This window comes from Deinococcus malanensis (assembly GCF_014647655.1).
In the GTDB taxonomy this organism is placed as follows: domain Bacteria; phylum Deinococcota; class Deinococci; order Deinococcales; family Deinococcaceae; genus Deinococcus; species Deinococcus malanensis.
In genome coordinates this window covers 1-113,065 of record NZ_BMPP01000002.1, presented here as the reverse complement: position 1 = coordinate 113,065, position 113,065 = coordinate 1, and the positions used below count along the sequence as shown (strand labels likewise).

The window sequence follows — 113,065 nt, the reverse complement described above, 5'->3', positions numbered from 1 at the left end:
GATGATCAGCGGCACGGTCACCACGATGCTGGCGGCCATGATCTGGCCCCACGGCTGGTCATACTGCGACGCGCCGGAATAATTGGCGATCACCACGGGGACCGTGCGGTTACTGCTCGTAAAGGTAAGCGCGAAAAGGTACTCGTTCCAGGCGTTGATAAACGCGAGGAGCCCGGTCGTGACCAGCGCCGGCATCATCACCGGAAACAGCACCTTGAACAGCGTCTGCAGAGGGGAGGCGCCGTCAACCAGCGCCGCTTCTTCCAGTTCGCCCGGGATGTCACGCACGAACGAGGTCAGCACCCAGACGGTGAACGGGATCGTGAAGATCAGGTAACTGAAAATCAGGGCGATCGGATTGTTGTACAGGCCGGATGCCCGGACCAGCGTGAACAGGCCGCCCAGCACCGCGATCTGCGGAAAGACGCTGACTGCCAGAATGATGTACAGCACCATGCTCTTGCCCTTGAACCGGAATCGCCCCAGAGCGTAGGCCGCAAAAGATCCCAGGAGCAGGCTGATCAGCACCGCCACGACGGCCACGATTACGCTGAACAGCAGGCCACGCTGAAAACTGGGGTTGGCGAACACCTGTGTGTAGTTGGTCATGGTGAAGGGCGCCGTGACGAATTGCATGGGCGCCAGGAACAGGTCACCTGAACGGCGGAAGCTGGTCAGCACGGCCCAGCCGAACGGCAACAGCAGATACACGGAGATGGCGATCACCAGCAGGTAGAAAAGGCCGCGCTGGAGGTAATAAAGGCCGGGGTTGGTTTTTTGCAGATTCATGGCGCGGTCCCCCTCAGTCGAATTTCACGCGGAAAGCCGTCACGTACGCGACGACAATCGTCATGATGATCAGAAAAATCGCCACAGCCACAGCGCTGCCCATGCCCAGCAGCGAGTTGTCGATCATGGCCTGCCGGGCGTAGCCAGTCATGCTGGTGGCTGCGGCGTTGTTGGCGCCCAGCATCACATACATGATGTCAAACACGCGCAAAGCGTCCAGGCTGCGGAACACCAGCGCGACCAATAGTGCCGGGCGCAGCAGCGGCAGCGTCAGCCGCCAGAACTGGGTCCATTTGCTCGCTCCGTCCATATCGGCGGCCTCGTACATGTCGCCGGGCAGGCTTTGCAGACCGGCCAGAATCAGCAGCGCCATAAACGAGGTGGTTTTCCAGACGTCCACGGCGATCAGGGCCCAGATGGCCGAGTCGGTGTTGGCAAGCAGCGCCTGTCCGCCCAGCATGCCGCGCCCGATCAACCCGAAGGAATCGTTGTACATGTACGCCCACATCTGGGCACTGACCACCGTCGGAATGGCCCACGGCACCAGCATGGCGGTGCGTAGGAACGCCCGGCCCTTGAAAGCGCTGTTGACCACCAGCGCGATAATCATGCCGAATACCGTTTCCAGAAATACGCTGACCACCGTGAACAGCATTGTGTTTTTGACCGCTCCCCACCACTTGGGATCCTGCAGAAAGCCCAGGGCGATGCCTTCCTCGGTAGTGAACCAGAAATTGCCCAGACCCAGGAAGGTGCGCTGCTCCGGCGAGGTGAGGTTCGCTTCGAACAGCGAAAAGTAGATCGTGCGGTACAGGGGATATCCCGCGACCAGCGCGATGGCGATCAGGGTGGGCAACAGCAGCCAGAACGCCTGCCGGGCGCGGGCCGCCTCTATCCCCCGCCTGCGGGTCGGGGGTACTGCGGTGGGTGTAACCTTGGTCGTCATGAATTTGCCCCCTGTCCTGCCCGGCACCCGGGCAAGGCGAGCCGCAGAGGCGGCGCGGTAGAAACGAGAACGGACAGAATCTGAAGATAAGGCTCTCTCAGCCTGCACCCGGGGGTGTCAGCGCGTGTGAAGGCCGGCTGGAGCGAATCTGAAGAGAATGCCATAAAAAGGGGAGACGCCCAACTCGTGGACGTCCCCCAGGGACCTGCACCCTACAGCGTCCCGGTCAGGCTTACCAGCCGCGGCCCTTGATGCGCGCGAGGTCGGTCGAAAGTTTGGCCACAGCCGCCTGGCCCTTCATGTTGCCGTTGAGCACGCTGCTGACTGTCGTGCTGAAGGCCTGGGAGACCTGGTTGTACTTGCTCTTGGTCGGGCCGGAAGGACGCGCGACCGCGTTGGTGAACACGCCGTACAGGCTGCCGAAGAAGGGGTTCTTCGCCAGGATGGCCTTGTCCTGATACAGGGCAGTGATGGTGGGGTTGTACGCACCTTCGATGGCGCGAATCTTCTGCTCGGCAGGGCCGGTCAGGTAGCGCACGAGGTCAATCGCGGCGGCCTGGTTCTTGGAGTACTGGCTCACACCGAGGTTCCAGCCACCGAGCGTCGCTGCCGGCTTGCCGCCCACACCGGCAGGTAGGGGCGCCACGCCGATCTTGCCCTTGACCTTGCTGTCGGCACTCTGGCCCAGGGCCCAGGCATAGGGCCAGTTGCGCATGAACGCCGCGTTGCCCGACTGGAAGATCCCGCGGGACGGTTCCTCATCGTAGGTCGTGACGCCTTTGGGGCTGATGTCACGGATCCAACCTGCGGCGGTGTCTAGCGCCAGGGCTGCCTTGGGGTTGTTGATGGTGATCTTGCCGCTCTCGTCAACGATGGTGCCGCCGCCGAAGGAGGAGACCCATTCCAGCGCGTCACAGGTCAGGCCCTCATAGTTCTTGCCCTGGAAGACAAAGCCGGCAAAGGCCTTGTTGGTCTTCTGCTCGCCGCTCTGGATCTTGCGGGCCATGGTGGCCAGTTCCGCCCAGGTCTTGGGGGGAGCCTTGTAGCCGTACTTCTTCAGCAGGTCGGTGCGGTAGTACAGCAGCCCGGCGTCGGTGAACCACGGCATGGACACCAGCTTGCCGCCCACGGTGTTCGCCGCCACGATGCCTTTGAAATGCGCGTTGACTTCACTGGCGGGAATCTTGCCCTTGAGGTCGACGAAGTGCTGGGACAGGAGGCCGGGCCAGACCACGTCGAGCTGATACACGTCGATATCGCTGCTCTTGGCGGCCAGCTGCTGCTGGTACAGGCCAAGGCGGTCGTTCGTCAGGTTGGGGCTCTCAAAGATCTTGACGGTATTGCCCGTCTTCTTGGCCCAGCGGGCAGCACCTTCCTTGCACAACTGCAGCTCCTGTCCCACGGTCCCGCAGGCAAGAGTCACTGTGACGGCCCCGGCCTGGCTGGCTGCGGCGAGAGCTGTGGTGAGACCTACGATAGCAATCGCTTTCTTCATGTGCCCTCCTGTGTGAAAGCCCTGCACAGCCCGTTCCAACGGCGGAAGCGGTTCCACACGGTTGTAAATTCTGGTGAATGAAGGCTACACCTGCCTGCAGACGGTGTCAATTCACATGTCTGGCATCTGACCCTCAGGACAGTTCGTACGCAGCGTCGCGGGTGCCGGTGCCCAGCTTGCGCAGCAGCCCGGCCTGGACCAGGGACCGCAGCGCCCGCCACGCCTGCTGGGTATTCAGACCGCAGGTCAGGCGCAGGTCCACGTTGCGCACGCGGCCACGTTCCCGTGCCAGGGCCAGAGCTATTGCGCGTACCTCTGCTCCGGTAGGCCCGGCACTGTCGAGAGACTGACGGCTCGCTTTGGGCCTGGAAGCGGCCGGGGGGCCCGCTGGCACCATGGCCACGGGCGCACCGGCCGAAACAACAGGAACTGCGGCCTCTACAGCAGTCCCCATTCCAATGGGTACCGCGATCTGAATGTCACGGCCCAGCGTGCGGCGCACCTCGCTGCTCAGGGTATAGGCGATGCCACGGCCCACCCCGGACCGGGCGATCAGGCCATGGTCCTCCATGCCCCGCAGCAGGCGGGGGGTCCGGTCCTCGGGCAGTTGCAGGGCGCGGGCCAGAACCGCGCGGGTCGCCTCGCCTTCGCGCATCAGCAGGCTCAGGACTATCAGCATGTCCAGCGATAGGGTCTGCATGTCCTCCTGCTTGCGGGCCACAAAACGGACGAATTCGGCATCGAAGCCGGGGCTGTGCAGGGTCAGCGTGACGGCGTCAGCGTAGGTGGTGTATTCCGGCGGCTCCTTGCCGTGACGCAGCATCAGCCCATACATCTTGTCCACGCCCACCCCGGCGCGCTCGACGAGGCCCAGGCGCGACAGCACTTCGGCCAGCAGCGGATTGCGGCGTTTGGGCTGATGGCGCAGGATGTTGTTTGGCGTGATGCCGCCCGGCAGCCCTCCCGGATTCATGATCTCCAGCCGGTCCGGATAGTGGTGCACGTGCACGGCGTCGCGCAGGGTGTAGTCACGGTGCGTCAGGGCATTGAGCAGGGCTTCTCGGTACACCGCCTCGTCCTGATCCCACACCTCAATGCGGAAAAGGCCCACCTGCACCGGCGTAAACCGGTTGCGGGCCTGGATCAGCTCGGCCAGACGGGTCAGCAGCGCGGGAATCGGACGCAGCAGGTCTTCGCGGAACTGGAACTCCACGTCGCTGGTGGCGTGATGGTAAAAGCACACCTCGGCCTGAGGCACGTGCGCCCGCAGCGCGGCAGGAGTCCCAGCCAGCATGATGGCCGCCAGGGTCGGCCGCAGGGCCCCGGCACTGGGCACAATCAGCCCCAGCTCGCGCAGAAAGTCCAGGTCCGGCAGGCTGGCGGCGCCGCCCTGCCGGCCCAGGCCACGCAGCCGCGCGACCTCGGCCGGGTCCAGATCCGCCAGTGAGGCGTCGGGCGGCACGACCGCCGTGTAGTCCTGATCCGCCACCGGCTCGGCTTCAGCCGGAGTGACCGGGACCAGATGGGCACCGTCCCAGGTGATGACCGCGCCGTCCGGAGCAGCCAGCACATAGGGCGCCTGGGGAACGAAGACGGCCAGAACGCGGGTTCCACCCGGCAGCCGGTGGTGCTGGACATTGACGGTCAGCCGGCCACCAGACAGCTCAAAAATGGCGTGGGTGACCATCAGGGGATGCAGTTCGCCTGCGTCACGCTCGGCCGGAGCGGTTGCGCCCACCAGATCTGCACCGACCAGCACGGTTCCACCCCGGGCATTGGCCAGGCCTACGGCGTGTCGCGCAAGGTCCTGAGGGGTCACATTCAGCGGCAGATGAATGCAGGTCGGGCCGGCGGAAGGCAGGACCCCCAGCGGTGAAATGGCATGTGCGGCGCCCTGCGTCACAAAGTCAGAGTATACAGGGGCTGCTGTGGGCAGCATCCGGGTGAACGACGGCCCAGAACCGTTCCACACGTACCGAACCAGGCCCGCACCACACCAGCGCGGCCCGGCCGCCGGCGCCGAACAGCACGGCGGCCTGACCGAACTCGCGCCCCAGCTGCACGGCCTGGAGGAGCGAAAGCTCCAGCAGCAGCAGAGCCTCTTCCTGCCAGTCGCCTTCTCCATTGATGGCACTCAGACGCTGGAGATGAGCGGTCCGGTCCCCCAGCCTCCGATGGGCCGCCTCGTTGGCTGGCTCCGGCTGTGCCTGAGCGCCCGGATTCCGCGCCGTCACCACCGCCCAGCTGTGGCCGGCTGATCCCCAGGACGGCGCAGGGCCCCGCGTAGGGGAGAGTCGGAACCGTTCCTTGGCAGTGCCGTACCGGGTGTCTAAAAAAGCGTCTCGCAGCGTCACCGTCGGCAGTCTCCGGGGTGGGTGCTCAGCGCACGACCGTGGCACTGACGTTCAGGACCGGTGTCTGGCGCAGGCGCAGCACCAGACTGACCTTCTGCCCGACCTTGAAGTTGCCCCCCAGCACGATCCGGTAGCGGGCGTCCGGACCCAGCTGCAGCGAGCGGTCCAGGGACAGGCTCGGCACCACCACGCAGCGTGGCGCACAGCGCAGCAGCCGGGCGCGTCCCTGTCCGGACCACACGCCGGTGATCTCGTCGGCCCGCGGGACATTGATGCGGCCTGTCAGCAGCGCGCCGCCCTGGGTCAGCTGCAGCTTCAGGGGTGCTGGCGCCGGAGCACCCAGGCCCAGGCCACTGCTCGCCAGCAGGGCCAGCAGCGCCCACCGGGGGGCCGCCCTCATCCCTCGTCCTCGTCGGTACCTTCCGGGTCGTGCAGCGCCGCGCTGTCCACGTCCGTTTTCATGATCTCGCGCAGGACACTGGTGGCAAAGCTGCCCTTGGGCAGGGTGAACGCCACGGTGAAGCCGTCGTCCTCTGGCGTCACCAGCGGGCTCTCTGGAAACACCCGGGTCAGGCGCCGGTCGCCGCGCCTGGAAGAGAACACTTCCGGGCTCAGCCCGAAAGCGCCCAGCGCTTCGGCCTCCAGGGCTCCGGCCTCCAGGGTCAGTGGCCGGGCTTTGCGCCCGAACAGGGTGCCGGTGGCACTGACCTCACCGCGCTCGGCACGTGGCGTTTCTGCTGCGGCGTCCTCGACCAGAAACACCCCGCCCGTGTCATGCTTCTTGGCCATGTCACCGTTCAGGAGCGCGGCAAAAACTCCACGCTCCAGACGCAGGCTGAGAAAAGCATTGAACACCATGCTCTGCACACTTGTTGTCAGAAAGCGCCGGACCCGGGGGTCTTTCAGACGTGATTCGCCGCGCAGGACCCGCAGGCCCTCCTCGGCGTTCAGGCCGCCGAGGCCAAAGCGCTGCGGTCCGAAGTAGTTCGGCACGCCACTTTCAGCCAGTTCCTGCAAGGTGGCCTGGGCCTCGGCGGCTCCACCGGGGGCAGCGCGGACACGGACCACAAAGCGGTTGCCACGCAGGTGGCCGAGCCCCAGCTTGTTGCCGTGGCGCGTGGTCTCCAGCACCCGCACACCGTCCAGGCTGAAGCCTTCAAGCCGGGGCTCGGCTTTGACCGGAACGCTGATCCACTGGGTCGTCACCGCGTGGCGGTCCTTGAGGCCGGCGACCCCGATATCGCGGTCACGCACGCCCAGCTGCGCTGAGAGTTCGCGCAGCACATGCGCGGTGGTATGACCGGTTTTTTCCAGATACAGATACAGGTGCTCACCCTCGCCGGAGGCCGGGTAGGCCGGCACCTCCTCGACCCGGAAGTCCCCTGGGTCGCGGCGCAGTACACCGCCGGTTCCAGGAGACGCCGTCAGGGCCCCCAGGGCCGACCAGTCAAACACCAAACTCACAATGCCGCTCACCATATCCCTGCGGGCAGCCCTGGGCGTGAGAACCGACTGGCCGCGCCGTGGCTCGGGTCAGTTCAGTACGCGCTGCGCGGCACGCGCCGGCGGCGTCCAGTCAGCCCGGAACAGACGGGTGGTTTCGCGGCCACGTTCGGGGGCGTACCAGACCCGCACCCCACGGTCCTGGTCGTCCAGGGGAAGAAAGGCTGTCTGACCCGCCTGCAAAACGTTCATGGCTCGCCCGTCCTCACCTCGCAGCCGGTACCAGGCGTTGACCCCTGCCGGTGACCAGCCGGCCACCCGCAGGGTCCCGCGCGACACGTTTTTCAGATGTGCTCCTGTGGCGGACAGGCTGACACTCAGGTCCGGCCATTCGGGTGTGACCGCGACTTTCCAGCGGGCCTCGAAGCCCAGCACGCGGGCCGGGCGCCGGGGCAGCAGCAACGTCACCAGCAGTCCTGCCGTCCCCGCCAGCAGACAGGCCATGGCCACGAAGGTCGCCACGCTTTGCACCTGCTCCGAGCGAATCACTGCCAGAGCCAGCACACCTCCGGTGATCAACCCCACCAGGGGCCAGGCCCGGCCGGGCCGGCTGCGCAGCGGCACATACGCGCGGGGCCAGAACTCGGCCAGGAGCAGCAGCCCCGCGCCCACCCCGAACAGGGCCGGCACGTCCAGCACCGGCGTGAGCAGCAGCAGCAGGACGCCTGGCACCGCCCACCACGCCACGTGCGGCACAAAACCCCAGCGGGCCTCACGCGCCACCCGCAGCAGCCAATAGGCCGTCAGCAGGCACACCGTCACCCCAAATGGAACCGTGACCTGGGCAATGGGGGAGAGAAGCGAGGCCCAGTGAATGTCTGGTGTCACGCGGTCATCTCCGCCCGCCGCGCTCGTCAGAGTCGTCTCCCTGGGCGTGGCGGCCGAGGGGGGCGGGGGATCTGGAAACGCTGCTGGACGCGCCGGCACCCACCACGCCCGTGCGTGGTGTCACGGGCAGACTGCCCGCCGGCTGCCCGTGACGCTCTACCTCGTGGGCCACATGCCCCAGCTCACTGCGCAGAATGCCGGTCCAGGCGGTCTGCACCGCGTTGAGGCTGCCGGGCATGGCGAACACCGCGGCGCCGCGGATCAGGCCGCCCACGGCCCGCGAGAACATGGCGGCGCCACCCACCTGGGCATAGCTCAGCATCCGGAACAGTTCCCCAAAGCCCGGCATGGACTTGGTCAGCATGGACTCGACGACCGGCACCGTAACGTCCCGTCCACTGAGGCCGGTGCCGCCGGTCAGCAGCACCACCGAGGCCTCGCGCGCCAGGGCGACCAGCGCGGTGCGGATTTCCACAGCGTCGTCGCGGACCACGCGGTACCCGACCAGCTGATGTCCGGCGGCTTCCAGTTCCTGGCGCAGATACTGGCCACTGGTGTCGGTCTCCGGCGTTCTGGTGTCACTGACCGTGATCACCGCCACGCGCACGGAAGCCGGCGCCGCGTCGCGGTGCTCGGCAGTAGAAGTTGAGGAAACCTGTGACTGTGGCAGGCCTGAGGCGTCCGTCATATGCCTACGATACGCCCCGGGCGCCCCGGAGGCCACGCAAGGACCTCCAGGAAGCCCGGTGCTTCCTATTCCCGCCCGGCGCTCAGGACCTGCCGTACCCTTTCCGGCAGTGCGGCGCGGTCGGCGCGGCCCACCGCCAGGCGGGGCTTGCGGAACGTGAGGGCCAGGAATGCCGCAGCCTGCTGCGCCAGGAATTCCCGGTAGCCGGTCTCCTGGCCGCTGCGCACGCATTCTAGGGCCAGCAGGTCCATCTGTTCAGTCAGCAGACCCAGCGCCACATACCGCGCCGCATTGGTGCCGCTGTCTCCCAGTACGGCTGGCAGGTCGGCCAGCTGTTCGGGGTTGCGCAGGAGCGCGCGCGCCGCACGTTTGACATTCGGGTCTTCCAGGGTCAGGGTGCAGGCGCGGCAGGGCTGCTCGCTGCTGGGCTCGGCGCACACCGGGCAGGGCCGCCAGCCCTGCTCCTCGCGCCAGCGGCGGGCCCGGGTCACGGCTTCAGCGGCGCGCAGAGCCACGGATTGCAGCTCCGGGTCAGTAACGGCCCGGGCCATTTCCCGGGCCCGGCGGCGGTCGGGTGCGGGCAAAGGCGCAGCGCGGGGTGCGTCCAGCGGCGTGCGGATGGTCCCTACACTGAAGCGGATTTCCTCGATAGGCGCGTCTGGCAGCAGGGCATTCAGTGCCTTGAGAAAGTGGTGCCGCTGCATGGTCAGGTGGTGGGCGGTGGCACTGTCGCGCACCTCGACGAACAGGACCCGGCCCTGCTGGGTACGCGGGCGCGTGATCCGGGCGACCTGTGGGCCGACGGCCTGCGGCCACGCCAGGATCGCCTGCGCCTTCTGGACACCGCGCGAGAGTTTGGCGCTGCCCAGAGTGGCGCCCATCAGCTCTCCCAGGCCACGGGGTCCCCCCATGCGCCGGCCGCGCGGTTTGTGGCCGCTCATGCACCCACCTCGCCCACGGCAACCTGGGCCGGGACCGGTTCGGGTTCCGGCGTGAACCGTCCGGCATGGGCACGGAGCGTCAGCACGGCGCCGGGCGCCTGCTCCGTACCGGTGACGATTGCCTGCGGCACGCTGGCCGCCAGGTCCAGAAGAAAGGCCCGGCGGGTGGGATCAAGCTCCGCGCTGAAATCGTCGATCAGCAGCACGGGCTTTTCACCGAAGCGCTCGGCCAGCAGCTCCAGTTCGGCGCGGCGCAGGGCCAGAGCGATGGTGCGGCCCTCGCCACGGCTGGCGTATTCGGTGGCCGGGAAATCTCCCAGGGTCAGGGTCAGGTCGTCACGGTGCGGGCCGGTCACGGTGGAGCCGCGGGCCAGTTCCTCTGTACGGCGGCTGCGCAGGTCGTGGGCGTAGGTTTCAGGCGTGGTGGACTCGGACAGGCCCAGCCGCAGCGGCTTGCGGCTGCCCAGCGCCTCGTTGGCCTCGGCCGCCAGTTCCGACAGGCGGGTCAGGGCCCGGCGCCTGAACAGCATGATGTCGCTGCCCAGCTTGACCAGGGCGTCGTCCCAGACGTGCATGGCCCATTCCTCGCCGCTGCGCAGCGCCGCATTGCGCTGCGATACGGTGCGGTCATAGCGGGCCAGCTGCTGCGCGTAACGGGCGCTCAGGCGCGACAGCAGGGCGTCGAGAAAGCTGCGCCGGCCCGACGGCGAACCAAATACCAGTTCGCTGTCCTCGGGGCGGATCCACACCGCGCTGCCTCTGGGCAGGTCCCCGGCACGGACCCGCACGCCGTCTACCTTGAGCTGGCGGCGCCCGCGTCCCAGACCCACCTCCTGAATGCTGAGGCTTCCTCCGGACTCCAGGTCGGCGCGTACGTAAGCCTCGCCCTCGCCGGACTGTACCAGCTGCTCCAGGCGGGTCACGTCGGTCAGGCCGGTCAGGGCCAGATAGGCCGCTTCCAGCAGGTTGGTCTTTCCGGCGCCGTTCTCGCCGAAGACGCCCGTCACACCGGCCGGGAAGCTCAGCGTACAGGGCGCGAGATTCCGGTAGTTCAGGGTGGACAGCGACTCCAGTTGCACGCCCTGCATTCTAGGCGCCGCACCGGCGGATGTTTGTGCCGGCGCTCCAGCCTGTCCCGACCCCGCCTATCCTGAAGCTCATGACCCAGGCCCGTGACGCCCTACTTGTGCTGACCCCACACCCCTCAGGCGCTCTGCCGGCCGACGTGCTGCATGACATGCTGGGCGAGGGCATGTTCGACGCTGCACGGCGCGAGGCGCTACTTCGTGCGGTGTTCCTGGACGGAGACGCGTACACCGAGCTGATCTATCACGTGCCCGGCGCCCGCCACCTGCAGGCCCCCTGGAGCCGGTTCGCGGCCGATCTCAACCGCGACAGGAACGATGAGGGTGACAATGGGGTGTTGAAACGAACCGGATTTGACCGCCAGCCGCTGTATCTAGCCGGATTCGAGTTCGGACCGGTGGCACGCGAGGCCCGGCTGCGGCGGCTGTGGGACCCTTTCGATGCCCAGGTTCGCGCCGAGCTGCCCGGGACCCGGCTGATGATCGTGGGTCACAGCATGGCTCCGTTCGGCCCCGCGCTGGGCCCAGATACCGGCACGCCGCGCCCGGCCCTGTGCCTGATGCCCGGAACGACATCAGAGCCTACATTTCCACCTGCGTTGTGGGAGCCGCTGCGCCAGGCCTGCGAGCAGGCGTTCGCAGAGGTGATACGGGGCAGCCCCGATCCCCGGGTGACCATCGGCGAACCCTGGTCCACCGATACCCTCAGCCAGACCCACCAGCGTCACAGTGGCGTGCCGGCCTTTGGCATCGAGATCAATTCCGGCCTGTTCATACAGGGGGGTCAGCCGCAGGATCAGACGATTCGTGATCTCAACGCCGCCTTTGCCCGGTTTGCGGACGCCGCTCTGGGTCTGCTCTGACTGTCCGGGTAACCTGGTTCCCACCAGGGTTTTCATCTGGTGATTTCAGCTGCTCCAGAGACCTGCGCGGCAGCCATCGACAGGGCCTGACGTGATACGGAGCCACCGTTCAACTGCCGCAGGCTGGCGACCCATTCAGCACGTTTATCAGGCGTCCCGGGTGGCCAGCGCGCGCATGGCGCCCAGGATCTGTTGCACGGCCGCCTGATCCGGGGCCCCTGACAGGGCCGAGCCCAGCAGGGACAGACCGTCCTGGGCCTGGGCCGCCGCATAGTCCTGGGCAGCAGCCACGCAGCCGCTGTCAAGCAGCCACCGATGAATCTGCCTGATCAGGTCCGGGTCCTTGGCGGCGCGGTCCCGGCGCATCTGATCCAGGAAAACCTCGCGCTGCTCCGGTGGGGCCTGGGCCAGCCAGCGCAGCACGATCAGTGTGCGCTTGCCCTCCAGCAGGTCGCCGCCGATCTCCTTGCCGTATTTGAGGGGGTCGCCCAGCAGGTTCAGGACATCGTCGCGGATCTGAAAGGCGCTGCCCAGCGCGAGCCCGGCGTGGGTCAGCGCTTCGGCGGGCTGCATTCCGGCGGCCAGCGCTCCCAGCCGCAGCGGCACGATAACCGTGTAGTGGGCGGTCTTGAGACGCACCATCTCCAGGTAATCGGTTTCCCGCAGGTTCCACTCCCGGTGCTCGACCCAGCTCAGGTCCAGGTGCTGACCCTCGGCGGTGCGGTGGATCATGGCCAGGAATTCTTCCATGGCGCCTGGAACTCCGGCATGGTGGACCGCGGCCCACATGTAGGCGTGCAGCGCGTCCCCGGCATTGATCGCCAGCGGCACCCCGTGAAGACGGTGCAGGGCCGGCTGACCACGGCGTTGCTCACTGTCGTCCTGAATGTCGTCGTGAATCAGAACCCAGTTCTGGAACAGTTCCAGGCCCGCCGCCAGCCACTGCGCCCGGTCCCAGGCGTCTGTCCCCGGCGTTACGCCGTGAGCCCGGGCTGATGCCAGCAGCAGTTCACTGCGAATGCCCTTGCCGCCGCGCTGGGGGTAGTCGCGGAGCATCGCGGAGAACTGGCGCAATTCAGGTCGGGGGCCTCCCTCCGGAAGCAGCGACAGCACACGCGAAAGCAGATCAGGATGCATCAGGAGCCAGTGTACCGGGCCGGCTGAGTGCTGCATGTTTTCTCAAGCCCCGGGCATCCAGGCCTCAAGCTGGTCTGTCACCCTGAGCCCATGCGCATCGACGAACACATGGACCTGAACGAACTCGCCGAGCATATGGGCGAGGCCACCATCGAGCAGGCGCGGCGGATGCGGGAACTGCTGCTGGAAAAGCCCCGCGCTCGCACCGAGGATTTCACCGGGAAGGAGTGGGCCGAACTGGTGATCGAGGCGACCCGCTAGATATGCCCAGCAGCAGCACGGGTGTCAGCCTGGAACGTCTGGCCGTCAGGGTCCTGCTGAGGCTTCAGGCCGAGCCCGCAACCTGGACCGCCCGCAGCCTCGCACGGGAACTGGGAGAGACCGCCAATCGCGTCAACCGCATCGTCCTGGCCATTGAGGCCGAAACAGGCGTCGAGCGCAGCGGTCCTCACGGCTTCCTGACCGTGACGGGCCGCGCCCTCTGAACTCCTCATGCCTTCTCATACGGCTCCTGCCTAGAGTGAGGCATGAACGCCACTCCGCTGCTGGTCCTTGCCCTCGCCCTGACTGCCTGTGCACCGGTCACCATTCTGGGCAAGACTCCTGCTCCTCCCGCTGTTGCGGACGCCAGCGGCACCTGGACTGGGCAGGTCTCGCATCCGATAGCGGGCACGTTCAACGTGAGCGCCAATTTCAATGAACGTAACGATCCGACCCCTGGCCAGCTGGTCGGAGACCTGCGTGTAGAGCGGCTCACCAGCGAATTCCTGAGTGCCAACGGCAACCTCAACACCGGGACCCTGCGCGCTACCGGCGGTACCCTGGACATCGACTGCAAGGGCAAGTTCACCAACCGCACGCTGTTCGAGGGCCGCTGCACCGTTGTGAACGCCACCAGCCTGGGGGTCGAGGCCGACCTCGTGCTGACGCGCTCACGTTCCTGAGCCTGCTGTCCCCGTGACCTCAGCGCTGACTGAAGCGCAGGCGCGTGTGCTGAGCGCGCTGCAGGGCGGAGCGGCGCTGACCATGCACTCCCGCAGCGAGCGTGGTCCTTTCTATATGCTGTCCGGGCGACGGCTCAGCATGACCCTGGTAAAGGATCTGGAACGGCTGCGCTATATCTCCCGCTCAGCCGGTATGGGTCGCAGCGCCGTGGCCTACGAGCTGACGTCGGACGGTCAGGCTGCTCTGATGCGGTGGGAAGCTCAGGGACCCGCTGCAGATCTGTAGATCAAGGGCGAAACGCTGGTCTGACCCCGTCACTCTGACGCCTGTTCCATCCGGCATCCTCAGCAATTCCTGATACGTTGAGCTGTGTTTAAAGATGATATGGCAATACATGCGGGTGTCCCGGAGAAGGTCGTCAAGGCGGCGTTGGGCAAGTTGCGGCTGGAGGAAGACCTTTCGGGCGTGACGTGGGACCTGGCGCGGTCCCGCCCCGGCCGTCCCATCAAGGTGTACTTCGAGGCTTCCACCATGCCCGAAATTCAGGCCGCCAAGAAGCACCTGGAGCGCCTCCTCGATGAAAGCGGGTACGATCTCTATCCCTGAATCACAGATGAAACCCCCCGCCAGAGCGTATGCCGAGGCGGGGGGTTTCTATGCGGAAGCTCCGCTTTCCTTATGACTTGACAACGATATTAATGATCCGGCCAGGGACGTAAATCTCCTTGACGACCTGCTTGCCTTCAATAAAGCGGGCCACGTCGGCGTTTGCCCTGGCGGCTCCCAGCGCCTCTTCCTGAGTGGCTGTCTTGGAGATGCTGACCTCCCCGCGCACCTTGCCGCTGACCTGCACCCCGATCGTGACCGTGTCGCGTACCGCCGCGCTCACGTCTACGGCGGGCCAGCGGTGGGTGTGGATACTCCCTTCCTGACCGCGCCCGAACCAGATTTCCTCGGCAATATGGGGCGCAACGGGCGCCAGCATCAGATTGAAGATATTCAGCGCCTCGTCCCACGCCGGGGTAGAGGCCACCGGGCTGCGCTTGGCCTTGACCAGCGTATTGGTCAGTTCCATCAGCGTGGCGATGATGGTGTTGAAGCTCATGCGCTCAAAGTCGCCGTTGACCTTGGCCAGGGCGCTGTGGACTGCGTGGCGCAGGTCGGCTTCGGTGATGTTCTCCTCAGGACCGCTGGATTTTTCCTCGAAGTACAGGTTCCACACGCGCGACAGCCACTTGGCCGGGCCGTTGATGCCCTGCGAGTCCCACGGGCCGCCCAGTTCCCACGGTGCAATGAACATCAGGAATGTGCGGACTGTATCGGCGCCGTATTCGCGCACCAGATCGTCCGGGTCCACGACGTTGCCGCGGGACTTGCTCATCTTCTCGTTGTCCTCGCCCAGGATCATGCCCTGGTTGCGTAGGCGGGCAAAGGGCTCGCTCTGGGTGGTCAGGCCCATGTCGCGCATTACCTTGGTCCAGAAGCGGCTGTACAGCAGGTGCAGAATGGCGTGCTCAATGCCGCCGGTATACAGGTCCACCGGCAGCAAGTGGGCGTGCGTGGGGTCGAAGGGGCGGTCCCCGGCGTGCGGTGACAGGTAGCGGTACATGTACCAGCTGCTGTCCACGAAGGTGTCCATGGTATCGGTATCTCGCTCGGCTGGTCCGCCGCAGACCGGGCACGTGGTCTGCACCCAGTCGCGGTTCAGCTTCAGCGGGCTCTGTCCGGTGGGCGTGAACTCCACGCTGTCGGGCAGGCGGACCGGCAGCTGATCGGCGGGCACAGGCTGCGCGCCGTGCTCAGCGCAATACACGATAGGAATAGGGGTTCCCCAGTAGCGCTGGCGCGAGACCAGCCAGTCCCGCAGGCGGTAGGTCGTCCTGGCCCTGGCCACGCCGCGGGCTTCCAGCTTCGCCACCACGGTTGCAATGCTGGCCTTGCCGCCGGGCATGCCGTCGAACTCGCCAGAATTGACGATCAGGCCCTCGCCGCTGTAGCTCGTTTCGGCAGTGTGTGGGTCCATCGCTTCGGCGCCCTCGGCACGGATCACCTCACGGATTTCCAGACCGAATTTGCGGGCGAAGGCAAAGTCACGCTCGTCGTGGGCGGGCACGGCCATGATGGACCCGGTGCCATAGGTCACCAGCACGTAATCCGCCACCCAGATCGGCAGCTGATGCCCGGTGATCGGATGCGTGGCGAACGAGCCGGTGAACACACCTGTCTTTTCGCCGCTGTCCTGCTGACGTTCCACGTCGGTCTTGCGCCCGGCGGCCTCCACATAGGCTTCCACCTCGGCGCGCTGCTCGTCGGTGGTCAGCTCGCGCACCTTGGCATGCTCGGGTGCCAGGACCAGGAAGGTCGCGCCCATCAGGGTGTCGGGGCGGGTGGTGAACACCGTCTCGGGACCCACCGGAGTCTCGAAGGTCACCTCCGCCCCCACCGACTTGCCGATCCAGTTGGTCTGCATCAGGCGCACGCGTTCGGGCATGTCCGCGCTGCCGAAGTCCAACAGCTCATCGGCGTAGTCGGTGATCTTCAGGTACCACTGACTCAGGTTGCGCCGCTCCACCGCCGTGCCGCAGCGTTCGCAGTGGCCGTTGACGACCTGTTCGTTGGCCAGCACCGTCTGGTCCTTGGGGCACCAGTTCACCAGGCCGTCTTTCTTGTACGCCAGGCCTCGCTTGAAGAACTCGGTAAAAAACCACTGGTTCCAGCGGTAATACTCCGGGTCACAGGTGGCGAATTTGCGGCTCCAGTCGATCATGGTGCCCATGCGCCGGAACTGTCCGGTCATGTGTTCGATGTTGCTGTAGGTCCACTTGGCCGGGTCCAGGTTGTTTTTGATCGCGGCGTTCTCGGCTGGCAGGCCGAAGGCGTCGAAGCCCATGGGAAACAGCACGTTGTAGCCGCGCATGCGCATCCAGCGGGCGCGGGCGTCGGGCGCCACGTTCGCGTACCAGTGCCCGATGTGCAAATTTCCGCTGGGGTAGGGAAACATGGTCAGGGCGTAGTGCTTCTCGCCGGGGGCGTCCTCACGGAAGGTATAGATCCCGCTCTGGTCCCACTGGTCCTGCCATTTCTGCTCGATGGCGTGAGGGTTGTAGCGCTCGGCCCGGGGCTCCTGAATCTGAATGGGCATGGACTGGTCGTTGGTCTGGGTCATGGTGGTGAACTCCTTGGCAAAAAAAGGCCCCGGCCTACACAGCCGGGGACGGTCGAGCAAGCCGTGAAGCTAGTCGAGTCGTCCCCGGATGGTAAGCGCAGAGCGGATCATGGCTCACAGTGTACCGGATGACGCGCAGCGCTGCATCAGCAAAATGGCCCGGCGTTCCTCAGCGTCCACCGCGCGCCGTGATGCTGACCAGCGTGTCCCTGCCCATGCGGTCGGCCACGTAGGTCAGGCGTTCGTTGCCGCGGGCCAGCACCGCCGCTTCCTGAATGCCGTCGTCCGGGATGCGGCTGACCACCTGGAAACCTCCGGCCACCAGTGCGTCGAGCACCGGCGCAGGGCGCCAGCCGCGCAGTTCGTACTGTTCGATGCGGCTTTCCCCGCGGCGGACTTCGTTCCGGACTGTCTGCGAGGCCGGGCAGACAGGCGTGACACCAACGGGCACCGGCACGGTTCCCCAGACCTGTCCCTGAACCTGCAGGCAGTACAGCGGCTGCTTCCATCTGGCCTCGCGGGCCAGCCAGGAACTCATGCCGGCCGCCAGGAGCCCCAGCGCCAGCACGGCAAACAGTGCGGCACGAGGAAGTTTCACGCTTACTCCTGGCTGGTGATAAACGGCAGGTTGCGGTCGAACTGGGCGCGGTCCAGGCCGTAGCCATACACGAAGGCGTCCGGAATGGTAAAGCCCAGGTACTCCACCGGAATCTCGACCTTGCGGCGGCTGGGCTTGCTGAGCAGCGCCGCGATCTTCAGGCTGGTGGGGCCGCGTCCTTCCAGGTAGTGCAGCAGGTAGTTCATGGTGATGCCGGTATCCACGATGTCCTCGACCAGGATCACGTGCCGGTCACTGATCGGGAACTGCAGGTCCTTGACGATCTTGACCTCGCCGCTGCTCTGCTTGGCGTTGCCGTAGCTGCTGGCCTGCAGGAAGTCGATGGTGCAGGGCATGTTCAGGGCACGCACCAGGTCGGCGTGAAACATGAACGCGCCGTTGAGCACGCAGATCAGGTGAGGTTCACGCCCGGCGTAATCCTGACGGATCCTGGACGCGAGCTCCTGAATGCGGGCCTGAAGCTGCTCCTGCGTGATCTGCACGGGGCCATTACCGGGGGCGAGACTCATAACCTGATCAGGCTAACACGCCGGCCCCGGGGGCCAGATGAACCCGGCAGGGGGCCAAAAGAGGCCCGTATACTCGCCGGCATGACCCGCCCGCCACCCGAGTCCAGCCTGCCTCTCCTGAACTTAAGCGCCGTTCCGGGTGTACTGGGGCGCATCGTGACAGAGCGTGCCGCCGACTATGACGGCGCCGACCCTGCGCTGGGTCCGGCACGTCCGGCGGCGCGGCGATTCGAGGGTGCGCTGAGGGGAGCAGGCCTGAGCCTGATTGCCGAGATCAAACGTGCCAGTCCCAGCCAGGGCGCCATTGCGCCGCTTGACCCGGTGGAGGCTGCCCAGGCCTACCAGCAGGGGGGCGCCGCAGCCCTGAGTGTCCTGACCGAGCCACGGCATTTTGACGGGCATCCTGACTTTCTGCGGGCGGTGGTGGGCGCTGTGAGCCTGCCTGCGCTGCGCAAGGACTTCGTGGTGCATCCGGCGATGCTGCGTGAGGCGGCGGACTGGGGCGCCTCAGCCGCGCTGCTGATGGTCAGTGTGCTGCGTGAGGCGACAGCGGCCTACCTGGAGATGGCCCATCACCTGGGGCTGGACGCGCTGGTTGAGGTGCACAGCGACTCGGAACTGGACGTGGCCCTGCAGGCCGGAGCGCGCATTATTGGCGTGAACAACCGCGACCTGACCACGCTGGACATTGATCTGGAGGTCAGTCCGCGCCTGATTCGCCGCGCCCGTGAGGCCGGCTTTGACGGTGTCCTGGTGGCTGAGAGCGGGTACCGCACACCTGCCGAACTGGCCCAGGTCCGCGGTCTGGCCGACGCGGTGCTGGTCGGCAGCAGTCTGGCCGGCAGTGCGGATCTGGCTCAGGCCACCCGGGACCTGCTGCGCGAGTGAGTTCCCCGCCCACCCTGACCTTTCTGGGCACCGCCGACAGCAAAGGGGTGCCGCGCTTCTGGTGTGAGTGTGCAGTCTGCGCCGATGCCCGTGCCGGTGGCGTCAACCGCCGCACCCGCACCGGTCTGCTGCTGCGCGGTGCGGGGGAGACGCTGCTGCTTGACGCCAGCCCGGACCTTCATGCCCAGCTCGCGGGCCTTCCTGAGGCGGTGGTGCCGGACGCTGTACTGATCAGTCACGCGCACAATGACCACCTGCTGGGGCTGGGTGACCTGCTGGATTACGTGCATTACGCCGGTGGAGCCTTGCCGGTGTACGCGCCGCAGGACGTTTTTGCCGATATCCGTTCCCGCTTTGCCTACGCCTTTCGCAGGTCGGCCCCGGTGCAGGTGCTACCCGAAACCGGGGTCCAGGTGGCCGGTATGAGAGTACGGGCCTTCCAGGTGCCGCACGGAGCCAATGGCCACAGCCACGCTTTTCACCTGCAGCGCCCGGGCTGGGCAGCCGTGATCATGACCGACGCGATTGATGTGTCTCCCGAGATCGCCGCCGGATGGCTGCAGAAGCTGGACCTGCTGGTCCTGGGCACCTCCTTTGCTGACGAGTCGGCTTCACCCCGCAGCGGACGCAGCGTGTACGACATCCGGGAAGCGTTGGAGTTGCCCTGGGCGCGCGCCGCGGGACGGGTAGTGCTGACCCACCTGTCGCATGGGGTAGACGCGCGGGAACTCAGCCTGCCAGACGGCTGGTCCCTGGCGTATGACCATCTGAGGGTCGCGCTGTGGTGAGCGGCGGCCCACGGACGGCTCCTCCCTTGGAGGGACGCTTGTTCTCACCCCCTGTGCCTACACTGCGCAGGTGACCGTCGTCCGTTCTACTCCGCCCCGCTACCTGCGCTGGCTGATCCTGGCTGGTGTTCCAGCTGTGCTGCTGGGCCTGGGCCTGATCCCGGACGTGCGCATCTTCCTGACCCAGGGCTACGCCGCCCTCACTTCCACCGATCCGGCCGTGACCCAGGCGTTTGTAGAGGGGCTGGGCTGGGCCGGCCCGCTGGCCTTGATTGCCGGCTTCGTTCTGCAGGCGGTGCTGCCCGTGTTGCCGGCGCTGATCATGACTGCCGTGACCGCCCGCGCCTATGGCCCTGTCGAAGGGTTTTTTATCGTGTATGTCGGCACGCTGCTGGGAGCCGTGGCCGGTTACTGGCTGGGCCGCTCGGTGGGCAATTCGCTGGTACGGGTGCTGCTGGGGGAGACCACGCGGCGCAAGGCCTACGAGTTTGCCGAGCGCTACGGAGTGCAGGGCGTCCTGATGGTCCGCCTGATGCCAATCCTGAGCGCCGATGCCATGAATCTGGTGGCCGGCGCCGCCCGGATGCCGTTCCGTCCGTTCATGCTGGCCACTGCGGCGGGCACCGTGCCGGTCACGGTGCTGGTCGTGTGGCTCTCGGGTTCGGGGCAGCGGCTGCTGTGGGGGCTGGGAGGGCTTTCGGTGCTGGTGGCGCTGGTGGCCGGAGGGCGCTGGTGGCTGGCACGCCGGGCGGCAGCCCCCTGAAGTGCTCCTGGGCGCCGCGTCGGGTAAACTGAGCCTTACCAAAGCGCCCCGTCTGCGGGCGCTTCTTCCGGGAGGAGCATGAAGGACAGCAACACCGAGGCCGCAGCACCCGAGGGGGCGTCCGCCTACGAACGTGCGGGGGTCAGCATCGACGCCGGACACCGCGCCGTGGAACTTATGAAAGGCGCCGTGGCGCGCACGCACGGCCCTGAGGTGCTGGGGGGCATCGGCGGCTTCGGCGGTCTGTTTCGGGCCGCCTTCGGTAACCTGACTGACCCGGTCCTGGTGGCCAGTACCGACGGCGTGGGAACCAAGACCAAGGTGGCGGTGCGTGTCGGGCGGTACGGCGGCCTGGGCGCCGACATCGTCAACCACTGCGTCAACGACATCCTGGTGCAGGGTGCCCGGCCCCTGTTTTTCCTGGATTACGTGGCCATGGGCCGCCTCAAGCCCGAGGCCGTGGCCGAGGTCGTCACCGGCGCGGCCCAGGCGTGCGAGGCCCTGGGAGTAGCGCTGCTGGGCGGCGAGACCGCCGAGATGCCCGGCGTGTACGTCGAGGGTGAGCTGGATATCGTGGGCACCATCGTCGGCGTGGTGGACCGGCCCCGGCTGGTCGATGGCAGACGAATTGAGGCCGGTGACTGCGTGGTGGCGCTGCCCAGCTCGGGACTGCATACCAATGGGTTTTCGCTGGCACGGATGGCGCTTGACGGCCTGAACTGGGATGAGGGCCGTGACGACCTGGGCGGTCAGTCTCTGGCCGAGGTGCTGCCGGTGCCGCACCGCAGCTATCTTCAGGCTCACGCGGCCCTGGAAGCGGCCGGGGCGGACATCCGTGGGATGGCCCACATCACGGGTGGTGGCCTGGTGGACAACCCGCCGCGCGTGTTTCCTGCCGGCATCGGCATGCGGGTGGACACATCCTCCTGGACGGTGCCGCCCCTGTTTGAACTGATTGTTCGGGAGGCGCAGGTCGAGCGTCTGGAAGCCTTCCGTGCCCTGAACATGGGCGTGGGCTTCCTGATTATCGTGCCGGCGGCGCAGCGGGAGCAGGCTCTGCAGGTGCTGGCTGCGGCCGGAGAGCAGCCCTGGGTGATCGGCGAGATGGTGGCCGGTCAGGGCGTGACGTTCGCAGCCGGCGTGACCGGCGACGGAGTCAACGCTTGACCAGACGTCTTGCCCCCTTTGGCTTCACCGCGCCGGACCGGAGCATTGCCACCGAGTTCTGGGTAGTGCGTCATGGGGAAAGCACCTGGAACATGGACGGACGCTACCAGGGCCAGACCGATGTGCCACTGAGCCACGTGGGGGTGCTGCAGGCGGCCAGCCTCGCCGAGCGCCTGACGGGCCTGCACTTCGACGCGGTGTATACCAGCGACCTGATCCGCGCCTCCCAGACCGCTGACGCGGTGGCTGAGCGGCTGGCCGGGCCGCCGGTGGTACAGGCGGATTACGCGCTGCGTGAAATCAACGTGGGCGAACTGGCCGGACTGGTGATTGCCGACATCCGTGCGCGCTATCCCGACTACCTGCAGGCCCTGGCCCAGGATTCCTGGGGCACCCGCCGCCCCGGCGGGGAGAGCATGGAAGATCTGTTCGAGCGCTGCGGCGCCGCGTTTCACCGCCTACGCGAGCGTCATCCTGGCCAGCGGGTCCTGGTCTTCACCCACGGAGGTGTGGTCCGGGTGGCGGTGGGCCTGGCGCTAGGCGGTGTTCCGGCCCACGCCTGGTCACGCCTGAGCGTCACCAATTCCAGCATCACGCGGGTGCTGCTAGGCCCCGACAGTGGAACCCTGCTGGGGTTCAACGATGACGCTCACCTCGAAAATCTGCTGGAAGCCACCGAGGCCGACGACGTGCTGGGCCAGGCTCCCTGAGGGGCCGGCTGATCAGCCCTGTGCGCCGGGCCGGGCAGGTTGTAGGGTAAACACCGCCATGACCGTTTTTTCTACCTGTTCTGTCCGGGGAACTCAACCGTGAGCCCAACCGACACCCTGCTGGAGCGTTACCGCTCGGGCGACCTGCGTGCCCTGGCACGTGGCATTACCCTGGCCGAAGCGGGTCTGGACGCGGCCCGACCGTTGCTCCGCGCGGCGCGTGAGCGGTCGGGCCGCGCTGGCGCACGCCGTGCGGTCGTGGTCGGCGTAACCGGCAGCCCTGGCAGTGGAAAAAGCACCCTGACCGACGCGCTGATTGCCGCCCTGCGCGCCCGTGGACAGCGGGTCGCCGTGCTGGCCGTGGACCCCAGCAGCCCCTACAGTGGCGGCGCCATTCTGGGTGACCGCATCCGGATGCTGCGCCACCACGCCGACAGCGGCGTATTTGTGCGGTCCCTGGCCAGCCGGGGAGCGCTGGGCGGACTCTCGGCGCGCACCATGCAGGTGCTGGCCCTGATGGACGGCGCTGGCTTCGACTGGGTGATTCTGGAGACCGTGGGGGTCGGCCAGAGCGAGGTCGATGTTGCCGCGGCCTGTGACCATACCCTGCTGGTCCTCACGCCGGCCGGGGGCGACGGGGTGCAGGCGTTCAAGGCCGGCATTATGGAAATTGCCGACGTGATCGCCGTAAACAAGAGCGATTTGCCTGCCTCCGACCGCACCGTCCGTGAATTGATGGCGGCGCAGGGTCTCGGGGCCCACGACGAGCACACCTGGATGGCTCCCATCCGCAAGACCATCGCCTCCAAAGGCGAGGGGGTGGACGGCGTGATTGCGGCTGTGGAAAAGCACCGCGCCTGGCTGGCCGAAGAAGGTCTGCAGACCCGGCGGGAGCGCCGAGCGGAATTTGAGGTGCGGTCACTGGTGCAGGAGCGGCTGTTGCAGCGGGCCCGCAGCGCGGCCCATGACCTGTATGCCCGCGTGGCGCGCGGCGAGCTGGACGCCGACGCGGCGGCCGATAGCCTGCTGACCGGCAAGGTATGAAGGCCCGGACCCTCGCCCCCTGGTTGACTGGGGCTATCGCCGTGCAGCGCCTGCTGGAACTCCGGGTGGCCCGCGCCAACGAGCGCTGGGCGAGAGACCGGGGAGCGCAGGAGTACGGGCAGGGGCATTATCCGTTGTTCTTCGTGCTGCACCCGGCCTGGATGCTGGCCCTGCTGCTTGAGGGCCGCGCCGCGACCGGCCGGGTCAACCTCTGGGCCCTGCTGCTGTTTGTCCTGGCGCAGCCCCTGCGTATGTGGGTAATCCGCAGCCTCGGACGCTACTGGAACACCCGGATTCTTATCATTCCCGGCGGCAAGCGGCTCACGCATGGGCCCTTCCGGTATCTCAAGCATCCCAACTACGCGGTGGTGGCCCTGGAACTGGCCACGGCGCCGCTGGCTGTAGGCGCGGGGCGCACTGCACTGGCCTTCAGTGTGCTGAATGCGGCGCTGCTCATGCTGATCCGCATTCCGGCCGAGGAACGTGCCCTGGCTGCATACCGAAATCAGTCCTGAATTCGGAGGCGTCATGAAAGTGGCCGCCTGGATTTGGTTATCCGGCGGTCACTTTTTGTGTCTGGTTCTGCAGGTCATCCGGCGTAGTCAGTCGGAGGCCCCGCGGCGGTTCTATGGTCCAACTGCCCTGGTCAGGCAACGTGGGGGGTCCGGCGCTCCTCACACAGGCCTCGTGGAGTATCTGCAACGGGTATGGCTGCTCGCACCTTGATGTTCAGCAATTCCAGCCGGGTCCGGCCCAGACCACTCGACCGCTCCACCGCTGCAGCCACCACCGGCACCTCCAGCCCATGATGGGACGCAAACAGCAGGGCCTGCAGTTCTGGAATCGCGCTGTCAAGCAGATGAGTCACGAGGACAGCCACGGCGCCTGGACGCTCTACTGGAAGCGCCACCTGCGCCCCGTGCGCACGCAGTGGTATGACCACGGCTGGTACGCCGCGTAACCTGGCCAGGGCATTCATGAGTGCTTCGGTGCCTGGCAGGCCAAGCAGGATGTCGAATTCTGGCAACGAGGCCGCAAAATCATCCGCAAGGTCCTGCACCGCAGCTGGATCGAGAGAGGCCAGGTGCAGCTGCAGACGCTCTGCACTGGGCAGAGCCTGCAGAACGATGTTGCGAAATACGGCTGACATGTTCCAGTGTACCGTGAAGTTTTTTACTCTGACAGGAGCCGAACCTACATTCATGGTGTGAGGCTGGTATGAACTGACGAAAGGGCGTAGTTTACATGCCTATGCAGGCACGCAGCGCCGTCACCGCTCCGGTCGCCCGGCACGCCACCGCTATTGCCGTCGCGGTGACGGCCGGACACTTTATCAATGATGCTTACAGCGCCATGCTCACCCCACTGACCCCCGCGCTGCAGGCCAAATATGGCGTCAGCATCGCGGCCGTGACCTTGCTGTCCAGCGTGTATTCGCTGACCAGCAGTGTGCTGCAGCCCCTGCTGGGCATCCTGGGCGAGCGCGTTGACCGCCGCTACGCTGCCGCGCTGGGTCCGCTGCTGACGGGCCTGGGCCTGACCATGATGGGCTTCGTTCCCTGGTTCGGGGCCCTGGTGCTGCTGGTGGCGGTGGCCGGGTTCGGCAGCGGATTTTTTCACCCGGCGGGGGCTGCGTACGTCGCGCAGCACAGCCCGCCCGACAAACGGGGACTGTGGGCCAGCCTGTTCAGCGCGGGGGGTACCGGGGGCATGGCCCTGGGCCCGGTGTTCGCGGGGGTGGGGCTGACCCACCTGCCGTGGTTCGCACTGATCGGGATCGTCCTTGCGGCAGTGACCTTCGCCGTGACCCCCAGTGGGCGGCAGCAGTCCAAACGCGTCGGCATGCGGGAGTACGCCGGGATCTTCCGGGGCCCCATCGTGTGGCTGTGGGGCATGGCAGTGCTGCGGTCTCTGGCCAGCATGGGCTACAACGCCATGCTGCCATTCATGCTGCTGGCCAAGGGATTCGGCGCGCGGGAAGTGGGCGTCACCCTGGCCGTGTATTCGGTGGCCAGTGCCCTGGGAGGCATTCTCGGTGGCCGTTACAGCGACCGCTTTGGCCGGACGCCCGTACTGCGGGCCGCTATTCTGACCACCATCCCGTTTTTCGCCGCGCTTATTCTGAGCAGCCCCACAAACTGGTGGTTCTATCCCCTGACCTTTCTGGTGGGTGCGGCGGTCAACGCCAGCATTCCGGTCGGCGTGGTCACGGCGCAGGAGTACGCGCCGGGCCACGTGGCGGTGGCGAGCAGCATCATGATGGGGTTTTCCTGGGGATTCGCCGGCCTGCTGGTGTTTCTGGTGGGCGCGCTGGCCGACGCGACCACCCCACAGGCGGCCGCAATGGCCAGCCTTGCGCTGCTGGTTCCCAGTGCCCTGATTGCCTACCGCCTGCCTGAGCCGGCCAGGGCCGAGTTCAGGTAGTTCAGCGGGTTTGGCCTGCCTCGAGGAAAGGGAAGCGAATTTTCCAGGAAGCGGTGGGCCGTCCTCATTCCAGGCGTTTTTCAGAGGCCTCTGTCTGGGGAATATGCGCGCAGCGTGGGTCAGGACACGCGTAAGCGGGCCTCTGGCAGCGCTGCCTCACCACAGGACACGTGAGCTTTGAAGCGGTGCCCTTCCGCGCGCGGGCGCCTCGTCGGGAGATGCATCCACCAACCTTAGGGAGGCGCTGGCATTTGCATGGCTTCCATCAGCAGGGAATATGAATGCCGGCGGACGTGCGGATCATGGGTCATGGTCGTGATCATCAGTTCGTCGGCTCCGGTCTCGCGAACCAGAGCGTGAAGCCGGGTGGCCACTGTGGCCGGGTCGCCGGCCACCACTCTGGCGCGCGAGGCCTCGACCACGGCGCGTTCCTGTGGGGTATACGGATAAGCCTGTGCTTCTTCCACCGAGGGAAACGGCCCGGTTTCACCCCGGCGCAGGCGCAGAAACATCAAACCGAGCGGGAGGGTCAGTTCGTCGGCTTCCTCCTGGGTCGGCGCGCAGATCACGCTGGCGGCCACGATCACGCGGGGCTGCGCGAAGGACGCCGACGGCCGGAACGCCTCGCGGTAGATGCGTGCGGCCAGTGCGGCGTCCTGGGTGCTTGGATTGATGTGCCACGCAAACGCCAGTCCTGCGCCAATCCCGGCGGCGACCCTGGACCCGTAGCCACTGCTGCTCAGAATCCACAGCGGTGGAAACAGCCCTTCGCCCGCGGGTGCGGCCAGCGTGCCGTCAAACGGGTGGCCGTCCGGAAAGATGCCGTGGCCAAAGGAAATCAGCTCGGCCAGCTGGGCCTCGAACGGCTGCTCCATCAGGCCGGCGGCGCCTCGCAGGGCCCGGGCGGTGCGACCATCGGTTCCTGGCGCGCGGCCCAGCCCCAGATCCACCCGCCCCGGCGCCAGCGCCGAGAGCAGCCGGTATCCTTCGGCGACTGCCAGCGGCGCGTGGTTGGGCAGCATCACTCCACCTGAACCGAGCCGGATGTGGTGCGTGACCTGCGACACGGCCGCCAGCATGGCCAGTGGCACACTGGAGGCCACGGCCGCCATGTTGTGGTGCTCGGCCACCCAGTAACGCTGGTATCCCAGGGTTTCGGCGTGCTGCGCCAGCTGCAGCGAATCGTGCACCGCCCTCGCGGCGTCATGTCCTGAAGGCATCGGAATCAGGTCCAGTACGGACAGGGGCACGGAGACACTCATGTGCCCGAGTCTGCGCCCCTACCCGGCGCCCAGACCCTGGTGCGGCTTACGAAGAGCCCGCCTGTGCACTCTGCTGTCGCCTAGTCCAGTGGAGCCCCGGACACCCTGTGGTCCGGGCGGCGCGGCCTATCCTGGGGCCATGAGGTCCGGCCTTTGAATCACGACATTCCGGTGCTGCAGATCGGACCGCAGGGCGAGGTGATGGCGCATGGCGTCGACGCCTGCGTGCACTGCGGGTTCTGCCTGCCCGCCTGTCCCACCTACACGCTCCTGGGTGACGAGATGGACAGCCCCCGCGGGCGCATCGTCCTGATGAAGGAGGTGCTTGAAGGCGCCCTTCCGCTGGAGGACGCCGCGCCGCACCTGGACCGCTGTCTGGGCTGCCTGGGTTGTGTCAGCGCCTGCCCCAGCGGAGTCCCCTACGGCGAACTGATCACCGCTTTCCGTGGCTGGAGCGAGCCGCAGCGCCAGCGCTCTCCGCTGGACCGGGCCAAACGCTTCGCCATTCTGAAGGCGCTGCCGGCACCAAAACTGTTCAGCGTGGCCGCCCGGGTGGGGCAGTTTGCCAAGCCGCTGGGGCCTGTGCTGCCAGCAGCCCTGCGCGCACCTCTTGATCTGCTGCCCGAATCGGTACCGCCCATGCAGCCCAGTGCGGCCCTGACTCCTGCGCAGGGGCCTCGCCGGGGCCGGGTGGCGTTTCTGGTGGGCTGCGCACAGCAGGCGCTGGCCCCCAACTTCAACTCGGCGACCCTGCGCGTCTTGGCCCGCAACGGCATCGAGGTGGTGATTCCGGAAGGCCAGGGCTGCTGCGGCGCGGCGGCGCTGCACACCGGCGCACGCGACGAGGCCCTCAAACTGGTCCGTGCCAATCTGAAGGCCTTCGATCCTGACCAGTACGATGCCATCCTGTCCAACGCGGCGGGCTGTGGCGCCGGCCTCAAGGAATATCCGGCGGTGCTGCACGGTCTGCCCGACGAGGCGCAGGCCAGCGCCTTTTCGGCCCGGGTTCAGGACATCAGCGAATACCTCTACAGCCTGTTGCGCAGCGGTGACCTGACCCCGCCGCTGCCTGCCTCGCGCCCGCTGAAGGTCGCCTATCACGATGCCTGCCATCTGGCGCATGCGCAGGGGGTCCGCATGGCGCCCCGTCAGCTGCTGCGGGCCATTCCCGGAGTCGAGGTCGTGGAGATCCCGGAAGGCGACCTGTGCTGCGGTTCGGCCGGAACCTACAACCTGGAGCAGCCGGAACTGGCCTCACAGCTCGGAGCCCGCAAGGCCGGCCACATCCTGGGCACGGAGCCGGACCTGATCGTCAGCGGCAACATCGGCTGCCACACCCAGATCCAGAGTCACGTGCGCCGGCAGGGCAGCCGCATACCGGTCATGCACACGGTCGAACTGCTTGATCTGGCCTACCAGGGCGAACTGTGAGCCCGGAAAAGCAGGGCTTACGGCCGGGCCTCAGCCGGTCGCGTCCCCGTTCGGAAGGGAACGAGGCCCACCCGCTGGGGGCCGAACTGACCCGGGTGCTGGGACCACGCAAGGTCCTGTCCAGCCTCTCGGAGCGCCTGAACTACCGCTACGACGCGATCCAGTTCGGGGTCACGCCGGTTTGTGTGGTGCTGCCAGAAAGCACGGCTGATGTGGTGACTGTCGTGAAGGCCGCCCGGCGCGCGGGGCTGCCCATCGTTGGCCGGGGTGCGGCCAGCGGCCTCAGCGGAGGCGCGGCGCCCATGCAGGAGGCGGTGGTGGTGTCGTTTACCCGCATGACTGGCCTGCAGATCTTTCCGGAGCGGCGCGAAGCGGTGGCCCAGCCCGGCGTTATCACCCTCAAGGTCACCGAGGCGGCACGCCCACATGGCCTGATCTATCCGCCTGATCCGGCCAGCTTCCGCACCAGCACCATCGGGGGCAACCTGGGAGAGAACGCGGGCGGCCCGCTCTGCTTCAAGTACGGCGTCACGGGAGACTACGTGCGTGGCCTGGAATTCGTGGATGCCGGGGGCGACGTGTATACCCTGGACCGGGACGCCTATGACCTGCCGGGCCTGCTGATCGGGTCCGAGGGCACCCTGGGACTGATCACCTCCGCGACCTTGCGCCTGATGCCGCCCCCGACCCACACCCGCACGCTGCTGGCCAGTTTCGCGGAGGTCGGCGCGTGTGCCGAGGCCGTCAGCGCGGCCATTGCCGCAGGGGCGGTGCCCAGCAAACTGGAGTTCATGGACCGCGCCTGCACCAACGCTGTCGAGGACTTCCTGCACCTGGACCTCCCCAGGGACGCCGAGGCGGTGCTGCTGGTGGATACCGACGGCGACGACCTGGACACGGTGCAGGAGGAACTCGCGCTGGTGGAGGCCGCCTGCCTGGACGCTGGTGGAAAGGTCCGCCGCGCCGCCACCGACGCCGAAAGCGCCGCCCTCTGGCAGGCCCGGCGCAGCGTGTCGCCGGCGCTGGGCCGCATCCGTCCGCAGCGCATGAACGAGGACATCGTGGTTCCCCGCAGTGTCCTGCCCGAGGTGGTGCGCGAGATCCGCGCGCTGGGAGACGCAAGCGGCTTTCATCTGGTGCAGTTCGGGCACATCGGGGACGGAAACCTGCATCCCAACATCCTGTTTGACCCCAGGCACGAATCCATGGAGGCCGTGCACGACCTGGCCCACCGTATCGCTCTGGTGGCGATCCGCTACGGTGGGGTGCTGAGCGGTGAGCACGGCATCGGCACCATGAAACGTGACTTCATGAACGACGCGGTAGACCCGGTCACCATGGGCGTCCTGCGGGATGTCAAAGCAGCCCTGGACCCGGCGGGCGCCCTGAACCCCGGCAAGCTGCTACCCGAGCCGCTTCCGACTGTTTTTACCCAGGAGCCCGCGCATGCCGATTCTTGAACTGTCTTCGGGGGACCAGACCGTGACGGTCAGCGGTGACACGCCCCTGCTGGAGGTCTATGCGGCACTACCCGCCGGGCTGTATCCGCCCTTCCCGCCGGTGGAACTGCCGGGAGGCGTCGGGGGGCTGGTGGTACGAGGCGGTTTTGCCCAGACCTTTTTCTTTGGAGCAGAGGTCCTGGGTGTGACCTTTCAGTCGCCCAGTGGCCGCAGGGTGCGCGCAGGGGGCCGGACTGTCAAGAACGTTCAGGGGTACGACCTGACCCGGCCCTTTGTTGGCAGCTTTGGCCTGCTGGGGGAAGCGCTGGAAGTCACGCTCCGGTTGCGCCCCGGCCGGCTAGGACGACAGGTGGTGACGTCCGGGACCCTGGAGGCCGGCCTGGAGACGGGGGCCCGCTTCGCCTGGGAACTCGACGGCCAGCTTTACCTGATGCACTTTGGTCACACCCGCGAAGTGGAGCGTGCCCTGGCCTCGGTCCCGGGCGCCCGGGAGGTGACCGCGGCCCTTGACCTGACGTCCCGCTTTCCAGCCGGCATGGGGGTAGGGGAGGGCCCGTTGCGGGACCGCCGCTTCTGCTGGACCGACGGAGTTTCTCGGCCCCCGGTTCCTCCACTGTTCGAGAGGCTGGCTGCCACCCTTTGAGCGGTATGGCGGCTGGCATGGCAGTCTCTGTGGACTCCAGCTTATGCTGAGCCATGACAAAGATCGGGTCTGGGCCGGGCAGGTCCCGGCAGACACAGGTGTACGTGCGAGGCCTGGGCGGAGAGCGCCCCGCCGTTCCTGTCGCTCCGGAACGGTTGCAGGCGGCAGCCCAGGCGCGGCTGAATGCCGCAGACTTTGCCTACATTGCCGGGGGCGCCGGGGCTGAACGCACCATGCGGGCCAACCTCGCCGCCTTTGAGCGGGTCCGGTTGCTGCCTCGCCAGCTGAGCGGCAGCCGGGACCGGGACCTGAGTGTGGAGTTGCTGGGACACACGTTGGTTGCCCCGTTGCTGCTGGCGCCCATCGGCGTGCTGGAGGCAGCGCATCCGGAAGCGGATCTGGCCGTGGCGCGGGCAGCAGCGGCCGAACGGGTTCCATTTGTCTTCAGCTCGCAGGCGTCCGTGCCTATGGAGGACTGCGCGGCGGCGATGGGAGACTCGCCCCGCTGGTTTCAGCTGTACTGGGGCACCGACGACGAGGTCACCCGGTCGTTTGTGCGCCGGGCCGAGACCTGCGGGGCGCAGGCCATCATCCTGACGCTCGACACGACCCTGCTGGGCTGGCGCCCCCGCGATCTGGACCTGGGAAGTCTTCCATTTCTGCGCGGGCGCGGCATCGCGCAGTACCTCAGCGACCCTGTCTTCCGCTCCCGGCTGGATTCACCGTTGCCAGCCCCGGCCTTGCAGCCGGCGCGGACGCCTACACTGTTGCGGGCCGCTGCGGAACTGAGCACCAGAGGCCGCAAATACAGCCTGAATCTGAGCCAGATGCGCGCCGGTGCTGCCCGTTTTACCGGCACCTATACCCGCCCGGACCTGGGCTGGGACGATGTCAGCCACCTGCGCGAGTGGACCGGGCTGCCCATCCTTCTGAAAGGCATCCTCCACCCGGACGACGCCCGCGAGGCCCGGGCCCGTGGAGTCGATGGGCTGATCGTCAGCAATCATGGGGGCCGTCAGATCGACGGCGAGGTGGCCGCCCTGGACATGCTGCCGGCCGTGGTGGCAGCAGCGGGCGACCTGCCGGTGCTGCTCGACAGTGGGGTGCGCACCGGTTCTGATGTGGCCAAGGCCCTGGCACTTGGCGCCCGCGCCGTGCTGATCGGACGCCCCTACGTCTACGGGCTGGCCCTGGCAGGAGAAGCCGGCGTGCGCGAGGTGATTCAGAACGTGATGGCCGAACTTGACCTCACGCTAGGTCTCATGGGGGTGCGCGCGGCCCGGGAACTGACCAGCGAACACGTCCGGCTGTAGACACTGCCATGACATCCCGGCGTATGCTAATGGGCGTGCAAAAATATCTTGCCTTGATGACCGCCCTGCTTGTAGGCGTGGCCGGCGCGCAGACCGTGGAACTGCGTATCCTCGAAACCACCGACCTGCACACCGCTGCGCTTGGGTACGACTACTACCAGGACAAGCCCACTGGTGAATTTGGACTGGAATACACCGCCACCCTGATCAAGCAGGCCCGCGAGCAGAAGCGCAATACCCTGCTGTTCGACAACGGCGACCTGATCCAGGGCAACCCGCTGGGCGACGTGGCGGCCCGCGTGGCCCCGGTCCAGAATGGTCAGCTGCACCCCATGCACCAGGCCATGCGGCCCCTGCGCTTTGATGGCGCGACGCTGGGCAACCACGAGTTCAACTACGGCCTGGACTACCTTGACCGCGTGCTGAAGACCTCGCCGATGCCGTATGTCAACGCCAACGTGCTCAACCCCGACGGCACCAACCGCTACACGCCTTACGTCGTCCAGCGCAAGACCGTGTATGACACCCAGGGCCGCCCGTACATCCTGAACGTCGGTGTGATCGGCTTCACGCCTCCCCAGATCATGAACTGGGACCGTGCCCACCTCGAAGGCAAGGTCAAGGTCATGGACATCATGGAGTCGGCGCGTAAGTTCGTGCCGCAGATGAAGGCACAGGGTGCCGACATCATCGTGGCGCTGGCCCACACCGGTATCAACCGGGGCGACTACGTGGCCGGGCAGGAGCAGGCCGGGGCCGAGCTGACCAAGGTCAACGGCATCGACGTGGTCCTGACCGGCCACAGCCACCTGGAATTCCCCAGCGCCACCTTCAAGGACCTGCCGGGTGTGAACCTCCAGAAGGGCACCATCAACGGCAAGGTCGTGCTGATGCCCGGCTTCTGGGGCAACAATCTGGGTGTGGCCGACCTGAAACTGAACTTCAACCGGGCCACCAGCAAGTGGACCATCGCGGACGCTCAGGGCAGCATCCGTCCCATCTGGGACAAGGCCGCCAAGAAGAACCTGGTTCAGCCTGATCCCCAGGTCGCAGAGGCAGTCAAGCAGGCCCACGAACGGACCCTGACCTATGTGCGCGGCAAGGTGGCCGACCTCACCGCTCCGATCAACTCGTACTGGGCCCTGATGCAGGACGACCCCAGCGTGCAGCTGGTCAGCAACGCCCAGACCGCTTACGTCAAGGCGGCGCTCAGCACCACCCAGTACAAGAACCTGCCGGTGCTGTCTGCCGCGGCGCCATTCAAGGCTGGCGGCCGCGCCGGTGCGAGTTACTACACCGACATCCCCACTGGCACCCTGGCCATCAAGAACGTGGCTGACCTGTATGTGTACCCCAACACGGTTCAGGCCGTGCTGGTTACGGGCGCCCAGATTCAGGAGTGGCTGGAGCGAAGCGCGGGGCAGTTCAAGCAGATCGACCCCAGCAAGAAAGAGCCCCAGGCGCTGGTGGATGAAACCTTCCCCACCTATAACTTCGACGTGATCGATGGTGTGACCTACGAGATCGACGTGACCCAGCCCAACCGCTACAACAGCAAGGGTGAGGTCGCCAACCCCAATGCCCGCCGCATCAAGAACCTGCAGTACCAGGGTAAGCCCATTGACCCGGCTGCACAGTTCGTGATCGCCACCAACAACTACCGGGCCAGCGGCGGCGGCTCCTTCCCCGGACTGAACGGGAAGAATATTGTCCTTCAGGCGCCCGACGAGACCCGCGAGGCGCTGGTCAAGTACTTTACCGAGCAGAAGACCATTAACCCGACGGCCGACAACAACTGGAAGCTCACGCCGATCCCAGGCGCGACGCTCCTCTACGTCAGCAGCCCGAATGCTCAGAAATACCTGCCCACGGGTGCCAGCCTTCTGCGCACGCGTGATGACGGCTTCGCGGAGTACACGATTAAGTACTGAGACTAGAGGGAAGGAGGCCACTACCGTAGTAGTGGCCTCCTTCCTGTTCGAGTCCAAATTATGGTTTCGGAGTCGCAATGATGTTTGCGCCGTCGTAGAACTCTACGACTCCCGTGGTCATGTCCTGGACAACGAACGAAGTTGCATACGTGCCGGCAGCCGGGAAAACTACCCGCCCACTGGTAATGGCCGAACCACCAGCTCTAGAGGTATCAATTCCAATAGCAGAGGGAATTTCACGGGCGATTCCATCTGCATTAGAGTTGTAGAACAGCTCAATAATGCGAGTTTCATTGACAGTCTCACCGTCAATCTGCCATTGAGCACCTGCAGGAGTTAGCTTGCTCGCAGCAAGCTCAAAGGTGGTTGCACGATTGTAGCCCAAACCCGCAATGCCATTCTTCGCGCGATTCACTTCCACCTTCATTTCGCGGAAGCTGCTGAAGTTCGTATCGTCGGTGGCAGTCGCACGCATGGTGTAATAGCCGTCAGGAAGATAAGGTTCACCGTCCATTAACACCCCAGTGTTGAAAAGGCGGTACTGAATGCCTGCCTTGTTCACTGGAATATTGTAGCTATACACGTTGGTATTGCAGTTCTGACCGGGCAGCACTTCAGCCGGATTACAGACAAACCGCAGGTTGATCTGCCGGACATTGTTGCTGTCGCTGGCTTGAACCACGACGGCACTCTTACGAGTGAGGACAGGACGAAGGGTATTGGAGCCCCCGTAATAAGCGGGCATGAGGATGTTCAGTGCCGGTGCTTCGTCAACGCGGGATTTGTTTACAAAGGTGCTGGCAGTCATGACGGTGCTGGCGCTGGTAGCCCCACTCAATTGGACATTCGCTTTGGCGCGCAAAGTGTAGGTGCCATTAATGTACTGGGGAGAATTCAGGTCGATCTGACTGCGGGCTTCCCAAAGGCCATCATTCACCTTAACGATGTCGGCCTGCTGCACGGTGATGATACGGTCACCCGAATCCACAACTTCGATGGTGGTCTTGCCGTCCACGAATGTAAAGGGGGTGTTGTTCTGCTGGAATTGAACCACGATAGGTGTAATCCCTGTCACCTCGCCGCCATTCACAGGATTCGTAAGGCGGATGCTGGGGCTGACCTGGTTTGCGACATTCACCGTGGTGATGTTCGCGGTCTCCCCCCGACGGTCCAGGGCGTCGATTGCGATTGCGCGAAGCTTCAGAGCGCCGTCTGGGTATTTCGTGGTGTCGATGTTGAACGTAACGGTTTCCTGAGTGCTGGAGTATGTGGTCGTGTCTACGATGCCCTTAGCATCCGTCACTTCTAGGATCAGCTGCTTCAGACCTACTCCTGCTGCTGCACCCGCAGACACCGTCACGCTCAGCGTGTTGCTGATAGGAGTACTTGGATTGGTCTGATAGCTCGAGTTGTTCACGATGATGGCCGGCTTGGGCGGTGCCGTTACGACCCCACCACCTTCGGAGGCGGCCACAGATGTGAAGGTGAAAGGCAGCGCATTGGCATTGTTGAACTGCACCGTGACAGGCAGCCCCGTCACGCTGGGGTTGGCCGCCAGCACCTTGCCAAACAACTCGGAGTTGGTGATGGTCCGCGTGAGTGTGCGGTCTCCGTAAGTTGTGCCTGCATCGTTGAAGTTGCAACTGGCGCTGGGGTTGGCTGCCACTGCTGCGCACGTAAGACCAGCCGGCAGAGTAAACGCAGCCACATTCACGGTCTGCGTGGTCGCGGCCTTTGTCGTGGGATCGGTCCACGTCAGGGTAGCGGAGTTGATGGTGGCTTCACGGCTTCCGGCCTTATTGGTAAAAGTAAAGGTGGTCGTACCGCCTGTATCGGTGGGGGTCATGGTCACCGTGGTCTTGTCAGCAGTCACGGTAACGACCGAGGCCCCGGGAGCGCTGCCGCCACCGCAGGCAGCAAGCAAAAGGGGCAGGGAAAGCAGGGCGAGTTTCTTCATTCTTGGTCCTCCGAGTTGGGGGCGTCTTTCAGGTGAGGGTTGAGGATATAGAAGGCCAGACGTTTCATGCCGGCCAGGAAATCGACGTTTTCGACAATTACATTGCGCCATTCCTCGCTGAGTTCGTGTTGTCCTGCCCGCTCCAGGGTCCGGGGCTGAATGACAACGGGGGCAAAGTTGAGGATGCCCCGCACACCTGCGTCCACCAGACCCTGCGCTGCGTCCTGGGCATGGTCGGGAGGCACGGCCAGAAAGCCCATATCCACGCGGTTGACGGCCACAAAAGAGCGGAGATCGTTCATGTGCTGCACCGTCAACCCGCGAATCTGCTGGCCGATGACCGCCGGGTTGACGTCGAAAAGAGCCACATACTGAAACTGGTAATCACTGGCACCCGGGTAGTTGGCAATGGCCTGACCGAGACGCCCGGTACCGATGATCACGACGTTCCAGGTCTGGTTGAGCCCCAGGACTCGAACCAGTTCACGTTTGAGGATGGCGACCGTGTATCCCATGCCACGGGTACCGAAGCGCCCGAAGTAGGCCAGGTCCTTGCGCACCTGAAAGGCGGTAACACCGGCGCGTTCGGCCAGGTCGGTGCTGCTGGTGCGGCTGATGTCCTGCGCTTCAAGCTGTTCGAGAATGCGCAGATAGGTGACGAGGCGACTGATGGCGGCGGTGGGAATGTCGGCCATGTCAACGGACCCGGAACGAGTCGTGACCAGCAGAGCTGAGTTTCGACTCGGCGTCGGTCAGGGCCGTGCCACTGAAGGGACCGACCAGCACCGTGACCTTGCGGCCCTCCGGTGCGTTGACGCTGGGCATGAAACCCTGGCTACGCAGCTGCTCCACCAGGGTCTGGGCGCTCTCGACCCGGTCAAAGGCGCCAACCTGCAGGTAGGTGGGGCGGCTGGCTGCCGGGGCCGATGCGGTCTCGGATGTGGTGGGTACCGGCAGAGGAGGAGCCGGAGCGGCCTCGGGAGAGGCGGGCACTGGCAGAGGAGGGGCCGGTGTGGCTGCCGCAGCTCTGCTGGCTGGTACGGGAGCGGGCGTCCGAACGGCCGGAGCCTGAGCTGCGGGCGCCTGAGCCGCTGGTGTCTGTGTGGTGGATGCGGGTGTAGGGGTCTGAGCTGCTGGAGCCGTCTCTCCGGTCAGGCTGACGCCGCGCGGCGGATACAGCACGGCACTCGGAAAGGCGCGCCGGATATCAGCGAGGGCCCGGCGAGCGGTCGCCTCGTCGGCGTAGGGGCCGACCTGGGCCACGAACTGGCCGCCCAGATCTATCGGGTGCACGGTATAGCCCAGTCCGCTGACGCCGGCCGTCTGGGTACGCACCGTCTGTTCGGTGGCAAAGCTGCCCAGGCTGATGCGGTAGTCACTGCGCAGGGGGGTACGCTGCTCCGTCGCTGGTACGGCATTCGGTACAGCCGGTGCTGCTGCGTTCGGCGCGGCTGGAGTGATGGTGGTGGTGCCTGCCGCACTGTTGTCAGTCGGTAAGGACACAGGGGGCGTGACCGGCGCCGCCGGAGTTTCGGGCAAGGTGGTCGCGCTGGGCACCTCACTCTTTTCTGGCTCAGTGGGCACGGGTGTTGGCTTCAGAGGCGCCGCAGCCACCGGGTCCGTGTTGGGCTTAGTCTCAGTGGCCACGGGTGCGGCGGGCGCAGGTGCCGAGTTGCCTGAGGCCGAGGGGGCTGGCACTTCAGTCGTGGACGCCCCTCCTGGCGCTGTCTCAGACTCCTCCCCGGCAGATGCTGGCTGGGTCGGGAGTGTCGCCGCTTCGGTGGGCTCGCTGGGAGGCGTGACCGTGACGCCTTCAGTGCCAGGAGCAGCCGGGATCTCGGCTTCGGCAGCCGGGGCAGTGACGGTGGATTCTGTTTCGTTCGACGCAGTAACCGTTGAGGAGGGGCCGTCGTCACGCAACAGCAGTGCGCCGAACCCACCCAGCAGCAGCAGGACCAGGACACCGATCATCAGATCAGGCCACCGGCGTGCCACTCCAGGGGAGGGGCGGCGTCCGGCCACGTTGGGGCCGCTCATTTCAGGGCCTCTCGGGCTTTGGAGTGGCCCAGATTGGACGCCGACTTGAACGACTGTCTGGATTCAGCAGTGCGCTGCTGAGAGCGCTGCGCCAGACCCAGCAGGTACCAGGCTTCGGCGTTGCGAGGTGACTCGGTGACCAGACCGCGTGCGATGGCTTCGGCCTCGGGGTAGCGGGCAGTGGCCAGCAGGGCAGAGGCGAGATTCTGGCGCGCAGTAATGGTGGGGTTGAGCTTGACACTCTCGGCCAGGGCGCTGGCAGCAGCCGCATAGTCTTTCTGGGCATAGGCACTGAGGCCCAGCCAGAGCGCCGCGTCGGCACTGGGCGCACGCCGCAGGCTGCTTTGCAGGGCGGTGCGGGCCTGGGCGTACTGACGTTGCTGGTAGGCGCTGACGCCCTGCACGTACAGTGCGCGGGCCAGCGTGGCGGCGTCTGGAGAGAGGCGCAGCGCCTGGGCCGCGTCCCTGGCTGCCTGTGCAACCTGACCTAGTGACAGCCGGACGGCGGCCAGTCCCGTGCGGTAGGCCGCACTATCTGGAGCAAGTCTCACAGCACCCTGGTAGGCCGTCAGCGCTCCGGGCCGGTCGCCGCGCAGGGCGCGCAGTTCTCCCAGGCGGGCGAATGCCAGCGCATTGCGGGCATCCTCGCGCGTAGCGTCCTGGGCAGCCAATACAGCGCCACGGGTGTCGCCGCGGGCCGCCAGGATGTCGGATTTGCGCAGCAGCAGCTGGGCGCGGTCTCCGCCATTGGTCACACGCCCGGCAGCGGCGTCAAGTTCCCGCAGGGCGCGGTCGGGCAGTCCCTGGGTGACGTAAATATCAGCCAGCAGCAGGGCCGCGTCCACGCGTGCGGGAGCACGCTGCAGCAGAGCATAGACGCCGGGCAGCGCAGCTGTCCCCTGTCCGCTCAGGGTCCGCGCCTGTGCCAGACGGAACTGGGCATTCAGGTCACCGGGCTCCAGCGTGGTCACGCCTTCGAGTGTGGTGGTCAGGGCGGCGTAGTCGCGCCGGCGGGTCTGTTCGGTCGCCAGAGCTTCAAGCACCTGCCGCTGCGCAGCGGGCGGCGCCTGATCTTTCATCAGGCCCTGGGCTGCGGTGTACAGACGCAGGGCTTCTTCAAAGCGGCCCTGGCGGGTGGCGATGACTCCCAGGTTGTAGGGACCCTCGTAGCGGCCCGGGGCAAGCGCCTGAAACTGGGTGAACTCGAACGCGGCCCCCTTGTCGTCGTTCTGGGCCAGCAGGGTCAGGGCCAGCCCGAAATGCGCGTCAGGATGCGTGTAGTTCTGGGCAATCAGGCGCTCGAAAGCGCTGCGGGCCAGGGGATACTGCCCAGCCTGAAAGGCTGCCTGAGCCTGGGCCAGCAGAGTGCGCTGCGCGTCGGTCAGGGGAGTGATGGCCACAGCCGGCCGGGCCGCATCGGCCGGAGTTGCGGGCGCAGCAGCGGGAGCAGGCACCTTGGGCACGGTGGGCGAAACAGTGGGGGTCTGAAGCAGGGTGTTCTGAATGCTGGTGGTCGTTACGACCTCGACCAGGCCCTGTGCACTGGAAGGGGTCGTCAGGCCGAGAAGAAGGCCAAGCATAATTGTGCGTTTGGGGTGCGTCACGTCGAAGCCTCCTGAGATGCGGAAACGCCTGTAGGGTACCATTAATGCCTTTCCTAACCCTTACTCATATGGGCCGGCCGGACTGTGAAGTAGTGATCCACAATCCGGCCGATATTTCAGTAAGAAAGTTCAGGCTGCGCCGGTTACCGCACCCGGACGCCTCAGTGCCAGCTGTCCACAGGCGGCCCCGGCATCCTTACCGCGCGAGCGCCGCACGCTGACGTCCACCCCGCGCGCTTCCAGGGTGTCGTAGAAAGCCTGGATCTGGTCTTCGGTGCTGCTCTCGAAGCCGCTGCCGTCCCAGGGGTTCATGGGAATCAGGTTGACGTGGCTGACCAGACCCTGAAGCACATCTGCCAGCAGATCTGCCTGCCAGAGCTGGTCGTTGATGCCGCGCAGCATGGTGTATTCCAGAGTGATACGCCGCCCCGTGACTGCCTGATAGTCGCGCGCGGCCGCCATGATCTCGGCAATCGAATTGGCCGCCCCGGTCGGAATGATGCGCTGGCGGGTTTCCTCGTCAGGCGCGTGCAGGCTGATGGCCAGCTTGATGCCCAAATCGTCCTCGGTGGCCAGCTGCCGGATGCCTTTGGCGATGCCCACCGTGGACAGGGTCACGCGCCGCTTGCTCATGCCCAGCGCCAGAGGATGCAGCAGGATACGTGCGGCCTGCATGGTGTTGTCGTAGTTCAGCATGGCTTCGCCCATGCCCATGAACACCAGATTGCGGATTTCGCGCGGGCCGATGCCCTCGCCGCCAGCCACCGCCAGCACCTGCGCGACGATCTCGCCGGGGGTCAGGTTGCGGCCGAAACCCATGGCTCCTGTCGCACAGAAGGCGCAGCGGGCCGGGCAGCCCACCATCGTGGAGACGCAGATGGTCTTGCGGTCCAGGTAGGGCATGTACACCGCCTCCATCTGGCGGCCGTCGGCCAGGGTAAACAGGTATTTCACGCTGCCGTCTGTGCTGCGGACGGTTTCGATCTCGCGGAAAGGGTTGAGATGATAGTTCTGGGCCAGTTCGGTGCGGGCCTCGGCAGGCAGGTTGGTCATGGCATCGAAGGTGCCGACTCCCTGCACGAAAACCCACTCCAGCAGCTGGCGCCGCCGGAAGCCCTCCAGAGGATAGGCATCGGGGTGAAGGTCGAGAAGAAACTCCATGCCTGCCAGTCTACGCAGGGGCACTGGCAAGCGCAGGAAGCCGCGTTGCAAAGCGGATAGACCAGAGCAAAGGAAATGCCCGCTATGTCCTAGCGGAGAAGCCGGCGGCCAGTCCAGGCCAGTGCTCCACCGGCCAGCAGGCCCCATACCGCGCTGCCTATGCCGAGAAATGTGACGCCGCTGGCGGTGACCACCAGCGTCACAAAGGCCGCCTCGCGCCAGGACTCGTCATGCAGGGCCGTGCTGAGGCTGCTCAGGGCTGTCCCCACCAGCGAGAGGCCAGCCAGCGCCGCGATAACCGGTCCGGGAATGGCGCCCACCGCGCCCAGCACCCAGCCGGCTCCCAGTGCCAGCAGCACGTACAGGACACCCGCACTGATGCAGGCCACCCAGCGCCGCGCCGGGTCCGGGTGGGATTCATGACCGGCAGCGATGGCCGCCGTGATGGCTGCGAGGTTCGTGGTATGGGCCCCGAACGGTGCCGAAATGAGACTGGCCACCCCGGTCCAGGTGATGAGTGGCGAGACTGGTACCCGGCCGTATCCGCACTCACGCAGCACGGCCACTCCGGGCAACTGCTGTGAGGCCAGGGTCAGGATCGTGAGGGGCGCCGCCAGGGCCAGCATCGTTCCGGGCTCAAAACTCGGCTTCTGAAGCAGCAGTGCGCCGGGGCCACCTCCTGAGAGGCTGCCGACCTGTCCGGTTACGACGGAAAGCAGGGCGCCGGTAACCAGCACCGCCGGCACGGCCCAGCGGGGAAAGAACAGCCGCCCGGCGAGAAACACGGCAATCATCCCCGCGACCGGCACCGGGGCAGCCGGCAGGGCCTGAAAGGTCTTCAGGATAAAAGGCAGCAGGACGCCCGCCAGCAGGGCACCGGCCAGCGCCGGTGGAATACGTGACGTGACGGCCTGAAAGGCCCCGGTCACGCCCAGACCGATCATGACCAGTGCACTGAGAACGCTGGCGCCCAGCACCTCGGGAAAGGTCGCCTGACCACTGGCGGCGACGGCGGCAATGACAGCCAGCCCCGGGGTGGTCCAGGCCAGCAGCACCGGGGCACGGAACCGCCACGAGAGGGCCAGGGTCCCCAGCCCGATCGCCAGGTAACTGGAGGTCAGCCAGCTCGCGGTCTGCGTGGCATCAAGGGCAAAGTCCTGAGCCGCCGAGACCAGCAGGCCGATGCTGCTGGCCACACTGACGATCAGCGCCACCACGCCGGCCAGCACTGCCGAGAGCGAGGCGTCGCTTCGCAGCCCGGCCAGCCCCGCCCGGCTGACCGCCCTCAAGGACTGACCGGCGCGGCGCTCCCACCGACCCAGACGCCGCGCGCTCCGTCGGGGGCCGGGGTGAACTGGGCGGTCAGCCGGGCGGGAGATCCGGGCATCAGCTGGGCGCCGCGAATCACGTCGGCGTTGTCCGGCAGAAGCCCGGCCACGCTCAGGACTCCGGTCAGGCAGGCGAACATGTTGCTGCTGGCGGCGTCTTCCAGAAACCCTTTCAGTGGCCCGAAGGCCCGGAAGCTCACGTCGGCCCGGGCCATGCCGACATGGGCCGCGCCGCCCGTCGTGAAGAGCAGCAGACCGGACGTTCCGGTGGCCCGGTTCAGCTCGGCGATGGGCCGCTCGCCGGGGACGAAGCTGGTCAGTGTATCCAGATCCGGGAGTTGCACTGCCAGATTCGGCCGGCCGGCGGAGGTGACCCACACCGGACATAGGCCGAGTCCCAGTCCGCTGAGGTCTGCTTCGGCAGGTTGCACGCGTACGTCACCCTGCATCAGGAGCCACTCTCCGCCGCACAGTTGCGCGGCCTGCGTTTCTCCGGCCATCTGCACGTCCAGCGCATCGGGAACCCGGCTCTGCAACGCGGCGAGGGCGGCAATAGCGCCCGAGTCCGACGCCCCTTTTTCACGGGTGGGTGTGAACAGGCGCAGTGTGACCAGACTGGATTCCACGGCTTCCACGAAGGCCGTCAGTGGCGTGCCCGTGGCAGCGGCCTGCGTAGACGCCTCCTCTCCAGCGGCGGGTTGTACCGAGACCAGTTTGCCGCCCTGATCTCCAGGCGGCGCGAACACGCGGTATCGGGCAGGCAGCAGCGGCTCAGTCATGGGCGTTATTTCAGCACGTCAGGGGGACAGCGGGCCTGTTCTTGCCTGGAAGGCGTGAATATCCTGGAGGACCGATGCCGGCAACCCGGACCGGGTCAGGGCGCGCCCGGCCACCGCCTGAACCCACGCGAGGAGGTCGGGAGAATCCTCCCAGAACCCTTCCGTCAGGTGCACCACGCTGCTGAGCACGTCGCCGTCGTAAACGTTGCCGTCCTCCAGGGGATTTTTTCAAGCAGGGGCAGGACCAGAGGAACCAGAACCTCAGGGTTGAAGCGCTGGTGAAGCATGACGCGGCAGTCCTCCGGACCGAAATCCTGAAGGGGCGTCCATAACAGACGCTCGCAGCGGTCAACGAGTCCCGAGCGAAAGCTGCTTGTCTTCCCGTCTGGCGGACTGGGGCGGGGCAGCCGGTAAAATTTTGCCAGCGACCGACGAGGACCGGGAGACGCACTGTCTCGGCGAGGTTCCAAGACTTTGCCTTACGCGCTGACCCACTCACGCAGCACTTGTTCCAGGTGCTCGTCGTCCAGCTCATTGTGCTCGGCCAGGGCCTTGATGTGATCGGTGACGCGGCGCAGGGCGTCCTCACCGTAGTGCAGCCCCAGTTCTCGGGCCTTGTAGGCGATGGCATGTTTGCCGGTTACCTTGCTGGCGGCCTGGATACGCCGGCCTACGCCGAACACACCGGGTGGAATGGCCTCGTAGGCGCCGGGGTTGAGGTAGATGGCCTTGAGGTGCATGCCCGCTTTGTGGTTGTAGGCGAAATCGCCGGTCAGGTAGTTGTTCCAGGGGATCGGCAAGTCCACCATGCGGGCGACCATGCGGTCAAGTTCCGGTAGCAGTTCCAGGTCGTACTTGTCGATCAGGCCCATCGGGTCGAAGGTGAACATGCGGGCCAGGAAGCCCCCCAGCGGCGTGATGCCATTGCGCTCACCGATGCCCAGAATGGTCGTGTCGATGTGCGTGGCCCCGGCCTCGACAGCCTCGTAGGCGTTGCTGACCGCGCAGCCGGTGTCGTTGTGGCCGTGAAACTCGATGCCGCATTCAGCGTGAATGACCTTGCGCACCTCGCGGACCAGCGTGTAGACCTGCCTCGGTGTGGCCACGCCCACCGTGTCGGCCAGCCCCACACGGTGTACCCCCATGTCCGACACGGCCCGGTAGACCGCCATCAGGTCGGTTTCCTCGCTGCGGAAGGTGTCCTCGGCGGAAAAGCGGATCTCCAGGTCCGGGTGGTTGTCCTTGATCCAGCCGATCACGCTCTGGGCGCTGTCAATGATCTGCGCAATGCTCTTGCCATGCGAGAACTCACGCAGAAACGAACTGGTCCCGAACAACAGGTCCAGGCCGTGCACGCCGGTATCTACCGCGCGCTGAACGTCTTCCATGTGACAGCGCACATGGGTCAGAAAACGCGCTTTCAGTCCCAGCCCGGTCAGCAGCCGGATATCTGACAGGGTCTGGGCGCTGACCATCGGCGTGGTGACTTCAATGAACTCCACACCAAAGGCGTCCAGGGCGCGGGCAATCTCGACCTTGTCGTCCGTTTTGAAGTTGCCGCGAGCGAACTGCTCCCCCTCCCGCAGAGTGGAATCAATGATGGCCCAGGAATGGGCGGGAATCAGCGGGGCAGGGGAGTCTGTCATATCAACCTCTGCCGGGCATTCTCGTGCCTGACTTGATGAATGTCAATCAAAGTGCATAAAATCCTTTCATTTGATATTCGGCGATCTGGAGGCGCTGTGTATGCCGGTGCGCCATTTGGCTGACAGGGGTCGTGCGGTGATGGTGTACCGTGGCGCGGTATGACTGCCGCGCCCACCTCATCCCCCCTTTCTGAATCGATCCAGTCCCCGGCGCGTGAAATCAGCTCCATTGCCGTGCCAGTCAGTCTGGAAATGGTCATTCAACTGGTGCTGACCTTCGTCAATCAGGTCATCGTCGGCACGCTGGGCGCTGTGGCGGTCGCCGCCGTCGGACTGACCGGCAGCCTCAGCTTCCTGTTTTTCATCACGCTGGGCGCCCTGGGCAGTGGAACCAGCATCCTGGTGGCGCGGCGCGCCGGAGCCAACGATCCTGCCGGAGTCAACCACACCCTGACCCTGGCCCTGGTGTTCAGCGCCGTGGTGGCCGGGGTGCTGACCGTACCGATCGTGCTGGGAGCGGGGGGCCTGCTGCGGCTTGCCGGCGGGGCTGCAGAGGTTACCGCGACGGCCACGCCCTATATGCAGGTGGGCATGCTGTCGTTCGTGCCAGGCATTCTGGGCTGGATTCTCAGCGGAGCGCTGCGTTCGCTGGGCCACGCCCGAACGCCGCTGATCGCCACAACCATTGCTGTGCTGGTCGAGGTCGTGGCGGCCTACGGGCTGGTGTTCGGGGTGGGCCCGCTGCCTGAACTGGGCGTCGTCGGGGCCGCCTGGGCGCTGGTGATCAGCAATGTCCTGAAGGTGACCTTGCTGGCCTATCAGGTGTATGGCCCGCGGCGGCTGGCCCGCCTGACGCTGCCCAGGCCGGGGACCCGGCGCGGCATCATCGGTCCACTGGTCAGCGTCTCGGCGCCTCTGGCCTTTACCGAGTTCGCCTGGAGCCTGGGAGGCTTTCTCTACGCGGCTGTTTTTGCGCGGGTGGGTACCCAGGCGCTGGCAGCCAGTCAGATCGTGGGCACACTGGAAGGCATCTTTATCGTCGGTTCCTTCGGCCTGATGAGCGCCGCCACCGTGCTGATCGGACGCAGCCTGGGTGCTGGGGACGCCCAGGGAGCCCGGACCTGGCTGAGGCGGATTACCCGTGCCGGGCTGGTGACCGGGGTGGGCTTCGGGGTGCTGTTCGGCCTGAGTGCGCTGGTGGTGCCGGGCCTGTTTCCCAAGGTCGGCGCCGAGGTGCACCACATTGCCCTGGTGGGCATCCTGCTGGGCGCGGTTATTCAGGTGGTTAAGGTGCGCAACATGATCGTGGGTGGCGGGGTGCTGCCCAGCGCAGGCGACGGCAAGGGCGTCATCATCGGCGATGTCGTGGGTGCATTTATCGTTGGTCTGCCGCTGGCGATCTGGCTCGGGCTGTACACGCCGCTGGGGGTATGGGGAGTGTTCCTGGCACGTGCCCTGGAGGAGCTGGCCAAGGTCTGCGTGTTCGAGTGGCGCCGCCGCCGCATCAACTGGGAAAAGCTTGCGCTGGAGCAGCGGGGCCGGGATCCTGCGCCCGCTCACTGAATCTCAGCTGTTTTGGAAGCTGCACTGCGGGTTTGAGTCAGCACTCTGGTTGACACGCTGGACCAATGTCAGCGTTTCAGGCAGCTTCTAACACTCGGTACCTTCTGGCCAGCTTTTCAGGAGGAAATAAGACGGGGCTGGACTCCCTCCGCCTGTGCCTCGCAAGTTCTGTGGCGGCCCAGACAGTGTCAGCGCCACCATAGGTGTTCCTCTCCTTTCTTCAGCCGAGGCGCCGTAAGGGCACCTTCGGCCAGCGGGTTGCCGCGGCCGACCGTGCAGGGGTAGTCAGGGATGCCCGAGAACGCACTTCTATCCTGCGAAAATCAACATCGGGCACGGGAAAGCCGGTAATCTGGAGGGTGCCCGCCTCTAACCCTTTGTGTCCAACGAGATGAGCATGGCCGCTACCCCGCCAATTGCCCCGCGGTAACGTGCAGACTGCCCAGGGCGGCGGCTCGCCGCCCTGTCCGCAAAAGTGCCGCGGACCTTTGCCCAGGGTCCGCGACGCTCCTTGCACTGACGAGGCCCGGTACTCAGGGGCTGAAGCTGGACTGCCCGTCCTCAAGCGCCTCGCGCAGCTGCTGCACGCTCAGCGACTTCGCCGGCGCGTCCAGGGCGATCTCGCCATTGCGCAGGGCGATGACGCGCCGGCCCAGGTGCAGTGCCTCGTCCAGGTGATGGGTCACGAACACCACCGTCAGTTTGTGGGCCCACCAGATGCCCAGCAGTTCGTCGGCCAGTCCGGTGCGGGTCTGTACATCCAGGGCACTGAACGGCTCGTCCAGCAGCAGCAGCCCCGGCCGGACAGCCAGCGCGCGGGCCAGGCTCACCCTCTGGCGCTGGCCACCACTGAGCTCGTGGACCCGGCGCTTTTCGTAGCCCTGCAAGCCCACCTGCCGCAACGCGTCAAGCACCCGCGTTTCCCGTTCCGGGCGCGGCACTCTGCGCAGTCCGAAACCCACATTGCCCGCCACGGTCAGCCAGGGAAACAGTGCGGCTTCCTGCTGGACCAGGGTGAGCCGGGGGTGGGGACCGGTCAGCGGAGCATCGGCGAGGCGGATCTGCCCACGCTGCGGGCGCAGAAAGCCGGCCAGCAGGCTCAGCAGCGTACTTTTCCCGCTGCCCGAGGGCCCGACCACACACAGGAACTCGCCGGGCTCGACGTGCAGGTCGATAGGGCCCAGACCGGCCTGCCCGCGCCCGTACCGGAAGGTCACGTTGTCGAGGGTCAGGCTGTCACCCTGGGTCCGGTGCTGTGCGGCCGCCTGACGGTCTGTGCGCGGCGTTTCCATCGTGGCCGTCATTGTGGCACCTCCAGGCCGTAGTCACGTCTGACGCGGGCCTCCACAGCGCGCAGCAGCGAATCAAACAGCCCACCAATGATGCCGATGATGATGATGGTGGAGAGCACCAGGGCCACGTTGGCGGTATTGCGTCCGACCTCCAGCTGTTCGCCCAGGCTCTTGGCCCCGGCGATCAGCAGTTCCCCCCCGACCAGCGCGCGCCACGCGAAGCTCCAGGCGGTACGCAGGCCGGTCAGCAGGTTGGGGACAGAGGCCGGCAGCAGCACGCGCAAGGTGAGCGCCGGGCCGCTGGCCCCCAGGGTCCGCCCGGCGATACGCAGGGCAGGCGGCACGTTGAGCAGCGCGCCGGACACGGCCAGTGCCACCGGAATAAAGCCCTCAAGAATCACCACGAACAGCACCGCGCGCTCGTTGAGCCCGAAAAACAGGATGGCGAACGGCACGAAGGCGATGCTGGGGATGCTCTGCAGACCGGTCAGGTAGGCACCGACCGTGGCCCGCAGCGGCAGCCACGCACCCATCAGCAGGCCCATCAGGCCGCCCAGCACCACCGCCACCAGATAGCCGGTAAGCACGCGCCGCAAACTGCCGGCGATTGCGGCCAGCAGTTTTCCGTCCTGCGGACCGGTTCCCCACAGGCCGTAACTGATCTCGGTCCAGACCGCTTTTGGCCCGGGAAACACGTAAGGGGGGTACAGCTTCAGTACGTCCGTGACCAGCCACCAGATGGCCAGAATCAGTGCCAGACCAGACAGCTGCCAGCTCAGCACCCGCCAGCGGGAGAGGCCGCGCGTCCCGGGACGGTTCAGCTCAGGGCTCAGGGTCGTCACTGCGTCACTTCCTCATAAACTGCGAGAGGTCCGGAACGCTGGGGGCATACCCGGTTTCCACGTTCTGGGCCAGCGCATGCGTCAGGTTCAGAAAGAATCCCAGGCGCACGGTTGTGGCCGGCTGCGCAGAGGTGTAGGGACTTAGGGGCAGCGGGCCGTTCAGGGTCAACAAGACCGCGGTACCGGAACTTCGGTGCAGCTTCTTCATCACGTCCTCCAGAGGGGGCGGGGGCAGCAAAGGAAAACCGGAACGGCTGGAAGAAGATCATCTTCCGCAGCCGTCCAGCGAGGAGCGTGAGGTTTTATCCCTGGGCCGTGTAGGCTGCGCGCAGCACCTCGGCCACCTCGGGCCGGGTAAATTCAGCCGGCAGGGTTTCGCCCGCACGCAGCTTCTCGCGGACCTTCGTGCCGCTCAGCACCAGATGATGGCTGGAGTCGTGGGGGCACGTGCGCGGGCTGACCAGTTGCCCGCACGACTGGCAATAGAAGGTGTGCTCGAATTTCAGGATCTGAACTCCAAGTTCCTGCGGCGTGTAGGCGCTGAAAATCTCCTGCGCGTCGTAGGTCCCGTAGTAGCTGCCCACTCCCGCGTGATCGCGCCCCACGATGAAGTGCGTCACGCCGTAGTTGCGCCTGGAGAGCGCGTGCAGGATCGCTTCACGCGGGCCGGCGTAGCGCATGGCGGCCGGGTACACGCTGAGCAGGGTGCGCTCCTGGGGATAATAGTTGTCGAGCAGCACCTCGTAGGCCTTGACGCGGGTATCGGCCGGCACGTCGTCGCCCTTGGTGGCGCCGACCAGCGGATGCAGCAGCAGACCGTCCACGAGTTCCAGCGCCACTTTCTGCAGGTACTCGTGGGCGCGGTGAATGGGGTTGCGGGTCTGGAAGGCCACCGTGCTGCGCCAGCCACGTGCCTCGATCACTTCACGGACCTCGGCGGGCGTGCGGTGATGGCGGGGGAACGCGCCGCGCGGGACCTCAAACAGCGCCACCGGACCGGCCAGGTTGACCTCACCCTGGGCCAGCAGCGCAGCCACGCCCGGGTGCGCAGGGTCCTCGGTGCGGTAGACCTCGCGGGCCTCCAGGCTCCTGCGCACCTCGAACTTCTCCTGAATGTCGATCCAGCCGACATCCTGACCGCCGTGGGTCAGCACCACGCGGCCACTCAGGGCGCCCGCTTCCTCGCGCGTGACCGGCAGCGTGATCGGAATGCTCCAGGGCGTGCCGTCAGCCAGCCGCATGCGCTCGATGATGCTGAGGTAGTCGGCCTCGCCCACGAAGCCGCGCAGCGGCGAGTAGGCGCCGGTGCCCAGCATCTCCAGGTCGGCGGCGCTGCGTTCGCTCAACGCCAGACGGGGCAGCTCACGCAGTTCGGCCGGATCGAAGTCATGGCCGGCGCGGCGCAGAGCGTTTACGAGGGTGCCTCCAAGCGGCGTGGGCAGGATTGCGGTTTCTGGAAGCAGGATCGTCATATCAGGAAAACCTCAAAAGAGTGGTCCGTTGGGACTCGTGGATAAAACAACTCAACAATTGGAGGTAAAAAAAGGGCGGTCCTTAGAGGGCGTTGCCGCCGGCCCACAGGCCACATTCAGTCTTGCCCTTACCAGCCCAGCGGCCCGCGCGGGCGTCCTCTCCGGGGCGCACGGCGCGCGTACAGGTCCAGCAGCCCACGCTCAGGAAGCCGTCCCAGTACAGCGGGTTGACCGGCAGGTCGTGTTCCTGGGCATAGGCTTCAAGGCGCTCACGGGTCCAGTGGGCCAGCGGGTTGACCTTCACGCGCACACCGGTCTCGACAAAGGGAATGTCGGCGCGCGTGGTCGCCTGGTCACGGCTGCGCGCATTGAGCAGCGCCGAAGGCGCTTTCTGACGCAGGTACCCCTGCAGCGGCGCCACTTTACGGGTCGCGCAGCAGGCGTCGGGGTCGCTGGCGTACAGGTCCGCCGGGGTCTGGCCGTCTTCGGGGTGTGCGCCGGCATTCAGGGTGATGAAGGTGAGGTCCGGGTAGCGCGAGGCGAGGCGGTCACGGGTCTGAAGGGTCTCGGGGAAATGGTAGCCGGTATCTACAAAGACCACTTCACCCCGGTACCCGGCCTTCACGGCCAAGTCCAGCAGCACCACTCCGTTGAGGTTGAAGGCGCTGGGCATCAGCAGATCCGGGTGGACTGCCAGCGCCCAGCGGATGACGTCCAGCGCATCGGTTTCCGGGCCAAAGGCCGGTGCACTGCGGTCAGCCACACCGCTCTCGGCGCGCGGCGCACGGGGCTCGGTGGTCAGAGGCGCGCCACCCTGCTCAGGCGTACGGATCTCGGGCCGATCGTTGATAGCGGTCATGCATCTACCCCCAGATGATCCAGCAGTTGCTTCACGCCGTCATGCACGCTGATCCGGTCGGTATGCAGATGCAGATCCGGGTTCTCGGGCGCTTCGTACGGATCGCTGACCCCCGTGAAGTGTGCGATCTCGCCAGCCAGGGCTTTCAGGTACAGGCCCTTGACGTCGCGTTCGGTCACCACTTCCAGTGGGGCGTCCACGAAGACTTCGGTGGGGTTGGGCAGACTGGCCAGCACCTCGCGGCGGGTCTCGGCGTACGGGCTGATCGCGCTGACCAGCACTGTGACGCCGTGTTTGGCCAACAGGCCAGCCACGAAGGCGATGCGGCGCACGTTGGTGTCGCGGTCAGCCTTGGTAAAGCCCAGGCCCTTGCTGAGGTTCTCGCGTACGGCGTCGCCGTCAAGCAGCTCGACCTGCTCGCCGCGGTTGATCAGCTCCTCGTACAGGGCACTGGCCAGGGTGCTTTTGCCGGCACCGGAGAGGCCGGTGAACCACACGACGCGGCCGGTCCCTACCGTTTCACGCGGCAGGGTCGCGGTCATACGCTCACCAGTTCCTTGGGCCCCAGCACGGCGTCGGGCGTGAAGCGCTCGTGGCCCACACGGTCGGCGTATTCCACAAAGCTCTCCTCAGGCAGCTTGTTGGCGCTGAAATCCGTCAGTACGGCTTCCGTGTACTCGTTGAGGCGCTCGGCGTGCACTGCACCCTTGAGCTTGGTGCCGGTGCGCTGCGCCTGGCCAATGCTGCCGGCCAGGTGAACGTTGTAGACCTCGTGCACGGTGCCGTCGGGGTCGGTTTTGTTGGCGCCCATGAAGCCCAGGTCCGCCACCTGATAGCGGGTGCAGGCGTTGCTGCAGCCGGTCAGGTTGATGGTGAACGGCACGTCCAGTTCCAGGAACTTCGGCTCCAGGTGGTCCACCAGATTGGCGGTGCGCGCCTTGGTCTCGGTCAGCGCCAGACGGCAGAACTGGGTGCCGGTGCAGGCAATCGTGGTGCCGCGCAGCGTGGTTTTGGGGGCCAGGGCGATGGTGTCGAGCTCAGCGGTCAGCTCGGCCAGATCCTCGGTGCGCACGTGCGGGATCACCATGTTCTGAAACGCGGTGGTGCGCAGCACGCCACGGCCGAAGCGCTCGGCCAGCTCGGCCAGTTTGCGGGCCTTGAGGGGGTCGATGCGGCCCACGGTGGTCGCCACGACCACGTAGTTCAGACCATCGGCCTGGGGATTGACACCCAGCACATCATTGCCGCCAAAGCGGGCGACCGGCGCGGCGGGACCGTCCTGCAGCTTGCGGCCCAGGTAGTCGTTCTCGACGATCTCACGGAACTTCTCCACGCCCAGGTCCTTGATCAAAAACTTCAGGCGGCTCTTCTTGCGGTTCTGGCGGTAACCGTGGTCGCGGTACGCGCCTGCAATCGCCTGCCCGACCTCCACGACTTCCTCGGGGCGGATGAACACACCCAGGCGCTTGGCAAGGTGCGCCACGGCTCCCAGGCCGCCGCCCACCCACACGTCGAACCCGATCTCGCCGTTCACGCGGTGCGCCAGGAAACCGATGTCGTTGATCATGTGGATGCCTTCAAGTTCAGGCACGGCCGTAATACTCATCTTGAACTTGCGCGGCAGGTCCTGAAAGTCAGGGTTGCCGGTCAGGGTGCCTTCCATGGCCAGGGCAATGGGACGGATGTCCATGATTTCGCGGGCGTCCAGGCCGGCCAGCGGCGAGGCGATCACGGCGCGCACGGTATCGCCGCAGGCTCCCTTCGGGTGCAGGCCCAGCGGTTCAAGGCGCTCGAAGATCTGGGGGATCTTGTCGATGGTCAGCCAGTGGAACTGGAAGGCCTGACGGTCGGTGACGTCCAGAAAGCCGCGCCCGTACTCCTCAGCGATGTTGGCCACCTCGCGCAGGGTGGCGCTGGAGAACTCGGCGGTGGGTACGCGCACGCGCATCATCAGGAACCCGTCTTCCTGGGGGCGCTGCGGGTACACGCCCGCCCACTTCAGCAGATCGATACGCTCGGGGTCGATAAAGCCCTGGGCGGCGTACTCCGGAATCAGGTCGAAGATCTGGAACGGCGGAATTTCTTTCTTCAGGGCTTCAATGTCACTCATGGTTGGGTCCTCAGAGGTAGAGATGGTTCTGGTCAGCGTCGCAGCAGGGCGAAACGCATTCGGCGGTACTGGAAATACATCAGACAGCCCATACAGATTTTCCTGGAGAGGTTCAGTGTGGCCAGGGCTATAACCAGCAGGCCAAGCACGCTGCCTGCGGCGGTCAGGCCCCAAAGGGTCAGCATGGCCGAGGCCAGCAGGCAGGCGCCGCCCACACCCTGGGCAAAGTGGTGAGCGCGGGGATCTTCCTCGACCACTTCAGGCTTCAGGCCGAACCTGGGACCCAGTGCCTGATAAGCGGCGCGCAGGGGAGAGAGCTCCGGGCACAGCGCGCCGGTCAGCATGGCGGCGCTCAGCACGAGGGTCAAGACCGGCAGCATCAACGTGATGGCCAGCAGGGTCACCACCACCACGGCGAGCTGATTGAATTTCAGCGCACTGAGGTCGGTGCGGGTGAAACCGCGCACGGCTGTGGTGGAGGGCAAAACGGTCATCAACCGACAGAGTAAGGCCTAATAAGATACAAAACAACTCAACTTATCCATTTGTGTAGATGGCTGCATAGTCGGCGTGAGGCTGCGGGAACCGTGTGGGCCTGTTCCAGGAGGGCTTTTGCGGGTCTGTGGCAATGGCGCGGGTTTCGTCCGTTTACCTTCGATGAAGGCCCGCCGTGACGCGTTATTGCACGAGCAACAACATGGACTCAGATCGTCACCCCAAAGCTGACCGCACTGACCAGGACCACCTGCGACCGCGCGCTCCATCCATCCCCGTGGACGGCGAAAGGGAGTTAAGGTCACGTGCGGTCGACCGTTGTCAGTTCGTCAGAGAAGCGGAGTGCTGCGCCTGCCCGGTCCTCCCGGCGCGTCGGCAGGTCCGCTGTCCTGGGGGCTTTGGCCCTGACTGTGCTGCTCAGCGGTGGCCCGGCCCCGACCTCTGGCCGGACGCAGGACGCCGGCAAGCGGTTTGCCCGGATCTTCACTGCAGCCCTGAAAGCTTCCAGGGTCGCCACCGTCGAGCAGAGCACCTAGAGGCGTGGGCTGTCCAGCAGCACCCAGACCCTGCGCGTCGCGCTGGGCAGCGTAGGAGAATCCCGCGTGAGGCTCACGGCGTTGGCTGGCGGCCTATACGAGCTGATTCAGGGTGGAATGCTCAGGCAGAGCCGCAGTCAGCTCAGTGTCGGACTTCGGCTCAGGGGTGGCTACCTGAATTTCAGTGGCTGCAGTCTGGCGGAGTTCTGAGGTCTGACGCGACCCACTGACATGCCCGGAGCGCATATGGGAGGCTCGGCACTGGCAGCATGAATGTTCTGAACGCTGGAATTGGCACGGGGAGTGCCGGTTCGGGCAGATGGTCTACACTCTGGCTCGTGAGAACGCATAAGGTTCAGGTGGGCCCGGTCACCCGTGAATTGCCCATCGTGGAAGTCGCTCCAGGGGTTAGCGTCGCCCTGTTCAACATGCTGGGTGACACCGAGGTCACCGAGGCGGCCGGCGCCGAACTGGCCCGGATGCTGCCCGCTGGGGTCGACGTGCTGGTGACTCCTGAGGTCAAGGCCCTGTCGCTGGCCCACGTGATCAGCCGGGAAAGCGGCAAGCCGTACATCGTGATCCGTAAGACCCAGAAGCCCTACATGGTGGAACCGGTCGCACGCGAGGTGGTCAGTATCACCACCGGTAAACCGCAACTGCTGGTGCTGGACGGTTTTGACGTATCCAAGATCCGCGGCCACAAGGTGGCCATTGTCGATGACGTGGTTTCCAGTGGCGGCACGCTGCATTCGCTGCGGCAGATCATCGAGGAAGTCGGTGGGGAGGTCGCGGCTGTCATTGCCGTCTTTACCGAGGGGCAGGAGCGTCCTGAAGTCACTGCGTTGGGCCATCTGCCGCTGTTTCCCAGTGAGGCTGAGCGGAGCTGATCGGTTGACAGAGCGCCTGATCTGAATTCTTGCAGACCGCTGGAGCCGTGTGCCCCGGCGGTTGTGGTCTCCGTTCAGTGGCTGAGGATTGGCCGTTCCAGGCGCCCAGACTGGTCGTGGGTTTTCACAAATGCTCTAGGCTGGCTGGTATGGATTCTCTCATGGTGACCATTGGTGGCGTCAGCCGTACCCTGCCCACTGTCCGCACGGGCAATCTGGGCCGAGTGCCGCTGGTGGAGTTTGTAGGTGACAGTGAATTCACGAACGCCGTAGCGCAGGAGATGCTGCGTCTGATTCCTGATGGCTCCGAGGTCCTGCTGACGGTGGTCACCAACGCGCTTCCGCTGACGCATGAAATCAGTGACCGCAGTGGCCTGCCGTACGTGTGCGTGCGCAAGAAACGCCGCACCTATATGCAAGATCCCCTGATTCAGGACGTGCCCAGCATGACCCTGGGTGTTTCCGAGACCCTGTGGCTCGATGGACCGCATGCTGCCCGCCTGAAGGGAAAGCGCGTGGCTATCGTGCAGGACGTGATCGCCTCTGGCGGTACGGCTCAGGCCCTGACCCGCTTCGTGGAACGTGCCGGGGGCAGTGTCAGCGGCTATCTTGCCGCCTTCCGTCAGGGCGAGACGACGCTGCCGGTCCAGTACCTGCAGGAACTTCCCCGCAGTCTGTAAGAAGGACTGATCCGGACCTAGAACAGGTGCAGGCCCCGTACAATGCCCCACTGACGCTGTGCCGAACCCTGCCCCACTTCCTCTCTTGCCTTTCCACCGGTTGCTGACCGTTTCGCGTCCAGCGCTGTGGATCAATACCGTGGGCACGCTGGCCACTGGCCTGTGGCTGACCGGCCACCTCTACCGGCTGGATGCCAGCCTGCTGGCCCTGCTGGTGTATCTGACCCTGCCCTTCAACCTGCTGATCTACGGCCTGAACGACCTGTCCGACCGCGAGGAGGACGCGCGGTCAAGCCGTAAGGGAGGGTGGCAGGGCGCGCGCCTGACGCCGGCCGAGGTCAGCCCCCTCCTGTGCTCCACGCTGCTGCTGAATGCGCCCTTCCTGGTGGGTCTTGCGCTGCTGCTGCCGCTAAAGGCAATGTTGCTGCTGCTGGGTTCGGCCGGGCTGTTCGCGGCTTACAGTCTTCCGCCTCTGCGCCTGAAGACGCGGCCCGTGCTGGACGGTCTGAGTAACGTGTCCTATGCGTTACCGCTGGCTCTGCCGGCGCTGGTCCTGGGTGCCCAGGGAACCGGGGCACCGCTGCTGGCCCTGATGGCCTATTCGGTTGGCAAGCACGCCTTTGACGCTGCTCAGGACATTCCTGCTGACCGTTCGGCGGGCACTCATACGGTGGCCACCACGCTGGGGGTCCGCGGGACCGCCCGGTATGCCCTGGTGTGGTTCCTGCTGGCCGGCGTCTGCCTGTGGCCGGTCAGCCGCCTGACCGCCCTGGCGCTGTGGCTGACCTGTACGGGGATGGCTCTTGCACTGCATACGCGGCCCACGTCTCAGCGGGCCTCCGAGCTGTATCCGCTGAGCATCGTGACCCCCTGGATCGTGGGTGCGGTGGCGGGGGTGCAACTGGTCGCCCGGCTGGTGCGGGGGGGCTGAAGGTGGCTGGAGCGATCAGAGACATCGGGGTGCTGGGGGGCGGCATCGCTGGTCTGGCACTGTCAGCCCTGCTGGCTGCGCGTGGACATCAGGTCACGGTCTACGAGCGCGACCGTGCAGGCGGAAAGCTCAGACGGATCCAGCTGGGTGGGCTGACCTTCGACACGGGACCCAGTCTGTTCACCTTTCCGGAGGTCTGGCAGGCCTATCTGGCCCGGCTGCAGGAAGCGGACCCTCTGAGGCTTACGCGCCTGCCGGGCGGTCTCGGGATCCACCACACCCCCTTCGGAGCCTTGCCTCTGCCGGTCCCCCCGGACCATCCGCTTTACGAGGCCTGGCAACAATATATGCGGGCTGCTGCGCCACTTCGTTCACACCTGACTGCCCTGCTCACCACGCCTCCCCGGCTGCGTGACCCGGCCTTCCGGGCAGCCAGCGGTGGGCTGTTCCGGGCCACCGCGCCTCACCTCACTGCCCGGTACTGGCTGCGGGCCCGGGCTCTGCCAGCTGCTCTGACGCACGCGCTGGGCACCCACGCCCTGAATGCCGGCCTTGCTCCGCAGGACGCCCCGGCCCTCTACGCCCTGATTCCTGCCCTGGTGGGGGATGACGTGTTCCGCCCCGCTGCTGGCATGGGTGCCCTGCTCGATCACCTGATTGCTTTCGGGCAGGCGCGGGGCGTCCGATTACGCGAGGACACGGCGGTCGTAAGTGTCAAGGGGCCAACCGCCACGCTGGATGGGGGAGAGACCGCTCACCACGACCTTCTGATCAGTGCCCTGGACCCGGCACGACTGACCGCGCTCCAGAGCAAACGTAAACGGTCTCCGGTCGCGCGGCGTACGGTCAGCGGCCTCGCGCTGGATGCCGCGTTGCCGGCTCCGGCGCCCTGGCCGGCCACCAATGTGCTGCCTCCTTCGGATTTCGGGGTGTTCCGCAGGGCAGTGCAGGCCGGAGTTCTGCCTCCGGACACGCTGTGTCTCGTGCATGCCGATGGTCCCCGGCTGGGGGTCCTGCTCACCACGCCAGCCACAGGCGAGAACCTTGATCCCGGGCATCCGTGGGTGCAGGCCCAGCTTTCCCGGGTGGGGCGCACGCTGGGGACGCCTGAAGTCCTGAACTCCGTCCTGGACATGGCCGCTCTGCCTCCAGCCCATTTCGCGCTGGGAGGGCATCCGGGCGGCGCCCTGTACGGGGCTGCCCTGCCTCCCTGGCGCGGCGGCCCGCTGCATCCTCAGCCCTACCGCCTGAGTGACAACCTCTGGCAGGTGGGCACCGGTGTTCATCCTGGCGGTGGGCTGCCGGCCATTCTGGGCGGCGTTCTGATGGTGGACCAGTTGTTGAGAGAACGGAGTATCTGAGACCGATGCTGAATAGATCGTGTGGCGCGCTGACTTTCTGTCCCGAGCGGATGCAAGGAGCGAAATTCAGGACTCCGTTTAGTTTAGGGGCATTCCAGCGCAGTCCAGGAGGGTGCTGGAATGAAGGGGTGCCCGGGTGAGTAGGGGCTGTCGAAAGCCGAGGACGACAGGTCATAGGGTCTTCGTCTCTGGTCACCCTTGGAGACAAAGAGAAGGGCCGTCTGCACGATGCAGACGGCCCTTGGTCCTGAAAGCTTACTGGCCGGTGATGGCCTTGAGGGGGTCCACCAGGCCGTGGCCGTAGTTGTCGTCCCTGCCGACCGTGCCCAGGTCCTTGGCAGTGCTGGTCAGCTGGGTCAGCAGACTGCTGTTGCTCAGGGTCGGCTTGGCGGCCCAGACCACCGCGGCAGCGGCGCTGACGTGGGGCGTGGCCATGCTGGTGCCGTTGTAGTACTCGTAGTCGGCGGAAGTCACGGCAACCGATCCACTGGTGGGGGTCAGTTTGACCAGGTTCTGTCCGTCAGCCTGCAGGATGCCCACGACGGGAATGCTGTAGCTGTTGGTCAGGCTCATGCCCAGGGGGCCAGTGGTGTTGTTGTAGATCATGACGCCCGTGGCACCGCTGGCGGCTGCGTTGGCGACCTTCTCTTCGAAGGAGCAGTTACCGCGCGAGATCAGCGCGATGTTTCCGCTGAGTGCGGCGTTACGGGTGGACGTTCCACAGAACTCGTTGGCGCCGGCCGTACCGGTCCCGTCGCCGGCCTTGACCACGGTGCCCGAGACGGTGCCCTTACCGCTCAGGTCTGCCGACTGTACTTCCTTGAAAGTCACCCCAGCACCCGAGGCACTGGCCCGAGAGCCCTGGCCCACCGGCACGCTGCTCAACACGTCCACTCCAGGGCCGACCAGATCCACCTGGGCACCAAAATTGCTGAAGTCAGCTTTGGCGAGGTCACTATTCACGGCGCCCACGCCAACCACGTAGTTATACGCGGCTGGGTAAGAGACTGCAGCGCCGTCGTTGCCGGTGGCGGCCACGGTCAGCACACCCTTGTTGTAAACGTCAGTGTAGGCGCGCTGCTCGGTCTTGCTGGCGCGGCCTCCGCCCAGCGAAAGGCTGATCACAACTTTGTCCTGGGTGCCGCCCTGGCTCTTGAGCTGACTGGCGCACCACTTCACGCCGTTGATGATGCCGCTGCTGCTGCCGGAGCCGTCGTCGCCCAGGACACGGGCAATAAAGAGGTTGATTCCGGTGGCCACGCCCACCACGCCGTTGGGGTCCATGCCGTCCTGCTGACCACCGGCGCCGGTGCCCGCCCCATACTGGGCGAAGACGGTTCCGGCCACGTGCGTGCCGTGGTGCGACACGTCGTTGAGCTTATAGGCGTCATCGCGGTTGAGCTCGCCGGTGAAGTTTTTGTACCCTGCGATCTTCTTCTGGAACTCGGGGTGGTTGCCGTCGATGCCTGTGTCACCGACACACACGGCCACGCCGGCGCCGGTGTAGTTGGCAGTCCGCAGGTCCGCCACACGCAGGGCGTTGTCACCCCAGGTGAATTCGCCACTCGGGCTGTAGAGTGCCTGAGCACGCAGACCCTGGCTGCTCAGCCCGGCTTTAGGCGCAGCGTCCGTCGTGCCACTGCGGCTGCCCATGGCACGGCGCACCAGATCGGGCTCCACGTACTCGACCAGTGAGTTTCCCTGCAACTTCGCGAGTGCCGCGGGGCTGAGCTTAACGGCTGCCGCACTGATTTCCGCCCACTGGCTGGTCATGACGCCGCCGGCAGCGGCGATCGCCTGAGCCTGGATGGCCGCCTGCTCCGAGAGGCTCTGGGCACTCAGCGCACCCTGCTTGAAACCGACCAGATAAGCGCCGCTGATGGCCTCATCGCTTGTGCCGGGGACAAGGGCCACCGGGCTGGTGCCGGGGAGACTGGCGGTCTGCTGTCCACAGGCGGCAAGGCTCAGGGCGAGGGTGGCAGCCAGCAGGGTACGAGTGTGCTTCATTGGAATCCTCCAGAGGAATTCAGGCGGCTAGCCGGCGCCCTGCCCCTGCGACAACAGAAAGGAAAGACGCGACCAGATAAGGCTGCGGAAAATCAAATTAAGCGGGAACGTATTTGGAAGCTGAAGGGGATAGTAATGTCAACCCCTGACGAACGGTTGCTCCTGCCTAGACAGGAGTGGACCAAGTCCAAAAGAGCAATAATATGTAAACCAGATCAGGCTTTTTAACTTCAGTTGGAAAGGAAATGCCTCAATAATGCAAAGTCACGGTGTCGAGCCCGGTACGCTAAATGCTTTGGGGCATTATCAGAAAGTAATGGAGCCGGGCATGAAAGCCCGGCCCCATGGTCGAATCAGTGGTTTACCAGCGCTCAGTCACCGTCTTCAGCTGCATGAAGTTGGCCAGGTAGTCTGGCCCGCCCGCCTTGCTGTCGGTGCCGCTCATGTTGTAGCCGCCGAAGGGCTGCACCCCCACGATGGCGCCGGTGATCTTGCGGTTGAAGTACAGGTTGCCGACCTCGAATTCGGCGCGGGCCTGCTCTAAGCGCTCGCGGGAGCCGCTGCACACACCTCCGGTCAGGCCATACTCCGTGGAGTTGGCGATGTCCAGTGCGTCCTGCCAGTCACGGGCGCGCAGCACTGTCACGACCGGCCCGAAGATCTCTTCCTGCGCCAGGCGCGAGTCGCGCTTCACATCGCCCACGATGGTCGCGTCGATGTAATAGCCTTTCTTTCCTCCATGCTCGCCAGGAGCGCCGCCGCCAAGCAGCACCTGACCTTCCTCAGGAGCCAGGTCCAGGTAGCTCTTGATCTTGTTGAACGACATCTCGTTCACGACAGCTGTGACATTGGCGTTGTCTTCTCCAGTGCCGACCTTCAGGGCCTGAGCGCGCTCCACGAACTGGCTGACCACCCTGTCGTACACACTGTCCACCACGATCAGGCGGCTCATGGCGCTGCACTTCTGACCGTTGAACCCGAAGGCTCCCTGCACCGCCGCTGTCACTGCATTGTCCAGATCGGCCGTTTCGTCGATGATCAGCGCGTCCTTGCCGCCAAGTTCCATGACCACGCGCTTGATCCACTTCTGGCCGGGCTGCACCTTGGCCGCCACCTCGTTGATGTGCAAGCCCACCGCGCGGCTGCCGGTAAAGGTGATGAAGCGCGTCCTGGCATGGTTTACGAGGTACTCGCCGATTTCCTTACCGACGCCCGGCAGGAACTGCAGAACACCCGCGGGCAGCCCGGCCTCAAACATGATGTCCGAGACGAAACCGGCGATCAGACCGGCGTCCTCAGCGGGTTTGGCGATCACGCAGTTGCCCGCCACGATGGGCGCTGCCAGCATGCCCAGGTAGATGGCGCAGGGGAAGTTCCAGGGGCTGATGCTGACGCCCACCCCCAGCGGAATGGACATCAGTCCGTTTTCCTCACCTTCAAACCAGGTGGTCTCGGAACTGCCGAAGCCCGAGTACTTCATGGCGCTGCGGGCGTAGTACTCCAGAAAGTCAATCGCTTCGGCGACTTCGACATCGGCCTCAGCATAATTTTTGCCGACCTCGATGCTCATCAGGGCGCAGGCCTCCATGCGCCGGCGCTTGAGGATGGCCGAGGCCTTGAGCAGGATGCGGGCGCGGGCGTCCATGTCCCACTTCTTCCAGGATTCGAAGGCCTTCCAGGCCCCCTGCAGGGCACGCTCGGCGTCTTCGATGGTCGCCTTGGCAGTCGTGCCCACGACTTCCGAGGTGTCGCAGGGATTGAGGCTGGTCAGCTTCTCGGCAGTGTCCACATGCTCGCCGTCGATGACCAGCGGGTAGTGCTTGCCCAGCAGCTCGGCGCGCACTTTTTTCACAGCTGCCTGATAGGCCTGAACATTTTCTTCCTTGGTGAAATCAACAAAGGATTGGGGGCGGTAGTCCTGAACTTTGATCATGGGGTAACTCCTGAAGGGTAGGAATGGGAACGTGAATGATCCGAGGGGCGAGCGGCCGCTGGTCAGCCTTTGAGCATGCCCCGCACCACGAACATGGCGTTGCGCGGCGTTTCGGCGATGCGGCGGCTGAAGTACGCGTACCAGTCGCGGCCGTAGGGGATGTAGGCACGCACGCGGTAGCCTTCCTGCGCCAGGGATTTTTGCAGGTCGCGCCGGATGCCATACAGCATCTGAAACTCGAAGGCGTCCTTCGAAATGCCGTGCGCGAGCACGAAATGTTTGACGTCGTGAATGATGCTCTCGTCGTGGGTGGCGACGTTGGTGTAGCTGCCGGCTCCCAGATGGGCGTAGACCAGACGGCGGTAAGCGGCGTCCACGTCGGCCTTGTCCATGAAGGCCACCGTCTCGGGCTCCAGGTAGGCACCCTTGACGATACGCAGGTTGGGACGCAGGTCGCCCAGGCTGTCACGGTCTGCCTCCGTGCGGTAGAGGTAGCTCTGCAGGACCGTGCCTACATGCTGCCCACCGAACTCTCCGGTCAGCTGACGGAACTGTGCCAGGGTCTGGTCTACCCGGGGATGGTCCTCCATATCCAGGCAGACGAATCCACCGTATCCCCTGGCCTTACCGACAATGCGCCGGGCATTGGTCAGGCCCAGATCTTCTCCACCGACTGTCTTGCCCTGGCCGACGCTGGACAGCTTGATGCTGACGTACGGGATGATCCCTTCAGCGTGCGCGGCGTCCAGCAGGTCCAGAACATTCTGTGCGAACTGGTTGCACTGTTCGGGTGACTCGATGAATTCGCCCAGCAGGTCGAGGTTGCCCAGAATGCCCTCGGCCTGCAGTTCCTTGACCGCTTTCAGGGCGCTGGGAATGTTTTCCCCGGCCACGAAGCGCTGCGCCAGGCCCCAGCCACGGGCGCGGACGAGGTTCTCGACAGGTTTGCGCTCCGCAACGGTCAGGACGGCTTTACGGTACAGCTGATCAATCATTTGGGTTCTCCCAGGTCTTGCAGGACCAGTCTGGCGAAGGTTCGGACGTGCGCTCGGGCCGCTTCGCGGGCCGCGTCGGCGTCCCGGTCAAGCACCGCACGCAGGATTGCCGCATGCTGGGCGTCGGTCTGGGGATGAGCGTTATAGGTCCGCGTCTGGTGTTTGATCAGTGCGACGCGCTGCTCAAGGTCGCGGGCCAGGTCGCTCAGCGCTGCATTGTGGGCCGCCAGTGTGACCACCCGGTGAAAGGCGAGGTCCAGCCGGGTCTGCTCGCGGTAATCGGTCTCCGGAGCGGCATTCAGATCATCCAGCGCAGCATTCAGGGCAGTCACGTCTGCCGGTGTGTGATGCACAGCTGCCAGAGAGGCCGCCAGACCATCCAGTTCCTCGCGGATCACATAGGTGTCCCGCGCCTCAGTAGCACTGATGGTCCGCACGCGTACGCCACGGTTTGCCTCGGCCACCAGCAGACCGTCCTGGGTCAGGCGCATCAGGGCTTCGCGGATAGGGGTCCGCGAGACGCCCAGTCGCTCTCCGAGCTCCGCTTCACCAATCCGCTCTCCTGGAGCAATTTCGCCGTCCAGTACCGCCCGGCGCAGAAAACCGTAGACGCCATCCCGGACCAGAGCGGGCCGCTGAAAGGAGGCGTCGGAGGTCATTATGGATATTGTATACAATATTCGGCAGCAGGTAAATGAATCTTCACGGTAGATAAGTACACAGATGCACACGGGTATGGGGTGCAGGCCTTCAGTGCCTGGAGAGAACTGGTTCAGGTGGCAGAAATTCACCCCAGCCGACGGATGGAACGCTAAAAACAGACGGACAAGGCTCCGTCTGTTTCCACCATGCATTGAATTTATGCGGTGTCGTGCTGGTTACCGACCAGCGTCCCTGGCTTTCTTTTCACTGGCAGCTTCGTGGAGTTCAGCTTTGCCATGGTCCACCATGGCCTTGCCTTTCTCCACAGTGCGTTCCACGGGATGGTCACTGGTCTCGGCCTTGAACTCATGGCCCTCGGCACGTGAGCGGTCAGCCATCTCGTTGACCTTGTGCTTGGCAGAATCCACAGCTTCGCCCAGGCGTTCGCCTATTCCTTTCTTCGTCATAGAGGACCTCCATCACACAGCGTAGACGCCCCGGATTTAAACCAGATGCCAACGGCATCAAGAGATCTCGATAAATGGCCGCACTGAAAAACCCACCGGATTGTCTGGAAACGTGGCTTTTCAGGACTCCCACGTGAGGAAGCAGCTTCGCCAGACTGGAAGGTCGGCTGTCTGCTGCCTCCGGAGCACATTGTGGAGGCTTTGTCCCGGAAACCAGCCAGAATTCCCTCGCGGTCCCCAGCGGAAACAAAAAGGGATGCGGTTGCTGCAGCGGCTCCACATCTACTTCGGCAGGTGGTGGCGTGGTCCTCAGTCGTGATCACTCCCCTGGCGTCATTCCCGCTTTCCTCAAGGTGCGGTCAGACCCTTCCTGATAAGTTCATCGCAGATTCAGTGGTCATCGGCAAAACTGGATTCGAGCGGGAAGATGCGGCTGGCGAGGCTTTCCAGGCCGCGTGATCCGGCTCGTTTCTGGCACGCTTCGGTGCCCAGACAGAGGGTGACGTACCGCGTACGCCGCACGCCAACCCGGACGCGGTACACACTCGCCTCGCTGCGGCTGCGGGTGTAGTGACACAGGTCGCAGTGCAGCGCGTTGCGGCCTTTGGGCTCCAGTGGACTGAATTCGGCAAGCTGATCGCCGTGCACCAGGGCCAGCCGGCCATCCGCTACCGGGTAAAGCCCCAGCGTGGGTGGGGCCTCCGGGTGGGCTTCGTCGCCAAACAGTTCCCGGTGCGTGTCCGGAAACAGTTCGCGCAGCAGGTCACGGACGCCGTGATCGGAGGAGCGGGAATCACTCATTGGCCATCAGTGTACGTGGCGCGGCGGGTGCCATTGGTGCCTGAAAACTGCTTCCAGTTACTGCCATGGCGGCCCGGGTGACCTATCTTTGTGAGGTGAGATGGACGCTGCCCCGCTTTACCCTGTCTGGCCCGAAGCCCCAGGGAATTGCCGGCTGTACCTGCCGTGCCAGCGTGAAGCGAGCACACCTGACATATGACTGTGCGGGAGTCCGGTGAGATCGCGTAGCACCAACCGCAACGGTATTGTCATCCGGCGCCGGGTCACCCCCGCTGGGGACATCATCGTGACACTGCTGACGCCCCAGGGAAAACTCAAGGCCGTGGCGCGTGGGGGCGTACGGGGTCCGCTGGCCAGTCGCCTGAACCTGTTTCACCATGTGGCCACCCAGGTGTACCAGGGACCACACAACGACCTGGCCAGCGTGAAGCAGGCGGTGCTGGAAGGGGCCCTGCCGCGCCTGGCCGAGCCCGAGCGCTACGCCTTTGCCCACCTGATGGCCGAATTCGCCGACGCATTGTTCCAGGAGGGTGAATTCAGCGAGCAGGCCTTTGACCTGTTTGCCGGGGCCCTGCGAGGTATTTCCCACCAGTCTGATCCCGAATGGGTGGCTCTGGTCATGAGCTACAAGCTGCTGGGACTGGCCGGCATGCTGCCACAGACCGCGCGCTGCGCCCGCTGTGGTCAGCCGGACCCGACGCATCCTGACCCGCTCGGCGGTCAGTTGCTGTGCGCCGGATGTGCGGCGTTGCCTGCCTACCCGGAGGAATCACTGGATTTTCTGCGCAATGTCGTGCGGCGCAGCGTGCGCGCCAGCATGGAGGCCCCGGTGACCACCGAGCAGCGCCCTGCGCTGTGGCGGGCGCTGGAACGTTTCGTGACCGTACAGATAGGGAATGTCCACAGCTGGCGTCAGCTGGTGCCGGCCGCGAGTGGTGAGGCGCTGGCGCTGACCTGACACTGGCATCGAACCGCTGGGCGATGCGTGGGAACACTGTTTTGAAGAAAACGCGGCAGGGGCCGGAACCCTGAAGACGTAGTTCACCCTTAGTACTGTCCTATTCTGTGTGCCGATCTACTGGCCCAGGGCTGCGATAGCCCCCAATAGGGCCACCGGGGCTGTTTCGGCCCGCAGAATTCGTGGGCCCAGGGTGACGGCTGATGCTCCACGCGTGGTGAGCTGCGTCACTTCCTCGTCGGTCAGGCCGCCTTCCGGGCCGGTCAGCACGGTAATTGGCGCCGCCCAGTCCAGGTGATCGGTCAGACGCAGGCTGGAGCCGGGCTGGGCCACGAAGAGCCGGCCTTCCCACTGGAAATCCGTCAAAGCCACCGGGGGGAGCACCGCTGGTGTCACGGCCCGCCGCGACTGCTTGCTGGCTTCCTCGGCAATGCGGTTGAGGCGTGTCAGCTTCTGCGCTCCGATTTCCCGCGCATCTGCCCGGCGCGTGACCAGCAGCTGCACCCGGGCCACACCCAGTTCGGTGGCAGCCCGCACCACGTCGGCAAGCTTGTCTCCCTTCATCAGCGCCACCGCCAGGGTCAGTGGCTGGGGTGTTTCGGAAGCCGCCTCGCTCCTCTCGCCCAGATGCAACACCGCCCGCGCGGCGTCAAGCTCAGCCACGGTGGCCTGTGCCTGGGCACCCTGACCGTCGAACACCAGGAGCTCCGCACCAGGGGAAAGACGCAACACGTAGAGGTGCCGCGCTTCCCTGGGGCCCAGCACCATTTCAGGGGCCAGGACCTCCACCCGCACACGGCGCACCTGGCTGGAAGTCCGGGATTCACCGCTCATTGGCGATCCGGCGCACTGGCCGTCACCAGGGCCCACTCGCCGTCCTCGCGCACCTGAATGCGTGTAAACCCTTCGCGGTTCAGGGCGTCATGAACCATCGGCAGCTTGCTGGTCAGGATGCCCGTCAGTACCAGTGGCCCTCCCGGGCGCAGGTGCGAGACGTACTCTGCGGCCATCAGGTCATGCAGTTCGGCATACAGGTTGGCCACCAGGACATCGAATTCTTCCTCTCCGGCCTGCTCAGGCAGCTCGTCGCCCAGCGTGCCTTCCAGAAAGACTGTGCGGCCCTTAGGCACACCATTCTCCTGGGCGTTTTCGCGGGCAATCGGAATGGTGATGGGGTCGATATCCACCCCCACGGCCATGCCCGCCCCAAGCAGCGCTGCGGCAATGGCCAGCACGCCGCTGCCGGTACCCACATCCAGCACCCGGCGGCCTTGCAACTCCAGGGTGCCCAGCGCTTCGACTGCCATCCGGGTGGTTGCGTGGTGGCCGGTGCCGAAGGCCATGCCGGGTTCGATAATCAGCGGCAGCTGGCCGCTTTCGACCTCGTCGCGCAGCCACGGCGGCACGATGGTCACACGGCCAGCCCTGACAGGCCGCAGGTTGGCCTTGAAGGCAGCCAGCCAGTCCTGGTCAGCCTCGTTCTGCCATTGCCCGTCCCGGATCTCGCCAGGCAGGTCCGCTTCAGCGTCAAAGTAGGCGCGGATCAGCCCGGCGCGTTCCTCCAGTCCGGTCGCGCCTGCCTCCCACAGCAGATCCAGGTGGTCTTCGCGCGTTTCAAAGGTTCCAGGCAGGGCATACACCAGCATGCGCCGAGTGTACCTGGGGCCTGCATGACGCAAGTCCTCCACACCGGCCCCCCGGATGGTGAAGGGGGCGCACCTATACTGGCGCGCATGAAGCTCGCCATCGTTGGTGTCGGTAAACTCGGACTGGCTCTGCTGGAGGGTGTGGTGTCACGCGGTGTGCTCCTGCCCTTCGAGATCGGACTGCTGGACACCAACGCTCCGCGCCTCGCAGAGATCGCTGCACGCACCGGCGCCCAGGTCATCACGCCGGAGGCCCTGCCCGCGGCCCAGCGCATCCTGATCAGTCTGCAGCCACGCGTGTTCCCGGAGGTCAGCGAATGGCTGGCGCAGGAGAATGCTGGTTACATCAGCACCATGGCCGGTGTCAGCGTGGCCACCCTGTCGCGCCGGCTGGGGACCAAACGTGTGGTGCGCGTAATGCCCAATCTGGCGGCGACCATCGGGCTCAGCCAGACTGCCCTGACCGGTCCGAAAGAAGCGCTGGAGGCTGGCGACCTGGACTTCAGTCATACCCTGTTCGGCTCAGTGGGAGACGTCTACGACCTGCCCGAGCACCTGTTCAATGTCTTTACCGGCATGAGCGCCTCGGGGCCAGCGTATGCCGCTGTGGTGGCCGAGGCCCTGGCAGACGGGGGCGTCCGGATGGGCCTGCCACGCGCCCTGGCCAATGAACTGGCGGCCAAACTGCTGGTGGCCAGTGGTGAGCTGCTTCAGCGGCGCGCCCATCCTGGGCTGCTGAAGGACGAGGTGTCCAGCCCGGGTGGCACGACCATCGCCGGGCTGGTGGAGCTGGAAAGTGCAGGCGTGCGCGGTGGCCTGATGCGTGCGGTGGAGGCGGCCACCCGCCGCAGCACCGAGCTGGGCCACGATCAGGAGTAGGGGAGACGCAGAAAATTGCAGGCAGCCACGGACAGAGGGCAGGTCTGCGCAGGGAACGGTCTGCCTCAGCTTGAGTCGCTGGGGAAGAGGTCCTTTTCAAGAGGCCGCCGCACACCCTTCCAACTGGCCAATGAGAACGGCCCCAGGACACTAAGGCCGCGTTCCGGGCGCGGGATAGTGCGCCACGGCGCGTTGCCCTGAAATAGAAACCGGCTGTTCCTGGTTTATGCCATGTCAGAGCTGCAAAAATTCCCGGTCATGAGCGTTTTCGCCGGGCGTGATACGTCAGCAGGTCGGCGTACATTCTGGTGCGGGCCTGGGCGCCCTTCCAGAACCCCCGTTTCTTCTCTTTGACTACCTGCGCCACCTGCTCGAGCACCACGTAGTCCCAGCGTGCCCCCGTGGCCTTGAGGTGAGCGGTGATGGCGGGTTCCGGCCACCGTTCCTGCCCGAGGTCCGGCACGGTCAGAAGCCAGTCGCGCCGACAGGCCCGCTGTCCACTCAGGTGTGGAGTGAGCTTGTTGCCCCAGTCGGTGACGAAGCCGCCCCCATCGAAGACGCCGATGCTCATGTCCAGTTGACCGGAGCGGACCGGCTCCAGCAACTGCTCCAGATGCTCGTGGGTCAGCCCCATCAGATCCGCATCGAGCATCACGACCAGTTCGACCTGCGTGGTGTGCAGGGCTGCCAGCAGGGCCGCACCTTTGCCGGCATTCTCGCTGAGTTCCACCACGTCCGCGCCCGCTTCCCGCGCCACCTGAGCGGTGCGGTCACTGCTGCCATCCGAAACCACGACGACCTCCGAAGTGACCGTCAGGCCGACCCGGACCACCTCAGCCACCGTGTCTTCCTCATTGAAAGCCGGAATCACCACCGCCACCCGCGTGGTCCCGGACGCTGCAGGCTGGGTCATATGCATATGCTAGATCATTTGGCCTCTCAGCCGGAACACCGTTTCTAAAGCTGGGGTAAAGAAGCGGGGCCTCAGAACTCGTCGGCGATCAGCGTGGCCAGGTCGGTCTCTGTGCCTGGAGGGTCGACTTCCGCAGCCACGGCCAGCCAGTCGAGCTGGCGCACCAGCATCAAACGCATGCCTGGTACGGCCATGACCAGCAGGTCTCCAACTACCACAGGCGGCTGTCCAGGCAACACGGCAAGGCGGTCACCTTTGTAGTCCAGCCGCAGCGTGACGAGCCGGTCGGCCACCTGTAGCGTCAGCGGGTCATCCCCCAGACGCACGCTCCGGAAGGTGCCGTCACCGGAAACTTCAAGCAACGCAGCGTGCACCGGCTCAGGCAGCACCTCGTCGGGAAAGGCGGCTCGGTGCAGGACCTCATGCAGCCCGGCGGCCAGGGTCACGTCCAGCGAGAGGGCCCCAGCTGCCCCCTGCAGGTGGCGCGCAACCTCCTCGGGAGTCAGCTCGGCGACGCGTGACACCAGGGTCTCGGCGCCGCGGCGTGCAAACTCCAGCAGGGCCGTGGCTGTGGCCTGCGCGTACTTTGCGGCGCTCAGTGGCCCCAGGGACTCCAGGTCAAGTGGCTGGGTACGCATCGACAGTGTGGCGGCCCGTGCCAGACGCAGGGCTGCGAATCCGCCGCCCGGGCGCATCAGGAAGGCCACAGCGCGCGCCAGGGCAGCCTGTGCGCTCAGCGCCTCACGGGTCGAGCCCTCGGCGCGCAGCAGCAGATACGGGCCGCTGATAAAGGCCCTCAGATCGCCCCGGGAGGTGGTCAGCAGAACGGAGCGTTCGGTGTCCGGAGCGTCGGGGCGCAGCTGGGCCAGCTGCCCGTCGGCCTGCAGCTGCCAGGTTGAGGCCACCCGCTGCCAGCGCAGCGAAAGCCCACGCCACTGCGCTGTGGAACCTCCCGGCATGTAGATGAACAGCTCATCGGAGGCGTCGTCCGGGCGCTCCTGGGCGAGGGTCGGTTCCTGGGCGTACAGCAGCACATGCGGCGAGAGCCGGCCCGGCACCAGTGCCGGAGCGCGCGCCACCAGTTCCTGGAGCAGGTTCAGCAGACGCTGTGCGGCATCCCTGATGGCCGGTCGCTCGCGGGGATCGCGTGGAGGCGGGTACTGGGCGCGCAATGCCTGCCGCAGGGCCTCCCGGGCCGGCTCTGACAGCGGTTCGCGGCCTACCGCTTCAAGGCGCGCCGCCAGGACGTCCTCATCGGCATGCCGCGGAAACGGCTCCTCATGAATCTTGAGCAGCTCGTTGCGCACCCGGGTGCGGCCCTCGGGGGCCAGCATCAGATCCGCCAGCGCGTACACCAGCCGGCGGATGACCTCGGTGTCATGTAGGGAGCTGAGGGTATCGTTGACCTCAGGAACTGCCTGCCAGTCGCGCCCGGTGCCTCCGGCGCGCTCGGCGTTTTCCAGGGCGGCATAGACCACCCGCAGGGTTACCAGGTTGGGCTCCTGCTGCCACACCCGCCCCTGTTCCAGCAGGTCGCGGCGCACCCCAGCATGCCAGGTCAGGCGCTGCAGATCGTTCGAGGCGCGCGCCGCCTCGCTGACGGCCGTGCCGTTGGTGGCCCATCCAGGACGGTCGGCCGGACGCTCGCGGGGCGAAGCCTGCTGCGTTGCCAGGGGTGCTGTCCGCTGGCCTCTGAGCAGCGCGCGGTAGCGGCGGTCGGCCTCCATCAGGCGCCGCAACTGCACCGGATTCAGTGGTGCAGACAGCAGATCATCCCGCAGGGCACCCAGCGAGCGCCGGCCACCGCGCGGCGCCCTGCCTTCAAGCAGGTCGGTCACCTTGTACTCGTACAGTTCGACCAGTTCGGTCCAGTAGGTCATGCGGGCTCCGTCACGCCGCAGGCCCGCCATACGGGCGCCCGGCACACCAGGGGAGAGCGGACGTTCACGCCTTTCAGTATGCCCTGTGGCGGAGGGCCTTGATGGGGTTTGGCGTAGGGTGCTGTAAGCCGCAGGCAAGAGCGGCCCTGTATAACAGATGAAATGATCGTCTTCACGAAGTGGCTCGCTGTGACTCCGGGGGCTGCATGACTTTTGCCCTGCTGGGCTCGCTGTTTCTGGTCGGCCTGTTGCTGGCGGTACGTGTGCCGGAACGGGTGCTGGCCGCAGTGATCGCAGTCCTGGCGGTGACGGCTGCTGTTGCCCTGATCCTGGCGGCCGCCACGGGCCAGGGGGGATCTGCGGGAATTCCGGCGGGTCTGACCCGTGTCCAGGGACTTCTGGGTGTCACCGCTTTTCTGCTGGCAACTGCACTCATTCCACTGGGACGCCTGATTATGCCCAGCCTGGACCGCACGCCGCTGGCCGGGGCCTTCAAGCCGGTCACAGCCAACCGCCAGCGCACGGTCACGCCTACCCGGCGGCCATCCAAGGCCACGACCGGAGTTGAACTGAGGTTTCAGGAATACGAGGTGCTTGACCGCATCGGGATCGGGGGCATGGGCAACGTGTACCGCGCCCGGCGCCGTCAGGACGGCCGCATCGTGGCGCTGAAGGTACCGCAGGAGAAATACCTGGCCGACGCGAAGTTCGTCAAGCGCTTTTACCGGGAAGCGGAGGTGCTCAAGCGCTTCAACCACCCCAATATCGTGCGGGTGTATGACTACCGCATGCAGGACCCGGAGCACTACATTGCCATGGAGTACCTGGATGGGGAGAGCCTCGAAGCCCTGCTGGAGCACCGCACCCTGACCTTCGCGGAAAGCACCCAGATGATCCGGGCCCTGGCCGACGCGCTGCGCCACATCCACATGCAGAACGTCGTGCACCGCGATATCAAGCCCGGCAACGTGATGGTCCTCAAGCACGCCTTCACCGACGGCCGCCTGCGCGAGGGCGGAGTCAAGCTGATGGACTTCGGCATCGCGGTGGGCAAGATCCTTACCCGCCTGACCATGACCGGCGCCCGGGTAGGTACGCCCATCTACATGGCGCCCGAGCAGGCCAAGGGCAACCGGGTGGACGCCCGCAGTGACGTGTATTCGCTGGGCCTGCTGGCCTACGAGATGGTAACCGGACAGACCGCTTTCAAGGGCAGCTACGAGGCCGTGGTGCACCAGCAGGTCTTCGAGTCGCCCAAGCCGCCCAAGCAGGTGCGCCTGGAGGTTCCGGGACGGCTCAATGACCTGATTCTGCACATGATCGAGAAGGACCCTGCCCAGCGCCCCACGCTGGACGACGTGATTGCCCGCCTCGACGCCGGAGTCATGAGTGATGACGTGTTTACGGACCCGGTGGCCCTGGCCGTCAGCGTGCAGGAAAAACGCGGCACGCTGAGACTGCTGGACCTGAATGCCAAGTTGCGCCTGAGCCTGGCGGATCAGCAGGGCGGTTCAGTGGCACTGCCGGGAGTGCCCAACGCGCTGGCGGGCGATGATCAGGGCAATCTGTACGCCACCCTGCTGGACTACCGGCAGGGCAAGACCGGAGCGCTGGTCCGCAAGTTTTCCAGTGAGGGCGAGGAACTGCTGAGTTTCGGAGCCTACGGCCTTGGCGAAGCTGAACTGCTGCATCCGGTCTCCATTGCCTGCGCCGCCGGGCTGGTGTTCGTCCTGGACGCTGAAGCCTGTCACGTTGTGGTGTACGACGGCCAGGGCCGCTTCGTGCGCCGCTTCGGCGGCCGGGGACAGGGGGTAGGCCGCTTTGAGAAGCCCCGGACGATTGCTGCGGCGCCGGACGGTCAGGTATATGTACTCGACACCGCCCAGAACGAGGTGCAGCGCTTCACCTCCCAGGGCGAGTACATCAACCGCTATGCCTTCCGGGTGGACCGGACCAGCGAGCAGCTTCGTCAGCTGGCCGGGCTGTGTGTGGATGGGCAGGGTGTGGTGTACATCGTCGACAGCGTGGCGCACAAGGTGCGCAAGATCGAGGCCGACGGTACGCCCGGGCTGACCCTGCCGCTGGAGAACCTGGTTGGCGAGGCCACAGACGTTCCCTGGCTGCTGCAGGTAGGACCTGACGGCCAGTTGTTCGCTGTGCGCCAGGGAGGGCAGGTCCTGAGAACCATTTCGACCACCGGTGACCTGATCCGCGCCACCGACCTGTACGCCCCGGTACAGGCCCTGAGCCTGCTGCGCCGCGCGGTGCCGGCGGCGAGCCGGGCGTGACCCGGCCGGAACAGCCTGAACCGGAACAGGCCAGCTCAGAGCAGCGCCCCTCGCTGCCTGTGCTGACACTGTACTCGCGCGCCGGTTGTCATCTGTGCGAACAGGCCCGGTCCCACCTGGAAGCACTGGACTTCGCATTCCAGGTGGTGGACGTGGATTCGGACCCGTCGCTCAAGGATCGTTACGACCATAATGTGCCTGTCCTGACCAGCGGCGAGCGTGTACTGGGCAAGGGAGCCTTCAGCCGCTCACGGCTGTCGCAGATCAAGCTGCTGCTGCTCCGTGAAGTGCGCACCCGGTCAGACTCGGCGGGCTGAGACGTCCGGGCGCCCGTGCGGCGCTATGCTCGGCTCATGAGTTGGCTAGAGCGCCTGCGGGACGGGCTGAGCAAAACCCGCAAGCAGATCAATGACACTGCCGGGTTTCTCGGCAATGACGTGCGTGACGTCTTCACGAACCGCCTTGAAACCATCGAGGACCTGGAATACGCGCTGATTGCTGCGGATGTGGGCCGCGCCGCCACCGAGGAAATTCTGGAGGATGTGCGCTCCAGCGAGGGCAAGAACCTGCAGCAGGCCCTGATGGACGCGCTGGTGTTGCAGCTGGAACCGGACGCGCGCCGCGCGGAATTCCGCAAGCTGGGTTTCGCACCTGATGTCAGCCGCAGCCGCGTGGACCCCAAGGGCCATGTAGTGATGGTCATCGGCGTGAACGGCGTCGGCAAGACCACCACCATTGCCAAGCTGGGGCAGTACTACATGACCCGCGGCAAAAGCGTGATGTTCGCTGCCGGCGATACCTTTCGTGCTGCGGCGGGCGCACAACTGGGTGTCTGGGGCGACCGCCTGGGCATTCCGGTGGTCCAGGGCATCGACGGGGGCGACCCTGCGGCGGTGGCCTTCGACGGGGCCTCTGCGCGCGCGGCGCGTGGCACCGACCTGCTGTTCGTGGATACGGCTGGCCGCCTGCACAACAAACACAACCTCATGGAGGAGCTCAAGAAGGTGCGCCGGGTCATCGAGAAAGCCGACCCCGGCGAGCCGGCCGAGGTGTGGCTCGTGCTGGACGCCGTCACTGGCCAGAACGGCCTGCAGCAGGCCAAAAAGTTCCATGAGGCGACGCCTCTGACAGGCGTGATCGTGACCAAACTTGACGGCACGGCCAAGGGCGGCATCCTGATTCCGATCGTGCGTGAGCTGGGTGTGCCCATCAAGTTCATCGGCGTGGGAGAACAGGCGGGCGACCTGCAGCCATTTGACAGCCAGGAATTTGTGCGCGCCCTGTTCGACGTGGATATTCCCAAAGCCTGAGAGCGGGAGTCACGGCAGAGTGCTGTAGCACGGGGAATGGAGAAACTACGGTTGAACTGCACTCCTGTTGACTTCAACCGTCAATGGAGCAGAGATCGCTGTCAATGAAGGCGGCGGTCCAGGCAGGCCGCCTTTCTGCTCAGGGAATAGGCAGTTCGAGGCGGGCCCCGGGAGTCTGCTGGAGCAGCAGGTCCAGCGGCGCGTCTCCATGCTTGAGCAGAAAGCTCAGGAAGTTCATCTCCCGTTCCTGGGGCACCCCACCGGGCAGAAGATGGGTTTTCAGGCGCGAGAGCTGCCCTGAACGTTCGTTCTCCGCGCGTGCCAGCGCCCTGAGGCCCAGGGTCTGCAGGTGTGCGATGCGGGTCAAGGTCCGTGTCCGGGTGCGTGCGGCGGCGCCGACCAGTGTCGGATCGAGCGCCGCGATTTCTCGGGTCAGGGCGTCGAGCTCGGTATGCAGGCCTTCCAGGCGTGCGGCGCTGAGGGCGCTGGCCTGACGCTCCGTGGCCAGTGCCCGGCCCAGGACACCGTCCGGGTCGGCCTGCACTTGCGCGGCCGTGGCATTCAGCCGGCGCAGCAGCCGTGCCACATTGGGCTCCAGCCAGGTGACGCTCAGGCGGGGCCACAGCAGAGGCTGCTGCACCGCGTGGAGAGGATAGACGTCGCGCAGCTGGGCGCCGTAGGCAATTTCGCCCGGGCCTACCACAAATGCCAGGGTCGGCAGCAGGACGTCCTGAACGACCGGTCGCAGGCCGGCGGCGGGGGTCAGTTTCGAGGGGTCAGTCTGCAGACAGACGTGGAGTTCTCTCCGGGTATAGGAGCGGGTCTCCGTGCTGAACTGCCGTCCGTCAAAGCGCAGCAGTCGCCGCTGACCATCGTCCTCTTCAAGAAACAGGTTGGTCGCGCCAGCCGGCCTTCGGAGCTGCGGTACAAAGCCGGCCTCTTCCAGGGCGTGCGCCGCCGCTTCGATGCGTGCCGAAGACTCCAGCGGCTGTTCTAGTTCACGCGCCAGGGTAGGGGCCATCAACGCCGCCAGGGCAGGATGAAGCGGGTCCAGAACCAGCAGGCCTGCTGGCCCCAGCAGGCCGTGGATCAGGCGTGCAAACACGTCGGCGTAGCTGCCACCTGCGGCCAGGGCCCGCTCCAGCCGGGAGCGCAGCGCGGCAACGTGTTCGGCGGGAGCATCGGAGTGGTCGAGGAGCGCGTGGATCTGGGCGGTCCACTCTGTGTGCCAGGGAATACGGCCGACCGGCAATCCTTGCGGCAGATCCAGTGTCAGGCGATGCAACCGTTCGTCGCGGTCCAGCAGGGTGGTGGAGGCCACTTCCGCCGCGTCGTGATCCTGGCTGGCCACCCAGTACACCGCAACCACCGGAGCGTCTTCCTGTGACAGGGTTCGGGCCAGCAGGGCCGCGTCCGCGCCCTTGTGGACGCTGTAGGCCGGGCCGGTCAGCAGACCGGCCTGCTGCCCGGTTACAACCACCCGCGACGCCGGATGGGCCAGTCGGGCCAGCAGCACCTCTACGTTCCCATCAAGCGTACCCAGGTCGTGGTGGTAGGCCCGCAGGGCCTGAGCCAGCGCCCCCCGGTCGACGTCGGGCCGGGTTTCAGCCCTGGCCTGTTCCAGGGCGCCATGCGGCAGCCGGAGAAACTCCGCTGCGCCGCCCTGCTGATATTCTGCTGCCACATTCCGCGCCATGCTTGCCCGCCTTTCCCTGCCCCGACTGCGGGCCACTGGACCCGCCCGGACCGCCGCTGTGGCCGTCCGCACGAGGCTCCACGTTAAAGCATTTTGTCAGAGGCAGTGTGTTCCGAAGTTCCAGCGCTGTCCTGCCGGTACGACCGGCTAACGCAGAGGCTCGCGAACCGCCTGCTGCAGACCCGGCCGGTCGGTCAGGATGATGCGGCGGTACCCCAGATCCAGCAGGCCCCGCGTGCGAAAGTCGCCCAGCAGCTTGGTGATGGTCTCGCGGGTACTGCCCACCAGATGAGCAAGGTCCTGATGCGAGACCCGGTCCCGCAGGGCCAGCGACCCTTCGTCGGGCCAGGGGCCCTCGCGCTCGGCCAGGCCCAGCAGGGCTAAGGCCAGGCGCTGCGAGACCTCCAGGAACACCAGCCCCGAAAGCCGCTCCTGGACTCCGCGCGTCTGCTGGGTCATCTGCTCGGTCAGCGCCACCCCGATGGCCGGGTGTGCCTGCAGCACGCGCCCCAGGTTGCCGCAGCCCAGCTGAAGGGCTTCGGTGTCGTCCATGGCCTCGGCGTACATGCCGTAGGTGGACCCCGGGGTAAGGGCCGAGATACCCAGCAGGGCGCCGGGGCCGTGGACGTCAAGGGTGACCTCCCGGGCACCGGTGCCCAGGCGATAGAGCCTGACCGAGCCGCGGGTCAGCACGTAGAAGGTCTCCGCCGGGTCCTCCGGGTGAAACAGCAGGTCCGCGCGTCCCCAGCGTCCCAGGCGGCCCGCGGAAAGAAGGTGCGCCTGGGTTTCTGTAGGCAACGCACCAAAAGCACCGGGCAACATGTCCTGCAGTATGCCGCACCGTCCGCTCCGCCGCACGGCACCTTTGGCACGGGCGGCGGGTGGGTGCCCGGGGGAGCGGTTAGAATGGCCGCCAGCATGACCGTCACTCCCCCCTCCGGCCAGCGCATCACGCTGTTTGATCTGCCGCTGGACGTGATTTCTCTGTCCGAGACGCTCGATGTGCTGAGCGGCTGGATGTTCGCCACACCCCGCACCGGGCACACGGTGGTTACCCTGAATCCCGAATTCATCGTGCAGTCGCGCACCTCGCCTGAATTCACCCAGGCCATGCAGGCGGCCGACCTGGTCACCGCCGACGGCGTCGGGATCGTATATGCCGCCAGAGAACTGTGCCGGACCCCTGTGCCACGCGCGCCGGGCTTCGACATCGTCCGGGGGCTGATGGCCCGTCACGGTCCCGAACTGCGGGTGTTCTTCCTGGGCGCCAAGCCCGGCGTGGCCGAGCAGGCGGCGCAGAACGCCCACCGCGATTTCGGGATACAGGTGGCGGGCATTCACCACGGCTATTTCAAGCCGGAGGAAGACCAGCGCGTCGCTGAACTGGTCCGGGACAGCGGCGCGAACCTGCTGTTGACGGCTATGGGCGCCGGCCGGCAGGAGATGTTCAACCAGTACTGGCGCCAGGTTCTCAATACCCCAGTCACCATCGGCTGCGGCGGTGTAATCGACGTGCTGGCCGGCACGGCCGATCTGGCTCCAGCCTGGACGCGCAAGCTGGGGGTCGAATTTATCTGGCGGGTCGGTCTTGACCCGAAACGCTGGAACCGCGCTCCACGGCTGGCCCGCTTCGTGCGGATGGTGCAGACCGAGAAAAAGCGCCTGCGCAAAACCCGGCCCTGACCCTCACCTGCCCCGCGCCTCAGGCACAGCTGCCCAGCGCCTGATCCAGCACCTCCAGCAGCTCGCCAATTTCCGAGTCCGAGATGCTCAGGGGCGGTCCCAGCAGCAGGTGATCGCCCCTGATCCCGTCGACCGCACCGCTGCCCGGGTAGGTAAGCAGGCCAAGTTTTCGCGCGCAGGCCGCAACCTGTTCGGCGAGGCCCGGGGTCTCGAAGGCCCCTCCGGTCGCCGGGTCACCCAGGACCAGCCCCAGCAGCAGGCCGTGTCCGCGCGCCTCCAGCACCACCGGGTGCCGCCCGGCCAGCGCCTGAAGACCCTGCAGCAGCTTGTGCCCCTGGGTAACAGCACAGTCGGTCAGCTTCTCGCGCTCTACGATTTCCAGCACGCTCAGGCCTGCGGCCACACTGACCGGGTGACCCGCGTAGGTAAATCCGTGCTTGAAAGCGCCGCTGCCGGTCATCACCGTGTCGTATATGGCTGGGCTGGCGGCCAGCCCAGCCAGCGGGGCGTAGCCGGCAGCCAGTCCCTTGCCCAGGACCACGATGTCAGGCGTGACCGGTCCGCCCAGGCGGGTGGCCAGGGGCACTCCACACCGGCCCATGCCCGCCATGACCTCATCGGCAATAAGCAGCACCCCGTACTCCCGGCAGATTTCTGCGATACGTGGGTGATAGCCCGGGTTGGGCGCCAGCGCGGCGTCCGAGGCTCCCACGACCGGCTCACACAGAAAGGCCGCTACGGTCTCTGGCCCTGAAGCTTCCAGCACCTCGCGCAGGCGCTCGGCGTCGTCTTCGCCGGACAGCCGGGGGTCAGGCTTGGGCATCTTCGGCCAGGCGTCTTCGTTCATCAGGGGGGCATACAGCGCCCGGCGTGCGCCCATCCCGGACGCGGCCAGGGCGCCCAGCGACGCGCCGTGGTAGCTCGGCACGCGCGTCATCACCTTGAAGCGGCCCGGCTCGCCCCGCTCGACGTGATACTGCCGCGCCAGCTTGATGGCGCTCTCGTTGGCCTCCGAACCGCCGGAGACCGCCCAGAACCTATAGCCCGGCAGCTCCAGAAAAGCGCAGAGGCGCGCGGCGTACTCCTCCAGGACATCGCTGGAAAACTGCGAACCGTGCACAAAGGCCAGCTCCCGCGCCTGCCGGGCCATGGCGTCGGCCACCTGCATCCGTCCATGTCCGATGTTGGCGACCAGGGCGCCCGACGAGCCGTCCAGATACCGGCGGCCGTCGCGGTCAAAGACATAGACGCCCCCCCCTCGCACGGCGACGGGATAAGGCTTACTGGAACGGTAGAAGACGTTGGACATGCACACAACTCCTGGGAGAGCGAGGATGGGGCTGGACGAACTGACGTGATGCAGTCCCGGGAAAATCGGCGGACCAGCAGTTGTAACGGCTGATTCCTGGGCTCCGGTCAGTCCACGGCCCTGCCGGACGAGACCTTACTGGAGGTCCTACCAGGTGTCGCCGCCGCCAGGAGGGGGCCACGCACCCAGGGCCTGACGCACGGTCACGATCTGCCCGAAATGGTGGGCGGTGTGCAGGGCCATGTCGGCCAGCAGTTCGCCGATGGTCTCGTCGTGGTTGACCGGACTGGCCAGGTCCGGCCGGGCCGCGTGTGGGTCGATGCGTGCCAGCAGTTCGTAGAATTCCTGGCGTACCCGGTTCCAGTCCTCCTCCGTCACTTCCGGCCAGGTCTCTTCGGCGTGCCGGGGGTACGGTGTGGCCTGACCGGACTCGATGATGTCCAGCATCCAGCGGTGCCAGAAGTTCACGTGGGCCACCAGCTCGGCCACGCTGTGCGGCAGACCGGAGGGGCGTGTGACGGCCAGACCGGCGCTGAGTCCGCTCAGCGAGGCTTCCACGCCCACAAAGGCCTGCCCGCCCCGGAACAGCTTGGGCAGCAGGCGGGCGAAGGCAAGATGCGCCCGCCCGGCACGATCGTCGTTAGGATCTGTTGTCATGGGCACCATTCTCCGCCGCAGATGGTCAGGGGTCAAAAGAGGCAGGCACAGGGGGATCATGAACCGCCCCTGGCCACCTGAACTTCTGGTCGCGGCTCAGTACTTCTGGGCGATGGTCTTGGTCTGCAGGAACCAGAACAGATAGTCCGGTCCGCCAACCTTGGCGTTGGTGCCACTCATACCGTAGCCGCCAAAGGCGTGCGTGCCCGACAGCGCGCCGGTGCATTTGCGGTTGATGTAGAGGTTGCCCACCTGAATGCGGCGGCGGGCCTCGTCGATCTTGCGGGGGTCGCGGCTGTAGAAGGCAGCCGTCAGGCCGTACTCGGAGTCGTTGGCCAGTTCGATGGCGTGATTCCAGTCGGTGGCGCGGGTAAAGGCCAGTACAGGTCCGAAAATCTCCTCCTGGAACAGAGGGTCCTTGGGGTCGACGTCCGCGAAGATGGTCGGCTGCACGTAGCCGCCTTCACGGCCCTCGCTGCTGGCCCGCTCGCCACCCAGCGCCAGACGCGCGCTGTGCTGACCGCGTTCGATGTAGCCCATGATGCGCTGGGCGCTGCCCTCGTGAATGACCGGGCCGAGTACCGCGTTGTCCTCGGGCGAGCCTACCTGGAGGTCCCTGGCCAGCCGCACCACCTTCTCGAGCAGTTCGTCATAGACGCTGTCTTCGGCAATCACACGGCTGCAGGCACTGCACTTCTGCCCGGCGTACCCGAACGCCGCCTGAACGATGCCGGTCGCAGCGGCGTCCAGGTCGGCGTCCGCGCAGACCACCGTGGGGTCCTTGCCGCCCATCTCGGCCATCACGCGCTTGAGCCAGCGCTGGCCCGGCTGCACCTTCGAGGCGCGCTCCATGATGCGGCAGCCAATTTCCTTGCTGCCGGTAAAGGCGATCATGCGGATGTCCTTGTGGTCCACCAGCGGGTCACCCAGCACGTCATCGGTACCGGTAATGAACTGGATGACCCCGCGCGGAAGGCCAGCTTCGAACAGCAGTTCCACCAGCAGCAGGCTGCTTAGCGGCGTTTCGCTGGCCGGCTTCCAGACGACCGTGTTGCCAGCGGCGATGGCACCCAGCGCCATGCCGAGTGGAATGGCCGCCGGGAAGTTCCAGGGGCTGATCACCGCGACCACACCAATCGGCTCGTACACCATGGTCACGTGCTCGTCGGGCATGGGGTAGACCGGCTTGCCCTGACTCCAGCGCATGGTTTCACGGGCAAAGACCTCGAAGTGATCCACGCATTCGGCGATCTCCCCGTCGGCCTCAGACCAGTTCTTACCGTTTTCGAGACCCATGACCGCGTTGAATTCCATACGGCGCCTGCGCATCAGTTCTGCCGCGCGCTTGAAGATGCTTGCTCGCTGGAACGGTTCACTGAAGCGCCAGCCCTCGAAAGCGGCTTTTGCGCCCTCTATGGCCTGTTCCAGCTGTGCGGGGGTGGCTTTCGGAAAGCGCCAGGCAACCTCACGGGTATCGGCAGGGTTGCGTACCTCGAAGGTCTCGGCGCCTTCTACGCGCTGTCCATTCAGGATGATCGGAAAGGTCTTTCCGACGTACTGCTCACGCACGCGGCGGTAGGCGTCGCGTTGCTGCTGTGCCACGGCCGCGTCGCCAAAGCTGAAGTACGGCTCGTGTTCGAACGGGAGGAAGCCCTCCATCAGGGTGCTGGTCATGTTGCCTCCTTGTAGGTACGGGGAGGCTAACACGCCCGTGACGGCGGCGTAAACACGCTGTCAGACGATCAAAAGTCGCTTCAAAGAGGTGGCGTGGGCAGGGGCTGGCATGATCTTTACCTTACGATTGAAAGGCGCTCTGTCCGGCCCACAGGGCTGCTCCGAGAAGTCCGGCGTCAGGGCCCTGCTGGGCGTGAACCACCTCCGGCCGATAACGGTCCGGAAAATGGCCCAGACAGGCACGGACCCGTTCCAGGTAGCCGGGACGCAGTCCTACGCTGCCGCCCAGTGCTACCTGGGTGACGCCCAGCAGGGCAGCTATGTCTGCGAGCTTCCAGGCCAGCAGAACGGCGGAGTGCCGGTACTCGGACTCTGCACGGCTGTTTCCCGCTTCGGCAGCGTCACACAGGGCCCTGGCACTGGAAAACCCCAGCGCCTGTGCTCGCGCGCCCAGCGCTGTGCCGCTGGTTTCGAATTCCAGCGGGCCGAGATGTCCCAGCGGTGGAACTGCGATGCCGGGTCCCCACTGCGCTGGCACGCTGACAAAGCCGAGCTCGGCGTCCAGGCCGTTGGCTGCGAGATGAAGATGCCCGCCCAGGATCAGCCCGGCCCCCACCCCGGTACTGACCGTCACAAACATGAATTCGGAGCTGCCACGGCCAGCGCCGGCCACATACTCTCCCCAGGCAGCAGCCCGGGCGTCATTGAGAGCGGCACAGGGAAGGCCAGTCTCGTCGCTCAGGGTCGCGGCCAGAGGAATGTCTGTCCAGCCTGGAAAGGTATGGGTGGCAGTGGCGGTCACGCGTCCTCCTGCCACGGCACCGGCGCAGGCCACGCCCAGCGCTTGCGCATGGGAAACCAGTGGACGGGCAAGGTCAAGGGCAGCCGCCATGACCGCGTCCGGCGTGGCGGGTTTGGGCGTGGGAATTTCGCGCCGGTCCTGCACATGGCCGTCCTGAACCAGGGCAGCGCGGATCGAAGTGCCGCCAATATCCAGAGCAAGCAAAGAAGGCTGTGAAGCGCCAGAGGTCATGGCCCTATTGTCACTGGTCCCCTGCGGATGGTGCGGGTTGCTGGTGAGGCTGCTCTACGCGCAGAGGAAAGACCCCGGTGAACAGTCGTGGCCAGGCCAGATGGGCCGGACCCAGATTCAGGCTCAGGCCTGTGCCGGCAAAGTGAGTGTTCCAGAGGGAATGGGCACGGGGAGTGACGATACGCTGCAGGATGGTCTCGGCTTCAGCCCGCTGCTCACCGAGGTCAAAGGGGCTGGGAGATTCCAGTGCGGCGCGGACCTCGGGCCGAGTCCAGGCCTGATACAGCGCGTCGTCGAGCATACGTGTAAAGAGCATTTCTGCCTGTGTGGCGCGGTCCTGCACCAGGGAGGCCAGTGCCCCGAAGGCCACTGCCGAGCCCAGAGTGTTCCCCGCCGTATTCCAGGCGCTGTACCCCGCCAGTTGTGACAGGGGCGCCCGCTGCAGCAGGGTCCACAGCCGGCGTTCGGCACCGTTGGGATAGGCGACGTCGGCCAGACTTACCGGGCGACCTTTGTGCATGTCCGATATCAGCTCATCCACAAACGCCGGAAGGTGCCGGTCTGGCGTGTCCACGGTGGCCGGATCCGGCTGTACGTTGGCCTGCCGCTGACCCGGCGTGTTGACCGCCAGCACGAAGTCTGCCTCGTGGAGGCTGTCGGCCGGAACGCACCCGGCTGCGCGCAGGTGAGCACGCACCAGCTCGCCTGCCGGGCGGTCCTCGTAGATCATTCCGGTGGCGGCCCCCATGGTTCCGCTGTAGCGCACCCAGGCCCGCGCAGGCGGAAGGCCGTGCCGCAGGGCACGGGTCAGCAGTGCACAGGGCACCTCGTCGGCTCCGGGATAGGTGTCGAAGTGCTCCCACAGGTTCAGTTCGTCGGCGCGCGCTTCGAGCATGCGGCGGTCAAAGGCCGCCAGACCGTATTCGCTGGTGTCGTCCAGGGTGATGCACAGATGTTCCAGGACGCCCTGGTGCAGCAGGTCCATGGCCGCCAGATGCAGTGCCCGGTTGCGTTCACGGGTTCCCAGCCAGTCCTCCAGGATATCTGCCGGCACTCCGGCGCGCGCCTGTATCAGGGCCTGACGTTCCGGCTCACCGTGCCGGGCGTGGCGGTCAAAGGCGGTGCTGTAGGCCCGCAGTTCGCGGCCCCAGTCGCCGTAATAAGGCTTTTCCTCGTGCGGATCATTGTCGTGGGCCACCCGGACCACCACACCAAAAGCGTAGATACGGAGCCCAGGGTTCAGCCGTTTGATCACTCGGAGCGTTTCGAGCCGTTCCAGGGCCACGTCCAGCGCGTCCGACACGCGCCGGGCAGGAATCATACCGCCCAGGCACAGCGTTTCCAGGCACACCACCATGGCGTCTGCAGCAGTGGCATGGCGCAGCGTCCACTGGCGCAGGACAGTGGTATCCCCGGGGGTAAAGAAGTCAGGCAGGGCTTCGGCCGGCGGCACGCTGACCCGTGCGCCGGTCATGCGGCCCAGGCCCACCGGCAGGTCCAGGGTGGGAGGCCGGGTGTCGGGTGGCAGCAGCAGGATGCGAGATGAAGCAGCAGGTTGGTCGGCGGGCAGATCCGTCACGGCGTCATTCTGCCAGCAGGAAGCGCACGGTCAGGTCCCTCATGCGCTGGCTCGTGTAGTGGCCGACTCCGGGAAACGTGGCTTCTTGAAAGCGCTCGGGCGCTCCGGCCCCGGCATAGGCCTGCCTTAAGGCGGCGGCGGTCGGCGTGTGGTGAAGGTCCAGCGGAAAGGCCGGGTCGACCTCACCACTGGCCAGCAGCAGTGGGGCCGGCGCACAGGCCACCGCATTGGCAACTGGGCGGTACTGCTCCAGAAAGGCGCGAAGCTCCGGAACCCCCACCTCCGGTTCGTGCCACACCCCGGAGGTAATCAGCGCGGCTGCCTTCTGGACCCGGGGCAACGTCTGGAGAAGGCTCAGCGTGACGTACCCGCCCATACTGCTTCCGGTGACCCAGACCGGCAGCACTCCAAAGAGATCGTCGAGAGTTTCCAGTACCGCCGGCATTTCTGCAACACTGCGCCGCACGCTTTCCCACACGTACTCGCGGGCATTCAGCCCCACTGGCGTCTCGGCCTGCCGCTCGCCGTGCAGGGGCGCGTCCGGAATGACCACGACAATGCCCTGCGCGGCCAGAGTGGAATACACGCCCAGTTTGCCCTCCTTGGCCGCCCAGGCCCCGTGAAACACCAGACAGGAGGCCCGTATCGGCGTCTCTTCCGGCGGTAACTCCAATACACACGGCGCGCCGGCCAGTACGCGGCGTTCGACACGGTATGGCGCGCCATTGACCATGGGCGTGGCGTGCGGGTCGGCCGGGTTGAAGATTCGGGTCATACCAGTCCTCCACGCTGACGCAGTTCGTCCTGTAAGGCGCGTACGTTCACGTCACGTACTTGCCCGTCGTGCCGGCGCGCCGCCCATGCGGCCGCGATACCGGCCGCCTCGCCCATGCTGTGGCAGTTCTGCTGCACGCGGATGCTGGACTGGGCCTCGAAGGTACTGCTCGCGGCGCGCCCCGGCACCAGCAGGTTCTGTACGCCCTGGGGCAGGATGCAGCGGTACGGAATCTCGTGCCAGGCGTCGGGGGCAAAGTACGGGGCTTCGCCGTCACGTTCGTGCAGCAGTTTTGCCCCTCCCTTGACGCTGTGGATGTCCACCGGATAGTGGTTGCGGCAGATCGAGTCCTCGAACTTGGTGCAATCCAGGATGTCCGCCACGCTCAGGGTGTAATCACCCTGAATCCGCCGTGTCTCGCGCACGCCGACCATCGGCGCAACCACACCGACAAAGGCTTCTTCACAGCCCGGAAGGAAAGTGCGGCAGAAAGCCGTCAGGCGCATGATGGCCTGCCTCCCGTCGACCTGAGCCGCACTCAGCTGCCAGGGATCAGCACCATCATGCAGGTCCGGTCGGATGCGCGGGCAGTTGAAGGACAGTTCACGGGGACGTCCCGGCACGCTGAAGGCCTGGAAGTAGTCGCCGTCACGCTCCAGCAGCACGCCCTGCTCTACGGCCCGGCGGAACAGAGGTTCCAGGCTGGATCTGCGGTCCCACACCATCCAGAAGTGCAGGAAATCGGCTGACGCCTGGTGCTGTCCACTGGCGTTCAGAAAGTCACACAGCCGTACCGTGTCCACGCCGGCCAGCGTGAAGCGGAGGCTCATGGCCTGATGCAGGCCGTGCTCGTCACCGCCGTGGCAGGGGACGCCGGCACCGGCTGCCACATCCGCGTCCCCCGTGGCGTCAATAAATACCCTGGCCCGCAGAGCCTGCAATCCGCCTTTGTTGTGCACCACCAGGGCAGTGATCTGATCCGCTTGCAGCAGCGGCGCCACCACCTGGGTATGAAACAGAATTTCTCCGCTCGCCTCATGCAGCAGATCGTCAAGCACGAATTTCAGGCCCTCAGGATTGAACCAGTTGTCGTTGCCGCCCGGGTCGATGGCCCCGTCACTCCGCTCACGCATCCGGGCCTTGATCTCCTCGGTCAGGCCCCGGTTCAGGTTCTCTCCGCCGGAGACATTGCGCATCAGCGGCGTGACCCAGGCATTGGTTCCGGTGCCGCCCAGGCTGCCCTGCGCCTCGATCACCAGGACGCGCGCACCGGTGCGGGCCGCAGCGATGCCGGCCACTGCCCCTGCCGTGCCGCCCCCGGCCACGATCACGTCCCATTCGCATTCCAGCGTGCGGTAGGGGAGCGTGTGGGATGCCGGACTCACCCCTTGACCGCGCCTTCCAGGCCCTTCATGAAGTACTTCTGGCCCAGCATGAACACGATCAGGATCGGGATGATGGTGATCACCGCGCCGGCCATGACCGCGCGGCTGTTGGTGGAAAAGGTGCCGGACAGTTCCAGCAGTCCGGCAGACAGCGGCATCATGTCCTTGTCGGGCAGCATGATGCGCGCCCAGAGAAAGCTGTTCCAGTACGCCACGAATTCCAGAATCGAGAACGCCACGATGGTCGGCAGAGCAAGTGGCAGCAGCACCCGCCTCCAGATGGTCAGTTCAGGCGCCCCGTCGATACGAGCAGCCTCGATCAGTTCCTGCGGCACGCTCAGGTAGGCCTGACGCAGCAGGAACAGCCCCACGATGCTGGCCAGTCCCGGCAGCACCACCGCCATGTACTGGCGGATGGCGTCCACCACCGGGTTGGTCTGCTGGAGCAGCCCCAGTTTGATGGTCGTGATGTAGTTGACGATCAGCCCGGACTCGTTGGGCAGGACCATCAGCACCAGGATCGCGTAGAAAATCAGGTCCCGGCCCGGGAAGTGCATCTTGGACAGCGGATAGGCGGCCAGCGCGGCCAGGGTGACCGTCAGTGTGACACCCAGCGTGCAGATCACCAGACTGTTGACGATCAGGCGCCAGAACGGCACGGTCGTGCCCGAGAAGATTTCCGCGTAGTTGCGCAGACTGAAGCCCTTGGGCAGCAGTTTGGCCTCGTAGATGTTGCCAGTCGGTTCAAACGACGTGATCAGGGTCCAGTAGAACGGGTAGAGCATGATCAGCGCGATCACGATCAGAATGCTGTAGGCCACGGCGTTGGTGATGCGGTTGTGGCGTTTCCGGCGCGCCTTGAGCTCTGCGGCGACCCGGGCGTGCTCCAGCACGGCGCTATCGTGGGGGTTGGACACTTGGGCAACGGTCATCTCAGGCATCGGTCTTGCCTCCACGGGTGAGCTTGAAGTTGAGCAGGCCGAAGAAAATGCTGATCACGGCGATAATCAGTCCGGCGGCGGCGGCCAGCCCGTACTGGAAGTCCACGAAGGCCCGCGAATAGGTGAAAAACAGCGCGGAATAGGTGCTGCCGGCTGGGCCACCCTGGGTCATCACGTAGATTTCCTCGAACACCTTGATGGCGCTGATGGTCGACAACAGGCTACACACCAGGATGGTGGGCCGCAGCCCTGGCAGGGTGATGTTCCAGAACACCTGCATGCGGGTGGCGCCGTCAATCACGGCGGCTTCTTCCAGTTCCGGCGCAATGCTCTGCAGACCGGCCAGGTACAGCACCATGTAGTAGCCCACCCCCTTCCACAGCGTCACGAACATCACGGCCGTCAGGGCAGTCGCCGGGTTGTTCAGCAGGCTGCGGTCCTCATTCATCAGGCCCAGGGTGGTCAGGACCGCGTTGACCGGACCACCCTGCTGGTACATCCAGGTCCAGATCAGACCGACCACCGCAAAGCTGGTGACCACCGGTACGTAGTAGGCCGTACGGAAAAATCCGATGCCCTTCAGGGGGCGGTTGACCAGCAGCGCCAGCAGGATGCTCAGGATCTGAATCACCGGTACCACCAGGATGTACTTCAGGCTGTTGCGCAGCCCCGACCAGAACTGCTCGTCTTTCCAGAGCGTCTGGAAATTCTCCAGACCGACCCACTCGGGCGGACTGATGATGTTGTACTTCGTGAACGCCAGGTACGTTCCGAAGAACACTGGCCAGGTGTGGTAAAGCAGCAACAGGGCAAGAAACGGCAGCATGAACGCGTAGGCGATCAGGGTTGTCCGGACGGTGACCTTCGCACCGGTTCCACCCTGACGCTGCTGTGCACGGCGTGAGACACGCCGGGGAGTTGTGGTCATGCGCGCAAGTTTACGCAATCTTGAGGTTCGTGCCATGAAAAAACCTCCCACCTGGGGAGGTTCACCCGAGGGGGGCGAGGCTCAGTGACCGTCCCCGTCTCTGGCCCCGCGTTTGCCTTTTTGAAAGTGGGCGTCAGCTTGACGGTTGTGCAATTCGGCCTTACCGCGGTCCTGAAGGGCCTCAGCCTCGTGGTGCGTGTCTCCGGTCACGGCGTGCGCGATATGGTGACCGGCCTCGCGGGTCCGGTCGGCGGCTTCGTTCACCTTGGCTTTGGCCGCGTCGAGCATGTTTTCCGCGCTTGATTTATCGGACTTCGTGGACCTCCTGCTGACTGAATTGTCCGGATGGACATTTTTACCTTCACTCTTACCCAGGGTGCGGCAGATAAAGGGGCCATTCAGGGCGACCGCACCTTCCAGACCACAGGTTCAGGCTTGTTCATACAGCGGGTGAGGACCACACCTGAAATTTTGGACTGCGTGTACACCATTCGGGTAACACCTACACAAAGCCACCTGGACTTCCCCTGGGGGTAAAGTGGGCACGTCATGGATAAGCACATCAAGGTGCCCGCGCAGGGCCAGAAGATCACGATGCAGAACGGCAAGCTGTCCGTTCCCAACCGCCCCATCATTCCCTTCGTGGAAGGCGACGGCACCGGCCCGGACATCTGGCGCGCCTCGGTGCGGGTGTTCGACGCGGCTGTGCAGAAGGCCTATGGCGACGAGCGCAAGATCGAGTGGATGGAGGTCTACGCCGGCGAGAAGAGCCTAGAGGTCTACGGCGAGAACGAGTGGCTGCCCCAGAGCACCGTCAACGCCTTCAACGAGTACCTGTTCGGAATCAAGGGCCCACTGACCACCCCGGTCGGCACCGGCATCCGCAGCATCAACGTCGCCCTTCGTCAGGAACTGGACCTGTACGCCTGCGTACGCCCCGTGCAGTACTTCGACGGCGTACCCAGCCCGGTCAAGCGTCCCCAGGACGTCGACATGGTGATCTTCCGTGAAAACACCGAGGACATCTACGCCGGCATCGAGTACCGCGCCGGCACCGACGAGGCCGACAAGGTCCTCGGCTTCCTGACCCGCGAGATGAAGGTCACCAAGATCCGCTTCCCGGAGACCAGCTCCTTCGGCATCAAGCCGGTTTCCCGCGAAGGCACCGAGCGTCTGGTGCGCGCCGCGATTCAGTTCGCCATCGACAACGGCCGCAAGAGCGTCTCGCTGGTTCACAAGGGCAACATCATGAAGTTCACCGAAGGTGGCTTCCGCGACTGGGGCTATGAGCTCGCCAAGCGTGAATTCGGCGGTGTGGAACTCGACGGCGGCCCCTGGCTGCAGCTGCCGAACGGCATCGTGATCAAGGATGTGATCGCCGACAACTTCCTGCAGCAGATCCTGCTGCGCCCTACCGACTACGACGTGATCGCTACCCTGAACCTCAACGGCGACTACATCAGCGACGCTCTGGCCGCGCAGGTCGGCGGGATCGGCATTGCTCCTGGCGCCAACATCAACTACGTGACCGGCCACGCCATCTTCGAGGCCACCCATGGCACCGCACCCAAGTACGCCGGCAAGGACGTCATCAACCCCAGCTCGGTGATCCTGAGCGGCGAGATGATGCTGCGCTACATGGGCTGGACCGAGGCCGCCGACCTGATTCTCAAGGGCCTGGACCAGACCATTCAGCAGCGGACTGTGACCTACGACTTCGCGCGTTCCATGGAAGGCGCGCAGGAAGTCAAAACCAGCGCGTTTGCCGACCGCATCATCGAGAACATCAACCAGATGTAATCCGGCAGGTCAAAGGGCGGAAGGCATCGACCTTCCGCCCTTTCCTGTTGCCTCTTGTCCTCAGCCGACGGCCAGCATGCGCTCGATGGGCACCAGCGCCCGGGCACGGATGTCTTTGGGAACTGTCACGCGCGGCTGCAGGTTCTGCAGGCTGTCCAGGATGTTGGTCAGCGTGATCATCTTCATGTACTCGCAGCAGGCCGTGCGGCTGACCGGGATAAAGGTCTTGCCGGGCACGTCGTTCTGCAACCGCGTCACCATGCCGGTCTCGGTCACCACGATGAATTCCTGCGCATCGCTGGCCTGGGCCCGGTGAATCATGCCCTCGGTGGAATACAGCTGCAATTCAGGAATGGCCGACAGGATACGGCTGGAGCAGCCGCACTCGGGGTGGATCAGCAACTCGGCATCCGGATAGGCCGCCTGCTGACCCTGTACGTCTTCCGGGCGAATGGCTTCGTGCACATGACAGGCGCCGTCCCAGACGTCCATTTCCCGCCCTGTCTCGCGGATGACATGGGCCGCCAGAAAGCGGTCCGGTGCAAACAGGACCGGTACGTCCTGGGGCAGGCTCTGCACGATCTGCACAGCGTTGCCGCTGGTGCAGCAGTAGTCCGACTCGGCCTTGACATCCGCCGTGGTGTTCACATAGGTCACGACCAGCCCGCCGGGGTTGAGGGCCTTCCAGTCGCGGATGCCCTGCGCCGTGACCGTGTCGGCCAGCGAGCAGCCGGCGCGGAGGTCCGGCAGCAGCACGGTTTTTTGCGGGTTAAGAATCGCCGCCGTTTCGGCCATGAAGTGCACGCCGGCAAACACGATGACTTCAGCGTCTGTCCGGGCGGCCTGCCGCGACAGGCCCAGCGAGTCACCGACAAAGTCCGCGATGCCCTGGACCTCGGGCCGCTGGTAGTTGTGCGCCAGGATCACGGCATTCCGCTCCCGGCGCAGCCGCCCGATATCCGCGCGTATCTGGGCCTCGTCCGGCAGCACCTCCAGTTGCAGCAGGTCCCGGTGCGGCGTCTGGGGGCGGGGAATCACGGGAGTCACAGGTTGGTCGGTCATGCTGGGGCCTCGGTGGGCGAGGGAAGAAAATTCAGGCTGATATCCAGGGCCGGGGCGGAATGCGTCAGGGCCCCGGCGCTGACGTAGTCCACGCCACTGGCCGCCACCATCGGCAGGCGTTCCAGGGTCATGTTGCCGCTGGCTTCCAGGGAGACGTGGGGGGCAAGTTCATTTCGCACGGTGACCGCTTCGGCGAGCAGGTCGTCGTTCATGTTGTCCAGCAGCACCCGGTCGGCCCCGGCCCGCAGGGCTTCGCGCAGACCGTTCAGATCACCGACCTCGCATTCGACCTTGAGCAGGTACGCGTGTCCGCGCGCGCGGTGGATCGCTTCGGTTACGCCGCCGGCCGCGGCCACGTGGTTGTCCTTGATCAGGATGCCGTCGTCCAGGCCGGCGCGGTGGTTCACTCCGCCGCCATACCGCACGGCCTGCTTTTCCAGGTCGCGCCACAGCGGTGTGGTCTTGCGGGTGTCGAGCAGTTGCGTACGGCCCGGGCCCAGGGCGTCCACGTGACGCCGGGTCTGCGTGGCCACGCCGCTCAGCCGTTGCAGCAGGTTCAGGGCGAGGCGTTCGGCACTCAGCAGACTGCGCGCCGGACCCTCCACGGTGCCTATCGGTCCCCGCTCCCGTTGCTCGCCGTCTGCGGCACTCCAGTGGACGCTCAGTTCCGGGTCCACCAGGGAGAACACCCGGCCTGCAACCTCCAGGCCACTGAGCACCCCGCTTTCCTTGAGCAGGATCTCGGCACGGGCCATCTGCGACGCGGGAATCGTGGCCAGAGTGGTGGCGTCGCCACGCCCGATATCCTCCGCCAGGGCGGCGCGCAGCCGGTCTTCCAGGCTCAGCACGCCAGCCCCCCGGATTGTTTCGTGAGAGAAATCACGCGCTGAACCTTAGCATGCTCTGCCGTACCGGCACTGCCGTAAGTGTGGATGCCTGGCCTTCCAGTGTCTGAACTGTATGAACAGCCTGCGGCGCTTCACCGGGAAAATCCTGCCGGGCATGGCCTCCGCGTGACTCCTCACGAGACAGGGCCGCGCGCAGCAGCAGCCCGGCCAGCAGGTCAAGGTTTGCGGCCTCCAGCGTTGCCCGGGTATCGCCCGGAGTGCCGGGCATCGCTGGAACTTCCAGGGCGTCATGTAACCTGCCCCCGCTGCGGAGCAGGCCGGCTGCGCCTATCACCCGCGAGCGCAGGGCGGGTAATCCGGCCGGATTTGCTCCGGGAGCCGGAACCGCCTCGCCGTCATGCAGTGGCAGGCTTCCCACCGCCAGCGCTTCGCGCGCCGCCCGCGCCCCGAACACCAGCCCCTCCGAGAGGCTGTTGCTGGCCAGCCGGTTGGCGCCGTGCAGGCCGGAAGACGCCACCTCGCCCGCGGCGTACAGGCCGGGCAGGCTCGTGCGGCCGTGGGTGTCGGTCTGCACGCCGCCCATGGTGTAGTGCGCGGCCGGCTGTACCGGAATCAGGTCACGGCCCAGGTTTAATCCCAGGCCGGCGAGTGTTTGGCTGACGGTAGGAAAACGTGCATGCACGAAAGCCTTGCCCAGATGGCGCAGATCCAGGTCCACCCGCCCGGTCCGTGAAATTTCGGCGGCGATGGCCCGGGCCACCGTGTCGCGCGGGGCAAGTTCCAGCTGCGGGTCATAGCGGGCCATGAAGCGCTCGCCGCCGGCATTGCGGAGCACGCCTCCCTCTCCGCGCGCGGCTTCGGTGACCAGATGTGCGGCGCCTCCCGTCACCACGGCGGTGGGATGAAACTGCACGAATTCCAGGTCACGCAGCGCCGCCCCAGCGCGGTAGGCCAGGGCCAGGCCGTCTCCGGTACCTTCGGGGGGGGCCGTGGTTACCGGGAACAGCTGGCCGAATCCTCCGGTGGCCAGCAGCACAGCGCCCGCACGCACCCGCACCAGCCCCTGATGAGTGAGCAGGTCGGCGCCTACGACCTGCTCGCCGTGCAGCCGCAGGTTCCGGGCGAAGGTGTTTTCCAGCAGGCGCAGCCCGGGCCCCCGGGCCGCTTCCAGGGCGCGGGCCAGGGCCACGCTGATGGCGTACCCGGTGGCGTCGCCGGTGTGGCGGATACGTGGCCGGCTGTGCCCGCCTTCCAGGGTGTGGGCAGGGGAGAAGGCCACGCCCAGGTCGCGCAGGGTCTCGACGTGGGCGCGGGCCTCGGCCACAAAGCGGGCTACCGTCTCGGGTTCGCACAGGCCACGCCCGGCGCGCAGGGTGTCCTGGGCATGGGCCGCCTCGTCGCCGGGCCCGGCGGGCGCCGCGATACCGCCCTGGGCCCAGCGCGTCGAGCCAGCGGTCAGGGAGGTCTTGCAGGCCAGCAGCACGTCTGCGCCGTAGGTCCGGGCCGTCAGCGCGGCATAGGTACCGGCTACGCCGCCGCCGATCACCAGGAGTTCCGTGTCTAGAACCTTCACGCCCTGCAGGCTACGGCAAGCTCCCGGCCGTGTCCGGGCAGACTGGTAGACTGCGTCCATGACGCGCGTCCTGATTGCCCTGGCGGGCGTGATGCTGCTGGCGATCACGGCCCTGGCCGCCGTGTGGCTGGCCGGGCAGCTGCTGGCCGGGCTGGGCGCCTTTGTGGTCGGTGCCTCCACGGTGCTGTGGAAGTTGCTGTGGTTCCTGGTCATGGCTACGGTGCTGGGTGGACTGGTGTTTTTTGTGACCAGCGCCTGGCGACCCGGCAGCGCCCCCGCGCCGGCCGCGCGTCCTTTCGGAACGGCGGAGGTCCGCGATCTGGAGCTGGGCCGGCCGGTGTCCCCGCAGCCTCCGGACCCGACCCTGGTGCAGAGGCTGGTAATTTCTGCCGAGGCTGGATCCGACAAAGATGGCCAATCCGGTTCCCAGGCTCCCTGGGATCCGCCCCCGCGGAGTGACGCTTGAGCAACCCGGACCGCTTTCTTGGCCGTGCAGATGTGTACGCCGCCGCGCGACCGGGGTACCCACAGGCGCTCTCAGAGTGGCTGGTCTCGCAGAGACTCCTGGACGGACACGTGGCTGACGTGGGTGCGGGCACCGGTCTGTTTACCCGCCTGCTCCTGACGCATGGCGGACGGGTGGCCGCGGTTGAACCCAACCCCGAGATGCGCTCGCAGCTGGCCACCTCTCTGGAAGCGTCGGTACAGACCGGACAGCTCACCGTACTGGCCGGTACCTCCGAGGACACCGGGATTCCAGAAGCTTCGGTGGCCCTGGTGACGGCGGCACAGGCCGCCCACTGGTTTGAACCGGAGGCCACCCTGCGCGAGTTCCGGCGGATTCTGTGCCCAGGTGGCCGCGTGCTGTTCGTCTGGAACGACTGGCGTGGGGTAGAGACGCCTTTTAACCGTGCGTATGGAGCTGTGGTGGCCCGCTATCAGGACGCCAGGACGCCGCAGCTGGCCACCCGTGTGCCGGAAGCCGAGCTGCCCCGTTTCATGCCAGGAGGAGTGGAGCGCCGCGTTTTCGACAACCCGGTTATCCTTTCCCGTGAACGGCTGCGCGCTCTGGCTGGCAGCGTGAGCTACCTGCCGGCCCCCGGCGACGCCCGCTCTGGGCCGATGTTCAAGGAACTGGATCAGGCGTTCGATGCCCATGCGCAGGGCGGTCAGGTCACGCTGGCCTACCGCACGCACGCATTCCTGGGCCAGCTGGACTGACAATCACGACATGCGGCGTGAGCCACGCTTCAGTTGAGGCAACAAAAAACGGTACAATAATTGGCTGTGACGCGCCAGACCTCCTGAACCACTCCTGGGGTCTTCCGCGCACTCCGGAGGACTTTTGTCGTACTGGCGCAATGAACTCAAACCGATGCTCGACGCAGAAACAGGCACGCTGTTCAAGCAGGCTCCCATTCGCGTCACGCTCGCGTTTCCCAACCGCTACAGCGTAGGTATGGCCTCGCTGGGCTATCAGGTCATCTACCGCATGTTTAACCAGGAAGAGGGGATCGCCTGCGAGCGCGCCTTCCTGCCTGACGATGTCGAGGCTTTCGAACGCACCGGGCAGGTGCTGCCCACCGTGGAATCCGGCCGTGACGCCGGCGACTGTGAACTGTTTGCGCTCAGCGTCAGCTTTGAGCTGGATCTGACCAACATTATCCGCACGCTGGACGTGGCCGGAATGCGGCCGCTGCGTGAGGAGCGCGACGACAGCGATCCGGTCGTCATGATCGGCGGGCCGTTCACCAGTTCCAACCCCTACCCCCTGACTCCCTTTGCCGATGTGATCATCATTGGTGACGGAGAACAGATTGTCCCTGTCGTCAGTGAGGCGCTGCGCGAGTCCCAGACCCGCGAAGATTTCTATGACCTCATAGATGGCATGCCCGGTGTCTTTTTGCCTTCCCGGCATACCCACGAGCCCAAGTGGGCCACCGCTCCCAAGGAACTCCTGCCGGCCTACAGCCAGATCGTGACCCCTCACAGCGAGCTGAGCAATATGTTTCTGGTCGAAGCCCAGCGTGGTTGCCCCCGACCTTGCACCTTCTGTCTTGCCCGGACCATGTATGGCCCAAACCGCAACAACCAGGCGCAGGAACTGCTGGATGTCATTCCGGACTGGGTGGAAAAAGTCGGACTGGTCGGCGCGGCCCTCAGTGACTTTCCGCACACCAAGTTCGTGGGCCGTACGCTGACCGACCGTGGCGTCAAGCTGGGCGTGAGCTCCATCCGTGCCGATACCGTGGACACGGAACTGGCCGAGATTCTCAAGGCCGGGGGGCTTCGGACCTTCACCGTGGCCAGCGACGCTCCCAGCGAGCGCCTGCGCCGCTGGCTGAAAAAAGGCATCACCACCGAGGACCTGCTGAAGACAGCGCAGATCAGCCGAGACCTGGGTTTCAGTGGTCTGAAGGTCTACATGATGATCGGCCTGGGCCCGGAAAACGACGACGACATCACCGAGCTGATTTCCTTTACCAAGGAACTGGCGGGGATCAACCGCATTGCCCTGGGGATCAGCCCCTTTGTCCCCAAGCGCCACACCCCGCACTTTGCCGATCCGTTCGCCGGCGTGCAGACTATCGAGAAGCGTCTCAAGCGCATTCAGAAGGAACTGCGCACGACGGCTGAACTGCGCAACGTGTCTGCCAAGTGGGCCTGGGTCGAAAGCGTGATCGCGCGCGGCGGTCCTGAGGTTGGAATGGCCGCTTACCAGATCTACCGCAGCGAGAGCATCGGCGCCTGGAAAAAAGCCCTTGAGGAAGTCGGCTGGAGCGACGAATTCGAGAGCAATACCCCGGCAATCGGTCTGCCGCCCGGTCAGTACGAGAGCAGGGATGTCAGCGCCCATGCACAGGGACTCGCGGTCTAAACGGTTGTAACTCAGAAAGGCCCAGGCTTTGGCTGCCCAGGCCTTTTTCTTGTCGTTTCCAGGCGGTTGTGCAGGCTGGAGCCGGAAAGGAGATACTTCGCTAATTAAACGAAGACTCAGGAATAAACCTCAGACGCTGTCGACAGAACATCGACGAGGGGAAGCTCAGATTGCTTCCCCTCGTCGACATGTGTTCGTCTCAGGCGTTCATCGCTTCCACGTTGATCCGCTGAGCGATCATGGTCAGCTGCTCGTCGGTCATCTTCTCTTCGTTCAGAGTCTGTTCCAGCATCTGCACGGCTTCGTCGTCACCGAGTAGCTGGGCGTATGTGCGCGCTGTTCCGTAGCCGGCGATCTCGTAGTGCTCCATGGCCTGCTGGCAGGCAATCAGGCCGGCTTCGAGCACTTCAGGGGAGGCGGGCTGCTGCATCAGTTTCTGCACTTCCTGCACCAGACCCTGCATGGCCAGGTTGGTCTCGCCGCCGGGCTGCGCGCCCATTTTCTGGAACAGCTGTTCCAGGCGCTGAATCTGCTGCTGGGTCTGCTCGATATGCATCGTCAGGCCCTCTTTGAGCTCTGGGGTCTGTACCATGTCACAGCCCTGCTGCATGGCCTGGAGGCCCTGCTGCTCGGCGCTGTAGATCTCCTGAAGCTTGAGGACGTAAAGGTCGGTCAGGTCTTGCATCTGCATCTGCATATTCCATTCACCTCTACCGGGCATTGTCTATGTGAATCACTCTGTGCCGCCTGTCACATAGATCAAGAAAATGAAGGTCTGCCTTTAGGGCGGACTTCATGAGCTGATCTGAGTCTGACCAGAGGCCTCCCATTCTCACCAGAAGCGCATTCGATGTATCTCCAGCGAAATCCACCAAAAGTCGCGTTAAGTAGGGAAGAGCCTCCGGACGAAAACATGGTCATGCCGGATAGACCGGCATGACTTCCGTACCGTTTTGAAGCGGCAAGTCAGGTTCACGGCAATCCCGCTATGCAAGAAGCAAACCCCGTCCCGACCGGCCGGACCTACCCGGCAGGAGTCGCCTGCTTTTTCCGGTCCAGCAGGGGCACCAGCTGAGCATCGAAGCGCGTCAGCACCGGCCCGATCATGGCTGTCAGCAGGACATAGACGGCAGCCAGAGGACCCAGGCTGGGAGCAATGCCCAGCCCCAGGCCGGCAATCAGAATGCTGAATTCGCCCCGGGGAATCAGAGTGGTGCCCGCGCGGAACCGGCCCCGGGCCTGGACGCCGGCCCGCGCGGCGCCGCGCCATCCCACGATGAACTTGGTCACACTGGTCACCAGGGCCAGCAGCGTGGCGGGCAGCAGCACCCCGGGCACACTGCTGAGGTTCAGCTGCAGCCCGAAGAACACGAAAAACACCGCCGCAAACAGGTTGCGGAGCGGTTCGACCTGATGGCGGGCGCGGTCGGCAACTTCACCGGACAGGGCAATCCCGACCAGAAAGGCCCCGATGGCCGCGCTGACCTTGAGCAGGTCGGCGATCCCCGCCACCAGCAGCACCAGCCCCAGCACGCCCAGCAGCAGGGCCTCATCGCTCTCCACGTTCATGAAACGGCTGAGCACATGGCCGTATTTCAGCGCAAGGAAAAAGGCCAGGGCGAACGCCCCCAGCGCCACCATCAGGTTCACACCGATCGCCACCAGGGTGCCGCCGATCAGCAGGGCAGCCACCACCGGCAGGTAGGCCGCCATGACCACATCCTCCAGAACGCAGACAGCCAGGATGACCGGCGTCTCGCGGTTGCCCAGCCGGCCCAGGTCGGCCAGGATCTTGCTGGCGATGCCGCTGCTGGTCAGGTAGGTGACGCCGCCCAGCAGAACCGAAGCCAGAGGTGTGAAGCCCAGCAGAACCCCGGCCACCACCCCGGGGGTGAAGTTAAGCGCCAGATCCAGCAGGCCCATGCGGCGGTGAGTCTGCAGGTTGTCTCGCAGCTCCTGGCTGGTGTACTCCAGGCCCAGGGTGAACAGCAGCAGGACGGCGCCAATTTCGGCGCCGGTGTGGATGAATTCCTCCGGAGCGTCACCCAGATGGAAGAGCGCACCCAGACCAATGCCGGCCAGCAGGTACAGCGGGATCGGGGTGATTCCCAGTCGCCCGGCTGCGCGGCCCACCAGGGCCAGGGCCAGAATCACGGCACCAAGTTCGAGAAACAGTTGTCCTAGGGGCACGTCGGACCTCCGGTGAAAGAAGAGGCAGGCCGGTCAGCGGCGTGCAGCAGAAGGAAGGTGCAGAGTGGTACCGGATCAGCCGGAGAAGGTGCCGCGGAGCAACTGGGCGGCGCGGGTGACCCCGTTGGGTGTACCCACGACAACCACCGTATCGCCGGCCTGCAGCGGGAACTCCGGCCCCGGGGCAGGGATGGCGTGGCCGTCGCGCATGACCGCCACGATGCTGGCTCCGGTCCGGGTCCGCATCATGGTGTCGCCCAGAGGGTGGCCCGCGTAGGGACTGCTCGCTTCAAACGGCAGCCAGTCCATGGCCAGACCCTCGATGTCCTGCATGCTCTGGCTCATCCGGCGCGTCACTGTGCTGCCGCCAAGCAGATCGGCCACCGCTTCAGATTCGTCGTCGGCCAGCACGATGCTCATGGCACAGGCATCCGGGTCGTCGCGGCGCGACACGAAAATCTCACGGCGGCCGTCGCGGTGCGTGATCACGCCCACGCGCTTGCCATAGCGCCCGTCGAAGTCATAACGGACCCCTACTCCGGGGAGGGCGGTTTCGTCGAGCTTCACCATAGCCCTCAGCATAGCGGCGCTGGTCGCTTCTTACGGGGCGGCGGGCACCGTCGATACACAGAGGAGAGGTGATGGGCCGCCACCTTGTTGGGCACCCTATTTGCAAATGACAGGCGAATGGCGTGAATTCCAGTCAATCTTACGCTGAGGCCGTGAAAACACGCCAGAATGCCGGACATGACTGCCTTGCCCTTCCGCCCGCAGACCATGGCGGAGAAAATTCTGTCCAGACGTGGTGATCAGACCGTCTACGCCGGCGACCTTGCGGTGGTGGACGTCGACCAGGTGATGGTCGTGGATTCGATTGCCCAGAGCTTTATCGAACGGATGCAGCGCGACCTGACCGCGGTGCCCAAGTACCCCGAGCGCGTCAGCATCGTGATTGACCACGTGGCCCCGGCCAGCACCGTGTCGGTGGCCCAGGCCCAGAAGGAAGCCCGTGAATATGCGGCCCAGACGGGTGTTAGGCTCTTCGACGTCGGACGGGGGATCTGCCATCAGGTGCTGGTCGAGGAGAATCTGGCGCGGCCCGGCTGGATCGTGCTGGGGTCCGACAGCCACTCCACCACCTACGGCGCGGTGGCTGCCTTCGGGTCCGGCATGGGTGCCACCGACATTGCCCTTGCGGCAGCCAGCGGGAAAACCTGGCTGAAGGTGCCTGAAAGCGTCAAGGTCAGCTTCACAGGTGAGCTGCGGCCCGGCGTGACCGCCAAGGACGTCGCCCTGGAGATGATCCGGGTGCTGGGGGCCGACGGCGCCACCTACCAGAGCATCGAGATGCACGCCGGCGACCGCTTTACGCGCGGCGAACGCATGACGCTGGCCAACCTGTGTGTCGAGGCCGGAGCTAAGGCCGGGCTGGTGGTGCCGGGCGGCGAGATCCTGACCAGTTACGGCTATGACGTGCCCGAGTGGGTGTATCCCGACGAGGGTGCTACCTATGTCCGCGACATCACGCTGGACCTGAGCGCCCTGAACCCGCGCATGAGTGCCCCGAGCGAAGTGGATAACGTGCATGACGTGGCACAGCTGCGGGGCCTCAAGGTCGATCAGGTGTTTATCGGAACCTGCACCAACGGACGCATTGAGGACCTGCACGCGGCTGCCGACGTGCTCCGCGACCGGCGCGTCAGCCCGAATACCCGTCTGCTGGTGATTCCGGCCAGCAGTCAGGTAATGGAACAGGCGATGGTGGACGGCACCCTGCTGACGCTGCAACGTGCCGGAGCAGTCCTGGGAACCCCCGGTTGCGGTCCGTGCATGGGACGTCACCAGGGCGTCCTGGCGCCGGGTGAGGTGTGCGTCAGCACGTCCAACCGCAACTTCATCGGTCGCATGGGGGACAAGGACGCCCAGATCTATCTGGCCAGCCCTGCGGTGGCCGCAGCCACGGCCGTGATGGGGAGAATTGCCCTGCCCGCCGACCTGTCCGGGGCGGTCGCCTGATGCCACGTGTCTGGAAGTTTGGCGACAGCGTGAATACGGACGACATCCTGCCCGGCAAGTTCGCACCGTTTATGGCCGGCGAGGATGTGTTCCAGACCTTCGCCTTCCACTACATCCGCCCGGAATTCGCCTCGCAGGTGCAGCCCGGAGACCTGCTGATCGGGGGGCGAAACTGGGGTTTGGGCTCCAGCCGCGAATATGCTCCGCAGGCGCTCAAAAAGCTTCAGATTGGCGGCATTGTGGCCCCGAGCTTCGCGCGCATTCACTACCGCAATCTGCTGAACCTCGGTATTCCGGCTTTCGAGCACGACCTGACCGGCCTGCTGGAAGACAGGGACGAGGTGTCGCTGGACATCAACACCGGCCTTCTGACCTATTCAGGCGAAGGCGCACGGAGCGGAACGGTGCAGCTGCCGCCTCCGCCGGAGTTCCTGCGGGAGGCGCTGGCCGAGGGCAGCATCCTGGCATTCTTCAAGAAATATGGCCGCTTTCCCGGGGAGCGTGTGCCCGCTGAAGGGCCCAACTGAAAGGGGAGACACGTCCTACACTGAAGGCATGCCGACCCTGGAAATTGACTGTCCCGTGTGTGCGGAAGTCCTAGAGCTGACAGACGCCGATCGTGCCGAACTGCAGGTGGGAGATGTCATCGTGTGTGACTCCTGCAACGCGGAAATGGAAGTAACCCGCAACGCCCCCGGCGAGGACTTTGAGCTCGAGCTGATGGGAGTCCTGACCCAGTGCCCCAGCTGCGGAGAGGAATTTGACGTTACCGACGAGATGATCGACGCGGCGCCGGTCATCGAGAGCGGGGACGGAGCCACGGTCAGCGTGGTTGAATGCCCCCACTGCCGGGCGCGAATTGAACTGGAGTTTGAAGAAACCGCTGGACCTGCCTAGACAATAACATTTGGAAATCAAAGGATACTTTAACCTAGCAACTGTAAGGAGTAAGTATGTCTGTAATTCAATTTGAAAACCCCGATACCGGTGCCACCATCGAGCTGACCAACCCTGAACTCGGCGAGCTGGTCATTGACGATGAAACCGGCGTGGAATACGAAGTTGTGTCGGTCGATCCGCCCCGCCTGGAAGCCGCGCCGCAGGAAGCGGAGGACTGGGGCGAGTAAGTCTTAGGGGACCCGGCGCGGTCAGGTGCAGCCCGCAAGTGCTGCCTGACCGCGCCGCCCTTGAGCCTTGTCCCGAGACCGCTTATGGCCAACCTCGCCGTTATTTACGACCGCATCCGCCCCGACGAGAAGATGCTCTTCGAGGCGCTCGATGACCTGGGGGTGCCTTACGACAAGGTCTATGCCCCGCACCTGAACGTGACGTTTGACCAGCAGGGTGCCGCTCAGGTGCCCTGGAAGGTCGCCATCGAGCGCTGCGTGAGCCAGACGCGCGGGCACGCGGTAACCCGCGCTCTGGAAGCTTTTGGGGTCAGAGTCATCAACCCCGCGCATGTCATCGAGCTGTGCGGCGACAAGCTCGCCACGAACTCGCGCCTGCACGCCGCGGGAATCGCCACCCCACGCACGGGAGTGGCCTTCGACGGCGAAAGCGCCCTGCAACTGATCGAGAGCTTGGGCTATCCGGTGGTCCTGAAACCTACGGTGGGGTCCTGGGGCCGGATGGTCAGCCGCCTGAACGACCGTGACGCCGCCGAAGCCGTGATCGAGCACAAGGAAGTGCTGGGCGGGCCTCAACATGGCGTCTTCTACGTGCAGGAACTGGTCAACAAGCCCGAGCGCGATATCCGCGCCTTTGTGGTCGGCGGCGAGTGTATCGGTGCCATCTACCGCACCAGCGAGCACTGGATTACCAACACGGCCCGCGGCGCCCGGGCCAGCAATTGCCCGGTCACGCCGGAGATCGCCGATCTGGCGCTGCGTTCGGCCAGGGCTGTCGATGGGCAGATCGTGGCCATAGATCTGGTAGAGGACCCCGAGCGCGGCCTGCTGGTGATTGAGATCAACCACACCATGGAGTTCAAGAACAGCGTGTCCACCACCGGCGTCAATATTCCGCGCAGGATGGGAGAGTACGCCATCAGTCTGCTGAATGACCACGCTCTGGCCTGAGGGCGCAGATAGATGACGTTGCGACCGTTGCCGACCGGCAATGGTCGCTTCCTTATGTGTGGTAAGGAGATACACCTTGCGGCGGGAAAGGGATTTTGTCAGGCAGGCATGGTGCTGGACCCGGAACGACTCCTCAAAACTTCCAGGCCCATCTGGTCATCCGAATCCTGGATGAACCGTCTCTGTACGCCATCCGGCGTACCTTGACACCCGAAACAGTCCAGAGCACCATACTGTCTTATGTGTAAGACTGTTTTAAGGTTGCAACTATGAACCCGAGCCGTCTCCCTGCTGAAGAGCAACCGGAACTTCCAGCCGCGAACCTGGAGGCTGCAGCCGCGCTGGGCAACGTCATGAAGCAGCTGCACCGGCACATCAGCAGCCAGGTCATGCACGGCATGCAGGCGGAACTGGTGGATCTGGACCTGTCTTTTTCGCAGATGACGGCCCTGCACCAGCTGCGCGCCGGCGGTGAGATGACGGTCACTGAACTGTCGGCCCGGACCCGTCTGAGTGTCCCGGCGGCCAGTCACCTCGTCGAGCGGCTGGTCCAGCGCGGCCTGGCGGCCCGCATGGAAAATCCGGACAACCGCCGCGAGAAGGTCGTGACCCTCACTCCAGCCAGCCTGGACGTGCTCGGCAAGATGGACCGCAACTTTATGGGTGCCTATGTCAGCACCTTTGCCCACCTGCAGCCCCAAACGGTTCAGGCCGCGGCTCGGCATGTTGCGGCTCTGCTGCAGGAACTCGAATCCCTCAACCCCGAATCCTGCGCGTTCAAGGAGAACCCATGAGCCAGTCTGCACAGGCGGCGCCCGAAGGGCACATCGACTACAGCAAGACGCTGGACCTGCCCACCAAACGGTTGATCCTCTTTGGTGTGCTTCTGGGGCTGTTTCTCAGTGCGCTGGACCAGACGATTGTCGGCACCGCCATGCCGCGCATCATCGATGAGCTCAATGGTCTGAACCTGTACTCGTGGGTGACCACCGCGTACCTGCTGGCCAACACTGCGCTGGTGCCTATCTACGGCAAGCTGTCTGACCTTTACGGGCGCAAGCCGGTTCTGATGTTCGGCATCGTGGTGTTCCTGATCGGATCGATGCTGTGTGGAATGGCGGGTGAGGCCTTCCTGGGCAACCTGTTTGGTGGGGGCATGATGCAGCTGGTCGTGTTCCGGGGCCTGCAGGGTGCCGGCGGCGCGGCGCTGGGTGCCGTGGCCTTTGCCATCATCGCCGACCTGTTCGAGCCGGCCGAGCGGCCCAAGTACCAGGGGCTTTTCGGCGCCGTCTTCGGGCTGAGCAGCGTGATCGGGCCGCTGCTGGGGGGCTGGCTGACCGATTACGTCTCGTGGCGCTGGGTGTTTTACGTCAACCTTCCGCTGGGGCTACTGGCCCTGGCCTTCCTATGGTTCAAGATGCCGCGGCTACAGAGTGGGCTCAAAGCCAAGGTGGACTGGCTCGGCGCATTCCTGATCCTGGTGTTCGCCGTGCCCCTGCTGCTGGCCCTGACCTGGGGCGCCGACGGCAACTATGCCTGGACCAGCCCGACGGTGCGGGGGCTCTTCGGACTCAGCGCTGTGAGCCTGATCGCCTTCCTGTTCGTAGAAAGCCGTGTGGACAGCCCCATCATCCCGCTGCACCTGTTTCGTAATCCTACCTTTGCGTGGGGCTCACTGGCCCGCTTTCTGTTCGGCGCAGCGTTCCTGGGCGCCATCCTGTTCCTGAGCCTCTATCTGGTGCAGGTGCAGGGTGTCAGTGCGACGGCTGCCGGGACGGCCACCATTCCGCTGACCTTTGGTCTGATTTTCGGGGCCATCGTGAGCGGTCAGATTGCCAGCCGGATGGGCCGCTACAAACCACTGATGCTGATTGGCCTGAGCCTGATGATGCTGGGCTTCTACTTCCTGTCCACCCTGAACGCCGATACCAGCTACAACTCCGTGATTCTGCGCATGGTGCTGCTGGGTCTCGGCATCGGGCCGGCCATGCCGCTGTACACCACGGCCCTTCAGCTTTCGGTCAAACCCTGGGAGATGGGCGTGGCGACCAGTGCCGGGCAGTTTTTCCAGCAGATGGGCAGCACCATCGGCACGGCCATTTTTGGCGCACTGCTCACGACCGGCCTGACCGAAAACCTCAGCACTTCGTTTGCTGCCCAGGCAAGCGCCAACACGGGCACCGTCGCCACCACCCTGCACCGCATCAGTGCCCAGGTGGCCCGGGGCGAAAATGATGGGCCGGTAGACCGTAACGCCTCCCCCCCCAGCAACGAGGAGATCCGGGCGCGCTTTGCCAGACTGAGGCAGAACGTGACCAGTGCGGTGCAGACCGGAGACAGAGACTCCATTGCTGCCCTGCGCGGGGACAACACGTTGCCTCAGGAGGCCAGAACGCAGTTCACGCAGATTCCGGAAGGGGGCGTTGCGGCTGGCGTACGCAGCGGTTTTGACCAGACTTACAGCGCCATTGCTGCGGCCGTGGGCAGCGGAGAACCCGCCCGGGTCAAAGCGGTGGCGGCCAACCCGCAACTGCCTGCTGCCCTGCGTGAGCGGCTCAGTGCCGTGCCTGCGCCGGCACTTCAGGATCAACAGGTCCGCGCTCAACTTCTTGCTGGCATCCGTCAGGGGCTCGACGCTGGCAAAGATCAGGCGGCCCGGCGGGCCGAGCAGCAGGCCCTGAGCCGCGCCCTGAGCGGCATCAGTGACGGCGAGAAGATCGCTCTGGCCAGCGCGCGGGCGGCCAAGGTCGCGTTTGCCGAGTCTGTGGCTCACATCTATCTGTACTGCATCTTTGCGGCGTTCCTGGCCCTGCTGGCCACGCTGATGATGCCCAACCTGACCATTCCAAGGCGTGAAAAGGGCGACAGGGCCATGCCCGCCCACGCGGAGATCTGACAGCAGATGCCAGAAAGGGGACGACGCCGATGTCGTCCCCTTCTTCTGGTCTATGGACACTCGTTGTTGGACCGGTCGATCCGGCCAGACAGAAGGAACTGAAGGCTGAACACCTGCCTGGCCCTCACTCCACCCTGATGGTGCCGGTCATGAAAGGGTGAGGCAGACACCGGTAGGTGTACGTGCCTTTCTTGCCGAGGACCTCGCTGATGCTGCCGCCTCTGGGCAGACCACGTGTGGTCTCGGTGCCGTCCGGGGCGCGGAGCACCAGACCATGGGCCACGAAGTCCGCATTGCTCCAGCGCACTGTCGTGCCCTGTTTCACACGCATTTCTCCCGGACTGAATTTGAAGCCCGCTGCGCGCACGACCGGTGAGTGCCGGTCATCCAGAAGCGGCAGGCTGGTGCTAGCAGCAGCCCCGTGATGGTGACCGGCCTGGGCCGCCTGTGGGTCCGGCCTGCCGTGCTGGTCCAGCGGCGGGCCGCCGTTGACCATGAAGTGAATGCCCCCCGGGTACACGCCGTCATTGGTGGCATGGGGGCCGGTATGGTCATGAAAGACAAAGCGCCCGTCACGTCCCTTGACCAGCAGGTCGTAGCGCTCGCCGGGCGCGATGAGCAGGGTGTCGGCCTCATACGGCTGGGGCAGGTCGTGGCCGTCCTTGGCCATCACCAGGAAGGTGACGCCGTGCAGGTGCATGGAGTGCTGGGTGTACCCCATGTTGATCATCCGCAGCAGGCTGACGTCACCGGGCGGAATCTGCAGGTCCGGAATCAGTGGAGCGGCCTTGCCGTTGACCAGAAAGTAATTGGCCTTGGGCCTGTGCACCGGGTTGTTCGGGTCCTGGCGGCTGTCCCAGTCGTCCAGGATCAACGTGTGCTCGCTTTTCCAGACCCTGGCTTTGGAGTCGGCAGGCTCCACGATCAGGGCGCCGTACATACCCATGTTCAGGTGCAGGTTGGTCTGGAAATGGCAGTGGTAGGCGAAGGTGCCGGCCTCGGTCGCCACGAACTCGTAGATAAAGCTCTGGCCGGGCAGCACCTCGTCCAGGCCGTCCATGCGCTGGGCCACAGAAATGATGCCGTGAGGATGAATGGTGTGCGGCTGATCGAAGGTATTGCGCAGTGTCAGCCGCACCAGATCCCCCTGCCTGACCCGGATCTCGGGCCCCGGCACGCGCACCGGCTGGCCCGGAATCGCAAACGCCCACTGCTCTACCCGTACCCCGGGCGCGATCTCCGCGGTGATCCGGCGCACATCCAGCGTGAATTCACGGACCCGGCCGGTATACCGGCTCACTGGCACGGTGCCCACCGGTTGCCGCAGGAAGCGGTCGATCAGGCCCGGGCGGCCCAGGCCGCCGGGCGGTCCGGCCACTGTCGGACCGATCAGCGCGACAAGGACGGCAATCAGCGTAGCAAGCCGGTTCACGGGTCCTCCAGGTGGTGGCGCAGGGGCGTCCCGGCAGGCGGGGGCTCAGCGAAGAGTGACGTTCAGCGCACGGTAATGAAGCGGGTCATGCCGATCATGGCGTGCGGCTTGTGGGTGGCGGGATCAGTGACGAAGCAGGCCGCGAAGTAGGTTCCAGGCTTAAGGGTGAGGGGCACGAAATTGGCCTTCCCGGACGAAAGTACGCCGGTTCCGATGTACGAGTTAAAGTCGACGGGCGGCTCACCCTGGGCCTGATCTCCCGCTGCAAGGAACTTCATAACGTCCTCGGGGGTCTTTCCAGCTTTCAGCGGGACCAGCATCAGGAAATGGGGTTGCCTTCCATGATTAACCACTTCCCACATATGGGTTCCAGCGGTGACTTGCGTAGGTGGTAGTGCCAGGGCAAAATCTGCCAGCTGAACCATATACGCTGCTTTGGGGGCTGCTGCCGTGTTGGTCCCTTTGACCACGGTGAAGGCCTTGAAAAATCCTGTGTTGGCCAGCGCCTGAGGATTTTTTTCGGCGTTGTTGGTGCTGGTGGTCGTGAGCACGTAGTTGCCGGGCTCAAGATTGACGGTCATGGTGTAGGTGGCTTTGGGAGGCAGTTGCTGCGCACCGCCATACAGGTCTGAAGCCTTGATCATCGCCGCCTCCAGGGCAGCCATGTCTCCCTGATGGGTTTGAGATCCGAGCGCAAAGGCAGTGACCGCGCGTTTAAGGGTTTCGGCCGTCACGCCGCTTTTCAGCTTGAACAGCTGCATCTCGATGGGCGCGACGCCATCATTCTTAAAGTTCATCTGCACGAACCCTGAGGGGAGTTGTGCTGGGGCCTGGTATCCCTTGGTCGTCGCTGTGATCTCGACTGCAGGAGCCCGCTGCGCCGCCGCGTGGCCAAGCAGGCACAGGGTGAGGACCGACATGGCAAACCGAGCTTCCTTCATATAAATCTCCTTTACCTCCGATAGAACGTATGCCGCCTGCACCGGATAAATTTTCGGTGTTGCTCCAGTGGCCGTGCCAGAGAGGGCTATTGCTGGCTCGCGGCGCACGGCACCTGGTGGAATGAATGGACTTTGTCGCCACGCCTCTTGTGGCGATCGCGACGCACTTCGAACCGCACAGAGACAGATAAAGAAGAGGGCCGTAGCATTTGAATATCTGTAATCTGTCTGCCATGCTGCGAGGCGTCATGCTTTATGGCCTCACCCCTATACCAAGGACTCAGCGTTGTGACGCAGGTGCGCACCCATATTGCGGGCTTTATATCTGCTGCCCATAACCGGAGGTCGAAGCCGCCGCAAAAGCTTGAATACCGATCTGAATCAGCAATTGTTAAAAAGCTTAAATTATCTCATTTTGTGCTTGTGGATAAGAAATATCCAGGGATGCACAAGACTCGTTCATTTATACAATCTTAATCTTGCTGATACGGGGATAGAAGTAGAAGGAGGCGATGTGGGAATGGCTGGAGCCGCACCAAAGGGCTCTACGCAGCCTGATTGGCATCGGCAATTCGTCAGACGCAAACTCCACCCCAACGAACTGCGAGTCCGTAGGGTGGAGAAGAATTAAATCCGCTTTTTTGCTGGCAAAGCTTCCCGGCACAACCTGAGAATTCCAATGTGCTGCCTGCCGTAATCGATTTTGATATCGGTCGCCGGGTCGATGCTCCCCACTCAGGAATCAGACTAGCCGTGCGAGAAAGTCGATGCAAAGCGGCGCCGTTACCATCCTGTATCGAATGTCTCCGTCGACCGCCACACAGATCTGTAGCGTGCCTCCCTAGCCCCGGTTGTGAACGGGATACTACGAGGCGTGTGGTGCTCCTCGGTTCAATTGACGGAGTCCGCTCAGCGTAGCAGGGACGCGCCTCCATCCACGTAGATTTCAACGCCCGAGACATGACGCCCCAGGTCGGAGGCCAGGAACAGGCAGGTATCGGCCACATTCACGGGGTCGCCCTCACCCTCGTTCAGCGCGGGACTTCCCTGAGGCAATTCGACCTCAATCCCGATCTCCTCGGTGTGGCGCTGCTCGGTACGCTCCTGAATATTGGTGTGAATCAGCCCCGGGCAGACCGCATTACAGCGGATATTGTCCCGGCCGAGTTCCAGGGCGATCATCTTCATGAATGCGACCTGTCCGGCCTTGGAGGTGCTGTAGGCACTGGCTCCGGCAGTAGAGAACGTGCGGTTCCCGTTGACACTGCTGGTGATGATGATGCTGCCGCCACCTGCGCGCTTCAGGTGGGGCACAGCGAAGTGAACTGTCAGATAGGTGCCCTTGAGATTGATGTCGAGGGTCTTGTCCCATTCATCGGGTTGCAGTTCATCAATCGGGGTCCAGACGCCGTTGATTCCGGCGTTGGCAAACACGATATCGAGCTGCCCGAACTCACTGATGGTGGCCTCAATGGCTTTGCGGACTGATTCCGGGTCGCTGACATCGCAGTTCACGTACAGGGCCTGGGCGCCCTGGCCGCGGATTTCGTCGCGAATGCGCTCGCCTTCCTCGTCCTGAACGTCGGCCAGCACGACCCTGGCTCCTTCCTGGGCGAAACGCAGTGCCGTGCCTGCCCCGATCCCACTTGCACCGCCCGTAATGAACGCGACCTTGCCGTTTAACATGCCCATGCCACTTCCTCCCATGCCCACACCATTCAGGCAGTGTCTGTGGTGTTCTCTGCAGACACGTGCACGCTACGCCTGCAAATCGTGGCCCGCCTGATAGGTCTCTTGTGCTTCTCTTGACGCGCGCACCCGGTGCCTCCCTGCGGGCATTCGCCTACCCTGTCTGGAATGACCCTGGCTGCTACCCGCCCGCTGTACCACGAGGACCCGGCCCAGCTGACCTTCGCTGCAACCGTCCTCGACGTTCAGGCACACGAGATTGCCCTGGACGCAACTGCGTTCTACCCCGAGGGAGGTGGTCAGAACACCGACATCGGGGTCTTGCGCTGGTCAGGCACAGAGGCGCGCATGGTTGCGGCCCGCAAGGACAAGACCACCGGGGTGATCTGGCACGCGCTGGCCGGGGACCTGCCGCCGCCCGGAACCGTCGTCACCGGTGAGGTGGACGCCGCCGTGCGCTGGCGACATGCTCAGCGCCACAGCGGCGAGCACCTTCTTGCGCAGACTTTTGCCCGTGTCAATCCGGTATTTCAGGTGGCGGCCGTCAGCATGCGCAGCCCTGAGTGCACCCTGGACCTGCGCGGCGACCCGGCCGAGTCGCACGTTCGCGCTGCCGAGGCGCTGCTGAGAGAAACGCTGGGCCGCCGTGACTTGCAGCTCCACACGCCCACCGTCGCGGAAGACCAGCTCAGCTCCTATCCGCTGCGCCGCGAGACCCAGGTGCGGGGACAGGTCCGGCTGGTGATTTTTCAGGAGCCGGGCGGCGCGCCTTTCGATGTCAGTGCCTGCGGAGGCACCCACGTTCCTCGCGCCGGCCTGGCTGCCCCGGTGGTCATCCTGCGGACCGAACGTCAGAAGGCCGGGCTCACGCGGGTGGTCTTCATGGCCGGGGAAGAGGCCGCAGAGTACCTCAGCGGCGTGTACCACTCGGCCCGCACCCTGGCCCAGGGATTCAGCGTGCCGGTCGAGAGGCTGCCCGAGCGGGTGGCGGCGCTGACCGCCGAGCGCGACACCCTGCGGGTGGCGGCGGACGTACTGCGCGAACAGCTGGCCGGTGCACTGCTGGAGGCCCGGCCCCTCCAGGCGGCCGGCACGGTTCCCCTGAGGGAAATACAGCTGGACGCTCCTGAACTACTTGCTCCGCTGCTGGCCAGGGTGCCCACAGGGACCGTGGTGGTGGCGTACACCCCGCAGGGGCGCTGCGGGGTGGGAAGCGCCCTTCCAGGAGTTAATGCGGGCGAGGTGCTGCGGACGGCTCTGGCACGCGCCGGTGGCAAAGGTGGGGGCCGGGCCGAACTTGCCCAGGGCAATACCGGTGATGTGCAGCTGTTCAGCGAAGCCGTCCGCGAGACGCTGGCCGGGCTCAAGCCGGATCCCCTGCGGACTCAGATCAGCTCCTGAGCAGCTGGCCGGGGTCAGGGAACCCGGCGGAACTTGCCAGCGCTGGCGTGCCAGCTGAGCTGCATCGGACGGGTGACCAGCGAGGGGTCCACCCCGGCTGCCCTGCAGACATTCACAGCCTCAGGAGGCGGCACGGCCACCGCTGTCAGCCCCGCACCGAAGCGGGCAGGCAGGTAGCTGACCCCCAGGCTTACACCTTTCAGGCAGCTGTACGCGGGTCCGGAATAAAAATCGGCGTCCCGTAGCAATGGGATCACGGCGGCCTCGCTGGTCACGCGCCACCCCTTTGGCCCGACCCAGCCAAAGGTGGTGCGGGCCGTGCAGCGGTCCAGACGGCACCATTCGCGGTTCAGCACCAGAAGTCCCTCGCGGCTGGTCTTGGCATACAGGGCGGCGCGCACGGTCGTGAACATCCCGGATTCCGAGTGAAGCCCACGCCACTCCAGGAAATGATTGGCCGGGTCGAGAACCTGCAGTTCGAACAGGTTCTGAAGGGCGTCCCAGCCCAGCCCTTCCTTGCGGGCCCAGGCCAGCAGTGAACCCTCGCTGGGCACCAGCGGCAACGCCGCCACCGCCTGCCGGACAGCGTCCAGCATCTGGGAGCCGGGCTCGGCGGTCTGCGCCTGTCCAGCCGTCCAGCCCACGCCCAGTGCCAGCGTCAGCACATGGCTTCTTCGCACTGGTCCAGTGTAAAGGGGAGCCGGGGCAACGGAGCGGGCGCGCTCAGTCAACCCATCCGGGTAGGTCCCTGCCCGCCCCGCCGGATGCGCGACAGTCGCTCTGCGAGATATGCTGAGGTGTACATGAAACGCCAACTCACTCTGATCGGCGCAGCCCTGACCCTCAGCAGCTGCACCATGCTTACCGGCCCCACCACCCAGGATGTCACTGTTATCGGTGTCAACGACCTGCACGGCAATCTGCTGCCCACCAGCTTCCGCGTTCCTGATCCTGCCGACCGTACCAAGACCCTGACCGTTCAGGCTGGCGGCGTCGAGGCCATCGGCACTGTGCTGGCCCGCGCCCGTGCGGCCAACCCCAACACCGTGTTCGTTGGGGTTGGTGACATGACCGGCGCCAGCCCTCTGATCAGCGCCCTGCTGCGCGACGAGCCCACCATTCTGGCACTCAACGGTCTGGGCATGCAGGTCAACGTCCTGGGCAACCATGAATTCGACTATGGGATCAAGGAACTGCAGCGCTACCAGCGCGGCGGCTGTGACAGCAACGCCCCCGAGATCGCCTGTAAGTTCGACCCCACCTTCAAGGGCGCGGCCTTCAACTACATTGCTGCCAACGTGTTCGACAGCACGACCGGTCAGCGCGTGTTCCCGGCCTACAAGATCGTGAAGTCCGGCAACGCCCGCATCGCGTTCGTGGGTGCCGTGCTCAAGGACACCCCCTCGGTGGTCACCCCGAGCGGTGTGGCGGGGCTGCGCTTCGAAGACGAGGTCGCCTCCATCAACCGCGTCATGCCCGAGATCCGCCGTCAGCGCCCTGACGCCATCATCGCCCTGGTCCACCAGGGGGGCGCCAGCCGCGACACCTTCGATACCATCAACTGCAAGACCCTGACCGGCGACATCGTCAAGATTGCCCAGGGCATCGACCCTGCCGTCGGCGCCATCATGACCGGGCACACCCACCGCGGCTACAACTGCGCTGTTGCCGGTCCGACCGGCGTGGAGCGCCCGGTGATTCAGGGTGACGCTTACGGGCACCTGTTGCAGCGTCTGGACCTGACCGTGGACACCCGCCTGCACCGCCTGGTGAGCATCAAGGCCAGCAACGTTGTCGTGGATGCCAAGGAACTGCCCAAGGACGCCGCCATGACCGCTCTGGTCCAGAAGGCCAAGGGCATGACTGACCCGCTCGCGCAGCGTGTGGTGGCCACCCTGGGGGTCGAGCAGATCACCCGTACGGCTGCTCCCAACGGCGAAAGTGCTCTGGGCCGTCTGATCGCCGACAGTCAGCTGGCCGCAACCAGCGCCGCTGCAAAGGGCGGCGCCGTGGTGGCGTTCATGAACCCCGGCGGCATCCGCGCCGATCTGCCGGTCAACGTGCCCAACCCCAACCGCACCGTGACCTATGGCGACGTGTTTGCCGTACAGCCGTTCGGCAACATCCTGCAGGTAATTACCCTGACCGGCGCGCAGATCAAGGCCGCCCTGGAGCAGCAGTTCGATAACCCCGCTGCTGGCCAGAACCGCATGCTGCAGGTCAGCAAGGGCTTTACCTACACCTGGGACAACGCCAAGCCCAAGGGCGAGAAGGTCAGCGACATCCGTCTGAACGGCCAGCCGCTGGATATGAACGCCAAGTACCGTGTGGCGCTGAACAGCTTCCTGGCGGACGGCGGCGATAACTTTACCACCTTCGCACAGGGCACCGACCGCCTGGGCGGCGACCTGGACCTGGACGCCTTTCAGAACTTCCTGAAGGCCAGCCCCGCGAGCCCCGACACCACCGAGCGCGTCAAGCGCCTGAACTGAACTGTCAGGTCTACAAACAGAGGGGTGCCCAGACGGGTGCCCCTCTCTTTTTTTCTATGACGGCAAAGGGAGCTTGACGAGGCGCTCCTCGAGATCCAGCAAGTAGGGTTCGGGATCACGCCGGAAGCGTAACTGCTTGCGGCGCCGCTCATGGCGCC

Annotated in this window: 110 protein-coding genes (1 of these 110 cut by a window edge); 44 read left to right on the top strand and 66 right to left on the bottom strand. The window is 65.3% G+C overall.

The genetic code is table 11. The features are described from left to right. The 11 genes from IEY49_RS02975 to recF form a co-directional block, all read right to left on the bottom strand. On the bottom strand, nt 1-789 hold the 5' portion of the coding sequence (locus IEY49_RS02975) for a carbohydrate ABC transporter permease (protein WP_189004433.1). Its footprint begins 63 nt before the window's first position; only the first 789 of its 852 coding nucleotides appear in the window; it begins with the start codon at nt 787-789; the stop codon falls past the left edge of the window. A gap of 13 nt (nt 790-802) precedes the next feature. Then, on the bottom strand, nt 803-1,735 hold the full coding sequence (locus tag IEY49_RS02970) for a carbohydrate ABC transporter permease (RefSeq protein ID WP_189004431.1): 933 nt from the start codon (nt 1,733-1,735) through the stop codon (nt 803-805). Between the two features lie 232 nt (nt 1,736-1,967). After that, a complete protein-coding gene (locus IEY49_RS02965) occupies nt 1,968-3,230 on the bottom strand; it encodes an ABC transporter substrate-binding protein (protein WP_189004429.1) in 1,263 nt (420 codons plus the stop codon). Nucleotides 3,231-3,363: 133 nt separating this feature from the next. Further along, complete coding sequence (locus tag IEY49_RS02960) at nt 3,364-5,133, bottom strand: ATP-binding protein (protein WP_189004427.1); 1,770 nt, start codon at nt 5,131-5,133, stop codon at nt 3,364-3,366. 4 nt (nt 5,134-5,137) lie between these two features. After that, nucleotides 5,138-5,584 (bottom strand): DUF3293 domain-containing protein, encoded by a 447-nt coding sequence (locus IEY49_RS02955; RefSeq protein ID WP_189004425.1) that lies wholly within the window; start codon nt 5,582-5,584, stop codon nt 5,138-5,140. Between the two features lie 25 nt (nt 5,585-5,609). Next, nucleotides 5,610-5,984, bottom strand: coding sequence for a hypothetical protein (locus IEY49_RS02950; RefSeq protein ID WP_189004423.1), 375 nt, complete (start codon nt 5,982-5,984; stop codon nt 5,610-5,612). Further along, nucleotides 5,981-7,063 carry a tRNA pseudouridine(13) synthase TruD gene (gene truD, locus IEY49_RS02945; protein WP_189004421.1) on the bottom strand — a complete coding sequence of 361 codons (1,083 nt, stop codon included), beginning with the start codon at nt 7,061-7,063 and terminating at the stop codon, nt 5,981-5,983. The genes IEY49_RS02950 and truD overlap by 4 nt, the downstream gene beginning before the upstream one ends. 54 nt (nt 7,064-7,117) lie before the next feature. Further along, nucleotides 7,118-7,915 carry a hypothetical protein gene (locus IEY49_RS02940; RefSeq protein ID WP_189004419.1) on the bottom strand — a complete coding sequence of 266 codons (798 nt, stop codon included), beginning with the start codon at nt 7,913-7,915 and terminating at the stop codon, nt 7,118-7,120. 4 nt (nt 7,916-7,919) lie between these two features. Next, nucleotides 7,920-8,603 (bottom strand): MogA/MoaB family molybdenum cofactor biosynthesis protein, encoded by a 684-nt coding sequence (locus IEY49_RS02935; protein WP_189004418.1) that lies wholly within the window; start codon nt 8,601-8,603, stop codon nt 7,920-7,922. Nucleotides 8,604-8,668: 65 nt separating this feature from the next. After that, nucleotides 8,669-9,544 carry a DciA family protein gene (locus IEY49_RS02930; protein WP_189004416.1) on the bottom strand — a complete coding sequence of 292 codons (876 nt, stop codon included), beginning with the start codon at nt 9,542-9,544 and terminating at the stop codon, nt 8,669-8,671. After that, on the bottom strand, nt 9,541-10,632 hold the full coding sequence (gene recF / locus IEY49_RS02925; RefSeq protein WP_189004414.1) for a DNA replication/repair protein RecF: 1,092 nt from the start codon (nt 10,630-10,632) through the stop codon (nt 9,541-9,543). Before recF ends, IEY49_RS02930 begins: the two co-directional genes overlap by 4 nt. Nucleotides 10,633-10,703: 71 nt before the next feature. Between recF and IEY49_RS02920 the strand changes: the two genes are divergently transcribed. Beyond that, nucleotides 10,704-11,492 (top strand): N-formylglutamate amidohydrolase, encoded by a 789-nt coding sequence (locus tag IEY49_RS02920; RefSeq protein WP_189004412.1) that lies wholly within the window; start codon nt 10,704-10,706, stop codon nt 11,490-11,492. Nucleotides 11,493-11,639: 147 nt separating this feature from the next. Here the strand turns inward: IEY49_RS02920 and IEY49_RS02915 are convergent, their stop codons facing one another. Next, nucleotides 11,640-12,629, bottom strand: a complete 990-nt coding sequence (locus tag IEY49_RS02915) for a polyprenyl synthetase family protein (RefSeq protein ID WP_189004410.1) — start codon at nt 12,627-12,629, stop codon at nt 11,640-11,642. 90 nt (nt 12,630-12,719) lie between these two features. Here IEY49_RS02915 and IEY49_RS02910 point away from each other — a divergent pair, with 90 nt between their 5' ends. The 5 genes from IEY49_RS02910 (at nt 12,720) to IEY49_RS02890 (ending at nt 14,180) form a co-directional block, all read left to right on the top strand. Continuing rightward, nucleotides 12,720-12,890 (top strand): hypothetical protein, encoded by a 171-nt coding sequence (locus IEY49_RS02910; RefSeq protein WP_189004409.1) that lies wholly within the window; start codon nt 12,720-12,722, stop codon nt 12,888-12,890. Between the two features lie 2 nt (nt 12,891-12,892). Continuing rightward, the gene (locus tag IEY49_RS02905) at nt 12,893-13,114 is read left to right on the top strand and encodes a hypothetical protein (RefSeq protein ID WP_189004407.1); all 222 of its coding nucleotides are present in this window, start codon (nt 12,893-12,895) and stop codon (nt 13,112-13,114) included. Nucleotides 13,115-13,156: 42 nt separating this feature from the next. Next, nucleotides 13,157-13,573: a hypothetical protein gene (locus IEY49_RS02900; RefSeq protein WP_189004405.1), complete on the top strand. Its 417-nt coding sequence runs from the start codon at nt 13,157-13,159 to the stop codon at nt 13,571-13,573. Between the two features lie 13 nt (nt 13,574-13,586). After that, nucleotides 13,587-13,859, top strand: coding sequence for a hypothetical protein (locus tag IEY49_RS02895; protein ID WP_189004403.1), 273 nt, complete (start codon nt 13,587-13,589; stop codon nt 13,857-13,859). A gap of 84 nt (nt 13,860-13,943) precedes the next feature. After that, nucleotides 13,944-14,180 (top strand): hypothetical protein, encoded by a 237-nt coding sequence (locus IEY49_RS02890; RefSeq protein ID WP_189004402.1) that lies wholly within the window; start codon nt 13,944-13,946, stop codon nt 14,178-14,180. A gap of 70 nt (nt 14,181-14,250) precedes the next feature. Here IEY49_RS02890 and leuS read toward each other — a convergent pair whose 3' ends face one another. From leuS to hpt, 3 genes are all read right to left on the bottom strand, one after another. After that, a complete protein-coding gene (leuS, locus tag IEY49_RS02885) occupies nt 14,251-16,740 on the bottom strand; it encodes a leucine--tRNA ligase (protein ID WP_189004400.1) in 2,490 nt (829 codons plus the stop codon). Nucleotides 16,741-16,909: 169 nt separating this feature from the next. After that, nucleotides 16,910-17,338 (bottom strand): hypothetical protein, encoded by a 429-nt coding sequence (locus tag IEY49_RS02880; RefSeq protein WP_189004398.1) that lies wholly within the window; start codon nt 17,336-17,338, stop codon nt 16,910-16,912. A 2-nt stretch (nt 17,339-17,340) separates the two neighbouring features. Next, the gene (gene hpt / locus IEY49_RS02875; protein ID WP_189004396.1) at nt 17,341-17,868 is read right to left on the bottom strand and encodes a hypoxanthine phosphoribosyltransferase; all 528 of its coding nucleotides are present in this window, start codon (nt 17,866-17,868) and stop codon (nt 17,341-17,343) included. A gap of 81 nt (nt 17,869-17,949) precedes the next feature. On the opposite strand from hpt, the gene trpC reads away from it, so the two are divergent. From trpC to IEY49_RS02840, 7 genes are all read left to right on the top strand, one after another. Next, nucleotides 17,950-18,756 (top strand): indole-3-glycerol phosphate synthase TrpC, encoded by an 807-nt coding sequence (gene trpC / locus IEY49_RS02870; protein WP_189004394.1) that lies wholly within the window; start codon nt 17,950-17,952, stop codon nt 18,754-18,756. Beyond that, on the top strand, nt 18,753-19,544 hold the full coding sequence (locus tag IEY49_RS02865; RefSeq protein ID WP_189004392.1) for an MBL fold metallo-hydrolase: 792 nt from the start codon (nt 18,753-18,755) through the stop codon (nt 19,542-19,544). The genes trpC and IEY49_RS02865 overlap by 4 nt, the downstream gene beginning before the upstream one ends. Before the next feature lie 70 nt (nt 19,545-19,614). Beyond that, nucleotides 19,615-20,307: a TVP38/TMEM64 family protein gene (locus IEY49_RS02860; RefSeq protein ID WP_189004390.1), complete on the top strand. Its 693-nt coding sequence runs from the start codon at nt 19,615-19,617 to the stop codon at nt 20,305-20,307. Nucleotides 20,308-20,385: 78 nt separating this feature from the next. After that, nucleotides 20,386-21,474 (top strand): phosphoribosylformylglycinamidine cyclo-ligase, encoded by a 1,089-nt coding sequence (gene purM / locus IEY49_RS02855; protein ID WP_189004388.1) that lies wholly within the window; start codon nt 20,386-20,388, stop codon nt 21,472-21,474. Further along, complete coding sequence (locus IEY49_RS02850) at nt 21,471-22,184, top strand: histidine phosphatase family protein (RefSeq protein ID WP_189004386.1); 714 nt, start codon at nt 21,471-21,473, stop codon at nt 22,182-22,184. The genes purM and IEY49_RS02850 overlap by 4 nt, the downstream gene beginning before the upstream one ends. A gap of 99 nt (nt 22,185-22,283) precedes the next feature. Continuing rightward, on the top strand, nt 22,284-23,228 hold the full coding sequence (gene meaB / locus IEY49_RS02845; RefSeq protein WP_189004384.1) for a methylmalonyl Co-A mutase-associated GTPase MeaB: 945 nt from the start codon (nt 22,284-22,286) through the stop codon (nt 23,226-23,228). Continuing rightward, nucleotides 23,225-23,743 (top strand): isoprenylcysteine carboxyl methyltransferase family protein, encoded by a 519-nt coding sequence (locus IEY49_RS02840; protein WP_189004382.1) that lies wholly within the window; start codon nt 23,225-23,227, stop codon nt 23,741-23,743. Before meaB ends, IEY49_RS02840 begins: the two co-directional genes overlap by 4 nt. Before the next feature lie 131 nt (nt 23,744-23,874). On the opposite strand, the gene IEY49_RS02835 is transcribed toward IEY49_RS02840, so the two are convergent. After that, nucleotides 23,875-24,378 carry a hypothetical protein gene (locus tag IEY49_RS02835; protein ID WP_189004380.1) on the bottom strand — a complete coding sequence of 168 codons (504 nt, stop codon included), beginning with the start codon at nt 24,376-24,378 and terminating at the stop codon, nt 23,875-23,877. Nucleotides 24,379-24,479: 101 nt separating this feature from the next. On the opposite strand from IEY49_RS02835, the gene IEY49_RS02830 reads away from it, so the two are divergent. Further along, nucleotides 24,480-25,652, top strand: a complete 1,173-nt coding sequence (locus IEY49_RS02830) for an MFS transporter (protein WP_189004816.1) — start codon at nt 24,480-24,482, stop codon at nt 25,650-25,652. Between the two features lie 233 nt (nt 25,653-25,885). Here the strand turns inward: IEY49_RS02830 and IEY49_RS02825 are convergent, their stop codons facing one another. Further along, the gene (locus tag IEY49_RS02825) at nt 25,886-26,914 is read right to left on the bottom strand and encodes an LLM class flavin-dependent oxidoreductase (RefSeq protein WP_189004378.1); all 1,029 of its coding nucleotides are present in this window, start codon (nt 26,912-26,914) and stop codon (nt 25,886-25,888) included. Between the two features lie 153 nt (nt 26,915-27,067). Here IEY49_RS02825 and glcF point away from each other — a divergent pair, with 153 nt between their 5' ends. From glcF to cpdB, 5 genes are read left to right on the top strand one after another with little or no spacing between them, the layout of a single operon-like run. Further along, on the top strand, nt 27,068-28,345 hold the full coding sequence (gene glcF, locus IEY49_RS02820; RefSeq protein ID WP_189004376.1) for a glycolate oxidase subunit GlcF: 1,278 nt from the start codon (nt 27,068-27,070) through the stop codon (nt 28,343-28,345). Then, nucleotides 28,342-29,805, top strand: a complete 1,464-nt coding sequence (locus tag IEY49_RS02815; protein WP_189004374.1) for an FAD-binding oxidoreductase — start codon at nt 28,342-28,344, stop codon at nt 29,803-29,805. The genes glcF and IEY49_RS02815 overlap by 4 nt, the downstream gene beginning before the upstream one ends. Further along, a complete protein-coding gene (locus IEY49_RS02810; protein ID WP_189004372.1) occupies nt 29,792-30,448 on the top strand; it encodes a DUF5639 domain-containing protein in 657 nt (218 codons plus the stop codon). Before IEY49_RS02815 ends, IEY49_RS02810 begins: the two co-directional genes overlap by 14 nt. Before the next feature lie 53 nt (nt 30,449-30,501). Beyond that, nucleotides 30,502-31,761, top strand: a complete 1,260-nt coding sequence (locus IEY49_RS02805) for an alpha-hydroxy-acid oxidizing protein (RefSeq protein ID WP_189004370.1) — start codon at nt 30,502-30,504, stop codon at nt 31,759-31,761. A 23-nt stretch (nt 31,762-31,784) separates the two neighbouring features. Further along, nucleotides 31,785-33,692 (top strand): 2',3'-cyclic-nucleotide 2'-phosphodiesterase, encoded by a 1,908-nt coding sequence (gene cpdB, locus IEY49_RS02800; protein ID WP_189004814.1) that lies wholly within the window; start codon nt 31,785-31,787, stop codon nt 33,690-33,692. A 58-nt stretch (nt 33,693-33,750) separates the two neighbouring features. On the opposite strand, the gene IEY49_RS02795 is transcribed toward cpdB, so the two are convergent. From IEY49_RS02795 to lysS, 9 genes are all read right to left on the bottom strand, one after another. Beyond that, nucleotides 33,751-35,649, bottom strand: a complete 1,899-nt coding sequence (locus IEY49_RS02795; protein ID WP_189004368.1) for a hypothetical protein — start codon at nt 35,647-35,649, stop codon at nt 33,751-33,753. Next, nucleotides 35,646-36,344 carry a redox-sensing transcriptional repressor Rex gene (locus IEY49_RS02790; RefSeq protein WP_189004366.1) on the bottom strand — a complete coding sequence of 233 codons (699 nt, stop codon included), beginning with the start codon at nt 36,342-36,344 and terminating at the stop codon, nt 35,646-35,648. The genes IEY49_RS02795 and IEY49_RS02790 overlap by 4 nt, the downstream gene beginning before the upstream one ends. 1 nt (nt 36,345) lies before the next feature. Next, on the bottom strand, nt 36,346-37,686 hold the full coding sequence (locus tag IEY49_RS02785) for an SPOR domain-containing protein (protein WP_189004364.1): 1,341 nt from the start codon (nt 37,684-37,686) through the stop codon (nt 36,346-36,348). Next, nucleotides 37,683-39,290, bottom strand: a complete 1,608-nt coding sequence (locus IEY49_RS02780) for a tetratricopeptide repeat protein (RefSeq protein ID WP_229780596.1) — start codon at nt 39,288-39,290, stop codon at nt 37,683-37,685. Before IEY49_RS02780 ends, IEY49_RS02785 begins: the two co-directional genes overlap by 4 nt. 129 nt (nt 39,291-39,419) lie before the next feature. Next, complete coding sequence (gene rlmN, locus IEY49_RS02775; protein ID WP_189004361.1) at nt 39,420-40,451, bottom strand: dual-specificity RNA methyltransferase RlmN; 1,032 nt, start codon at nt 40,449-40,451, stop codon at nt 39,420-39,422. An 89-nt stretch (nt 40,452-40,540) separates the two neighbouring features. After that, nucleotides 40,541-41,740, bottom strand: a complete 1,200-nt coding sequence (locus IEY49_RS02770) for a benzoate/H(+) symporter BenE family transporter (RefSeq protein WP_189004359.1) — start codon at nt 41,738-41,740, stop codon at nt 40,541-40,543. Next, complete coding sequence (locus IEY49_RS02765; RefSeq protein ID WP_189004357.1) at nt 41,737-42,558, bottom strand: PhzF family phenazine biosynthesis protein; 822 nt, start codon at nt 42,556-42,558, stop codon at nt 41,737-41,739. Before IEY49_RS02765 ends, IEY49_RS02770 begins: the two co-directional genes overlap by 4 nt. Nucleotides 42,559-42,576: 18 nt before the next feature. Further along, a complete protein-coding gene (locus IEY49_RS21325) occupies nt 42,577-42,747 on the bottom strand; it encodes a hypothetical protein (RefSeq protein ID WP_229780595.1) in 171 nt (56 codons plus the stop codon). A gap of 290 nt (nt 42,748-43,037) precedes the next feature. Beyond that, nucleotides 43,038-44,204, bottom strand: coding sequence for a homocitrate synthase (gene lysS / locus IEY49_RS02755; protein WP_189004353.1), 1,167 nt, complete (start codon nt 44,202-44,204; stop codon nt 43,038-43,040). 159 nt (nt 44,205-44,363) lie between these two features. Here lysS and IEY49_RS02750 point away from each other — a divergent pair, with 159 nt between their 5' ends. Next, complete coding sequence (locus tag IEY49_RS02750; RefSeq protein ID WP_189004352.1) at nt 44,364-45,767, top strand: MATE family efflux transporter; 1,404 nt, start codon at nt 44,364-44,366, stop codon at nt 45,765-45,767. A gap of 533 nt (nt 45,768-46,300) precedes the next feature. Here IEY49_RS02750 and IEY49_RS02745 read toward each other — a convergent pair. The 8 genes from IEY49_RS02745 to IEY49_RS02710 all read right to left on the bottom strand — a co-directional run bounded on the left by IEY49_RS02745 (nt 46,301) and on the right by IEY49_RS02710 (nt 52,836). After that, entirely contained in the window at nt 46,301-47,071 is a 771-nt protein-coding gene (locus IEY49_RS02745) for an ABC transporter ATP-binding protein (protein ID WP_189004350.1), read from the bottom strand. Next, a complete protein-coding gene (locus tag IEY49_RS02740; protein WP_229780594.1) occupies nt 47,068-47,901 on the bottom strand; it encodes an ABC transporter permease in 834 nt (277 codons plus the stop codon). Before IEY49_RS02740 ends, IEY49_RS02745 begins: the two co-directional genes overlap by 4 nt. A gap of 4 nt (nt 47,902-47,905) precedes the next feature. Then, the gene (locus IEY49_RS02735) at nt 47,906-48,109 is read right to left on the bottom strand and encodes a hypothetical protein (protein ID WP_189004348.1); all 204 of its coding nucleotides are present in this window, start codon (nt 48,107-48,109) and stop codon (nt 47,906-47,908) included. Nucleotides 48,110-48,203: 94 nt separating this feature from the next. After that, a complete protein-coding gene (gene sat / locus IEY49_RS02730) occupies nt 48,204-49,373 on the bottom strand; it encodes a sulfate adenylyltransferase (protein ID WP_189004346.1) in 1,170 nt (389 codons plus the stop codon). 82 nt (nt 49,374-49,455) lie between these two features. Next, complete coding sequence (locus tag IEY49_RS02725; RefSeq protein WP_189004344.1) at nt 49,456-50,232, bottom strand: phosphoadenylyl-sulfate reductase; 777 nt, start codon at nt 50,230-50,232, stop codon at nt 49,456-49,458. Beyond that, nucleotides 50,229-50,774 (bottom strand): adenylyl-sulfate kinase, encoded by a 546-nt coding sequence (cysC, locus tag IEY49_RS02720; RefSeq protein WP_189004342.1) that lies wholly within the window; start codon nt 50,772-50,774, stop codon nt 50,229-50,231. Before cysC ends, IEY49_RS02725 begins: the two co-directional genes overlap by 4 nt. Continuing rightward, nucleotides 50,771-52,342 (bottom strand): nitrite/sulfite reductase, encoded by a 1,572-nt coding sequence (locus IEY49_RS02715; RefSeq protein ID WP_189004340.1) that lies wholly within the window; start codon nt 52,340-52,342, stop codon nt 50,771-50,773. Before IEY49_RS02715 ends, cysC begins: the two co-directional genes overlap by 4 nt. 32 nt (nt 52,343-52,374) lie before the next feature. Then, complete coding sequence (locus IEY49_RS02710) at nt 52,375-52,836, bottom strand: DUF4395 domain-containing protein (protein ID WP_189004338.1); 462 nt, start codon at nt 52,834-52,836, stop codon at nt 52,375-52,377. Nucleotides 52,837-53,235: 399 nt separating this feature from the next. On the opposite strand from IEY49_RS02710, the gene IEY49_RS02705 reads away from it, so the two are divergent. From IEY49_RS02705 to IEY49_RS02685, 5 genes are all read left to right on the top strand, one after another. After that, nucleotides 53,236-53,373, top strand: a complete 138-nt coding sequence (locus IEY49_RS02705) for a hypothetical protein (protein WP_189004336.1) — start codon at nt 53,236-53,238, stop codon at nt 53,371-53,373. Between the two features lie 338 nt (nt 53,374-53,711). Further along, the gene (locus IEY49_RS02700) at nt 53,712-54,260 is read left to right on the top strand and encodes a phosphoribosyltransferase family protein (RefSeq protein WP_189004334.1); all 549 of its coding nucleotides are present in this window, start codon (nt 53,712-53,714) and stop codon (nt 54,258-54,260) included. Nucleotides 54,261-54,409: 149 nt separating this feature from the next. Then, complete coding sequence (locus tag IEY49_RS02695; protein WP_189004332.1) at nt 54,410-54,940, top strand: phosphoribosyltransferase family protein; 531 nt, start codon at nt 54,410-54,412, stop codon at nt 54,938-54,940. Between the two features lie 58 nt (nt 54,941-54,998). Beyond that, nucleotides 54,999-55,871 carry a UbiA family prenyltransferase gene (locus tag IEY49_RS02690; RefSeq protein ID WP_189004330.1) on the top strand — a complete coding sequence of 291 codons (873 nt, stop codon included), beginning with the start codon at nt 54,999-55,001 and terminating at the stop codon, nt 55,869-55,871. Continuing rightward, nucleotides 55,868-57,232 (top strand): phytoene desaturase family protein, encoded by a 1,365-nt coding sequence (locus IEY49_RS02685; protein ID WP_229780613.1) that lies wholly within the window; start codon nt 55,868-55,870, stop codon nt 57,230-57,232. The genes IEY49_RS02690 and IEY49_RS02685 overlap by 4 nt, the downstream gene beginning before the upstream one ends. Before the next feature lie 255 nt (nt 57,233-57,487). Here IEY49_RS02685 and IEY49_RS02680 read toward each other — a convergent pair whose 3' ends face one another. The 6 genes from IEY49_RS02680 to IEY49_RS02655 all read right to left on the bottom strand — a co-directional run bounded on the left by IEY49_RS02680 (nt 57,488) and on the right by IEY49_RS02655 (nt 64,077). After that, nucleotides 57,488-59,239 carry a S8 family serine peptidase gene (locus tag IEY49_RS02680; RefSeq protein WP_189004328.1) on the bottom strand — a complete coding sequence of 584 codons (1,752 nt, stop codon included), beginning with the start codon at nt 59,237-59,239 and terminating at the stop codon, nt 57,488-57,490. A 361-nt stretch (nt 59,240-59,600) separates the two neighbouring features. Continuing rightward, a complete protein-coding gene (gene pruA, locus IEY49_RS02675; RefSeq protein ID WP_189004327.1) occupies nt 59,601-61,172 on the bottom strand; it encodes an L-glutamate gamma-semialdehyde dehydrogenase in 1,572 nt (523 codons plus the stop codon). 62 nt (nt 61,173-61,234) lie between these two features. Continuing rightward, nucleotides 61,235-62,167, bottom strand: coding sequence for a proline dehydrogenase family protein (locus tag IEY49_RS02670; protein ID WP_189004325.1), 933 nt, complete (start codon nt 62,165-62,167; stop codon nt 61,235-61,237). Continuing rightward, a complete protein-coding gene (locus IEY49_RS02665) occupies nt 62,164-62,826 on the bottom strand; it encodes a GntR family transcriptional regulator (RefSeq protein WP_189004323.1) in 663 nt (220 codons plus the stop codon). Before IEY49_RS02665 ends, IEY49_RS02670 begins: the two co-directional genes overlap by 4 nt. Nucleotides 62,827-63,045: 219 nt before the next feature. Beyond that, nucleotides 63,046-63,276: a hypothetical protein gene (locus tag IEY49_RS02660; protein WP_189004321.1), complete on the bottom strand. Its 231-nt coding sequence runs from the start codon at nt 63,274-63,276 to the stop codon at nt 63,046-63,048. A gap of 390 nt (nt 63,277-63,666) precedes the next feature. Beyond that, nucleotides 63,667-64,077, bottom strand: coding sequence for a hypothetical protein (locus tag IEY49_RS02655; protein WP_189004319.1), 411 nt, complete (start codon nt 64,075-64,077; stop codon nt 63,667-63,669). 214 nt (nt 64,078-64,291) lie between these two features. Here IEY49_RS02655 and recO point away from each other — a divergent pair, with 214 nt between their 5' ends. Next, nucleotides 64,292-65,035 carry a DNA repair protein RecO gene (gene recO / locus IEY49_RS02650; protein WP_189004318.1) on the top strand — a complete coding sequence of 248 codons (744 nt, stop codon included), beginning with the start codon at nt 64,292-64,294 and terminating at the stop codon, nt 65,033-65,035. 117 nt (nt 65,036-65,152) lie between these two features. Here recO and IEY49_RS02645 read toward each other — a convergent pair whose 3' ends face one another. Both IEY49_RS02645 and IEY49_RS02640 read right to left on the bottom strand, forming a co-directional pair. Next, the gene (locus IEY49_RS02645) at nt 65,153-65,869 is read right to left on the bottom strand and encodes a 16S rRNA (uracil(1498)-N(3))-methyltransferase (RefSeq protein ID WP_189004316.1); all 717 of its coding nucleotides are present in this window, start codon (nt 65,867-65,869) and stop codon (nt 65,153-65,155) included. Further along, nucleotides 65,866-66,681, bottom strand: coding sequence for a 50S ribosomal protein L11 methyltransferase (locus tag IEY49_RS02640; protein ID WP_189004314.1), 816 nt, complete (start codon nt 66,679-66,681; stop codon nt 65,866-65,868). The genes IEY49_RS02645 and IEY49_RS02640 overlap by 4 nt, the downstream gene beginning before the upstream one ends. Nucleotides 66,682-66,768: 87 nt before the next feature. On the opposite strand from IEY49_RS02640, the gene proC reads away from it, so the two are divergent. Then, complete coding sequence (gene proC, locus IEY49_RS02635) at nt 66,769-67,560, top strand: pyrroline-5-carboxylate reductase (RefSeq protein WP_189004313.1); 792 nt, start codon at nt 66,769-66,771, stop codon at nt 67,558-67,560. A gap of 256 nt (nt 67,561-67,816) precedes the next feature. On the opposite strand, the gene IEY49_RS02630 is transcribed toward proC, so the two are convergent. After that, entirely contained in the window at nt 67,817-68,473 is a 657-nt protein-coding gene (locus IEY49_RS02630; RefSeq protein WP_189004311.1) for a glycosyltransferase, read from the bottom strand. Between the two features lie 71 nt (nt 68,474-68,544). Next, nucleotides 68,545-70,353 carry a hypothetical protein gene (locus IEY49_RS02625; RefSeq protein ID WP_189004309.1) on the bottom strand — a complete coding sequence of 603 codons (1,809 nt, stop codon included), beginning with the start codon at nt 70,351-70,353 and terminating at the stop codon, nt 68,545-68,547. A gap of 206 nt (nt 70,354-70,559) precedes the next feature. Here IEY49_RS02625 and IEY49_RS02620 point away from each other — a divergent pair, with 206 nt between their 5' ends. Genes IEY49_RS02620 through ftsY form a run of 3 tightly spaced genes read left to right on the top strand, consistent with a single transcriptional unit; the run spans nt 70,560 to nt 73,951 of the window. Beyond that, nucleotides 70,560-72,641, top strand: coding sequence for a protein kinase domain-containing protein (locus IEY49_RS02620; RefSeq protein WP_189004308.1), 2,082 nt, complete (start codon nt 70,560-70,562; stop codon nt 72,639-72,641). After that, a complete protein-coding gene (locus tag IEY49_RS02615) occupies nt 72,638-72,958 on the top strand; it encodes a glutaredoxin family protein (protein WP_229780593.1) in 321 nt (106 codons plus the stop codon). Before IEY49_RS02620 ends, IEY49_RS02615 begins: the two co-directional genes overlap by 4 nt. 36 nt (nt 72,959-72,994) lie before the next feature. Next, nucleotides 72,995-73,951 (top strand): signal recognition particle-docking protein FtsY, encoded by a 957-nt coding sequence (gene ftsY / locus IEY49_RS02610; RefSeq protein WP_189004306.1) that lies wholly within the window; start codon nt 72,995-72,997, stop codon nt 73,949-73,951. Between the two features lie 139 nt (nt 73,952-74,090). Here the strand turns inward: ftsY and bshC are convergent, their stop codons facing one another. Both bshC and IEY49_RS02600 read right to left on the bottom strand, forming a co-directional pair. Continuing rightward, nucleotides 74,091-75,647, bottom strand: a complete 1,557-nt coding sequence (gene bshC, locus IEY49_RS02605) for a bacillithiol biosynthesis cysteine-adding enzyme BshC (RefSeq protein ID WP_189004304.1) — start codon at nt 75,645-75,647, stop codon at nt 74,091-74,093. Between the two features lie 147 nt (nt 75,648-75,794). Next, nucleotides 75,795-76,469: a Crp/Fnr family transcriptional regulator gene (locus tag IEY49_RS02600; RefSeq protein WP_189004302.1), complete on the bottom strand. Its 675-nt coding sequence runs from the start codon at nt 76,467-76,469 to the stop codon at nt 75,795-75,797. Between the two features lie 96 nt (nt 76,470-76,565). On the opposite strand from IEY49_RS02600, the gene IEY49_RS02595 reads away from it, so the two are divergent. Further along, nucleotides 76,566-77,330, top strand: a complete 765-nt coding sequence (locus tag IEY49_RS02595) for a WecB/TagA/CpsF family glycosyltransferase (protein WP_189004300.1) — start codon at nt 76,566-76,568, stop codon at nt 77,328-77,330. A 19-nt stretch (nt 77,331-77,349) separates the two neighbouring features. Here IEY49_RS02595 and IEY49_RS02590 read toward each other — a convergent pair whose 3' ends face one another. The 10 genes from IEY49_RS02590 to IEY49_RS02545 form a co-directional block, all read right to left on the bottom strand. Further along, nucleotides 77,350-78,639, bottom strand: a complete 1,290-nt coding sequence (locus IEY49_RS02590) for an aminotransferase family protein (RefSeq protein ID WP_189004298.1) — start codon at nt 78,637-78,639, stop codon at nt 77,350-77,352. Nucleotides 78,640-78,786: 147 nt separating this feature from the next. Then, complete coding sequence (locus IEY49_RS02585; RefSeq protein WP_189004296.1) at nt 78,787-79,296, bottom strand: DinB family protein; 510 nt, start codon at nt 79,294-79,296, stop codon at nt 78,787-78,789. A gap of 96 nt (nt 79,297-79,392) precedes the next feature. After that, on the bottom strand, nt 79,393-80,970 hold the full coding sequence (locus IEY49_RS02580; RefSeq protein WP_189004294.1) for an L-glutamate gamma-semialdehyde dehydrogenase: 1,578 nt from the start codon (nt 80,968-80,970) through the stop codon (nt 79,393-79,395). Between the two features lie 121 nt (nt 80,971-81,091). Further along, nucleotides 81,092-82,003 carry an ROK family protein gene (locus IEY49_RS02575; protein WP_189004292.1) on the bottom strand — a complete coding sequence of 304 codons (912 nt, stop codon included), beginning with the start codon at nt 82,001-82,003 and terminating at the stop codon, nt 81,092-81,094. 10 nt (nt 82,004-82,013) lie between these two features. Continuing rightward, the gene (locus IEY49_RS02570) at nt 82,014-83,582 is read right to left on the bottom strand and encodes a DUF4127 family protein (RefSeq protein WP_189004290.1); all 1,569 of its coding nucleotides are present in this window, start codon (nt 83,580-83,582) and stop codon (nt 82,014-82,016) included. 4 nt (nt 83,583-83,586) lie between these two features. Further along, nucleotides 83,587-84,357, bottom strand: coding sequence for an alpha/beta hydrolase family protein (locus IEY49_RS02565; protein WP_189004288.1), 771 nt, complete (start codon nt 84,355-84,357; stop codon nt 83,587-83,589). Further along, nucleotides 84,354-85,742 carry an FAD-dependent oxidoreductase gene (locus IEY49_RS02560; RefSeq protein WP_189004286.1) on the bottom strand — a complete coding sequence of 463 codons (1,389 nt, stop codon included), beginning with the start codon at nt 85,740-85,742 and terminating at the stop codon, nt 84,354-84,356. Before IEY49_RS02560 ends, IEY49_RS02565 begins: the two co-directional genes overlap by 4 nt. After that, on the bottom strand, nt 85,739-86,683 hold the full coding sequence (locus IEY49_RS02555) for a carbohydrate ABC transporter permease (RefSeq protein ID WP_189004284.1): 945 nt from the start codon (nt 86,681-86,683) through the stop codon (nt 85,739-85,741). Before IEY49_RS02555 ends, IEY49_RS02560 begins: the two co-directional genes overlap by 4 nt. After that, complete coding sequence (locus IEY49_RS02550; protein WP_189004282.1) at nt 86,676-87,611, bottom strand: carbohydrate ABC transporter permease; 936 nt, start codon at nt 87,609-87,611, stop codon at nt 86,676-86,678. The genes IEY49_RS02555 and IEY49_RS02550 overlap by 8 nt, the downstream gene beginning before the upstream one ends. 81 nt (nt 87,612-87,692) lie before the next feature. Continuing rightward, nucleotides 87,693-87,899 (bottom strand): hypothetical protein, encoded by a 207-nt coding sequence (locus IEY49_RS02545; RefSeq protein WP_229780592.1) that lies wholly within the window; start codon nt 87,897-87,899, stop codon nt 87,693-87,695. A gap of 261 nt (nt 87,900-88,160) precedes the next feature. Here IEY49_RS02545 and icd point away from each other — a divergent pair, with 261 nt between their 5' ends. Beyond that, complete coding sequence (icd, locus tag IEY49_RS02540) at nt 88,161-89,411, top strand: NADP-dependent isocitrate dehydrogenase (protein WP_189004281.1); 1,251 nt, start codon at nt 88,161-88,163, stop codon at nt 89,409-89,411. Between the two features lie 60 nt (nt 89,412-89,471). Here the strand turns inward: icd and nadA are convergent, their stop codons facing one another. The 3 genes from nadA to IEY49_RS02525 are packed head-to-tail and all read right to left on the bottom strand — an operon-like array spanning nt 89,472 to nt 92,894. After that, nucleotides 89,472-90,473, bottom strand: coding sequence for a quinolinate synthase NadA (gene nadA / locus IEY49_RS02535; protein WP_189004279.1), 1,002 nt, complete (start codon nt 90,471-90,473; stop codon nt 89,472-89,474). Then, entirely contained in the window at nt 90,470-91,321 is an 852-nt protein-coding gene (nadC, locus tag IEY49_RS02530; protein ID WP_189004277.1) for a carboxylating nicotinate-nucleotide diphosphorylase, read from the bottom strand. Before nadC ends, nadA begins: the two co-directional genes overlap by 4 nt. Nucleotides 91,322-91,352: 31 nt before the next feature. Further along, nucleotides 91,353-92,894, bottom strand: a complete 1,542-nt coding sequence (locus tag IEY49_RS02525) for an L-aspartate oxidase (RefSeq protein WP_373291834.1) — start codon at nt 92,892-92,894, stop codon at nt 91,353-91,355. 58 nt (nt 92,895-92,952) lie between these two features. On the opposite strand from IEY49_RS02525, the gene IEY49_RS21320 reads away from it, so the two are divergent. From IEY49_RS21320 to IEY49_RS02510, 3 genes are all read left to right on the top strand, one after another. Beyond that, nucleotides 92,953-93,360, top strand: coding sequence for a hypothetical protein (locus IEY49_RS21320; RefSeq protein WP_229780591.1), 408 nt, complete (start codon nt 92,953-92,955; stop codon nt 93,358-93,360). Then, nucleotides 93,357-94,115 carry a class I SAM-dependent methyltransferase gene (locus IEY49_RS02515; protein WP_189004274.1) on the top strand — a complete coding sequence of 253 codons (759 nt, stop codon included), beginning with the start codon at nt 93,357-93,359 and terminating at the stop codon, nt 94,113-94,115. Before IEY49_RS21320 ends, IEY49_RS02515 begins: the two co-directional genes overlap by 4 nt. A 124-nt stretch (nt 94,116-94,239) precedes the next feature. Then, the gene (locus IEY49_RS02510) at nt 94,240-95,772 is read left to right on the top strand and encodes a B12-binding domain-containing radical SAM protein (RefSeq protein WP_189004272.1); all 1,533 of its coding nucleotides are present in this window, start codon (nt 94,240-94,242) and stop codon (nt 95,770-95,772) included. Between the two features lie 199 nt (nt 95,773-95,971). On the opposite strand, the gene IEY49_RS02505 is transcribed toward IEY49_RS02510, so the two are convergent. From IEY49_RS02505 to IEY49_RS02495, 3 genes are all read right to left on the bottom strand, one after another. Then, nucleotides 95,972-96,469 (bottom strand): ferritin-like domain-containing protein, encoded by a 498-nt coding sequence (locus IEY49_RS02505; RefSeq protein WP_189004270.1) that lies wholly within the window; start codon nt 96,467-96,469, stop codon nt 95,972-95,974. Nucleotides 96,470-96,795: 326 nt separating this feature from the next. Further along, nucleotides 96,796-97,962: a cation:proton antiporter gene (locus IEY49_RS02500; RefSeq protein WP_189004268.1), complete on the bottom strand. Its 1,167-nt coding sequence runs from the start codon at nt 97,960-97,962 to the stop codon at nt 96,796-96,798. A gap of 75 nt (nt 97,963-98,037) precedes the next feature. Beyond that, nucleotides 98,038-98,532: a cation:proton antiporter regulatory subunit gene (locus tag IEY49_RS02495; protein ID WP_189004266.1), complete on the bottom strand. Its 495-nt coding sequence runs from the start codon at nt 98,530-98,532 to the stop codon at nt 98,038-98,040. Nucleotides 98,533-98,700: 168 nt separating this feature from the next. Between IEY49_RS02495 and IEY49_RS02490 the strand changes: the two genes are divergently transcribed. The 7 genes from IEY49_RS02490 (at nt 98,701) to IEY49_RS02460 (ending at nt 104,952) form a co-directional block, all read left to right on the top strand. Beyond that, a complete protein-coding gene (locus IEY49_RS02490; RefSeq protein WP_373291833.1) occupies nt 98,701-99,978 on the top strand; it encodes a homoaconitate hydratase family protein in 1,278 nt (425 codons plus the stop codon). Continuing rightward, nucleotides 99,978-100,505 carry a LeuD/DmdB family oxidoreductase small subunit gene (locus IEY49_RS02485; RefSeq protein WP_189004263.1) on the top strand — a complete coding sequence of 176 codons (528 nt, stop codon included), beginning with the start codon at nt 99,978-99,980 and terminating at the stop codon, nt 100,503-100,505. Before IEY49_RS02490 ends, IEY49_RS02485 begins: the two co-directional genes overlap by 1 nt. A 28-nt stretch (nt 100,506-100,533) precedes the next feature. After that, entirely contained in the window at nt 100,534-100,875 is a 342-nt protein-coding gene (locus tag IEY49_RS02480) for a hypothetical protein (protein ID WP_189004261.1), read from the top strand. 56 nt (nt 100,876-100,931) lie between these two features. Beyond that, complete coding sequence (lysW, locus tag IEY49_RS02475) at nt 100,932-101,105, top strand: lysine biosynthesis protein LysW (RefSeq protein WP_189004259.1); 174 nt, start codon at nt 100,932-100,934, stop codon at nt 101,103-101,105. 84 nt (nt 101,106-101,189) lie between these two features. Beyond that, the gene (gene lysX, locus IEY49_RS02470) at nt 101,190-102,056 is read left to right on the top strand and encodes a lysine biosynthesis protein LysX (RefSeq protein WP_189004257.1); all 867 of its coding nucleotides are present in this window, start codon (nt 101,190-101,192) and stop codon (nt 102,054-102,056) included. 269 nt (nt 102,057-102,325) lie between these two features. Then, nucleotides 102,326-102,850: a MarR family winged helix-turn-helix transcriptional regulator gene (locus tag IEY49_RS02465; protein WP_189004255.1), complete on the top strand. Its 525-nt coding sequence runs from the start codon at nt 102,326-102,328 to the stop codon at nt 102,848-102,850. Further along, entirely contained in the window at nt 102,847-104,952 is a 2,106-nt protein-coding gene (locus IEY49_RS02460; RefSeq protein ID WP_189004253.1) for an MDR family MFS transporter, read from the top strand. The genes IEY49_RS02465 and IEY49_RS02460 overlap by 4 nt, the downstream gene beginning before the upstream one ends. Before the next feature lie 124 nt (nt 104,953-105,076). Here IEY49_RS02460 and IEY49_RS02455 read toward each other — a convergent pair whose 3' ends face one another. The 3 genes from IEY49_RS02455 to IEY49_RS02445 all read right to left on the bottom strand — a co-directional run bounded on the left by IEY49_RS02455 (nt 105,077) and on the right by IEY49_RS02445 (nt 109,017). After that, a complete protein-coding gene (locus tag IEY49_RS02455; RefSeq protein WP_189004251.1) occupies nt 105,077-106,384 on the bottom strand; it encodes a multicopper oxidase domain-containing protein in 1,308 nt (435 codons plus the stop codon). 62 nt (nt 106,385-106,446) lie between these two features. Continuing rightward, a complete protein-coding gene (locus IEY49_RS02450; RefSeq protein WP_229780590.1) occupies nt 106,447-107,325 on the bottom strand; it encodes a hypothetical protein in 879 nt (292 codons plus the stop codon). A 909-nt stretch (nt 107,326-108,234) separates the two neighbouring features. Next, nucleotides 108,235-109,017 carry an SDR family oxidoreductase gene (locus IEY49_RS02445; protein WP_189004249.1) on the bottom strand — a complete coding sequence of 261 codons (783 nt, stop codon included), beginning with the start codon at nt 109,015-109,017 and terminating at the stop codon, nt 108,235-108,237. A 165-nt stretch (nt 109,018-109,182) separates the two neighbouring features. Here IEY49_RS02445 and IEY49_RS02440 point away from each other — a divergent pair, with 165 nt between their 5' ends. Next, nucleotides 109,183-110,415: an alanine--tRNA ligase-related protein gene (locus tag IEY49_RS02440; protein WP_189004247.1), complete on the top strand. Its 1,233-nt coding sequence runs from the start codon at nt 109,183-109,185 to the stop codon at nt 110,413-110,415. A gap of 14 nt (nt 110,416-110,429) precedes the next feature. Here IEY49_RS02440 and IEY49_RS02435 read toward each other — a convergent pair whose 3' ends face one another. Continuing rightward, on the bottom strand, nt 110,430-111,095 hold the full coding sequence (locus tag IEY49_RS02435) for a hypothetical protein (RefSeq protein ID WP_189004245.1): 666 nt from the start codon (nt 111,093-111,095) through the stop codon (nt 110,430-110,432). A 123-nt stretch (nt 111,096-111,218) separates the two neighbouring features. On the opposite strand from IEY49_RS02435, the gene IEY49_RS02430 reads away from it, so the two are divergent. Beyond that, complete coding sequence (locus tag IEY49_RS02430) at nt 111,219-112,907, top strand: bifunctional metallophosphatase/5'-nucleotidase (RefSeq protein WP_189004244.1); 1,689 nt, start codon at nt 111,219-111,221, stop codon at nt 112,905-112,907. Nucleotides 112,908-113,065 lie beyond the last annotated feature (158 nt).

Coding starts and splice junctions, on each gene's coding strand:
- IEY49_RS02970 (WP_189004431.1), bottom strand. CDS start 1,735: ATGACGACCAAGGTTACACCCACCGCAGTACCCCCGACCCGCAGGCGG.
- IEY49_RS02965 (WP_189004429.1), bottom strand. CDS start 3,230: ATGAAGAAAGCGATTGCTATCGTAGGTCTCACCACAGCTCTCGCCGCA.
- IEY49_RS02950 (WP_189004423.1), bottom strand. CDS start 5,984: ATGAGGGCGGCCCCCCGGTGGGCGCTGCTGGCCCTGCTGGCGAGCAGT.
- truD (WP_189004421.1), bottom strand. CDS start 7,063: ATGGTGAGCGGCATTGTGAGTTTGGTGTTTGACTGGTCGGCCCTGGGG.
- IEY49_RS02935 (WP_189004418.1), bottom strand. CDS start 8,603: ATGACGGACGCCTCAGGCCTGCCACAGTCACAGGTTTCCTCAACTTCT.
- IEY49_RS02930 (WP_189004416.1), bottom strand. CDS start 9,544: ATGAGCGGCCACAAACCGCGCGGCCGGCGCATGGGGGGACCCCGTGGC.
- recF (WP_189004414.1), bottom strand. CDS start 10,632: ATGCAGGGCGTGCAACTGGAGTCGCTGTCCACCCTGAACTACCGGAAT.
- IEY49_RS02920 (WP_189004412.1), top strand. CDS start 10,704: ATGACCCAGGCCCGTGACGCCCTACTTGTGCTGACCCCACACCCCTCA.
- IEY49_RS02915 (WP_189004410.1), bottom strand. CDS start 12,629: ATGCATCCTGATCTGCTTTCGCGTGTGCTGTCGCTGCTTCCGGAGGGA.
- IEY49_RS02910 (WP_189004409.1), top strand. CDS start 12,720: ATGCGCATCGACGAACACATGGACCTGAACGAACTCGCCGAGCATATG.
- IEY49_RS02905 (WP_189004407.1), top strand. CDS start 12,893: ATGCCCAGCAGCAGCACGGGTGTCAGCCTGGAACGTCTGGCCGTCAGG.
- IEY49_RS02900 (WP_189004405.1), top strand. CDS start 13,157: ATGAACGCCACTCCGCTGCTGGTCCTTGCCCTCGCCCTGACTGCCTGT.
- leuS (WP_189004400.1), bottom strand. CDS start 16,740: ATGACCCAGACCAACGACCAGTCCATGCCCATTCAGATTCAGGAGCCC.
- hpt (WP_189004396.1), bottom strand. CDS start 17,868: ATGAGTCTCGCCCCCGGTAATGGCCCCGTGCAGATCACGCAGGAGCAG.
- trpC (WP_189004394.1), top strand. CDS start 17,950: ATGACCCGCCCGCCACCCGAGTCCAGCCTGCCTCTCCTGAACTTAAGC.
- purM (WP_189004388.1), top strand. CDS start 20,386: ATGAAGGACAGCAACACCGAGGCCGCAGCACCCGAGGGGGCGTCCGCC.
- IEY49_RS02840 (WP_189004382.1), top strand. CDS start 23,225: ATGAAGGCCCGGACCCTCGCCCCCTGGTTGACTGGGGCTATCGCCGTG.
- IEY49_RS02835 (WP_189004380.1), bottom strand. CDS start 24,378: ATGTCAGCCGTATTTCGCAACATCGTTCTGCAGGCTCTGCCCAGTGCA.
- IEY49_RS02830 (WP_189004816.1), top strand. CDS start 24,480: ATGCAGGCACGCAGCGCCGTCACCGCTCCGGTCGCCCGGCACGCCACC.
- IEY49_RS02825 (WP_189004378.1), bottom strand. CDS start 26,914: ATGAGTGTCTCCGTGCCCCTGTCCGTACTGGACCTGATTCCGATGCCT.
- IEY49_RS02810 (WP_189004372.1), top strand. CDS start 29,792: ATGCCGATTCTTGAACTGTCTTCGGGGGACCAGACCGTGACGGTCAGC.
- IEY49_RS02805 (WP_189004370.1), top strand. CDS start 30,502: ATGACAAAGATCGGGTCTGGGCCGGGCAGGTCCCGGCAGACACAGGTG.
- cpdB (WP_189004814.1), top strand. CDS start 31,785: ATGCTAATGGGCGTGCAAAAATATCTTGCCTTGATGACCGCCCTGCTT.
- IEY49_RS02795 (WP_189004368.1), bottom strand. CDS start 35,649: ATGAAGAAACTCGCCCTGCTTTCCCTGCCCCTTTTGCTTGCTGCCTGC.
- IEY49_RS02790 (WP_189004366.1), bottom strand. CDS start 36,344: ATGGCCGACATTCCCACCGCCGCCATCAGTCGCCTCGTCACCTATCTG.
- IEY49_RS02785 (WP_189004364.1), bottom strand. CDS start 37,686: ATGAGCGGCCCCAACGTGGCCGGACGCCGCCCCTCCCCTGGAGTGGCA.
- rlmN (WP_189004361.1), bottom strand. CDS start 40,451: ATGGAGTTTCTTCTCGACCTTCACCCCGATGCCTATCCTCTGGAGGGC.
- IEY49_RS02765 (WP_189004357.1), bottom strand. CDS start 42,558: ATGACTGAGCCGCTGCTGCCTGCCCGATACCGCGTGTTCGCGCCGCCT.
- lysS (WP_189004353.1), bottom strand. CDS start 44,204: ATGACAGACTCCCCTGCCCCGCTGATTCCCGCCCATTCCTGGGCCATC.
- IEY49_RS02750 (WP_189004352.1), top strand. CDS start 44,364: ATGACTGCCGCGCCCACCTCATCCCCCCTTTCTGAATCGATCCAGTCC.
- IEY49_RS02745 (WP_189004350.1), bottom strand. CDS start 47,071: ATGACGGCCACGATGGAAACGCCGCGCACAGACCGTCAGGCGGCCGCA.
- IEY49_RS02735 (WP_189004348.1), bottom strand. CDS start 48,109: ATGAAGAAGCTGCACCGAAGTTCCGGTACCGCGGTCTTGTTGACCCTG.
- sat (WP_189004346.1), bottom strand. CDS start 49,373: ATGACGATCCTGCTTCCAGAAACCGCAATCCTGCCCACGCCGCTTGGA.
- IEY49_RS02725 (WP_189004344.1), bottom strand. CDS start 50,232: ATGACCGCTATCAACGATCGGCCCGAGATCCGTACGCCTGAGCAGGGT.
- cysC (WP_189004342.1), bottom strand. CDS start 50,774: ATGACCGCGACCCTGCCGCGTGAAACGGTAGGGACCGGCCGCGTCGTG.
- IEY49_RS02715 (WP_189004340.1), bottom strand. CDS start 52,342: ATGAGTGACATTGAAGCCCTGAAGAAAGAAATTCCGCCGTTCCAGATC.
- IEY49_RS02710 (WP_189004338.1), bottom strand. CDS start 52,836: ATGACCGTTTTGCCCTCCACCACAGCCGTGCGCGGTTTCACCCGCACC.
- IEY49_RS02695 (WP_189004332.1), top strand. CDS start 54,410: ATGGATTCTCTCATGGTGACCATTGGTGGCGTCAGCCGTACCCTGCCC.
- IEY49_RS02680 (WP_189004328.1), bottom strand. CDS start 59,239: ATGAAGCACACTCGTACCCTGCTGGCTGCCACCCTCGCCCTGAGCCTT.
- pruA (WP_189004327.1), bottom strand. CDS start 61,172: ATGATCAAAGTTCAGGACTACCGCCCCCAATCCTTTGTTGATTTCACC.
- IEY49_RS02670 (WP_189004325.1), bottom strand. CDS start 62,167: ATGATTGATCAGCTGTACCGTAAAGCCGTCCTGACCGTTGCGGAGCGC.
- IEY49_RS02665 (WP_189004323.1), bottom strand. CDS start 62,826: ATGACCTCCGACGCCTCCTTTCAGCGGCCCGCTCTGGTCCGGGATGGC.
- IEY49_RS02660 (WP_189004321.1), bottom strand. CDS start 63,276: ATGACGAAGAAAGGAATAGGCGAACGCCTGGGCGAAGCTGTGGATTCT.
- IEY49_RS02655 (WP_189004319.1), bottom strand. CDS start 64,077: ATGAGTGATTCCCGCTCCTCCGATCACGGCGTCCGTGACCTGCTGCGC.
- IEY49_RS02645 (WP_189004316.1), bottom strand. CDS start 65,869: ATGAGCGGTGAATCCCGGACTTCCAGCCAGGTGCGCCGTGTGCGGGTG.
- IEY49_RS02640 (WP_189004314.1), bottom strand. CDS start 66,681: ATGCTGGTGTATGCCCTGCCTGGAACCTTTGAAACGCGCGAAGACCAC.
- proC (WP_189004313.1), top strand. CDS start 66,769: ATGAAGCTCGCCATCGTTGGTGTCGGTAAACTCGGACTGGCTCTGCTG.
- IEY49_RS02630 (WP_189004311.1), bottom strand. CDS start 68,473: ATGACCCAGCCTGCAGCGTCCGGGACCACGCGGGTGGCGGTGGTGATT.
- IEY49_RS02625 (WP_189004309.1), bottom strand. CDS start 70,353: ATGACCTACTGGACCGAACTGGTCGAACTGTACGAGTACAAGGTGACC.
- IEY49_RS02620 (WP_189004308.1), top strand. CDS start 70,560: ATGACTTTTGCCCTGCTGGGCTCGCTGTTTCTGGTCGGCCTGTTGCTG.
- ftsY (WP_189004306.1), top strand. CDS start 72,995: ATGAGTTGGCTAGAGCGCCTGCGGGACGGGCTGAGCAAAACCCGCAAG.
- bshC (WP_189004304.1), bottom strand. CDS start 75,647: ATGGCGCGGAATGTGGCAGCAGAATATCAGCAGGGCGGCGCAGCGGAG.
- IEY49_RS02600 (WP_189004302.1), bottom strand. CDS start 76,469: ATGTTGCCCGGTGCTTTTGGTGCGTTGCCTACAGAAACCCAGGCGCAC.
- IEY49_RS02595 (WP_189004300.1), top strand. CDS start 76,566: ATGACCGTCACTCCCCCCTCCGGCCAGCGCATCACGCTGTTTGATCTG.
- IEY49_RS02590 (WP_189004298.1), bottom strand. CDS start 78,639: ATGTCCAACGTCTTCTACCGTTCCAGTAAGCCTTATCCCGTCGCCGTG.
- IEY49_RS02585 (WP_189004296.1), bottom strand. CDS start 79,296: ATGACAACAGATCCTAACGACGATCGTGCCGGGCGGGCGCATCTTGCC.
- IEY49_RS02580 (WP_189004294.1), bottom strand. CDS start 80,970: ATGACCAGCACCCTGATGGAGGGCTTCCTCCCGTTCGAACACGAGCCG.
- IEY49_RS02575 (WP_189004292.1), bottom strand. CDS start 82,003: ATGACCTCTGGCGCTTCACAGCCTTCTTTGCTTGCTCTGGATATTGGC.
- IEY49_RS02565 (WP_189004288.1), bottom strand. CDS start 84,357: ATGACCCGAATCTTCAACCCGGCCGACCCGCACGCCACGCCCATGGTC.
- IEY49_RS02555 (WP_189004284.1), bottom strand. CDS start 86,683: ATGCCTGAGATGACCGTTGCCCAAGTGTCCAACCCCCACGATAGCGCC.
- IEY49_RS02550 (WP_189004282.1), bottom strand. CDS start 87,611: ATGACCACAACTCCCCGGCGTGTCTCACGCCGTGCACAGCAGCGTCAG.
- IEY49_RS02545 (WP_229780592.1), bottom strand. CDS start 87,899: ATGCTCGACGCGGCCAAAGCCAAGGTGAACGAAGCCGCCGACCGGACC.
- icd (WP_189004281.1), top strand. CDS start 88,161: ATGGATAAGCACATCAAGGTGCCCGCGCAGGGCCAGAAGATCACGATG.
- nadA (WP_189004279.1), bottom strand. CDS start 90,473: ATGACCGACCAACCTGTGACTCCCGTGATTCCCCGCCCCCAGACGCCG.
- IEY49_RS21320 (WP_229780591.1), top strand. CDS start 92,953: ATGACGCGCGTCCTGATTGCCCTGGCGGGCGTGATGCTGCTGGCGATC.
- IEY49_RS02505 (WP_189004270.1), bottom strand. CDS start 96,469: ATGCAGATGCAGATGCAAGACCTGACCGACCTTTACGTCCTCAAGCTT.
- IEY49_RS02495 (WP_189004266.1), bottom strand. CDS start 98,532: ATGGTGAAGCTCGACGAAACCGCCCTCCCCGGAGTAGGGGTCCGTTAT.
- IEY49_RS02490 (WP_373291833.1), top strand. CDS start 98,701: ATGCCGGACATGACTGCCTTGCCCTTCCGCCCGCAGACCATGGCGGAG.
- IEY49_RS02485 (WP_189004263.1), top strand. CDS start 99,978: ATGCCACGTGTCTGGAAGTTTGGCGACAGCGTGAATACGGACGACATC.
- IEY49_RS02480 (WP_189004261.1), top strand. CDS start 100,534: ATGCCGACCCTGGAAATTGACTGTCCCGTGTGTGCGGAAGTCCTAGAG.
- lysW (WP_189004259.1), top strand. CDS start 100,932: ATGTCTGTAATTCAATTTGAAAACCCCGATACCGGTGCCACCATCGAG.
- lysX (WP_189004257.1), top strand. CDS start 101,190: ATGGCCAACCTCGCCGTTATTTACGACCGCATCCGCCCCGACGAGAAG.
- IEY49_RS02465 (WP_189004255.1), top strand. CDS start 102,326: ATGAACCCGAGCCGTCTCCCTGCTGAAGAGCAACCGGAACTTCCAGCC.
- IEY49_RS02460 (WP_189004253.1), top strand. CDS start 102,847: ATGAGCCAGTCTGCACAGGCGGCGCCCGAAGGGCACATCGACTACAGC.
- IEY49_RS02450 (WP_229780590.1), bottom strand. CDS start 107,325: ATGAAGGAAGCTCGGTTTGCCATGTCGGTCCTCACCCTGTGCCTGCTT.
- IEY49_RS02445 (WP_189004249.1), bottom strand. CDS start 109,017: ATGGGCATGTTAAACGGCAAGGTCGCGTTCATTACGGGCGGTGCAAGT.
- IEY49_RS02440 (WP_189004247.1), top strand. CDS start 109,183: ATGACCCTGGCTGCTACCCGCCCGCTGTACCACGAGGACCCGGCCCAG.
- IEY49_RS02430 (WP_189004244.1), top strand. CDS start 111,219: ATGAAACGCCAACTCACTCTGATCGGCGCAGCCCTGACCCTCAGCAGC.